The sequence below is a fragment of the Malikia sp. genome (assembly GCF_028687635.1).
Lineage (GTDB): Bacteria > Pseudomonadota > Gammaproteobacteria > Burkholderiales > Burkholderiaceae_C > Malikia.
Genome location: NZ_JAQTZS010000009.1, coordinates 1 through 104,726, shown reverse-complemented (window position 1 = coordinate 104,726; position 104,726 = coordinate 1). Strand labels below are relative to the sequence as shown.

The window sequence follows — 104,726 nt, the reverse complement described above, 5'->3', positions numbered from 1 at the left end:
CGCGCACCCGATGCATCACTTGCGCGAAATCCAGCGTCTTGCCCTTGACCACTCCAGCCATGACAGCCTCTGTCAGAAGTCTCTACGCCTCCAGTTTGCTCTCGTTCGGCCAAATTGAGAATTGCTGCAAGACGAAGACAGCGCCCACTGAGCGGCACTGCGCCAGCAGGAAGCGGCGGCTGTCGCTTCCCTGGCACCCATCACCAAGGCCAGAGCATGGCAATCAAACACTTACCCAGCGACACGCGATCCGACCAGGCTGCCCGCGTGGCGGACTACCTGGAACGCTACCACGACCAGACCGCCAAGGAAATCGACGCCTGCGCCGACGTGGGCAGCATCACCAAGGTTCTGTCCGAAATGCCCAACCTGGGCTATGGCCTGCAAAGAGGCTGGCGTGAGGTGGCCTGTGTCGGGGGTACCCATACCCGCATGGTCCGCACCTTCACACCTTCACCCTGATCTATCGGCCCAAGAGCGGCCCCCAGCTCGATCTATTCGGCACCCAATGACCCAACACCATCACATCACGCCCGAACTGATCCGGGCGGCCCTGGCGCACCTGTCGGCGGCCATTTCCCGCGAGGAATGGGCCAGGGTGGCCATGGCGATCAAATCCGAATACCCGGACAGCACGGGCTTCGAGCTGTTCGACGCCTGGAGCCAGACGGCCGGCGAGCTGTACGACGCCAAGGCCACCAAGGACACATGGCGCAGCATCAAGGCCGGCGGCGGCGTGAGCATTGGGACGCTGTGGTTCCTGGCTAAGTCGCACGGTTTCACCTTCCCACAAGGCGACACCGCGCCAGCCCCACCCGACCCAGAGGCAGCGGCCCGCCACGCCCGCGAACGTGCCGAGCGCAACCGGGCCGAAAGCGAGCAGAAGGCCGCCAAGCATGAGCAAATGGCGATCAAGGCCGCAACCCAATGGGCGGCCGCCAGCGAAGCCGGCGAGAGCGCCTATCTGACCCGCAAGGGGGTTCAAGCCCACGGCCTGCGCTTTGCGCGTGATGGCTGGTTGCTGGTGCCGCTGCGGGATGCTGCCGGCAAGCTGTGGAATGTGCAACGCATCGCGCCCGTGAAGCCCGCCGATGGTGAGGAAAAGCGATTTCCGTTTGGCGGCCGGGTTTCCGGCCTGCGGCACCTGTTTGGCACGACCCCTGCCGATCCTGGCGCTGTGCTGCTGCTGGCTGAAGGCTATGCGACGGGCGCAACCTTGCATGAGGCCACGGGCTACCCCGTGGCGGTCGCCTTCAATTCCGGTAATCTGGGCAAGGCTGCCCGTGCCCTGCGGGAGCAGTACCCGGCCGCGCTGCTGATTGCCTGCGGCGACGACGATCAAGAGACCGAAGCCCGCACCGGCAAGAACATCGGCCGCATTGCTGCGACGGCAGCGGCAAAGGCGGTCAACGGGCTGGCCTTGTTTCCCCCCGAAGGGCTTGCGCCCGGCCAGAATTTCGACTTCAACGACTTGCACGCCCACCACGGCGGCCCGGCTGGGCTGGCAGCGGTGCGCGAGATCGTGCAAACCGGCATAGATGCCCACCGGGTACGACTGGCGACAGCCCAGGCCGCGACCAGCCCGGCCGGCAAGCCTTCGCGCCCGACCAAGGCGAAAAGCGCCCGGCCTGCTGCCGATGATGACGCACCCGACTGGGACCGCTTCGACGTGACCGATGCCGGCGTGCTGCATCACGGCGTGGACCGTGACGGCAACCCGACCAAGCCGGAATTTGTATGCAGCCGCCTGGATGTCGAGGCGCTGACCCGCGATCAGGACGGCAACGGCTGGGGCTACCTGCTGACCTTTGCCGATCCTCAAGGCCGGCCTAAGCAATGGGCTATGCCGGCCCGGATGTTGAGCGGCGACGGCGGCGAGTACCGGGCCGCGCTGCTGAACATGGGCTTGAGGATCGCGGCGAGTCCCCGCGCCCGCAACCTGCTGACGCAATACATACAGACCCGGCAGCCCGACGAGAACGCGCTGTGTACCGACAAGACCGGCTGGCATGGCCGCGCCTTCGTGCTGCCCCATGAAACCATTGGCGACGATGACGAACGGATCGTGTTCCAGACCGACAGCGCCATGGAAAACACGATCCGCACGCGGGGCACGGCAGGCCAGTGGCGGGACCGCGTGGCGGCGCTGTGTGCCGGCAATACCCGGCTGGCCTTTGCAGTGTCCTGCGCCTTTGCCGGGCCGCTGCTGCGCCCGGCCGGGGTCGAGTCGGGCGGTTTCCACTTCCGGGGCGACAGCAGCAGCGGCAAGACTACCGCGCTCAAGCTGGCCGCGAGCGTCTGGGGCGGATCAAGCTACCTGCAACGCTGGCGCACGACCGACAACGCCTTGGAAGCCATCGCGGCGCAGCATTCCGACTTGCTGCTGATCCTGGACGAGCTGGCCCAGGTGGACCCCAAGACGGCCGGCGAATGCGCCTACATGCTGGCCAACGAGCAGAGCAAGGCCCGAGCAACCCGCAACGGGGCGGCAAGGCCGCGCCTGTCCTGGCGGCTGCTGTTCCTGTCCGCTGGCGAGCTGGGGCTAGCCGATCACATGGCCGAAGGCATGAAGCGCACGCGGGCCGGGCAGGAAATCCGCATGGCGGACATTCCAGCCGATGCGGGCTTGGGGCTGGGGGCTTTTGAGTGGCTGCACGACCAGGAAGGCGGGGCGGCGTTTTCCAGCCATGCGACGGCCCAGGCGGCGGCGGTGTATGGGGCCGTTGGCCGCGAGTGGTTGCAGTGGTTGACCGCGAACACTGGCACGCTCAAGGCCCGCATCCGCGAGCTGTCCAATGACCTGATGCTGTCCATGGTGCCCGAGCTGGCCGGCGGGCAGGTGCAACGGGTGGGGGCACGCTTCGCCTTGGTCGGGGCGGCGGGCGAGCTGGCGACCGTTGCCGGCCTGACGGGCTGGCCCAAGGGCGAGAGCGAGAAGGCGGCCCGGGCCTGCTTCAATGCCTGGCTGGCCGCCCGTGGTGGCACGGGCAATAGCGAGGTTTCCGCCATGCTGCGGCAGGTGCAAGGCTTCCTGTCATCGCACGGCGAAGGCCGGTTCACCTGGTGGCACCGGGCAGCCGATGACCATAGCGCAAAGACCTTGATGCGGGCTGGCTTTCGGCGCATGGTCAATGAGCGCGGCGAGCCGATCAAGACCGATGCCGAGCACGAGCGCAACTATGGCGAGCGCATCACCCCCCTGAGCGGTGAGAGCGTATCAGCCGAATTCTTCATCCTGCCCGAGGTGTTCCGGGGCGAGGTATGCAAGGGCTTCGACTTCGAGGCCGTCTGTAAGGTGCTGGCCGATCATGGCTGCCTGATGATGAACGAGCCGGGCCGGCACGCCAAAAAGGTCAAGCTGCCCGGCGTCGGGCAATCCCGCTGCTATCACATCCCGGCCAAAATCTTCGAGCTTGAGCTGTGAAGGCGTCCCGGCAACGGCTACCGCTGGTGCCGGATCACCAGATCAGCCAAGTCCAAACCCGGCCCGTGCCGGGTTTTTCGTTCCTGGCCGGGCCTGCCGGTCGAGCGGCTGGCGCTGCTCCTGGTCAAGCTGGCCGGGTGGCTTCCCTTGCTGGTGCTGGTGTTCCTGGTCGAGCGCCTGCCGGGAACCCGTCCGCCTGAGCAGCGACCACCGCCGGCAGCCTTGCCAGATCGAGCCATGGGCGGCGATCCGCTGCGGGTCAAGGCAGCCCCAGCCGGCCGGCCTGTCGAGGGCCTGAGCGGCTGTGGTGCGGCCGTGGTGGCTGCTGCCGGCCGCGTGCCTGCCCTTGCTGGTGCCGGTGCTCCTGGTCGAGCGCCTGCCGGGAACCCGGCCGCGTGAGCAGCGACTACCGCCGGCAGCCCTGCCAGATCGAGCCATGGGCGGCGATCCGCTGCGGGTCAAGGCAACCCCAGCCGGCCGGCCTGCCGAGGGCTTGAGCGCCTGCGGTGCGGCCGGGTTGCGGTGCTGTCCCCGGTCGAATCAGGTGAGCTGGTCGGGCGGTTTCGCTGCCCGCGCCTTAGCATTTCATTCTGATTTAAATGAAATTTTTACGGGCCGCGATAGGGCGGCGTGGGCGGATTCCCTTCCGCGCTGGAATTCGATGCAATCATCGTCACCAGATCGAATAAGGGAAAAAACTTATTATGGATGCTGTTAATAAGTCCTTATTCTGCTGAAATATTGAGCAATCAGCCAACCGAGGTTCCCGTCTAAAGTGGCAGGTTCCCGTCAAAATCGCCCAGGTTCCCACCAGTGACGGGAACCTATTTTCTTCAATTATGACAATGGTTTAAGTTGGTTACTAACAGGGAGGTTCCCGTGGTTCCCGTCAAAACGGAACGACACCCCGAAGAAAACAAGCGTCTGATGTCAGTTCAAGGGGGGACAGGCGGGGTCTAGTTCATCCCGTTATGAAAGTGATACGGGATGCGGGTCGCGGGTCCTCTAAGGCTTTGCCCAGCGCGGGTGATGCGAGCTGCGCCACGCCGCCAGTCCGCCAATCTGCCGCATAGGCAACACCGCAACGCAACACCCGCAACAAGTCCCTACACGCCGGCATGGGTCCTCCCCATCGGGGACAAGCGCGGGTAATTCGGACCACGTGGTTGCCCTAGTGCGTGGTGAACGAAAAGGGTGAACGGTGAATGGTGAATGGTGAACGGTTAACGCTTGTGGGTTGATCAGATCCAGCCGATGGGGGCACATGGCGGGAGACCTGGGGCATCAGGGCAGCCAGTGGGGCACCCCCTGTCATGGGTCCTCCCTGGTGAGGTTGAGCGCGGGTTGTTCGGGCCGCGTGGCCCGGCTGTTGCGAGAGGTGCCCTAAGGGGGTTAAGTGAAGGCGGCACGGGGGCGGGCTGCGTCCCGCTGCTGTACCTGGTCGAGCTGTTGCACCTGGTGCGGATCGTGGTCGAGGCGGCGGGCTGCGCCAGCAGGTGGCCAGCCAGTACGCCAGCTTGGCCAGGGTGAGCCGGTGCCCCCATCGGCGGGGGCACTTCTGAGCATGTGCCCCCAGTTTCCGATTTCATGCCCCCAAATGTGCCCCCATAATGCCCCGGATGCACGCGCACCGAGGCGCACCACGCCGGAAGCGAAACCCGGCCCCGTAGAGGGAGAAAAGAGAAAGGCCGCACGGTTGCGGAACCATGCGGCCTTAGATTTGGTGCCCGGGGTCGGACTCGAACCGACACACCTTGCGGCGGGGGATTTTGAATCCCCTGCGTCTACCGATTTCGCCACCCGGGCAGGAATGAGACCCAAATTATGGCACAGTGATGGGACTGTCCCTCTCATTCCAAAGAAAAAAGTCCATGACACGCGCGACCCCCCGCAGCCGGAAGAAACCCGTCGTCTACCCGACCCTGGAAGACACCATCGGCCACACGCCGCTGATCGCGCTGCAGCGCATCGGTGCCGAGTCCAACCGCGAGCGCGGCAACGTGGTGCTGGCCAAGCTCGAAGGCAACAACCCGGCCGGATCGGTCAAGGACCGCCCCGCGCTGTCGATGATCCGGCGTGCCGAGGAGCGCGGCGAGATCGCGCCCGGCGACACGCTGATCGAGGCGACCTCGGGCAACACCGGCATCGCGCTGGCGATGGCCGCCGCCGTGCGCGGCTACCGCATGGTGCTGATCATGCCCGAGGACCTCAGCATCGAGCGCGCGCAGACCATGAAGGCCTTCGGCGCCGAGCTGATCCTGACGCCCAAGAGCGGCGGCATGGAGTGCGCGCGCGACCTGGCCGACCAGATGGTCGCGCAGGGCAAGGGCAAGGTGCTCGACCAGTTCGCCAACCCCGACAACCCGCGCATCCATTACGAGACCACCGGACCCGAGCTCTGGAAGCAGACGCGCGGGCGCATCACGCATTTCGTCAGCGCGATGGGCACCACCGGCACCATCACCGGCGTGTCGCGCTTCCTGAAGGAGCAGAACCCGGAGGTCCGCATCATCGGCGCGCAGCCGAGCGAGGGCTCGCGCATCCCCGGCATCCGCAAGTGGCCCGAGGAATACCTGCCCAGGATCTACGACCCGAAGGCCGTGGACGAGCTGGTCTACGTGAGCCAGGCCGATGCCGAGGAGATGTGCCGCCGGCTGGCGCGCGAGGAGGGCATCTTCGCGGGGATCTCGGCGGCTGGCGCCTGCTGGGTCGCGCAGCAGATCGCGGCCCGGGAGCAGGACGCCACGATCGCCTTCATCGTCTGCGACCGCGGCGACCGCTACCTGTCGACCGGCGTGTTCCCGGCCTGACGCCTGGCCAGGAATTTCATCATGTCAGCACAAGCAATGATTGCCGATCTGGAACTCGACGCGCGCGGATTGAACTGTCCGCTGCCCATCCTCAAATCCAAGAAGGCGCTGGCCGGCATGGCAAGCGGCCAGGTGCTCAAGGTGATCTGCACCGATGCCGGCTCGGTGCGTGATTTCCAGGCCTTTGCCAGGCAGACCGGCAACGAGCTGCTGCAGCAGGACCAGACCGGGCCTGAGTTCGTTACCTGGCTCAAGCGGCGCTGAGCGGCTGCAGTGAACGGGAGCGGGCGATGATCCAGGGTCTTGGCTGGCTGCTGCTGTTCCAGCTCGCCGGCGAGGCGCTGGTGCTGTGGCTGGACTGGCCGCTGCCCGGGCCGGTCGCCGGCATGGTGCTGCTGTTGCTGGGCCTGCTGTGGCGCGGCGGGCCGGGTCGGCGCCTGGCCCAGACCTCGGGCCAGCTGCTGCAGCATCTGTCGCTGCTGTTCGTGCCGGCCGGTGCCGGCGTCGTGTTGCACGGCGCGTTGCTGGCGCGCGAATGGCTGCCCCTGTCGCTGGCGCTGCTGGCGAGCACGCTGCTGGCGCTGGCCGTGACCGCGCTGCTGTTGCGCGCCCTGTTGCGTCGTTCTCCCGACACGCCGGGTCGGAGCTGAGCGATGCCGGAGCGCGCGGCGATGGTCTGGGAGCGGCTGGCGGGCTTGCCGCTGCTGTGGCTGGCGCTGACCTTGTTGGCCTACCAGTTCGGCCTCTGGCTGCAGCGGCGCCTGCGCGGCCACCCGCTGGCCAACCCGGTGCTGATCGCGGTCGCGCTGCTCTCGACCCTGTTGCTGCTCAGCGGCACGCCCTACGCCCGCTACATGAACGGCGCCGGGCTGATCCATTTCCTGCTCGGGCCGGCGACGGTCGCGCTGGCGATCCCGCTCTACGCGAACTGGCACCGGCTGCGGGTCATGACCCTGCCGCTGCTGGGCGCGCTGCTCCTGGGCTCCCTGGTGGTGGCGGTCTCGGGCTGGGGTCTGGGAGCGCTGTTCGGCGCGGGTCACGAGTCGCGGGTCTCGCTCGCGATCAAGAGCGTCACGACGCCGATCGCGATGGCGGTCACAGAGCGCCTGGGCGGCCTGCCTTCGCTGACGGCGGTGCTGGTGATCGTGACCGGCATGGTCGGCGGGCTGTGCGCCGAGGCGCTCTACCGCCGGCTGCGGATCGAGGACGATGCGGTGCGCGGCTTCGCGCTCGGCCTGGCCGCGCACGGCCTGGGCACGGCGCGCGCGTTCCAGTTCAGCGAGCAGGCGGGCGCCTTCGCCGCGCTGGGCATGGGGCTCAACGGGCTGCTGACCTCGTTTGCCTTGCCCTGGCTGCTGCCCTGGCTCGAACGGCTGCTGGTGCGTTGAAGGGTGGGGGTGTCGCTCAGGCGCAGGCCAGCACGGGCACCCGTTGCGGGTCCAATTGACGGCTCAGCCAGGCCTCGATCATGCGCGGGTCGTTGACGGTCCGCAGCTGCTGGTAGGCCTGCTCGGCTTCCGGGTGGCGCTGTCGCAGGTAGTTGAGCCACTGCTTGATGCGGCCAGGCCGCGCGCGTGGCTCGATGCGCTCGAGCACCAGCTGCCAGAAATGGCCCAGCAGGGGCAGCAGCTCGGCCCAGCCGGTCTCATGGCTGCCGTGCCGGCCCTGGTCGGCCAGGATGGCCAGCGCCAGCCCGGGGTCGGCGACCATGCCCCGGCCCAGCATCAGGTCGGTGCAGCCCGATTGCCGCAGGCAGTCGCGGGCATCCTGGACCGACCAGATTTCGCCATTGGCCACCACCGGCAGCCTGACCGCCTGGCAGATGTCGGCGATCCGGTGCCAGTAGGCCGGCGGCTTGTAGCCTTGCGCTCGGGTGCGGGCATGCACCACCAGCTGGTCGGCACCGCCAGCCTCGATCGCCAGCGCGCAGACCTCGGCCTGGCGGTCGTCGTCGAAGCCCAGCCGCATCTTGGCCGAGACCGGCATGGCGGCCGGCACGGCGCGCCGCACCGCCGACACGATGCGGTGCAGCAGCTCGGGGTCCTGCAGCAGCGCGGCGCCGCCGCCATGGCGGTTGACGACCTTGGCCGGGCAGCCGAAGTTCAGGTCGATGCCGGCCGGCCCCAGGCTGGCGAGTCGCGCCGCGTTGTCGGCCAGGCAGACCGGGTCGGAGCCCATCAGCTGGGCGCGCACGGGTACGCCGGCCGGAGTGCGGCCGCCCTGGTCGAGCTCGGGCACGACGCGGCGAAAGGCGCGTTCGGGCAGCAGCGTGCCGGTGACGCGGATGAATTCCGAGACGCAGAGCGAGATCCCGCCGATGCGCGTGAGCGTGTCGCGCAGGGCAAAGTCGAGCAGCCCCTCCATGGGCGCGAGCAAGATGGCCATGATGATCCGATTGAACGTGAGCGGCGATTGTCCGCGATCGGGCGCGGCCGGAGTCCTCAGGGACTTTCGGGCGTTGTGGCCCTTGCCACCACCCGGTTGCGGCCGCTGTGCTTGGCCTCGTAGAGCGCTTGGTCGGCATCGTGCAGCAGCCGCTGCAGATCGATCGCTTCGAGCTGGTCGCTGCTGGCCAGTCCTATGCTGACCGTGACGTTCAGCAACTGCTGGCTTGTTTCGCTGGGCCATGGCACCGGACTGGCGGTACAGGCCTGGCGCAGCTTTTCGGCGATCTGCTGCGCCTGGCCGAGCCGGGTGTTGGGCAGCAGCAGGCAGAACTCCTCGCCGCCCAGGCGTGCCAGCAGGTCCGAGCCGCGTATCAGGCTATTCCAGCGCCTGGCCATTTCCTGCAGCACGGCATCGCCAGCGGCATGGCCGTAACCGTCATTGACCTGCTTGAAGTGGTCGAGGTCCAGCATCAGTGCGGACATCGGTAGCGCGAATTGGCGCGATGCGGCCAGCGCCTCCTGCGCGAAATGCTCGAAGCCGCGCCGGTTGGACAGTCCGGTCAGCGGGTCGGTGTTGGCGTGGGTCAGCAGCTTTTCGTTGAGGCTGGCCAGTTCATTGCGCAGGCGCCGTTCGTCCTCCAGCTGTTCGGTCAGCCTGATGGCCTCGGTGATGTCGCTGTAGAGACAGACGTAGCGCGTCACCTTGCCCCAGGCGTCGGTGAAGGGCACGATGGTGGTGTTGACCCAGTAATGGGCGCCGGCCTTGTCGCGGTTGCGGAATATGCCTTTCCAGATCTGGCCCGAACTGACGGTGTGCCACAGGCGCTCGTAGTAGTCCGACGCGTGGTAGCCGGAATTGAGGATGCGGTGGTTCTGCCCGAGCAGCTCGGCCTCCTGGTAGCCGGTCTGTTGCAGCATGGCCCGGTTGAGATGCGTGATCCGGCCTTCGGGGTCGGCTTCCGAGAGCATCAGGTGGGCGCCAATGGCCCGGGTCTGGTTGGCCAGCTCGGTGATGGAGGCTTCGTAGCGCCGGTACCAGCGAAACAGCCAGGCGCTGACGGCGGTGATCAGTACCGATCCCAGCAAGGCCAGCATCAGGCGCAGTCGCTCGTCGACAGCCTGCGCCAGCAGCAGGTCGCGGTCCGCGATGACGACCATCACCACGGGGTGCAGGGGGCTGCTGCGGTAGGCGACCTGCCAGCCGGCGTTGCGCTCCAGCTCGAACAGGCCCAGTTCGCGCTGGAGCAGCTTGTCGCCCAGGACTTGCGACAGCGCGAAGGTGTTGGGGCCTTGGCCCCCGCTCGTGATCAAGCGCTGTCCGTGGTGGTCGTACAAGCCGATCGTGTCACGCAGTTCGGGGTCGAAGCGGGACCAGAAGTTCTGGAAGTAGCCAGGGTTGATCGCGGCCACCCAGCGATGCGGCTGCCCGTTCAGCGTCACGGTGGTCGCGACCAGCCAGATGGTCAAGTCGGTAGCGGGTTCCTGGTTGTCTGTCGCGATGCCCGCCAGGTCGCGTGCCGGGAAGACGTCCCCGTAGGAGATGGTCCTGTCGGCGTCGAGCGCTGGCAGCAGGTCTGGCTGCAGCCTGAGACCCAGGTGCTGAGCCTCCGAGCTCGCCACGACGCGGCCACCGACATCCACCAAGGACAGGCTGCGCAGCACCGGGTTGTCGGCGATCAGGTCGTGCAGCCGCTCGGGCGAGAGCCCGTGGTCGCGCAGCGCCTGCGGCGTGGTGAAAGCTGCCACCGAGGTCAGGCGTGCCGCCACGCTGTCGAGCGTGCGCGAGCTGTGGTCTTCCAGCAGCATCGCATCGCGCTGCAGGCGGATCGCCAGCCCTTGCTCCAGGTTGCGGCGGATGAAGTGGCTGCTGACGCCGTAGGCTACCCACAGCAGCAGCAGGGTGCCGAGGAAGAACACCGCGAACAAGCGCCGGAACCGTTTCGGCTCCAGCCCGTTGTCGAGTCCATGACTCAAACCATGCCCCTCATTCCCGGACCATGATCGGCAGCAGGTCGTGCGCACGAGCCGCCTGGACCAGCCTGCCGTCGCGCTTGATCTGCCACACGAACTGGTTGATGCGCTGCAGCCAGCGCGGGTCTCCCTTGGGCACCGCATAGGCGTAGTCGGTGAGCTGGACTTCGCGCTCGGGGGCGATCAGGCGCGCCCAGTCGCTGTTCATCAGCAGGCGCTTGCCGTAGGGGTAGTCGGCGATGAAGACGTCGGCCCGGCCTGATTCGACTTCGCGCTCGCGCTCCTGCGGGCGCGTCACGATCCGCAGCGTCGCGTGCTGCAGCGTGCGCTGCATCAGCGGCTCCATCAGCGTGCCTTTGAGCACCACGACCACCCGGCCAGGCTTGTCGATGTCATTCCAGCCCTGGATCGAGCGGTTGGCATGGGTGGTGATGGCGTAGACATCGCTGCGCAGGTAGGGCTGTGAGAAATTGACCCGGCCCGTGCGCTCGGGCGTGATGCCCATCGCCATCATCGCGAGCTGGCACCTGTGGCCTTCGAGGTCGTCGAGCACGTGGCTGAAATCGGTGTCGACATATTCCAGGCGCACGCCCAGATCCCTGGCCAGCGCTTGCGACAGGTCGATGTCCAGGCCCTGGATGATGCCGGTGTGCGGGTTGCGCCAGCTGATGCCGAAATAGTCGGGCCAGATGCAGACCTTCAGGGTCCCGCGGCTCTGGATCTCGTCGAGCGTCTGCGCACCCGCCCCCATGCCCAGGGCGAGCAGCATCAGGGACAGGGCGCGCGGCAAGGGCATCTTTTCTCCGGTATGAGGGGCCGGCACAGGCGCGGTGGCCCGGCAGGTTGGCGTAATGATAATGGAGGCCCGGATCAGCCCGGTCGGCCAGCCTGGCTGAACAGGCCTGCCACCCAGTCGATGAAGGCGCGCAGCCTGGCCGCCGGCTGGCGGTTGGGCGCGTAGAGCAGGTGCAAGGGCATGGCGGGCGGGCGGTGGGCGGGCAGGACCTCCTCGAACTCGCCCGATTCCAGCTGCGGCTCGACATGATAAAGCGGCACCTGGATCAGCCCCAGCCCGGCGGCACAGGCCGCCACGAAGCCGCCGCCGTCGTTGACCGCGACACCCGCCGGCAGGCTGAGCCGCTCGATGCGGCCATCGACGATGAACTCGAAGGGGAAGGGTTTGCCGCTGGTGGCCGACAGGTTGTCGACCGCCTGGTGTCCCGGCAGATCCGCCAGCGTGGCGGGGCGGCCGTGGCGGTCCAGGTAGGCGCGGCTGGCGCAGGTCACCAGCGGCAGGGTGGCCAGCCGCCTGGCGACCAGCGGCAGGTCGGCGTCGAGTTCGCCGATGCGCAGCACGCAGTCCACGCCTTCGCGCAGCGGGTCGATCTGGCGGTCACTGACGCTGAGCTCGACCCGGATCTCGGGGTAATGCGCGCAGAAGGTGGGCAGCGCCGGCATCAGCACCAGCCGGCACAGCGAGCCCGGCAGGTCGATGCGGATGCGGCCATGCGGCGCCCGGGTCGCGAGCGAGAACGAGGCCTCGGCGTCCTCGACGTCGGCCAGGATCGCCACGCAGCGCGGGTAGTAGTCGTGGCCGTCGGGGGTCGGCGTGACCTGGCGCGTCGTGCGCGCGAGCAGGCGCACGCCCAGGCGCGCCTCCAGCTGCTGGATGCCCTGGGTCGCGCCCGCGCGCGTCAGGCCGAGCTGGGCGGCGGCGGCGCTGAAGCTGCCGAGTTCGACGATGCGGGTGAACAGGCGCATGGCCTGGAAGCGGTCCATTGTTTATTTTCTGTGAACGGTGTTTTGTTGTGAAGCTAATTATTAAATATAAATAAACAGTGATACTTGTCAGCAGCACCAGCCACTCGCTCGACCTGACCCGTCGGCGCGCGGCGATACCTACTATCGAGACTGCCCCCATGCTTGCCCACCTTGAAACCGCTGTCGCGCGCCGCCCCGGCCTGCGCCAGATCCTGGCCGACTTCGGTCCGGCCTATTTCGCCAACGGCCTGATCGGCTTCATCTTCTCGGCCACCGGGCCGGTGGCGATCATCCTGTCGGTCGGCACGCGCGGTGGCCTGAGCCAGACCGAGCTGGCCTCCTGGATCTTCGGTGTCTTCTTCGTCAACGGCCTGCTCACCATCGCGATGAGCTGGCGCTACCACATGCCGCTGGGCTTTGCCTGGACCATTCCCGGCACCGTGCTGGTCGGCCCGGCGCTGCAGCACCTGAGCTTTGCCGAGGTGATCGGCGCCTTCTACGCCACCAGCCTGCTGGTGCTGTTGCTGGGTTTGAGTGGCTGGGTCAAGCGCCTGATGTCGGCGCTGCCGATGCCGATCGTGATGGGCATGGTGGCCGGCGTCTTCCTGCGCTTCGGCCTTGACCTGGTGCGCGCGCTGCACAGCGACGCCGCGATCGCCGCGCCGATGGTGATCGCCTTCGTCACGCTGTCGGCGCTGCCGGTCTGGGGCAAGCGCTTGCCGCCGCTGATCGGCGCGCTGCTGGTGGGGGCGCTGGCGATCGCGCTGCTCGGGCGCCTGGACAGCTCGGGCCTGGGCAGCTTCGCCTTGGCCCAGCCCCTGATCCAGGCGCCGGTCTGGTCGCTCGGCGCGCTGGTCGAGCTGGTCGTGCCGCTGGCCATCACGGTGCTGGTGGTGCAGAACGGGCAGGGCGTCGCGGTGCTCAAGGCGACCCAGCATGAGCCGCCGGTCAACGCGATCGCGGTCGCCTGCGGCATCGGGGCCTTCTTCAGCGCCAGCGTCGGCGCGGTCAGCAGCAGCCTGACCGGACCGACCAATGCGCTGCTGACCTCCTCGGGCGAGCGTGGTCGCCACTACACGGCTGCCTTGACCTTCGGCAGCTTTGGCGTGCTGTTCGGCCTGATGGCGCCGACCTTCACCGGCCTGATGCTGGCCACCCCCAAGTCCTACATCATGGTGCTCGGTGGCCTGGCCATGCTGCGCGTGCTGCAGGGGGCTTTTGTCGCCTCCTTTGGTGGCGGCCGCTTCACGCTCGGCGCGCTGATCAGCCTGCTGGTGACGGTGTCCGACATCAGCCTGCTCAACATCGGCGCGGCCTTCTGGGGCCTGCTGGCGGGCTTCGGCTTTTCGTGGCTGATGGAGAAGGCCGATTTCGTCGCGCTGGCGAATGCGGATCGCTGACAAGAGCTGTGTCGCTGTGACAGCTTGAGTCGAAACGACACCAGCTGTCGTCGGCCGGGGCTACGATGGGGCTGTTTCCCTGTCTTGAAAGCCCCCCTTCGATGAAAGAAAAAATCCAGACCCTGCTCGGTCAGCTCAACCACGGCCTGGTCGAGCGCGAGCACACGCTGAAATCCGCCCTGCTGACCGTGCTGTCCGGGGAAAACCTGGTGCTGATCGGTCCGCCTGGCACCGGCAAGAGCCTGATTGCACGCCGCATCGCCGATGCGCTGGCTGGCGCCGCCGACGACTATTTCGAATACCTGCTGACCAAGTTCTCGACGCCGGAGGAAATCTTCGGGCCGCTGTCGATCAGCGAACTCAAGGCCGACCGCTTCAAGCGCAACACAGCGGGCTACCTGCCCACGGTGCGGATGGCCTTCCTGGATGAAATCTTCAAGGCCAGCTCGTCCATCCTCAATGCGCTGCTGACGATATTGAACGAGCGTCTTTACCACAACGGCGCCGAGCGGCAACAGGTGCCGCTGCTGGCGCTGATTGCCGCATCGAACGAACTGCCGACCGATCAGGAAGAACTCAACGCGCTGTACGACCGCTTCCTGGTGCGTGTCTTCGTCGATTACGTCAGCGACGACAACTTGCCTCTGCTGTTCGAGCACACGGCGGAACCCGAATTGAGCCCTGCCAGCCAGCTCGACGCCGGTGACTTTGAACGCCTCCGGCGTGCGACCGAGGGGGTGACGATCCCGGCCGAGATCGTGCAGGTGGTGCAGCGCATCTGGATGGCGCACAAGGACGCCTTCAAGGAAGACCGCCGTGAAAGCCTGTCGGATCGCCGCCTGAAGAAGGTCGTCAAGCTGCTGCGGGTCTCGGCGGTGACCAACGGCCGCCGCGAGGTCGATCTGTCCGACGTCTTCCTGCTCAAGGACTGCCTGTGGAACCACCAGGACAACGCGATCAAGGTGCGCGATCTGGTGCTGGGCACGCTGCAGGGCTTTAGCCGCCAGGTGTTGTGCGAAGAAGCGCCGCGACTCGGCGGCGCTGCCAACGAATCACCGACGTATGAGCTGGCCGACGACGGCAAGACGCTGGTTCCGGCATCGGGTCGCAACACCGCCGTCGCGCTCAAGCCTTCATCCGCGTTGGCGTCGGTCGGTGCCCGACAGGGCGTCGTGCTCAAGGGCTTCAAGGGCAGCGGCACCGCGCAGGACCCGCTGCTGATCGAGACGATTGAACACCTGATGGACCTGGACCGTCCCGAAGTTGGACAGCAGGGTTATCACTTCAAGCAGACTGTTGATATCGAATATTCCAAGATGACTACTTGGCCAAACATAGTTTTCAAAGGAAATTATGATGGATGCGGAAACTTGATAATGCTGAAATCGAGCTCTAGTTCAGACTCATATATTCTTTTCGATAAAATTTTAGATGGATCAAAGATTGAGAATATCGTATTAAAAAGTTTGGCGTTTGCTGTATCTGTAGCATCAAGTGAAATAAAGAAATGCGAATCAGATTGTAAGTTTATTGCTGGAGATTTAGTCGGAAGTAAAATGATAGACTGTTTTTCTCATGATTGGTTGATTCACGGAAACGCTGTAGATTCTGTGATAACCTCCTGTGCATCAAATGCATCATTAATTGGAGGGGAGGCTAAAAGCTGCATCATAAATTCCTGTATATCCAAGTCGTCGTTAATTTTTGGTGGCGTATGGGGTTGTAATATATCTTGTTGTGTTTCTGAGAGTTTTTTAATTTTTGGTAGGGTTGAAGATTGCATTATTGATGATTGCCTTGTGGAAATAAAGCGCATGCCATCTATTCGTGTTTTATCTATTTTTGGTATGCTTGCTTCATCTGTTGGTCGTGCATTTATTAATGACGGAGCTGGGATTGCTAGGAATTTCTTAAGCAGTGTAGTTCAGCGTTGCTTTGTTATGAGTGCATTGGAGGTAGATATGAATTTTTCTGGTATTACCATGGTGTCCAAAGGCAGCAAGATCATGAATTGCGCCGTGGGCCGATTGAGTTTCGAGGCTGTTCCTGATAAAAAGGATTTTTTACCGGCCCGTATTGTTTCCGATCATGATAAAGAATCTATTTTGAAAGGCAATGTCTCAACCGATAGCAACAGGGGTGTTGATGACGGAAATGGCAAAGATGGCAAATCCGTTGCCGCAGACCTGTTCAAGCAGCGCTATTTCGAGAACACGCTGGGCTGGGACTTCGACAACATCTGGTGCTGGGACGCCCAGAACGACCGGCCGGCGCTGCGCTCGGTCGGCGTTGGCGCCAAGCCGGTCAGTGCGGTGCCCGCGCCTGCGTCTGAGCAGACCACGACCGACCTGCTGACGCAGCAGGTCCGCGCCAACATCTGGCTCTGAAGGGGTCGAACCCATGATGTCGTGGCTGACCCAACTGCTGCCCGCCGCCGTCCGGCTGGGCTTCAAGCCGTTGAAGTATTTCGTCGACAGCGTTTTCCGCGCCAAGGTGGTGCCGGTGCCCGGCAGCGTCGTCTATTGCGATCTGTGGCTGATGGTCGAGCATTCGGGTATCCATGTCGGCGACGGCCAGATCTCCAACATCGTCGTCGATGGCCTGGCCGAAAGCACGGTCTCCCTCAGCGGCCCCGCGAGCTTCACGACCAAGAGCCAACTCGGACGCAAGATCTATGTCTCGTGCGACAGCGACGGCGCGGTCGGGCATTCCGCCGTCGCGCGTCGCGCCGCCAGCCATCTAGGCGAACGCGCGTTCTACGGTCTGGTGATCAAGAACTGCCACCAGTTCTCGACCCGATGCGTCGATGTCGCGGGCCGGGCCGAATCGGCGTCGCTGCTCGACCGCGCGCTGTCCATGCTGCCGGACGAGACCTGGGAGCCGACGATGGCCGTGCTCAAGCGCGCGGCCCGCGACCAGCTCGGCGCGACCAAGTGGCGGCTGTGGGACTGGAGCGACGACGAACAAGACGATCCGCCCGAGCCGGACTGGCAGGCGCATGAGGACCATTTCCGCCAGCTGCCGCTCAACGCGGCCAGCATCGAACAGATCCGCGCCGAACTGGCAGCCGCGCGCGACTACGAGGCCGAGATCGCCGACGAGGTCATCCCCTACCCGATCCGTCAGCGTCTGCGCGGCTTCAGCCGGACGCTGGGCGACATCTCCGAGCGCTACGAGCAAGTCAAGGGCTTTTTGGCGGCCTGTCCCGGTGCGGATTTCTCCCATGCCGACCTGCAGGCCGGCAGCGACGAATTCGCCGCGCTGGCCGAGCATCTGAGGAACAACGCGCGTATCCGCGAGCTCGCGCGCCAGATGGGGCGTGGCTACATCTCGGAGCAAAGGAAGCAGCAGGCCAGGGTCCCGCAGGCCAGTCGCAGCGAGGTGCACGGCACGCACCGCAGCGACGACCTGATGCGCATGCTGCCGAGCGAACTGCTCCATCTCGAAGACGAGACGCTCGAAACCCTGTTTTACGCCCGCCTGCTGGAGAAAAACCTGCTGACCTACGAGCTGAGCGGAACCTGGCTGGTCAATGGCGAAACCACCGAAACCCGCCGCAAGCGCACCGGCCCCGTCGTCGCCTGCCTCGACACCTCGGGCAGCATGCATGGGGCTCCGATTCTGAAAGCCAAGGCGCTGCTGCTGGCGATCGCCAGCATCCTGAAGCAGGAGGACCGCTCGCTACACCTGCTGCTGTTCGGCTCGGCCGGAGAGATCCGCGAGTTCTCGATGGACGGCCGCAACGATGCCGCCGGCCTGCTGAAATTCCTGCAGCAGGGATTCGGCGGCGGCACCGATTTCGAATCGCCGCTCAGGCGGGCGCTGGAGATCATCCGCCGGCAGGCCGACTACCTGAAAGCCGATGTGCTGATGATCTCGGACGGCGACTGCGCGCTGTCGCCCGAGTTCGCGAGCCAGCTGAAAATCCAGAAGGAAGTCCTGGACTGCTCGGTCTATTCCGTGCTCTGCGCCGGCTCGCGGGTCGAGGACGGTTTCAGCAACGAGGTGGTGGTGCTGTGAGCTGCTCGCTCGGCGCGGCCTTCTGGGGCAGGCTGGCGCAGTATCGTGATACTACGGATGCGCAAGCCCGGTGGTCATCGATACAATGGATTGAATCCCGTCACTTCGCCTTTATTTTTCAAAAGGAAACTCCCCATGTATCAGCACCTGTTCGTCCCCGTCGATGGTTCCGAGTTGTCACACCGCGCCATGGAAGGCAGCATCGCGCTGGCCAAGCAGCTTGGCGCCCGCATCACCGGCTTCGTCGTCGAGCCCGAGATGGCGCTGTCCGAGACCTCGCACAACGCCCAGCTCTTCGCCCAGCACATGCAGCAGCATGAAGCCAGCAACGAGGCCCATGCCGCCAAGCTGCTGGCCCGGTTCGAGCAGCAGGCCAGCCAGGCGGGCGTGCCCTTCCAGGGGGTGCACCGCACTGCTGGCGGGATCGACAACGCCATCATCGACGAGGCCGACAAGGCGGGCTGCGACATGATCGTGATGGTCACCCATGGCCGTGGCCCGGTCGGCGAGTTCCTGTTCGGCTCGCACACCAAGAAGGTCATCGCGCGCAGCAAGCTGCCGGTGTTCGTGCTGCACTGAAATCGCGGTCTGGCCCGATACGGGCTGGAACGAAAAAAAGGGACTGGGGTCTTGCCCCATGTCCCTTTTTTCATGTCCGTTACCCCCTGTTTGGGAGTGTCCCGGCTCAGCCCAGGCGCTGGAGCTGCTGCTCGATCTTGGCCAGGGTGGCGCCGAAATCGGTCAGGCGCTTCTGTTCCTGCTCGATCACGGCCGGCGGCGCCTTGGCGACGAAGGCCTCGTTGGACAGCTTGCCCCTGGCCTTGGCGATCTCGCCGCTCAGGCGCGTGGCTTCCTTGGACAGACGGGCCTTCTCGGCGGCGACGTCGATCTCCATGAACAGGCACAGGCGCGACTCGCCGACCACGGCCACCGGCGCGGCCTGGGCGGCCTCGGTCCAGCTGGCCTCGTCGGCGAACACCTTGACCTCGCTGAGCTTGGCCAGCGACTGCAGCACCGGCGCGATGCTCGACAGGAAGGCGGCGTCGCCCACCGCGTACAGCGGCAGGCGCTGTGCCGGCGAGACGTTCATCTCGCCGCGCAGGTTGCGGCAGGCGTCGACCATGGCCTTGAGCTGCACCACATGGGCTTGCGCCGCGGCGTCGATGCGCTCGGGCTGGCTGACGGGGTAGGCCGCGATGCTGACCGACTCGCCGGCGCGGCCGGCGACCGGCGCCACCTTCTGCCACAGCTCCTCGGTGATGAAGGGGATGATCGGGTGCGCCAGCCGCAGGATGGTCTCCAGCGTGCGGATCAGCGTGCGGCGCGTGGCGCGTTGCTGTTCGGGGCTGCCGGTGTTGATCTGGACCTTGGCGATTTCGAGGTACCAGTCGCAGAACTCGTTCCAGACGAAGTCGTAGATCGCGTTGGCGACGTTGTCGAGGCGGTAGTCGGCAAAACCCTTGGCCACTTCGGCCTCGACGCGCTGCAGGCTGGAGACGATCCAACGGTCGCAGGGGCTGAAATCGAGGTAGCCGGCGGCGGCGCACTGGTCGGCGCTGTGCTCGCTCAGGCCGCAGTCCTGGCCCTCGCAGTTCATCAGCACGAAGCGGGTCGCGTTCCAGAGCTTGTTGCAGAAGTTGCGGTAGCCCTCGCAGCGCTTGCTGTCGAAGTTGATCGAGCGGCCCAGCGAGGCCAGCGCCGCGAAGGTGAAGCGCAGCGCGTCGGCGCCGTAGGCCGGGATGCCCTCGGGGAATTCCTTCTCGGTCTGCTTGCGCACCTTGGGTGCCGTCTCGGGCTTGCGCAGGCCGGTGGTGCGCTTAGTCAAAAGGGGGCTGAGTTCGATGCCGTCGATCAGATCGACCGGGTCCAGCACGTTGCCTTCCGACTTGGACATCTTCTTGCCCTGCGCGTCGCGCACCAGGCCGTGGATGTAGACATGCTTGAACGGCACCTGGCCGGTGAAATGGGTCGTCATCATGATCATCCGGGCGACCCAGAAGAAGATGATGTCGTAGCCCGTGACCAGCACGCTGCTGGGCAGGTAGAGGTCGTAGTCCTGGGTCTTTTCCGGCCAGCCCATGGTGCTGAACGGCACCAGCGCGCTGGAGTACCAGGTGTCGAGCACGTCCTCGTCGCGCTTGAGGCCGGCGGCCAGCAGCGCTGCGCGCTGCGACTCACCCAGGCCGGCGATGCGGGCCTCGAACTGGGCCTGCGCATCGGCCTCGTGGCGCGCGACATAGACCTGGCCCTCGGCGTCATACCAGGCCGGGATCTGATGGCCCCACCAGAGCTGGCGGCTGATGCACCAGTCCTGGATGTTGTTCATCCACTGGTCGTAGGTGTTGACCCAGTTCTCGGGCACGAATGACACCTGGCCGCTCTGCACCGCGTCGATCGCCTTTTGCGCGATGGATTTGCCGGTCGGGTCCTGCTCCGAGACCTTGGTCATGGCGACGAACCACTGGTCGGTCAGCATCGGCTCGACCACCTGGCCGGTGCGGGCGCAGCGTGGCACCATCAGCTTGTGCTTCTTGACCTCGATCAGCAGGCCGGCGGCTTCCAGATCAGCCACGATCTGCTTGCGGGCATCGAAGCGGTCCAGGCCCTCATATTTTTTAGGAATTAACGTGCCATTTGCCTGCCGCTCGTTAATGTCACGGAACAGCTTACTGTTCCAGTCCCCCTCCAGTAATGGAGCCCGCGTACTAGCTGTTTTGTCAAGAGCCTCTTGGTTATCTAGAGGTATTGATCCGATAGTGGCGTTTAGGTTGATGACTCGCACAAAAGGAAGATGATGCCGCTGGCCGACCGCGTAGTCGTTGGCGTCATGCGCGGGCGTGACCTTGACCACGCCGGTGCCGAATGCCTTGTCGACATAGCTGTCGGCGATGACCGGGATCTCGCGCCCGCACAGAGGAAGCCGGACATACTGGCCGATCAGGTGCGCGTAGCGCTCGTCCTCCGGGTGCACCATGACGGCGACGTCGCCCAGCAGGGTCTCGGGTCGCGTGGTCGCGACCACCAGCTGGCCCGCGCCGTTGCTCAGCGGGTAGGCGATGTGCCACAGGCTGCCGTCCTCCTCCTCGCTCTCGACTTCGAGGTCGGACACGGCGCTCATCAGCACCGGGTCCCAGTTGACCAGGCGCTTGCCACGGTAGATCAGGCCCTGCTGGTACAGCTGGACGAAGGTCTCGCTCACGACCTTGGACAGCTTGTCATCCATCGTGAAGTACTCGCGGCTCCAGTCCACGCTGTCGCCCATGCGGCGCATCTGGGTGGTGATGGTGTTGCCGGACTGCTCCTTCCACTCCCAGACCTTGGCGACGAAGTTCTTGCGCGCCTCGGCCGGGGTCGGACCCATGTCGTGGCGGCTGAGCCCCAAGCCTTGCAGCTGGCGCTCGACCACGATCTGGGTCGCGATGCCGGCGTGGTCGGTGCCCGGAATCCAGGCCGTGTTGAAGCCAGACATGCGGTGGTAGCGCGTCAGGCTGTCCATGATGGTCTGGTTGAAGGCGTGGCCCATGTGCAGCGTGCCGGTCACGTTGGGCGGCGGCAGCTGGATCGCGAACGAGGGCGCGCTGGCGTCGGGCCGGCCCGTGCCGCGCAGGCCCGCCGCGCCATAGCCGCGTTGCTCCCATTCAGGCCCCCAATGGGCTTCCAGGGCCGCGGGCTCGAAGGACTTGGAGAGGGATTGCAGGCCGGGTTGGGCGATGGCTTCGGTCATGGCGGGGTAGGCAGAGAGTCTGAGGCGACCCACGCGGCATACGGGGCGGGGTCGGGGGTGAGGGGGATGAAGCGGACGATTTTACGGCGTGGTGCCGGAGGGCGGGCTACGCGCACCCCGCCGCTCGGGCCAGTGAGCGCGATCTCATGATTTGATGCCCGTTAACTTGAAGATGCTGACCGTGTGAACCATGGAGCTGGCCTGTTGCTCCAGCGACTGTGCAGCCACTGAGGCTTCCTGCACCAGATCGGCATTCTGCTGGGTGGCCTGATCGATCTGGATGATGGATTGCTTGACCTGATCGATGCCCTGCGCCTGTTCCTGGCTGGCCGTGGTGATCTCCCGCATGATGCTGGCCACCCGTTGGACACTGTTGACGATCTCCTGCATCGTGCTGCCAGCCTTCTCGACCAGCTGATACCCCGCGCTGACATCGTTCACCGAGACGTTGATCAGGCTCTTGATTTCCTTGGCGGCGGCGGCCGAGCGCCCCGCCAGGTCGCGAACCTCGCTGGCCACGACGGCAAAACCCCGCCCTTGCTCGCCTGCGCGGGCGGCTTCCACGGCGGCATTCAAGGCCAGGATGTTGGTCTGGAAGGCGATCCCGTCGATCACGCTGATGATGTCCGAGATCTTCCTGGAGGAGACATTGATCGCTTCCATCGTATGCACGACTTCGGCCACGACCGAGCCCCCCTTGAGCGCGATCCCGGCGGCGGTCTCGACCAGCTGGTTGGCTTGTTGGCCGTTCTCGTAGTTTCTCTGCACCGTGTTGAACAGCTCGCCCATCGATGCGGTGGTCTGCTCCAGCGCGGTGGCTTGCTGCTCGGTGCGTGAGGCCAGGAGCAGGTTCTCGCTGGCGATCTGGCTGGTCGCCGTTGCCATGGCTTCGGCACCCAGGCGGATGCTCGCCACCACATGGGTCAGATTGTCCTGCATGAATTTCAGGTTGGCAATCAAGCTGCTGCCGTCGCCGGGCTGCAAGACGATGGACTGGCTCAAGTCACCGCTGCCGACATGTTGCACGATGGCGGCCGCTTCCGCGGGTTCCGCGCCCAGGTCCTTCCAGACCGAGGCGATGATGGCGCGCGAGCCCAGACCCAGGCCCAGCACGATCAGCAGGCCGCAGAGCGTGTTGATCATCAGGCCTTGTTGCTGGGAGGCCACCAGACGGGTGAAATGCTCATCGAGCGTGACACGCGCTTGCTGCCGCGACAGCTGCGTTTGGTGCGCCAACTCCTTTTGCGCCATCCCCATGCGTTGCGGCAGCCCAGGATCCATGTTCTTGTTCAGCATGCCTTGCGTGGTGCTCATCGCAGCCGCTTGATAGGATTCAAATGCCTGGCTCAGATTGCCGACCAGCTCGGATTTTCCTTCGAGCGCACGCGCCTGGTTGAGCGATTTCCGGATGCTTTCGATGGTGGTTCGTGCATCCTTGAGTCTGTCGATGTCATCCTCCGTGGCGGCGGCCTGGAAATCCGCCTGCAATTGGTGAACGCCGCGTTCTGCTTCAAACAGGTATTCCAGAAACGGTGTTTCAACCGTTCTGATCAATTCCAGGCTGCGATTGTTGTTCATCCCCATCACCAAGCCAACGACCAGACCGGCTGCCAGTGCCGCACCCACGCAGAGGGGGAGTAGCCATATCTTCGAACGAAATTTCATCTGCGAGCTTTCTGGGAATTCTGAGGTCGGGCACCTGATGCGCATCGATTGCCGGACGGTAGGATCGGTGTCGGGGATGGCTCATTCCACGCTGAGCAGAACCTTGACGGATGAGTCAACCGCGCTTTTTTCTATATAGCCCACGGCGTTTACATTTCCGGCAACCATCTTCTTGACCGCAGCGGAATTTGGCACTTCTTTTGGCAGCGTGGCCTTGCCGGAAAATACCAGGCGTGACCAGGTGGCCTTCACTTGGGCGGCGGATTTTCCCGTGACCTTGGTGTAGAAAAGCTCCCGCACGGTCGCGGATTCGGGCTGATCCAGCAGCACGGCCGTGCCTTGGCCTGGCAGTTGTTCCGACTTGCCGAGGAACAGGCTGGCCGCTTGTTCGGTCGTCAGCTTCGAGGCGCTGCTTTGCGCGCCCGCCACCAAGGCGACCTGTGCGTGGCTGGCCTGGGCCATCAAGGCGCCGATGGCGAGGATCAGTGTGTGGGTGAAATGGTTCATGGTTTGAGCCTTATCAAAACACACGGTCATAGCTGACGCGGAGCACCCTGACATGCCCGCCAAAGTTGTCGGTGCTGTCGATTTGCCGATCCACCTGGACCTTGACGGCCGTGCTGGCCGCCATGTCGTAGCGCAAGGTGGCCGAGACACGGTGGTAGGAGCCCGGGGTGTACAGGCTGCTGTCCGTGGTGCGTTCGGTGTAGCGGCTGTAGTTGAGGAAGGGGGTCCATTTGCCCAGGCGCATGCCGGCACCCACGGTCTGCGCGGGTGCAGTCACCTTGTAGTGACTTTCGGCGTGGTCTCGGCTGAGATTTGTGAATTCGGACAGGATGAACCATCGATCCATGTCCAGGTTGGCTGCCAGTCCATAAGCTCTCAAGACGGCCATGTCATTGATGGGATTGGCATCGTTGGTGTTGAGGGTCTTGACATCCGCGCCCATGGCGACGGCGCGCAAGGTCAGCGGACCCTGGTTGATTTCCAGGTCGGCGCCGAGGATGTTGTTCCATTGAACCTCGGTATCGCCGGCGGGATAGTACAGTTTCTGGTACAGGGATTTCTTGTTTTTTTCCTGACCCGTGAAGACGCTGGCCGTCAACTGGCTGTTTCCCAGGTCACGGCTGTAGCGCAGGCTGGCACCGTTGTAGTTGGTGGCTTCCCAGCCGTAGATTTCCGGCGGTGGCGTGACCCAGGGGTAGGAGACGCCGATATCCTGGAAGTCGGAATAATAGTAGAGCGGAATGCGCTTGCGTCCCAGTTGGACTTCCCAGTTTTGATTGACCTTGTAACTGCCGAACGCCCAGGCCAGGTCTGGATTGCCGTTCGTCCCGCGACTGACCACATGTCCGGTGAGACTGGCTTGGGGCGTGAGCGTGTAAGTGCCCTGGACTCCGATCCTGGATTCCTGGGCGAGCGATAGATGCTCGCCATAGACGCCGGCATTGCTCCAGTCGGCCACATAGCACGGACATTGAATGCCGTTGATGCTGGCGGGGCCGGTGTAATCGCTGTCCAGCTTGCCGTTGAGGACCTTGCCTCCAACCACCGAAACATAGCCCGAAAGCTTGAAATTGGATTCGGCGATGTCGTCCTGGGCCCAGGACGGAGTTGCAAGCAAGAAGTTGGAGCCGAGTGCAAACCACCCAAGGAAAGTCATGATATTTATCTTTTTGGCATTCATTTGAATATCTGATTTTGTTGTGATGGTCAAAATTATAAACTGGCCTCTTGCCCAGCCATGGAGCACCAGCGCTGCCACTCGGCTCCTGGAAGCGCTTCGATCACGACATCCTGGCCGCTGATGGGATGGCGCAGCTCCAGCCGACCCGCATGCAGCCACAGCCGCTGCAGCCCGAGCAGGTCCGCCAGCGCCCGGTTCAGCGGTCCCTTGCCATGGGTCGCGTCGCCGATGATCGGGTGCGCGATATGCTTCATGTGGCGCCGCAACTGGTGCCGGCGGCCCGTGACGGGCTGCAGCTCGACCAGCGCGCAGCGGGTGCTGGCAAACTGGCCTTGCGCCAGCGGCAGCTCGTAGCGCGCCAAGGCGCGGTAATGCGTCAGCGCGTCCTGGATCTCCTCGCGCCCGCTGCGCATGTCGTCGGGCATGCGCTTGAGCGGGTGGTCGATCACTCCCGCATCGGCCGGCCAGCCGCGCACGACCGCGCGGTAGGTCTTGCGCATGGCCTCGCCGCGCTCGAACGCCAGTCCCATCGTGCGCGCCGTGTCGGCGTCGAGCGCGAACAGCAGCACGCCGCTGGTGCCCTTGTCGAGCCGGTGCACCGGCCAGACCGGCCGGCCGATCTGGTCGCGCAGCAGCTGCAGCGCAAAGCGGGTCTCGCCGGCGTCCAGCCCGGTGCGGTGCACCAGCAGCCCGGACGGCTTGTCCACCGATACCAGATAATCGTCGCGATAGAGGATGTTCAACATGCTGTTCCTATTGTCACCGGCCAAGGCGCTGGACTACGACACCCCGCCCGTCACCCCCACCCACACCCAGCCGCTGTTCGTGCCGCAGGCGGCCGAGCTGATCGAGCGGCTGCGCGAGCAGTCGCCCCAGCAGATCGCCGAGCTGATGGACCTGAGCGATGCGCTCGCCGGCCTCAACGTCGCGCGCTACCAGGCCTGGAGTCCAGAGTTCACGACCACCAACGCCAAGCAGGCGGTGCTGGCCTTCAACGGCGATGTCTACGAGGGCCTGGCGGCCAAGACGCTGGACGAGGCCGAGCTCGGCTGGCTGCAGGACCATGTCTGCATCCTGAGCGGCTTGTACGGGGTGCTGCGCCCGCTCGACCTGATGCAGCCCTACCGGCTCGAAATGGGCACCCGCCTGGTCACGCCCAAGGGCCGGAACTTGTACCAGTTCTGGGGCTCCCGGATCGCGGATTACCTGAACCAGCGCGCCGCCGCCGACGCCAGCCCGCTGATCGTCAACCTCGCGAGCGAGGAATACTTCAAGTCGGTCGACAAGAAAGCGCTGAAGCCGCGCGTCGTGACTTGCGTGTTCGAGGAGTTCAAGGGCGGCAAGTACAAGATCATCAGCTTCGCGGCCAAGCGCGCGCGCGGCCTGATGGCCCGCTACGCGGTGCGCCAGCGGGCGACCTCGGTCGAGCAGCTCAAGGGCTTCGACCTCGAAGGCTACCAGTACGTGCCGGCGGCCTCCGAGCCCGACCGCCTGGTGTTCCGCCGCGATCCGCAGCGCTGATCGGCCCCGCACCCGCGCATAAAACCGCCCACCAAACCAAGCCATGACCGCATCCCAGCACCCCAGCCAGCACCAGCCCGAGCAGTCCCAGCTCGGCAGGACTTCCAGCTACGCCGACCAGTACGACCCCAGCCTGCTGTTTCCGCTGCCGCGTAGGCCCAAGCGTGACGAGATCGGCGTCAGCGCCACGCCGCCCTTCCTGGGCGCCGACCTCTGGACCGCCTACGAGCTGAGCTGGCTCAATCCGCGCGGCAAGCCCCAGGTCGCGATCGCGCAGGTGACCGTGCCCTGCGAGTCGCCCAACATCATCGAGAGCAAGTCCTTCAAGCTCTACCTCAACAGCTTCAACAACAGCCGCCTGGACGATGCGCAACAGCTGCTCGAACGACTCAAGGCCGACCTGTCGGAAGCGGCCTGGCGCGGCGGCGAGCGCCAGGGCTCGGTCGGCGTCAGGCTGCTGACGCCGGCGCAGTTCGCCCAGGAAAAGATACGCGAGCTCGACGGCCTGAGCCTGGACCGGCTCGACGTCGAATGCACCCATTACCAGCCGGCGCCCGAGCTGCTGCGCGCCGACCATGGGCAGCCGCCCGTGACAGAGACCCTGGTCAGCGACCTGCTCAAGAGCAACTGCCTCGTGACCGGCCAGCCCGACTGGGCCAGCGTGCGCATCGCCTACACCGGCGCGCCGATCGACCAGGAGCGGCTGCTGCGGTACCTGGTGAGCTTTCGCAACCACACCGAGTTCCACGAGCAATGCGTCGAGCGCATCTTCATGGATCTCTGGACCCGCTGCAAGCCGGTCAAGCTGAGCGTCTACGCGCGCTACACGCGCCGTGGCGGGCTCGACATCAACCCCTGGCGCAGCAGCCAGCCGCAGCAGCCGCCGGCCAACATTCGCACGGCGCGGCAGTAACAACGAGGCAGCAACAGCGCGGTGGTCCGGGGGCGTTCATCGCAAGTTCACCTTTGATGACTATCATCGTGACATGAAGAAGCTCAAGATCACGCTGCTCGGCCTGCTGCTGGGCCTGTCCGCCCTGTGGCTGCTGGCCGAGTCCGCCGCGCTGCCGGTGACCACCGGCCTGTTCCCCTGGCGCACCCTGCTGGTCCAGTATTCGGGCGTGCTGGGCATGGGCGTCATGAGCGCGGCGATGCTGCTGGCGGTGCGCCCGGCCTGGCTGGAACACCGGCTGCACGGTCTCGACAAGATGTACCGTCTGCACAAGTGGCTGGGTATCTCGGGGCTGGTGATTGCCATCCTGCACTGGCTGTTCTCGCAGGGGCCGAAGTGGCTGGTCGGGGCCGGCTGGCTGGAGCGACCGGCGCGCGGGCCGCGCCCGGTCCAGACCGATCCGGTGCTGGCCTTCCTGCAGAGCCAGCGCGGCCTGGCCGAGGATCTCGGCGAGAAGGCTTTCTACCTCGCGGTGGCGCTGATCGTGCTGGCGCTGGTCAAGCGTTTTCCCTACCGCCATTTCTTCCGGACCCACCGCTGGATCGCGCTGGCCTACCTGGTGCTGGTCTGGCATTCGATCGTGCTGACGAGCTTCAGCTACTGGACCCAGCCGGTCGGCATCGCGCAGGGCCTGCTGCTGGCGGGCGGCACGGTCGCGGCGATCATCAGCCTGACCCGGCGCATCGGCGTGCGGCGCAAGGCCGTCGGCGAGGTCGAGCAGATCGAGTACCTCGAAGGCGTCCGGGTCAACGCGGTCTCGATCCGGCTGCGCAGCCAGTGGGCCGGACACGAGCCCGGCCAGTTCGCCTTCGTGACCTTCGACGAGCGCGAGGGGCCGCATCCGTTCACGATCTCGTCGGCCTGGCAGGGTGACGGCCAGCTGATGTTCCTGATCAAGGCGCTGGGCGACTACACCCGTACCCTGGCCACCAGCCTCAAGGTCGGTGACACCGTCACGGTCGAGGGGCCCTACGGCCGCTTCCAGTTCGAGGGCGAGGCCAGGCGGCAGATCTGGATCGGTGGCGGCATCGGCATCTCGCCCTTCGTCGCGCGCCTCAAGCAGCTGGCGCAGCAGTCCGATGGTCGCGAGATCGACCTGTTCCACGCCACCTCCGAGGTCGACGAGACCGCGCTGCAGCGGCTGCGGGAATACGCCCAGGCCGCCGGCGTGCGGCTGCACCTGCTGGTCAGCGGCCGCGACGGCCGGCTGACGGGCGAGCGGCTGCGCGCACAGGTGCCGCAATGGCGGGACGCCGAGGTCTGGTTCTGCGGCCCGGCGGGCTTTGGCGACGCGATCCGCACCGACCTCCGCGGCCACGGCCTACCGCCCGCGCGTTTCCACCAGGAACTGTTCGAGATGCGCTGACCGGCTCGTCCGGCGGCACGCCTACGCCTGCCTGTCCTCGATGGCGCTGGCCGTCGCCACCTCGCCCAACACCGCGCCGAGCTCCTGCTCGAACTCGGCCTGCAATCCGGTGTCCCGCCGCAGCAGGTCCTGCTCGAACCGCACCGCGAGGCGATGCAGCGTCTCGGCTCCCAGCGTGGGCGCGAGTCCCTTGAGGGTATGCACCAGCCGGATCGCCACGTCGAACTGTTGCTCGCGCAAGGCCTCGCGCAGTTGCTCGGGCGCCTGCGCGAAGTCCTGGTGGAAGCGCTCCAGCACCTGCTGCAGCAGTTCATGGTCGCCGCCCAGCGCCTCGGCCGCCTGTGCCAGGTTCAGCCGGGCCGTTGCGGCAGCGTGCGCGGCGGGAGTGGCAGCAGCCGTGGCGGCGGCGGGCGCGGCGACGGCCTGCCGCGCCGGAATCCATTGGCGCAGCACGGCGGCGAGTTGTCTGGGGTCGATCGGCTTGGAGACATGGTCGTCCATGCCGGCGGCTTCGGCGGCTTGCCGGTCCTTGTCCATGGCGGCGGCGGTCAGCGCGATGATGGGGGTGCGGTTGCCGTAGGCGCGGATGGCCTGGGTCGCGGCAAAACCGTCCATGCCAGGCATCTGCAGATCCATCAGGATGGCGGCGAAAGGCGACCGTATCGCCTGCTCGACGGCGGCTTGCCCATTGTCGGTGGTCTCGACCTCCAACCCCATGCGGCGCAGGTACGCGCCCGCCACCAGCAGGTTGGTCGGATTGTCATCGACCAGCAACACGCGCGCACCCGCGAAATCCGGCTGGACCGGCCCGATCGCCTGCGCGGGCGGCGGTAGGGTGGCGGCGCCGGCCTGCCGCAGGCCCAGGCGTGCGGTGAAGCAGAAGACGCTGCCCTGGCCGGCCACGCTGGTGGCCCATAGTTCGCCACCCATCAGCTCCACCAGCCGCTTCGATATGCTCAACCCCAGGCCGGTGCCGCCGTAGCGGCGCGTCGTCGAGAGATCGGCCTGGGTGAAGGCCTCGAACAGATGATCGAGCTGTCCGGGCGCGAGTCCGATGCCGCTGTCGCGCACCGAAACCTGGATTCGGACGCTCTGCTCGGTCTGCTCTATGATGCCCGCCCTGACCTCGATGCGGCCTTCCTGGGTGAATTTCAGCGCGTTGCCGACCAGGTTGTTGATGACTTGCAGCAGTCGCAACGGGTCGCCCAGCAACCCGTCCGGCATCTCGGGGGAGACCTCGAAGCTCAGCGTCAGCTGCTTTTCCCTGGCCTGGACATCGAACAGGGCCCGGGTCTTGTCGAGGACCTCGCCCAGGCGCAACGGCACCGATTCCAGCCGCATCTGACCCGCCTCGATCTTGGAGTAATCGAGGATGTCGTTGAGCACTCCCAGCAAGGCGGTGCCGGACAGATGGATCTTCTTCAGGTAATCGCGCTGATGGGGGCTCAGGTCGGTGTCCAGCAGCAGATTGGTCAGGCCGATCACCGCGTTCATGGGCGTGCGGATCTCGTGGCTCATGTTGGCCAGGAACTGGCTCTTGGCCTCGTTGGCGTTGACGGCCTGCTCCTTGATGCCTTGGAGTTCGTGCGTGACCCGGGTCGCCTTGCCCAGTCTCTTCTGCGAGTTCCTCAGCAGCAGGAAGAAGAAGATGATGGCCGCGCTCGTCAGGCAGGCTACGCCGATCACGACATTGCGGTAAGGCCGATAGGGCGCGAGCACGTCTTGCACCGGCTCCACGCTGACCAGGGTCATGCCATGGTCGGGCAGCTTGTAGTAGCCACCGATCTCTTCGGCCCCGGTATCCGGGTCATGGGAGCGAAAGTTGCCCGCCTGTGGCGCTGCCGCCTCCAGATAGGGAGCCTGCACCCGCTGGTTGTACATCGATTCCGACACGGGGCTGATCGCCATGATCTCGCCGCTGTTGCGGATGACTTTCAGCTGGCTCTGGTTCTGGCTGAACAGCTGCTCGGAGAATTGCGAGAAGAACTCCGGGGCGATCGAGAGCACCAGCACGCCATCGAAGGTTCCTTGCTTGAGGATCGGGCGTGTCAGCTGGATCGTCCATTTCCTGGATACCTTGCCCATCAGGGGCTTGCTGATGAACAGGCGGTCTTTTGCCGGGGCGTCGGCATGGACCCGGAAATGCTCGCGCTGACTCAGGTCGACCACGGCTTGGGGTTTGCTGAGGCTGGAGAACCGCATCATCCCTTGGCTGTCTATGACGGCCACCTGGAATACCAGATCGTCAATCATGTTCTGGTGGTACTGCACGTATTCCGCGAATTTCGCCCAGTCGCCATGCCATTCCTCCCGGGCGTCGAGAATGAAGGAGTTCAGTCGCTTGATGGTGGACAGGCTGTATTCGGAAAAGATATGGGCGTTCTTTTCTGTCCGCAACTCCGCTTCCTGGATGAAGGTTTGCTTGCTGCGCTGTATTTCGTAGATCGCCGCCGCCCAGGTCATGAACAGGATGGCGATGACTATGAAAGTCGTCTGCCGGCGCAGCTTCAGGCTTGAGGAGTTGATGGACTTCATGGTTTTCTGGCTGGAGCGCGGCGCTAGAACAGCGGCAAGGAACGGCCTGCTTTCAGGCCCGACGCCGCTGCGGCGCTGGCGAGTTTACCCGCCCGCGCCAGCGTCCCGACCCGCACGCCGAGCAGGCGCAGCCGGCGCGTCAGGTCGACGCGCTTGAGGCATTGGCCCGCATGACGGCGGATCTCGCGGGCATCGGCGGTGTGCTGCTCGACGGTCAGGTCGCGCGTGACCGACTGGAAGTCGTCGTAGCGCAGCTTGATGCCTATGGTGCGGCCGACATAGCCCTTGGCCTTCAGGTCGGCGGCGACCTGTTCGCACAGCCGCGTGAAGAGGGCGCCGAGCTCGGCCTTGTCATGCACGGCGTGCAAGTCGCGCTCGAAGGTGGTCTCGCGGCTGATGCTGACCGGTTCGCTGTGCGTGACCACGGGGCTGTCGTCGCGACCCCGGGCGGCGTCGAACATCCAGCCACCCTGGCTGCGACCGAAGTGCCAGACCAGCTCATCGAGCGGGCGCGAGGCCAGCTGACCGATGGTGAGGAGGCCCAGCTGCTGGAGCTTCGCATCGGTCCTGGGTCCGATGCCGTTGATCTTGCGGCAGGGCAGCGGCCAGATCAGGCGCTCCAGGTCATCGGGCCAGATGATGGCGATGCCATTGGGCTTGTCGAACTCGCTGGCCATCTTGGCCAGCAGCTTGTTGGGCGCGATGCCGATCGAGCAGGTCAGGCCGGTGGCATCGAGGATGCCGCGCTGGATCAGCCGCGCCAGCACGCGCCCGCCCTCGCGCTGGCCACCGGGGACATCGGTGAAGTCGAGGTAGACCTCGTCGATGCCGCGATCCTCCATCACTGGCGCGATGTCGCGGATCACGGCCTTGAAGGCGCGCGAGCAGCGCCGGATCTCGTCGAAGTCCACCGGCAGCAGGATGGCGTCGGGGCAGAGCCTGGCCGCCTTCATCAGTCCCATGGCCGAGCCGATGCCGAACTGGCGCGCGGCGTAGGTCGCGGTCGTGATGACGCCGCGCCCGGCATAGTCCCGCAGGCGCGGGAAGTCAGCCAGCGGGATTTCCGCCAGCGCCAACCCGGCATGCGCGGCCAGCAGCTGATCGTCCGCGCGTCGCCGCCCGCCGCCGATGACCAGTGGCAGGCCCTTGAGCTGCGGGTAGCGCAGCAGCTCGACCGACGCGAAAAAGGCGTCCATGTCCAGGTGGGCGATGCGGCGGGGCAGGGTGGCGGCGGTCACGCCGACATTGTCGCGCGACCGCAAGCTGGCGCCGGCGGCCTGCCCGGTCAGTGACCGGACCCGCCGCGCTCAGGCGATCGCGACCGGGATGCGCCGGCGCCCGAACCGTCCGGCTTGCGCGCCGAAGCGCCCCGCCAATGCGCTGTCGCAGCTCAGGCAGGCCCCCTCGGGCGTGAGCGCGTAGCGGCCAATCGCGTACCAGTCGCGCTCGATCAGGCGCGTGCCGCACGCCGCGCAGTCGGTCGCGTCGCCCTCGGTATGGCGCACGTTGCCGGTGTAGACATGCCGCAGTCCCTGTTCGCGCGCGATCTGTCTGGCCCGCACCAGGGTCGCCAGCGGCGTGGCCGGCACCTCGGGCATCTTGTGGTCGGGGTGAAAGGCGCTGAAATGCAGCGGCACCTCGGGGCCGAGCTCGGTCGCGACCCAGCGGCTCAAGGCCTCGATCTCGGCGCTGGAGTCGTTCTGGCCCGGGATCAGCAGGGTGGTGATTTCCAGCCAGCAGTCGGATTCGTGCCGGACATGGAGCAGGGTGTCGAGCACGGGCTGCAGCCTGGAGCCGGTCAGCCGGAAGTAGAAGTCGTCGCTGAAGGCCTTGAGGTCGACGTTGGCCGCGTCCATCTTCGCGAAGAATTCGCGCCTTGGCGCGGCATGGATATAGCCGGCCGTGACCGCGACCGTCTGGATGCCGCGCGCGTGGCAGGCATCGGCGACATCCAGCGCGTATTCGGCGAAGATGACCGGGTCGTTGTAGGTGAAGGCCACGCTCTGGCAGCCATGGCGCGAGGCCGCTTCGGCGATCTGCTCAGGGCTGGCCTGGTCCATCAGCCGGTCCATGTCGCGCGACTTGCTGATGTCCCAGTTCTGGCAGAACTTGCACGCCAGGTTGCAGCCGGCGGTGCCAAAGGACAGCACGCTGCTGCCGGGGTGGAAATGCGCGAGCGGTTTCTTCTCGATCGGGTCGATGCAGAAGCCCGAGCTGCGGCCGTGGGTGGTCAGCACCATGGTGTCGCCGGTTCGTTGGCGCACGAAGCAGGCGCCGCGCTGGCCCTCGTGCAGCTTGCAGTCGCGCGGGCAGAGGTCGCATTGCAGCCGGCCATCGGCCAGCGCATGCCACCAGCGGGCCGGATGTGGCTGATCAGTGCCCGGGCTGGCCTCGGGCAAGGGGCTAGTGACGGGCTTGGTCATGGGGCGCAAGTTCATCAGATGGCGGCCTCCTGGAACTTGTCCACGCCGTAGCGCCGCAGCCGCAGGCGCTCGTGCCAGAAATCGCCTGGCAGGCCGGCCTTGCGCTTGAGCTGGGACAGGAAGTCCTCGGGTCTGGGCAGCTGCTCCCAGACCTGGGGCAGGAAGGTCGAGCGCAGCGAGCCGTATTCGAGCAGGATGCCATCCACGCCGGGGCGAAGTTGCGACAGCGCGTCGGCTTCGCTGTCGAAGGCCAGCGGCTCGGGGGCCGACAGCAGCGAGACCTTGACCCGCGTGAGGCGCAGCTCGGCCGCCGCCAGCGGCGGGAAGCGCGGGTCGCGCAGCGCCGCCGCGACGGCATTGGCCCGCACATCGCTGTAGAGCGCGCGGCGCGCTTCGAGCGAGCCGATGCAGCCGCGCAAGCATCCGCGCTGCGTCAGCGTGACAAAGCTGGCGCCGGGCGAGCGCAGCCATTGGGCGCCAGTCGCCGGGTCGGTTTCACTGTCCATCCAGGCGGATTCCCGTTCTGCGGCATGGCTGAGTCTCCCGCCAGCGCCCAGCGCATCTTCGATGGCGGTGCGGGCCAGGGTCAGCAGGATGGTGCGCCGTTCATCGGACATGGAGGGACTCCTGGACAGTTGCCGGTGCATCGACCGGGACGGATTCGTTGAAGCTGACCGAGGCGTAGCCGACCACGCGCTGGCGCTCGCCTGTTGTGTCGCCCGAGTTGCACTGCGCGATCAGGCGGGGACTCAGGCCCTTGCCGCGCGCGGCCAGCAGCAGACCGTTGACCGGGGTGGCGCCGCAGGCCTGGCGATGGCTGATGCCGCCCTGGAGCGTCAGGATCTGCCGCAGCGTGGCGCCATCGGTCGCCCGCGCGCTGTCGTGGTCGAGGAAATGCGACAGGTCCGAGCTGACCACGATCAGCGTTTCGGGGCCGCCCCAGAGGCGTTCGAGCACCTCGGCGACCTCGGCCGGGCTGGCGTCGCCGACGGCGAGCGGCAGCAGCTTGAAGTCGGCCAGCACGGTCTGCAGAAAGGGCAGTTGCACCTCCAGCGAGTGCTCCTGCGCGTGCGCCGCCCGGCTGCGCGTGACCTGGGGCAGGCCCTGCAGCTCGGCGACGGCCTGGGCGTCGATCTCGACCCGACCCAAAGGGGTCTCGAAGGCGTCGGCGTCCGGCAGCGCCAGACCGCGCACCGGCACCCGGTGCACTGGCCCCAGCAGCACGACGCGGCGTATCTGGTCGCGCTGCGGCGCCAGCAGCGCGTAGGCCTGGGCGGCGGTCGCGCCCGAGTAGACATAGCCGGCGTGCGGCACGATCAGGGCTTTCGGCGCTGCATCTGGGGCAGACGGGCCGGCCGCTCCGGCTGTCTGGGTGGCGCGCGCCAGTGATTGCGCGACGGTGCGCGCGAGCGTGACCGCGTCGCCGGGGTAGAACAGGCCGGCGACGGCGGCGGGTCTGGTATTGGGCATCGACATCCTCCTGTCTCTCTGATCCGTCCAATCCCGATAAGTTCAGTCGGGTATGGGCCTCATTCGGCTCATTCCGCTGGCGGCGGATCTTCCAGCAGCTTGACCAGGCCATGCAGCGCTCGGTTGACCGGCGTCGGCACCCCGAGCGCCTCGCCACGGCGCACCACATAGCCGTTGAGCTGGTCGATCTCGCTGCGCCGCCCGCGCGCGAGGTCCTGCGCGGTCGATGACCGCTGGGTCGGCATCGCGTCGGCCAGCGCGCGCACCCGCTCCCAGCTGTCGGCCGGCAGATGGATGCCATCGGCGCGCGCGACCGCCAGGCATTCGGCCACCGCCTCGCGCATGCTGGCCTCGATGCCCGGCCCCCGGATCATGCGGCCGTAGGGCAGGCGCGAGATCGCCGACAAGGCGTTGTAGGCGCAGTTGACCATCAGCTTGGACCAGAGCGCCGCGCGCACATCGGGCAGGACCTGCACCGGCACGCCGGCGCCAGCGAAGGCCGTGACGAGGGCCTCGCTGTCCGGCCCGGCGCCGATCACCAGCTCGCCTCGGCCGTGGTGCCGCACATGGCCGGGGCCGGCCAGCTCGACCGCGGCATAGACCAGTACCGGCCGCACCCGCTGGCGCGGCAGCAGGGCTTGCAGCCGGTCGGCGTTGTCCAGGCCGTTCTGCAGGCTCAGCACCAGCGCTCCGTCGCGCAGATGAGGCGAGATGGCGGCGGCGGCGGCTTCGGTGTCGCCGGCCTTGACGCAGACCAGCACCCAGTCGGCATCGGCCAGCGCGGCGGGATCGACGCTGGCGCTGGCCGCTACCGGCTCGTCGAAGGACTGCGTCTGCAGGCGCAGCCCGGCGTGCTCGATGGCGGCGACATGCGCGGCGCGGCCGATCAGCGTGACCTCGTGACCGGCAAGCGCGAGCAGGCCGCCGTAATAGCTGCCCACGGCGCCCGCGCCCATGATGGCGATCTTCATTTGACGGTGCTCTCCATCAGGCAGCGCGTGACGCGCGGCGGCTCGGGGCCGAGGTGGAAGGCCAGCTTGCGCGCGTGCAGTTCGGCGTCGGCGGCGGTGCCGCGCTCGGAGCGGCGCAGGTGGTCGTTCCACGATTCGTCGATGACCAGTTCCAGGAAGCGCCCCGGGTCCTCCAGGTCGTGCAGCAGCTCCCAGGACAGCGCGCCCTGGCGCAGCCGGCCGGGACGGCTCTCGTCGAGCATCAAGGCGCGGAATTCGGCCGCCTTGGCCGGGTCGATCCGGTATTCGATCATCACGCTGACCCGGCCCGAGCTGGTCGGTCCGGGGTGCTGCGGGGCCTGGAAGACGCGCTGAGGCGTCAGGTCGGTGGCCTGGCCGCTGTCGGGCCGCAGGCGGTTGGTCAGCCACATCGTCAAGGCACCGGTGGTGGCGGCGATGGCCAGGCTGGTCGGCACGCTGGTCCAGGTCGCGATCTGGCCCCAGAGCGCGGCCCCGCTGGCGCTGGCGCCCATGATGGCCATCTGGTACATCGACATGCCGCGCGCGCGCACCCAGTCGGGCAGGCCGAGCTGGATCGACACGCTCAGGCTGTTGGCGGTGGTGATCCAGGCCGCGCCGCCCAGGAACATGGCCGGCAGCGCGATCCAGAGCTGGTCGGTCCAGGCCATCACGGCCATGGTGCCGGCTTGCAGCCAGGCGCCGCGCAGCACCAGCGCGTCGCGGGCATAGCGGCGGCGCAGCTGGGGCAGGATCCAGGTTGAGGTGATCGCGCCAGCCCCCATCGCCGCCAGCAGCAGCGTGAAGCTGGCGGCGTCGCCGCCTTCCAAGCCGCGCGCCAGCAGCGGCAGCAGCGCCATCAGCCCGGTCGAGTGGAAGAAGAAGATCCAGATCCGCAGCAGCACGCCCTTGATCGGTCGCGACTGGGCCACGTACTGCAGCCCGACCCGTATCGCGGTGCCCAGGCGCTCGCGCCCGAGCGGGTGCGGCTTGTGCTGTCGCTGCCAGCGGCCGATCACCACCGCCGCCAGCAGCGACAGCAGCGCATTGAGCGCGAACACCCAGGCGCTGCCGGCGGCGGCGATGATGGCTCCGGCGATCAGCGGCCCCAGGATGCGCGAGGCATTCATCGAGACCCCGTTGAGCGCCAGCGCCGCCGGCAGTTGCGGGCGCGGCACCAGCTCGGGCACGATGGCGGCGAACACCGGCCAGCGCATCGCCAGCCCGATGCCGTTGGCGAACACCAGCGCCAGCAGCAGCGGCGGCGTCATGATGCCGAGGAAGACGACGGCGCTCAGCAGCGTGGCGACGGCGGCGATCCAGAGCTGGGTCGTCAGGAAGTATTTCTTGCGGTCGAGGCTGTCGGCCAGCGCGCCGCTGGGCAGGCCGAGCAGGAACACCGGCAGCGTGGCGGCGGTCTGCACCAGCGCGACCCAGATCGGCTTGTCGGTCAGCGAGGTCATCATCCAGGCCGCCGCGACATCGTTCATCCACATGCAGAGGTTCGCCACCAGCCAGGTGGACCAGAGCATGCGGAATACCGGCTGGCGAAACGGCGCCAGCGGCGACAGGTCGTCGGGCTTCAAAGCGCGCCGAACACCTTCCTGGCCAGGCTGCCCGCGGCCTCCATCGGGTTGCGCCGGATGGTCTTTTCCTGCTCGGCGATCATCTGGTAGAGGCCGTCGAGCGCCTGTTGCGTGACATGGTGCTCGATCTGCGCGTCCTCGGGCTTGAGCAGGCCGCTGGCGGCGGCCTGTCCGGCCAGCTTGTTGTACTGGCTGGCGACCGCGAGCCGGTCGGTGTGCTGTCGCACCAGCGGCAGCAGGCGCTGCGTGAGCTCCTGCTCGGTCTTGCCACGGAAGAACCGCGTCACCGAGTCATCGCCACCGCTCAGGATGTTCCTGGCGTCCGTCACCGTCATCTGCTTGACGGCGCCCTGCAGCAAGGTCCTGGCCTCGGGTACCGCGGCTTCGGCGGCCCGGTTCATCGTCAGCACGAGCTGGTCGAGCGCCTTGCCGCGACCGGCCATGCGCAGCAGCGGCTCGGCCTTCTCCAGCCAGCCGGGCAGCGCGATCCTGACCTTCGGGTTGTCCATGAAACCACCCTCGCGCCCCAGCGTCTCGACCGCATGGGCGGCACCCTGGTTCAGCGCTTCCTTGAGTCCGCCGCTGGCATCGGTCTGGCTCAGCATCCCGAGGTCGAGTGCCCAGGCCGGCGGGCCCAGGGGCAGGCCGAGCATCGCCATCATCACCGTTCTACGCATTGCAGGCATCGAAGACTCCCTCCTTGATCGGCGGCGAACCGGTTGCGCGTGCGGCCCTCCCGCCGCGCCCGTGCGCGCCATGTCCATGCCATTGTCACGCAGGAACGCCGCTGTCACAGCGGTGTATCCGTTCCGGCGATATGGTAGCGGTTCTTGCCGCTGCGCTTGGCCTGGTACATGGCGGCATCGGCTTGCTGCATCAGCTCGTCGGGTCCTGCATCCTGCGCTTGCGGATAGAAGGCGAGGCCTATGCTGGCCGAAACCTGCATCGACAGCGCTCCATGCCTGATCGGTAGCACGAGTGTTTCGAGCAGGTGCCGCACCAGCGGCAGCACGGCGGCGCGTTCGGGCAGGTCGACCACCAGCGCGGCGAACTCGTCGCCGCCGATGCGCGCGACCGTGTCGATCTCGCGCAGGCAGGACTTCATGCGTTGTGCGAGTTCGGTCAGCAGGCGGTCGCCTGCGGCGTGACCATGTGCATCGTTGACCGGCTTGAAACCGTCCAGGTCGAGAAACAGCAGGGCCAACTGGCTGTCGTGGCGCCGGGCTTGCGACATCGCCTGCCGGATATGCGCGTTGAGCAGCGGGCGGCGCGCCAGTCCGGTCAGGCTGTCGTAATGCGCCAGCCGCTCGAGCTTGGCCTCGGCTGCCTTGCGCTGGCTGATGTCGAGGTGGATGCCCATCACCCATTCGGGCTCGCCTTGCTCGGTCCAGGTGCAGATGCGACCACGGTCGAGCACCCACACCCAGTGACCGTCCCGATGTCGCAGGCGCAGCTCGCATTCATAGCGGTCGGTTTCGCCACCAAGATGGCCTTGCAGTTGCGCCATGGCACGAAGGTGGTCCTCAGGGTGTGAGAAGTTCACCCAAGTCTCGAACGAGACCGGCTCGATCTCGGCCAGTGAATAGCCCAGCATGCCGGCCCAGGCTTCGTTCAAGCGCGTCTCGCCACTTTGGGCATTCCATTCCCAGGTGCCGGCGCCCGTGCCCCAGACGATGTTGTCGAGCCGCTGATGACGCTCTTGCAACTCCTGCTCAAGCAGCTTGCGTTCGCTGATGTCGGTCAGCGTTCCGGCCATGCGGCTGGGCAGGCAGCATTCATCACGTTCCATCACCTGGCCCAGGGCCTGGATCCAGACCCAGCCGCCATCGGCCTTGCGGTAACGCCCGACCGTGACAAAACGTCCGCTGCGCTCGATCTGCTCGACATAGGTGCGCTCGATTTCGGCCAGGTCGTCGGGGTGCACCATGGTCTGCCAGCTGGCGTAGTCGAGCCCCCTTTCCTGGCCACTCATGCCGAGCAGCCGCCAACACATGGCATCCCATTCGATGCGATCCTCCGTCAGCTGCCAGTCCCACATGCCGGTTTCGGTCGCTTCCTGCGCCAGGCGAAAGCGCGCCTCGGAGTGCTGCAGGGCGGCGTCGCTGTTCTGATCGAGCAGCTGCAGCACGATCTGGCGCTGGCCGTTCCCGCTGCCTGGCAGCGTGAATGCCTGGCCCGTGCAGGCCCGGGCTGGCGAGGTGGTGCTGTGCATTGGCGCGGTCTGCACCTGTCCCGCTGGCAGGCTGGCAGCCGCAGTCAGCAAGTCGGCCAGCGACTCGGCGCCATCACCGGTCAGCAGTTGATGAACTGTGCGTGGGCGTCCGGCTGGCGCATCCAGTCCGAACAGGGACTGTGCCGCGCGGTTGAATTCACGAATGGTGCCGACCGGGTCGACGAACAGGACCGGCTGCGGCAACTGCAGAAACAGCAGCCGAAAACGCTCGTCATCCAATTTGCCCCGGTCCCTCTCCTGGGCTGGCTTCATGGTCTTGCTTTTTTTATGGTGTCGATCGCGCGGACAGTTTCCGCACAGCGGCAACGGAGCAGCCTGACCGGGCGTGCTGCACGCAGTGCCAAGACAGGAAATCCGGACATCATGCTAGCGCATATGAGATGGCTCCATGATGATTCGGGTAATTGTTTTCACATATGAAGCATTGTTCCGCGCAGGCTGCTCCCTGACTGGCGGCGTTGCCCATGCTAATCGGGGTCGGAGACCAATTCCTGGTCTCGGCCAGATGGCTGGCTCCGGATGAAATCGGTGTTTGACCCCGACCCCGACCCCGACGATGGCTCAGGCCGCTTCGGCCGGGATCAGCCGCGCCAGCAGCGCGCCGGCGTACTGCTCGGGCAGCGGAATGCGCACATGCAGCGGGCTGCCCGGCGCGACGCCGACCGGCTCGCCGTCGAGCTTGCGCATTTCCTTGAGCTCGATCACATGGTTGCCGCTCGGGTGGATGACCTGGATCCGGTCGCCGACCGAGAACTTGTTCTTGACCTCGACCTCGGCCCAGCCGCCAGCCGCGTTCAGCACGTCGCCGACATAGTGGCTGTGGCCGACCAGCGAGTGGCCGGTCTCGTAGTTCTGGTAGTCCTGGCTCGGGCGGCGCTCCAGGAAGCCGCTGGTGTAGCCCCGGTTGGCCAGGCCTTCGAGCTCGGTGATCAAGAGCGGGTTGAAGGGACGGCCGGCCACCGCGTCGTCGATCGCCTGGCGGTAGATCTGCGCCGTGCGCGCGACGTAGTACAGGCTCTTGGTGCGGCCCTCGATCTTGAGCGAATCGACGCCGATCTCGGCCAGGCGCTGCACATGCTCGATCGCGCGCAGGTCCTTGCTGTTCATGATGTAGGTGCCGTGCTCGTCCTCCATGATCGGCATCAGCTGGCCCGGACGCCCGGCTTCCTCGATCAGGTAGACCTGGTCGGCCTTGGGGTGGCGCTCGCCGCCGCCGCAGGCCGCGAACGAGGACTCGGCCTCCTCCTGCGCCTGGTTGAAGTTGAAGCCCTGTTCCATCTTGACGGGAATCGCCTCGCCGGTGTTGGGGTCGGTCGCGGTCTCCTGGGCGGCGTAGTTCCAGCGGCAGGCGTTGGTGCAGGTGCCCTGGTTCGGGTCGCGCCGGTTGAAGTAGCCCGACAGCAGGCAGCGGCCCGAGTAGGCGATGCACAGCGCGCCATGCACGAACACCTCAAGCTCCATGTCCGGGCATTCCTGGCGGATCTTCTCGATCTCGTCCAGGCTCAGCTCGCGGCTCAGGATGATGCGCGCGACGCCCATCTTCTGCCAGAACTTGACCGCCGCGTAGTTGACCGTGTTGGCCTGCACCGACAGGTGGATCGGCATCTCGGGGTACTGCTCGCGCATCATCATGATCAGGCCCGGGTCGGCCATGATCAGCGCGTCGGGCTTCATCGCGATCACCGGCGCGATGTCGCGCATATAGGTCCGCACCTTGTCGTTGTGCGGCAACAGGTTGCTGGTGACGAAGAACTTCTTGCCGCGCGCATGCGCCTCGCGGATGCCGATCTCGATCTGCTCCAGGCGGAATTCGTTGTTGCGCGCGCGCAAGGAATAGCGCGGCTGGCCGGCGTAGATCGCGTCGGCGCCGAAGTCGTAGGCGGCGCGCATCTTGTCGAGCGAGCCGGCGGGCAGCAGCAGTTCGGGGGCTTTGAGGGCAGTCATGGGGCGAGATTGTCCCGCAAACTCGTCAGCGGTTCGCCTTGCCGCGGGCTTGCCCCCACGCCGGTGTCGGGCAGCATCGCTAGAATCGCGATCGCGCCGCATCTGTTGTGGCGCCGGCTGATCTGGCTGTTTTCTTCTTTCGACTTTTCCTCCATGCACCGTCTGCCAACCTCCATTCGCCCACTGCTCGCCCTGATGCTGGCTGGCCTGCTTACTTCACTGCAGGGCTGCGCGGTCGTCGCGGTGGCGGATGCCGCCGTCACGGTGGTCGCGACCGGCGTCTCGGTCGCGGCCAAGACAGTGGGCTTCGTCGCCGACGTGGTGATCCCCGACGGCGACTGAAGATCATTGAAGGTTCTGGCGCAGCGTCATGGCGCCGCGGATCTGGCCCAGCAGGTAGCCGGTGCCCTTGTCCTGGGGATAGAGCTCGCTCAGACGCGCGGCCACGCCGGGACCGAGCTGGTCGGCGGTGCCATGGCATTGCAGGCAGGCCGCCTGCACCGGCAACGCGCGCATGTAGCGCTTCACCTGCTGGCCGTTTTCCGTCACGACTTCGGCCCGCTCCAGCCTGGAGCCATCGGCGCCGGCGGCTTGCTGGCGGTCGAAGGTTTCGAGCGTCTGGCGCTCCCAGGCGTCGGGCACGGCCTTGGGGTTGCGGTTGCCCAGGCTGACGCGCCTGATCTGCCAGCCCGTGGCTTCGGAGGCCGCGCGCGCCATCTTCGGCGCCTCGCTCTGGCAGACCCCGATCGCGTGCGCCGGGCCGCCTTGCTGGATGGCCGCGCTCAGCACCGCCATCAGCTTGGGCGGCACCGATCCGGCCACCTGGCGGGCTTCGCCGATCCAGGCCGCTTCCGGCGCAGTGGCAGTGCTGGTCTGGGTGGTGTTCGGTGCCAGTGCGTTGCACGCGCTCAAGAGGGGCAGCAGGCTGGCTGCGAGCAGGACGGTGGACTTGTTCATCGGGTCGGGCTGGTAGGGTTGAGCGGTTTTTCTGCTGTTTACGTCTTGTCACGCCATCTTGTCTGTTCTTGGCGTTTATCGCAAGACGGATGTGATTCATGAATGGCTCAAGGCCATCTGGCTGGCTTGACCCGCGCTGGCGCCGGGTTTAGGCTGGCTGGGTCATACCCCATCTATACTGCTTGGGGTATATTTTAGCCAAGGAGCAATCATGAAAAGCAATGTCGGTGGCATTGATCGCGTGCTGCGCATCGTCGTGGGCGTGGCGCTGATAGCCCTGGCCGCGACCGGAACCGTGGGCGTCTGGGGCTATATCGGGGTGGTGCCCCTGCTGACTGGCCTGATTGGCTGGTGCGGCCTCTATGCCCTGCTCGGCATCAGCACCTGTCCGATGAAGAAATGAGTCCGGCCGATGCCGCGCCGGGTGGAGCACCCGGCTGGTCCGATCAGGCGCAGCATCTGGAGCAGCGGTTCGCCAGCCTCAACGCGCGCATCGCGCGGCTGACCATGCTGCTGGGTGCGCAGCTCGGGAGCGAAGCCGACATCCAGCATCTGCTGGGCCGGCGCGGACGGCTTCGAGCTGTTGCGCCACCTCGCAGGCGCTGGACCGCGCGCGCCGAGCTGATGCCGTGCGCCCGTGCGCCGCTACCGGGTCACGAATCCCATCTTGCGGATGCCGACGCGCTGCGCCGTCGCCATCGCCTGCGCGACCCGCTCGTAGCGCACCGCCCGGTCGCCGTGGACATGCAGCTCGGGCTGGGGTTGCTGGCTCGCGGCGGCGGCCAGTCTGGCCTGCAGCGCCTCGTCAGTCAGTGCTTCCTGGTTCCAGTGGTACTGGCCCTGGGCATCGACACTGAGCTGCACCGTCTCGGGCTTGTCGCGGCTGGGTTGCGCGCTGGCCTGTGGCAGGTCGACGCTGACCGCGTGTCGCACCACCGGCAGCGTGACGATGAAGACGATCAGCAGCACCAGCATCACGTCGATCAGCGGCACCATGTTGATCTCGCTCAGGACTGCGCCGTCATCGGATTCGAAGTTGGCAAAGGCCATGGTCTTGCTCCCGGGTTTCAGGTTTTGGTCGCCTGGCTGGCCGCTTGGCCCGCCGCGCCGGTTCGCACCCGCGCGCCGGTCACGAAATAGGCATGCAGGTCATGCGCGAAGCGGTCGAGCTGGTGCAGCACGCCCTTGTTGCCGCGCAGCAGCGCGTTGTAGCCCAGCACGGCGGGAATCGCGACCACCAGGCCAAGCGCCGTCATGATCAGCGCCTCGCCGATCGGGCCGGCGACCTGGTCGATATTGGCCTGGCCGGAGGCACCGATGCCGAGCAGCGCGTGGTAGATGCCCCAGACGGTGCCGAACAGGCCGACGAAGGGTGCGGTCGAGCCGATCGAGGCCAGCACGCTCAGGCCCGCCTGCAGGCGGCTCTGGCTGTCGGCGATCGAATGGCGCAGCGAGCGCGTGATCCAGTCGCTCACATCGAGGCTGTCGTGCAGCTGGCGGCCCGGGGCGCCATCCCGGTGCAGCAGATGGCGGGTCGCCTCGTTGCCCTCGTGCGCCAGCAGATGGAACGGGTTGTCAGCCTGCTCGCCGAGCTGGCGCAGGCCTTCGCCGAGGTCGCGGCTGTGCCAGAAGTCATGGCTGGCGCGCGCCTGGGCGCGGTGCCGGCGCAGCCGGAGCGCCTTGAGCGCGATCGTGACCCAGGACAGGACCGACATGCCGAGCAGGATCACCGCCACGCCGCGGGTGATCCAGTCGCCCTGTTGCCAGACATGGGCGAGGCCGAATTGCGTTTCCATTTTTGCTTACTCCAGTACGAAATTGATGGGGATGTTGAACCACATGGCTTCGGGCGTGCCGTTGCGCCTGGCCGGCAGGTAGCGCCACTTGAGCACGGTCTGCAGCGCGGCCTGGTCGAGGCGTTCGTAGCCGCTCGAGTGGCGGACTTCGGCTTTCGTTGCCGTGCCGTCGGTCTCGATCAGCACGCGCAGCACGACCTTGCCTTCCTCGCGCAGGCGCCGGCTCAAGGGGGGGTAGGCTGGCTTCGGGTTGTTGAGGTAGTCGGCGCTCGCGCTCGGCAGCTCGACCTTGGCCGGCGCCGGTGCGGCGCTGGCCGGGCCAGTGGCTACAGGCGTTGCAGATGCTGTGCTGCTGGCCGCGTTGCTTGTGGAGGCGGGTGACATGCTGGGTGCCGTGGCCGGCAGCGGACTGGGATCGGCCTGCGTCACGGGTTGCGTTACAGGCGGCGTCACGGCCGGCTGCGCCTGGCGCGGTGCCGGCTTGGCTGCCGGTTTTTGAGTCTGTTTTTGCGCCGGCCTGGGCCGTGGACGGGGCTCGGGCTGCGCTGCCGGCCGGCTGGTCTGGACCGGAGCCGGGTTGCTGGCCAACAGCTCCATCGTCACGACCGCCAGTTGCGGTGGCCGCACCGGAGCGGGGCTGGCCTGCAGCCAGGCCAGCAGACCGGCATGCGCCAGCAGCACGGCCAGCGGCACGCCGGCGTTCGATGCCAGCCGTTTCATGTCCGGATGTCCCGTGGCGATTGCAGGCAGGACGGATCTATTTCACTCAAGTTGCGCAGCCCGCACAGCGCCATCGCGGCGGCCAGTTCGTCCTGCAGCAGGCGCAGCACATGTGCCACACCGGCGGCCCCCGCGCTGGCCAGGCCGTGCAGCACCGGCCGCCCGATCAGCACCGCGTCGGCACCGAGCGCGAGTGCCTTCAGCACATCGGTGCCGCGCCGGATGCCGCCATCGACCAGCAGCGCGCAGCGGCCCGCCACCACCGCCGCGACCTCGGGCAGCAGGGTGGCGCTGGCTGGCATGGTGTCGAGCACGCGTCCGCCGTGATTGGAGACGATCAGCCCCGCGACGCCCAGCGCACAGGCCTGCGCCGCATCCAGCGGATGCGTCACGCCCTTGAGCAGCAGCGGCAGCCGGCTGTTGGCCTGCAGCCAGGCGACGTCATCCCAGCTGGGGGCTTGCGCCAGCAACCCGTCCAGGCTGCTGGCGCTGGCGGGCGGCAGGTGGGGCGTGGCCAGTCCGGCCGGCAGGGCGAAGCCGGCGCGGCGCTCGCGGTCGCGCACGCCGTTGAGCGGTGCGTCCACCGTCAGCACCAGCGCCTCGACGCCAGCGGCCTCGGCGCGCGCGATCAGCTCGCGCAGCCAGCCGCGCTCGCCCAGCGCGTGGAGCTGGAACCAGAACGGGCCCCGCTCCGGGTCGGCCAGGCAATGCGCCGCGACGGCTTCGAGCGGATGGCTGCTCTGCTGGCTCAGCACCAGGCCGGCGCCGACGGCGGCGGCCGCGACGGCCGTCGCCAGTTCGCCGTCCGGATGCGCCAGGCGCTGGTGCGCCATTGGCGCGACCAGCAGGGGGCAGGGCAGGGCCTGTCCCAGCAGCTGGCTGGCCAGCGACAGGCCGGCGAGCGGACGCAGCACGCGCGGGCGCAGCGCCAGCGCATCCCAGGCCGCCCGGTTGGCGCGCAGCGTGATCTCGTCGGCGGCGCCGCCGCTGTAATAGGCCCAGGCCGAGGCATCGAGCCGGTCGCGCGCCCGTGCCTCGTGATCGGCCAGATTGAACAGCCTGGTCGGCAGGCTGGCCGGCTGGTCGTGGTGAGTGGTCGTTGACATCGGTTTCAGGTGCTGGCCCATTGCCGCAGCAGGTTGTGATAGACGCCGCTCAAGGCGAGGGTCTCGGCGCTCTCGCCGTGGCGCTCGCGCAGGCGCAGCAGGTTCAGGTCGAGCTCGAACAGGGTACGGCGCTGCTCGTCGCCGCGCACCATGCTCTCGATCCAGAAGAAACTCGCGATGCGGGCACCGCGCGTGACCGGCGTGACCTCGTGCACGCTGGTGCCCGGGTAGAGCACCGCATCGCCGGCGGCCAGCTTGACGCCGCGATTGCCGTAGCTGTCATGCACCAGCAGTTCGCCGCCGTCGTACTCGTCGGGGTCGGCCAGGAACAGGGTGCAGGAGACATCGGTCCTCACCCATTCCTGGGTCGCCTTCGAATGCAGCACCGCGCCGTCCACATGCGCGCCGTAGCGGTCGGCACCGACCCGGTAGCGGTTGAACAGCGGGTTGAAGATCCGGCGCGGCAGCGCGGCCGAGAAGAACAGCGGATCGCGCCGCAGCGCGCCCAGCACCAGCTGCTGCAGTTCGGTCGCCTGCGCGCTGTCCTGCGCCAGTTGCTCGTTGCGCTTGTGCGCGACCGCCTGGCCGCCGGCCGTGCTGCGGCCGTCGGTCCAGGGGGCGTCGTCGCCCAGCAGCAAGCGGGCACGGGCCAGTTCTTGCGGGTTCAGGAGGTTTTTCAGGTGCAGCAGCATGGTGGGCAGTTCAGCAGGGGATCAGAACAGGACCTTGTAGCTCAGCTGGACCTGGCGCGCGGCGCCCGGGGCGTAGAAGCCGCGATACAGCGAGTCGGCATAGAGCTCGTCGGTCAGGTTGGTCAGGTTGAGCTTGAGCGACTGGTTGGCATCGATCTGGTACTCGGCCATCGCGTCGACCGTGGTGAAGGCCTTGGCCATGACATGGCGCGCGCCCTCGGGGTTCTGCTCGCCACGGTAGTTCAGGCCAGCGCCCAGGCGCCATTGCGGTGCAATGCGGTAGGTCGTCCACAGGCTGGCGCTGTGCTTGGGTGTCAGGGCCGGGCGGTCGCCTTGTTGTTGCGCATTGCCACCCGAAGTCACACCCTCGTCGATCTTGGCTTCCGGAATCCAGCTGTGGTTGTAGAACAGCTCCCATTTCGGCGTGATGCGGCCAGCCAGGTTGAACTCCATGCCGGTGGCGTGGCGCTTGCCCGACAGCAGGAAGGAGTCCGCGGTCGGCTCGTCGGTGTTGCGCTCGTTGTACTTCTCGGAGTGGAACAGCGCCACGCCCAGCGAGGCCTTGTTGTCGAACAGCTCGAACTTGCCGCCGAACTCGAAGTTGCGGCTCTTCTCGGGCGGGGTGTTGGCGATCCTGGCGTTGTTGCTGCCAGGCGTCATGGCGCCGAGCGCGAACTGGTAGCTGTCGCCCGAGGTGTTGTACGAGGTGCCGAAGGAGGCGTACCAGGACTCGGTCGCGCTGGGCTGGTAGAGCGCGCCCAGGCGCGGGCTGATCAGGTCGTCGCTGACCTGGAAGCTGGCCGTCGGCGTGCCGCCGTTGGCCGGTGCGTGGTAGGACGCATCGAAATGGTCCAGACGCAGACCCGCGATCAGCTTGATGGTATCGGTGATGCTGACGGTGTCCTGTGCATAGAGGCCGACATTGCTGGCCCGGAACGTATTGAGCACCGGCGGCAGTCGGGTGTCGATAACCGAGGCGCCATCGTTGGGCGTGCCGACCCGGGTGGTCGGCGCGGCGTTCAGTCCGCTGGTGTAGCTGTTGTTGCGCTCGGCATCCTCGTGCGACAGGTCGACGCCGGCGAGCAGGCTGTGCTGCTGGCCAAAGGCCTGGAACTTGCCGCTGTAGTCGCTCTGGATCTGGGTCAGGTCGCTGTAGCCGACGCGGGCCTTGGGGTTGCGCAGCAGCACGCTGTTGCTGCTGAGGTTGTCGGCCGTCATGGCCAGTCCGCCCGGTTGCTGTGCGGCCGGGGCAAAGCGGATCGCGCTCGCCAGCAGCTCACGCTCGTAGCGGCCATGCCGCACCTGGGTCTTGAGCTCGGTGTCGTGGTCGAAGCGGTGCGTATGGCTGAAGGTGCCGTAAGTGCTCTCGGTCTTCAGGTAGTCGCTGGCCAGGCCGTAGTAGTTCCTGGCCGGCAGGCTGGGCTCGATCTTGCCGTCAGCGCCGACGAACCAGGGATGGTTGTAGAGCGGTTGGCCGTCGGTTTCCAGGTGATAGAGGCCGACCGAGAACTCGTCGCGCGTGCCGATGCCCCAGCGGTAGCTCGGCGCGATGCCCTTCTTGTTCACGCTGGCGCCGTGGTTGTCGGCGTCATGCGTCATCGCGTTGATGCGCAGCGCCGAATCCTCGCCGGTCTTGAGGTTGAAGTCTCCGGTCACGCGCAGCTCCTGGCCGCTGCCGATGGTGACATCGACCTCGTGCTGGTCCATCAGGAACGGTGCCTTGCTGACCTGGTTCACCACGCCGCCGGTCGAGCCCTTGCCGAACAGCATCGAGGCCGAGCCCTTCAGCACCTCGACCCTGTCATGGTTGAAGGTGTCGCGCTCGATCAGCGGCGCGTCGCGCAGGCCATCGACGTAGATGTCGCCCGCCTGGCCGAGCGAGAAGCCGCGCAGGCGCACGTCTTCCTCGCCGGTCTCGCCGGCCATGAAGGTCACGCCGGCGGTGGTCTTGAGTACCTCGCGCAAGTCGTCGAGGTTGCGGTCGTCGATCAGCAGCTCGGTCATCACCGTGACGGTCTGCGGGATGTCGCGCAGTTCCTGCCGGCCCTTGGCCGCCTGGGTCGAGCTGGCGCGCAGGCTGTTCTTGCTCTTGAGCTCGACCGGTTCGGCCGAGTCACTGACGGTCACGGTCGACAGCGTCTGGCTGGCGCTGGTCGGCGCGGTCTGGGCGCTGGCGGCGAACGAGCCAGCCAGCAGCAGGACGCCCAGCGGCAGCAGGGTCGGGGTGTTGGATGCCAGGTGAGCAGTGGCCTGCTCGGGCGGGTTGGCGATGCGGTTCATGGTCAGCGGTAAGGGTGGGACAGAGGGGCTGGTTGGCTGTGCCGTGAATCATATATTAAACAAGAATCATTCGTATTTAATGAGTTAAAAAAAAGCGATCCGAAGATCGCTTTCATCAGGGTTGCGCGGGGTGACCCGGCCCGAGTCAGGCCAGATCGAAGCGGTCCGCGTTCATGACCTTGCTCCAGGCGGCCACGAAGTCCTGCACGAACTTCTCGCGGTTGTCGTCCTGGGCGTAGACCTCGGCGTAGGCGCGCAGCACCGAGTTCGAGCCGAACACCAGGTCGACCCGGGTGGCGGTCCACCTGGTGGCGCCGGATTTCCGCTCGACGATGGCGTAGCTGTTGCGGCCGGTCGGCTTCCAGGTGTAGCTCATGTCCGTCAGGTTGACGAAGAAGTCGGTCGTCAGCGCGCCGACCCGGTCGGTGAGCACGCCATGCTGGCTGCCGCCATGGTTGGTGCCGAGCACCCGCAGGCCGCCCACCAGCGCGGTCATCTCGTGCGCCGTCAGGCCCAGCAGCTGGGCGCGGTCGAGCAGCAGCTCCTCGGCGCTGACCGCAAAGTCCTTCTGCAGCCAGTTGCGGAAACCGTCCGCCAGTGGCTCCAGCACCTCGAACGATGCGACATCGGTCTGCTGCTGGCCGGCGTCACCTCGGCCCGGCGCGAACGGCACGCTGATCTCGACGCCCGCGGCCTGGGCCGCCTGCTCGACGCCGAGGTTGCCGGCCAGCACGATCACGTCGGCCACGCTGGCGCCGGTGTCAAGAGCGATCTGCTCGTAGACCGCCAGCACCTTGGCCAGCCGCGCCGGCTCGTTGCCGGCCCAGTCCTTTTGCGGCGCCAGCCGGATGCGCGCGCCGTTGGCACCGCCGCGCTTGTCCGATTGGCGGAAGGTGCGGGCGCTGTCCCAGGCGGTCGACACCATCTCGCCGAGGCTCAGGCCGCTGGCGGCGATCCTGGCCTTCACGGCGGCGACGTCGTAGTCCTGGCGGCCGGCGGGCACCGTGTCCTGCCAGATCAGGTCTTCGGCCGGCACGTCCGGGCCGATGTAGCGGGCCTTGGGTCCCATGTCGCGGTGGGTCAGCTTGAACCAGGCGCGCGCGAACGTTTCGGTGAAGTAGGCCGGGTCCTGGTGGAAGCGCTCCGAGATCTTGCGGTACTCGGGGTCCATCTTCATGGCCATGTCGGCATCGGTCATGATCGGGTTGCGGCGGATCGAGGGATCCTCCACATCGACCGGCCTGTCCTCTTCCTTGATGTTGATCGGCTCGTACTGCCAGGCGCCGGCCGGGCTCTTCCTGAGCTCCCAGTCGTGGTTCAGCAGCATGTCGAAGTAGCCGTTGTCCCACTGGGTCGGGTGCGTGGTCCAGGCGCCTTCGATGCCGCTGGTCACGGTGTCGCGGCCCACGCCACGGCTGCTGTGGTTGATCCAGCCCAGGCCCTGTTCCTCCAGCTCGGCACCTTCCGGTGCTGGTCCCAGGTTGGCGGCGCTGCCGTTGCCGTGCGTCTTGCCGACGGTGTGACCGCCGGCGGTCAGCGCCACGGTTTCCTCGTCGTTCATCGCCATGCGCTCGAAGGTGACGCGGATGTCATGCGCGGTCTTGAGCGGGTCGGGCTTGCCGTCCACGCCTTCCGGGTTGACGTAGATCAGGCCCATCATCACGGCGGCCAGCGGGTTTTCCAGGTCGCGCACGCCGGAGTAACGGCTGCCCTCGCTGCCGGTGGGGGCCAGCCATTCCTTTTCCGAGCCCCAGTAGATGTCCTTCTCGGGGTGCCAGATGTCTTCGCGGCCAAAGCCGAAGCCGAAGGTCTTCAGACCCATGGACTCGTAGGCCATGTTGCCCGCCAGGATGATCAGGTCGGCCCAGCTGAGCTTGTTGCCGTACTTCTTCTTGATCGGCCACAGCAGGCGACGCGCCTTGTCGAGGTTGGCGTTGTCGGGCCAGGAGTTCAGCGGCGCGAAGCGCTGGTTGCCGGTGCCGGCGCCGCCACGGCCGTCGGCGATGCGGTAGGTGCCCGCCGAGTGCCAGGCCATGCGGATCATCAGGCCGCCGTAGTGACCCCAGTCGGCCGGCCACCAGTCCTGGCTGTCGGTCATCAGGGCCTTGAGGTCTTGCTTCAGGGCATCGACGTCAAGCTGCTTGAGTTCTTCCCGGTAGTTGAAGTCCGCGCCCAGGGGATTGGTCTTGCTGTCCTGCTGGTGCAGGATGTCCAGGCTCAGCGCCTTGGGCCACCAGGCCGTGTTCGACACGCTGACTGCAGTGGCGCCACCGTGCATGACCGGGCATTGGCCGGCAGAACTCAGGTCTTTCTTGTCCATTTCGCGTTCCTTGGGTTGCGTTGTCAACTGAAGCGACCGTCCGACCCGATCCACTCTGGCTTGCAAAGTGCTTGCAAAGTGCTGGCGAAGGGAGGGTCATCGGCCGGGGTTTAATATAGCCCTTGCGGCGGGATTTCGGGCTGATCCAGGCCGTGCTTCAGGCCAAACGATTCAATCAAGACGATAGGAAATCTTGTGACAAGGTCCTGGATATCTGTGAGCAAGTCGGCCTTGTGTTGCACCTGCCGGCCCGCAGCCTGGGACGCGACCAGCCGGCCACCGCAGCCCATTTTCCTGTCATGTCAAAATGGCAGACCGATGCCTTCAAGCCTGGCCCCTGGGCGGTCCCATGGCCGGCTGGAGTCGGCGGCTGCCGACAGGCCTGGGGCAAGGGCAGGGCATTTTCATACTGGTACTTTCGATGACGACGAATCCCGATAAACCGCGTGCCGCCGAGGCACCGAAAGAGGTCGAAATATCGCTCTATGAGTCGAGCGCAAAGATCTACGCGCGCTCGGTCAAGGGCTTGTTCAATACCTGGCGCTGGGCCTTGGTCTGGATCACGCAGATCGTCTTCTATGGCCTGCCCTGGCTGGTCTGGAACAACCGCCAGGCCGTGCTGTTCGACCTCGAGGCGCGCCGCTTCTACCTGTTCGGCCTGGTGCTGTATCCGCAGGACTTCATCTACCTGACCGGGCTGCTGGTGATCGCGGCGCTCGCCCTGTTCCTCTTCACCGCGGTGGCCGGACGTCTCTGGTGCGGCTTTGCCTGCCCGCAGACGGTCTACACCGAGATCTTCATGTGGATCGAGAAGAAGATCGAGGGCGACCGCAGCGCGCGCATGCGGCTGGATGACGGCGCCATGTCGGGCAACAAGTTCGGCCGCAAGGCGCTCAAGCATCTGGCCTGGATCCTGTTCGCGTTGTGGACCGGCGTGACCTTCGTCGGCTACTTCACGCCGATCAAGGTGCTGGTCGCCGAGTTCGCGACGCTGGGCCTGGGTCCCTGGGAGACCTTCTGGGTGCTGTTCTACGGCTTCGCCACCTACGGCAACGCCGGCTGGATGCGCGAGCAGGTCTGCAAGTACATGTGCCCCTACGCCCGCTTCCAGAGCGCGATGTTCGACCGCGACACGATGATCGTGACCTACGACGAAGCGCGCGGCGAGCCGCGCGGCGCGCGCAGGAAATCGGCCGACCCCAAGGCGCTGGGCCTGGGCTCCTGCATCGACTGCACGCTTTGCGTCCAGGTCTGCCCGACCGGCATCGACATCCGCAAGGGCCTGCAGTACGAGTGCATCGGTTGTGGTGCCTGCGTGGACGCCTGCGACGATGTGATGGACAAGATGAACTACCCGCGTGGCCTGATCAGGTTCGCGACCGAGAACGGCATGGCCAACCAATGGTCCAACCAGCAGATGGTTCAGCGCGCCATGCGTCCGCGCGTGCTGATCTACACCGGCGTTCTGCTGGCGATCTGCGTCGCGGTGGCCGTCAGCCTGTACCTGCGCACGCCGCTCAAGGTCGACGTGATGCGTGACCGTGGCGCGATCGCGCGCATGGTCGAGCAGGGTCGGATCGAGAACGTGTTCCGCCTGCAGGCCATGAACGCGACCGAGGTCGTGCAGCAGCTCGAGGTCTCGGTCGAGGGCCTGCCCGGCATCATGATCGCGTCCGAGCGCACCATGGTCGTGCAGCCGACCGAGGTCCACTCGCTGGCGCTGCGCGTGCAGGTTCCGCCCGGATCGTCGCCCGGCGGCTCGCACAAGATCCAGTTCAAGATCCGATCGCTCAACGACTCGGGCATCGCGATCCAGGAGGAGTCCGTCTTCCTGGTGCCGCGCTGATTCCGTTCATCCACCACGAAAGTTCACCATGGCCGTTCTGTTGCAAGTCGACTTCCCCTACCAAGGCCCCTGGGGCGCCGAGATGAGCGAGGCCATGGCTGGCCTGGCGCAGTCGATCGCGCAGGAGCCCGGCCTGCTCTGGAAGATCTGGACCGAAAACGCCGCCGCCGGCGAGGCGGGTGGCGCCTACCTGTTCAGCGACCGACCCAGCGCCGAGGCCTACCTGGCCATGCACAGCGCGCGGCTCAAGTCCTTCGGCGTTGCGCGGGTCAACGCCAAGCTGTTCGACGTCAACGACAGCCTGTCGCTGATCGACCGCGCGCCGCTGGGCGCCTGAGCGCCCGCAGCTCGTCATCTCATTCGGGCTGCTCACGCAGCCCGCAGTCCTTTCAGCGGCCCGATTCCTTCAGCAGCTTGTCCTTGAGCTTGACCATGTTCTCGGCCAGCGGCGGGAAGGGGCCAAGCTTGTGCTGGTCGGCCGGCGCGCCGTCGACATAGGGCGGGAACGCCGCATCGACCGGCTTGTTCCAGCGCGCCGGGAAGTCGCGTTCGAGATTGGCCTTGGTGCCGCGCGGCTGGCTCAGCATGTATCCTGCGATGTCGTAGGCCTCGTCGAGGCTGAGTTGCGGCTGGCCATGCTGCGAGCCCAGTGGCATGTTGGTGTAGACGAAGGTGGTCGCGAACACCAGCCGGTTCATGCCAGCGCCATTGTTGAACGAGTCCTTGCCCCACAGCGGCGGGAAGGTGTAGCCGGTCGCGCTGCCCGGCGCGCCGGCGCGCACGCCGGCGCCATTCTCCCCGTGACAGGCGGCGCATTTCTCGACATAGAGCTTGGCGCCGGCGACGGTGTCGGCGCGGCGGTTCGGCATCTTGACCTTGGGCAAGCCCTGGCCAACCACGGTCGCTCCGGTCGGCACATCCTTCGAGAGGAAGTGGATATAGGTCTCGAAGGCCTTCATCTCGCGGCTGTCGAGCGGCAGCGGCTTGCCGGCCATGCTGCGCTCCATGCAGCCGTTGACGCGCTCGGCCACGGTGCTGAGTTCGTCCTCGCGCGCGCGGTATTGCGGAAAGGCGGCATGGACGCCGACCCAGGGCATCGCATGGGGCTTGGCCGCGCCGTTCTGGTGGCAGGAGGTGCACGCCAGGTTGTTGCCCGCGAAGCGCATCCTCGGGTTCTTGACCTCGGGACCGATGTGCGCGAAGGTGCGCTCGCTCAGTTCCTTGCCGTAGCGCACCATGCGGCCGTAATGGTCGTCGGGCAGCTTGCTGACGTCATAGGCCTCGGCAGGCTTGATCACGAAGGGGGTGGGGATATCGCCGGAAGCGGGGGCGGGCGTCGGGGCGGCCTGCTGTGCCCAGGCGGGCGCTGCGAGCGCGAGGCCAAGCAGGGTCAGTGCGGCGGGTATCGGGATCATCTTCATCCTCCGGTGTAAATTGATGATGCTTAACTTAATGACTATCAATAATACCCTATATGGTATAGAGCTGGTCAAGATGCGGCAGACCGAGAAATGAAAAAACCGGCGCGGGGTGGATGCCCCGGGCCGGCTGGTCGCGTTGAGCGCGGGCGGATCAGTCGCGGAAGTTGTCGAACGACAGCGGCAGATCGGTGATGTCCTTGCGGATCAGCGCCATCGCCTGCTGCAGGTCGTCGCGCTTGGCGCCGGTCACGCGCACCTTTTCTTCCTGGATCGCGGCCTGCACCTTCAGCTTGCTGCCCTTGATGAGCTGCTGGATCTTCTTGGCGTCCTCGCTGGAGATGCCGTTGCGCACCTTCAGCACCTGCTTGACCTTGTCGCCGCCGATCTTCTCGACCTTGCCGGCGTCGAGGAAGCGCACGTCGACCTGACGCTTGGTCAGCTTGTTGCGCAGGATGTCGTCGACCTGCTGGATCTGGAAGTCGCTGTCGCCGAACAGCGTGATTTCCTTGTCCTTGAGCTCGACCGCGGCCGAGCTGCCCTTGAAGTCGAAGCGGGTGCCGATTTCCTTGGCGGTCTGGTCGACGGCGTTCTTCACTTCGACCAGGTTGGGTTCGAGGACGGTGTCAAAAGAGGGCATGCTGGATTCCTAATCGGGTTGCGTGCCGGGCTGCCGGATGCGGCCCGGATGAGACAATCCCGGGATGTTAGTCGAGAAAAACCTGGCCTTGCAGCCCTTCAACAGTTTTGGCATCGCCGCGCGCGCGTTGCGGTTGGCCCGCATCGGTTCGGAGGCCGAGCTGCAGGCGCTGATCCGGCATCCGGACTGGTCGGCCGACGACAGCTTCGTGCTCGGCGGCGGCAGCAACATCGTGCTGACCGGCGATGTCCGTAAGTTGGTGCTCAAGGTCGAGATTTCGGGGCGGCGCCTGCTGCGCGAGACCGACCAGGGCTGGCTGGTCGAGGCTGGCGCCGGCGAGCGCTGGCATGACTTCGTCGCCTGGACCATCGAGCAAGGCTGGCCGGGGCTGGAGAACCTGGCGCTGATCCCCGGCACGGTCGGCGCCTCGCCGGTGCAGAACATCGGCGCCTATGGCGTCGAGTGCCAGGACCGCTTCGACTCGCTCGACGCGATCGACCTCGAAACCGGCGCGGCCTTCAGCCTGGATGCCGCCCAATGCGGCTTCGGTTACCGCGACTCGGTCTTCAAGCATGAGCGCGCCGCCGACGGGCGCGGCTTCGGTCTCAAGGGCCGGGCGCTGATCACGCGCGTGCGTTTCTGGCTGCCCAAACCCTGGCAGCCGGTGCTGGGCTACCTCGATCTGGAGCGCAAGATGATGGAAACCGGCCTGATCAATCCGAACGCGCGGCAGATCTTCGAGATGGTCTGCGCGGTCCGGCGCGCCAAGCTGCCCGACCCGGCCGTGATCGGCAACGCCGGCAGCTTCTTCAAGAACCCCAGCGTCACGCCCGAGCAATGCGCCGACATCATCGCGCGCGAGCCCAAGGTGGTGCATTACCCGATGCCCGATGGCAGCGTCAAGCTCGCGGCCGGCTGGCTGATCGACGCCTGCGGCTGGAAGGGCAAGACCGTGGGCCACGCCGGCGTCTACGACAAGCAGGCGCTGGTGCTGGTGAACCGGGGCGACGCCGAGCACCCCTGCACTGGCGGCGAGGTGATGACGCTGGCGCGCGCGATCCAGACCAGCGTCTACGAGCGCTTCGGCATCCGGCTGGAACCCGAACCCGTCGTTCTATGAAAAAAGGCCGGCAATTGCCGGCCCCTTTACTGGTTGCCGCCCAGCTTGAGGAAGTCCTCGCCCTGGCCCAGCGAGAGCAGGCCGGCGTCGGAGTAGATGCCCAGCTTGGCGCGCGTGTCGACGATGTCGAGGTTGCGCATGGTCAGCTGACCGATGCGGTCCAGCGGCGTGAACGGCGCGTCCTCGACCTTTTCCATCGACAGGCGCTCGGGCGCGTAGGTCAGGTTCGGGCTGTCGGTGTTGAGGATCGAGTAGTCGTTGCCACGACGCAGCTCCAGCGTGACCTCGCCGGTGATGGCGCGCGCGACCCAGCGCTGGGCGGTCTCGCGCAGCATGATGGCCTGCGGGTCGAACCAGCGGCCCTGGTACAGCAGGCGGCCGAGCTTGAGACCGTTGATGCGGTACTGCTCGATCGTGTCCTCGTTGTGGATGCCGGTGACCAGGCGCTCGTAGGCGATGTGCAGCAGCGCCAGGCCGGGGGCCTCGTAGATGCCACGGCTCTTGGCCTCGATGATGCGGTTCTCGATCTGGTCGCTCATGCCCAGGCCGTGACGACCGCCGATGCGGTTGGCTTCCAGGATCAGCTCGACCGGCGACTCGAAGGTCTTGCCATTGAGCGCGACCGGCATGCCCTCCTCGAAGCGCACGGTGATTTCCTCGGCCTTGACCGCGACCTCATCCTTCCAGAACGCCACGCCCATGATCGGGTTGACGATCCGGATGCCCGAGCTCAGGTGCTCCAGGTCCTTGGCCTCGTGGGTGGCGCCCAGCATGTTCGAGTCGGTGCTGTAGGCCTTCTCGACCGACATCTTGTAATCGAAGCCGTTGGCGATCAGGAACTCGCTCATCTCCTTGCGGCCGCCGAGCTCGTCGATGAAAGCCTGGTCCAGCCAGGGCTTGTAGATCTTCAGGCTCGGGTTGGTCAGCAGGCCGTAGCGGTAGAAGCGCTCGATGTCGTTGCCCTTGTAGGTCGAACCGTCGCCCCAGATGTTGACGTCGTCTTCCTTCATCGCGGCCACCAGCATGGTGCCGGTCACGGCGCGGCCCAGCGGGGTGGTGTTGAAGTAGGTCACGCCAGCGGTGCTGATGTGGAAGGCACCGGCTTGCAGCGCGGCGATGCCTTCGGCGGCCAGTTGCGGGCGGCAGTCGATCAGGCGTGCCTGCACCGCGCCGTAGCCCATGGCCTTGCGCGGGATCTCGTCGTAGTCGGACTCGTCGGGCTGGCCCAGGTTGGCGGTGTAGGCGTAGGGCAGGGCGCCCTTGAGCTTCATCCACAGCAGCGCGGCGCTGGTGTCGAGGCCGCCCGAGAAGGCGATGCCGACCTTCTGGCCGATGGGCAGGTTTTGCAGGATGGTGGCGGACATGTTCGGGTCTTTCTTCGGATCAGCCGAAGTGGCAGATGTAGTGGTAAGCCTCGGTCACGCGGATCTCGAAGCTGGAATTGCCGGGGATGCTGAACTGCTCGCCCGGCTTGGAGGTCAGCCACTGGTCGCTGCCGGCGAGCTTGTACTCGCAGCTGCCAGCCACGCATTCCATGATCTCGGGCGCGCCGGTGTTGAAGGTCAGGGTCGCGGGCAGCACCACGCCGACCGACTTCTTGGTGCCGTCGGGGAAGGTGATGCCGTGGCTGACGCACTTGCCGTCGAAGTAGACGCTGGCCTGGGTGTTGACGGACACGCCGTCGATCTGGGTGGTGCTCATGGAGTTCGCTCGCGAGGAATCGCGGTTAAAAAATGTGGAGAAAGCCTGGCGCCGCCCACGGCGACGCACCAACCCGCCATTTTAGAGGCGCGGGCGGCAGGGTTTGCGGGAAATGTCGCGGCCTCAGGCCCGACTGGCCCAGTCGTCGGCGTCGAAGCCGACCGTGATGGCGTTGTCCCACTCGACCACCGGGCGCTTGATCACGCTGGCATGTGCCATCAGCACCGGGCGGGCCGTGGCGGCGTCAACCACCGCAGCCTGCAGTTCAGGCGGCAACTTGCGCCAGGTCGTGCCCTTGCGATTGAGCAGCTTGTCCCAGCCGACTGCAGTCTGCCAGGCGTCCAGCCTGTCCTCGGGCACGCCCTGTTTCTTGAAGTCGTGGAATTCGTGGGCGACGCCCTGTTCGGTCAGCCAGGCGCGCGCCTTCTTGACCGTGTCGCAGTTGGGGATGCCATAGATCTTGACCATGGCGGGGATTGTGCCGCAAGGAGGGCGACGGTCGGGGCGGTCATGTCGATCCGCAACCGTGGCCATTCCGGTTGCTGCCAGATGTAGCGGGCGGGAGATTTGGGGCCTGATGCGGTGCTCATGAGCCGTGTTTTGCTGCTTGCAGCTCAGTCAAGCCCCGAACCATTCCTTCATCTTCTCTGCGGCGATACGCTTGACCTCGTCGGTTACATACATCGATACCGTCCCGAGCGCCGCCGCCAGCGCGCCCAGGTCATCGGTGAAGCCCGCGACCGGAATCGCATCGGGTACCGCGTCCACCGGCAGCACGAAATAGACGAGGGCACCATAGATCACGGTCTTGGCCCAGACGGGGGTGTTGGGTTGCTGCGCGGCGTAGTACAGCCACAGTGCCTTCTCGATCACTTCCTTGCCGGCCTTGAGCGCGAAGTGTTTGACCTTGTCCCAGAAACTGCCGTCGTCGAATTCGTTTGCCATGGGTTTTCTTTTTGTTGCCGCTCACCGCAAGCAGTCGCCAGTGTGCCTAAGGTCTGCACAGGCAAACGACAGCTGTTTCACTATTTGCGGCTTTCCTGCAGCACGAAATGCACTTCGACCCGCCGATTTTTTGAGTCGCTCGGCTGCACATTGTCCAGCGGATGCGAGTCACCGTAGCCCGCGACGATCACTCGCCCCGCTTGGTCGTCAGCCACGTCCCCTACCAGCAGCCGGCGTGCTTCGCGCGCGCGCGCCGCTGACAGCGTGTAGTTGTCGTCGTAGACGGTGCAAAAGCGTGCAAAGTCGGTTACGGGTCGGCTTACCGGCAGGTTGTCGGTATGCCCTTCGACGACTACCTGGCCGTGCGTGTTCTGTCGCAGGAATTCCATGATCCTCGGTTCTATGCCTCGGATCGCATCCTGAGCTCGCTTGGTGATGCAGGCGCTGCCTCGGTCAAACACGTTATCGCGCAAGGTGATTTTGCCCGAGTTGATGTCGACCGCAACCAGTTCCTCGCTGCCCTGGCTCTGCAGCGATACCTTGAGGTCGTTCAGTGCTGCCGATAGCTGTTTCTTCTGCGCTGCGACGCCTTGCTCCATTTCCTGCTTGTGTTTGATCTCGGCGAAAGTGCGCTGCAGTACCGAGATGACCAGCAACAGCATCACCACCGCCATCACGCCAGCCATTAGGTCAGAGATCGACACCCATTCGGTTGGCTTTTCCTTCATTGGTTTTCCAGCATTAGGACAGCAGATTTTTCAGACTTGTTCAGGCTTCTGTTGATGTCCCGCAGCAGTCCAACGGCCTGATCAAGCTGAGCAGTGGGTAGCTTGGCCTGCACGGCCGTCGCGATCTGGTCACCCAGCTTGCCTTCTTGGCTTTCGAGATTCTTTCTGATGTATTCAATCGATTTCAAAAGCGGACTGAGATCGACGTTGACCGACGGGCTTTGTAGCCGTCTGATCGCATCCGAGACTTGGTCAAGCAATTCATCAATTTTTCTGGTACTGCTCTCGGCGCTCTGCGTGACCTCCTGGTAACGCGAGTCCAGTGATGTCATACGGCGGCCGCTTTCAGAAACCGCCTTTAGCCCCGATTTGATATCGTCGCACAACTGGTTGATCAGCTGGGTCAGACTTTCTACACTCGTGTTCAATGTTAGGCTGGTTTCGCCAAAGACGGCCTGTGTTTTCTGCTGGATGTCGAGTGACTGGTTGATTGAATTTTTTACTTCGGCCATCGTCTGTTCGACGCTGGTTGACAAGGTGCCAACGGCCTGCGAGATGTTGTTTGTCGCGTTGACCAGGTTGGTACTGATTTCGCCCATGTTTAACTTGAAGCTCGCGTTCATGTCGTCGATCGTCGACTTCAAATCCCACTTCAGCAAGTTCATCACTTCAGAGACATTAGTCTCAAAACTGGTAATTGCTGTTCCCAGGTCGGTCGCGGATGCGCCGACCTTGTCTGCCGATATCGCCATCTTCTCGGAAGACTGCCGCATCGACTCAATGTTGCTGGAGTTTGCTGTGACGAATGACTCTAGGGCCTGGCGCGTCGAAGTGCCTTGCTGCAGAATATCGCGAGCGAGGGTCTTTTGCTCGATGAAGATTTCCTGGTTGTGCTGCTGCAACTCACGATTCAGGATCAATTCATTCTGGAACATCTGACGGGTATCTGCCGCTTCCTTGCTCAGTACATCGCGTTGCTGCGTGAATTCCTTCAGCAGCGTAGCGCAGATCTTGTCGCCGAGTTCCCCGATGCTGGTGACGAATGCGTGCTGTGCTTGGTGATCGCGGCTGAGCTGTTGGCTGCGCGAGTCGTCAAGCTCGCACTTCATCTTCTGCGCTGTCCAGCGCAGTCGGCGTTCGTCGAAGCCGTTGTTCGATGCCCAGATCTTCAGCCACAGAAAGGCGATGATGCCCCAAGTCGAAGTCTTGAACTTTGTTCCCAGCCCCTGCATCATCGACATCAGATTAGACATCGCGTCGTCCATGCCGCTGGCCGAAGCGTCTGTCAGGATCGCAGACGCCTTGTCCAGCGCAATTCCAAGACCGAGAAAGGTGCCCAGCAGGCCGATCACGAGCAGGATCCCCGGCATCACGTCGGCCAGTTGCTCGGGTTTGGTAGCCACCGCCTGGCAGATGTCATGCATTGAGCCATGTTCGGCATCGAGGTCGTCCGACTTGTCGCCCTGGGCGCCATGGTGCCAATTTCTTTCCCAGTTCAGCGGATTGGCCTGGCGTCTGACGGTCAGCATGGTGGCAATGGTAGCGCCAAATATTCCCAGGAAAAATATGATCTGGATTGGCTCAAATTTTGGAATCAGAAATTCAATGATTTCGATTTTCATGCTCCGACCTCCACTTCGATCAGTTGTTGTGCGCGGATTTCGCTTTCTTCCTTGAAGATGTTGGCGTAGTCGATGATCAGCATCTGATCCTCCTCACTCAACGTTTCCCACTTGCGGCCGTGCTGTGCGCAGTCGATGATGATCATGCCGACTTGGCCACCTTCCTCGGCCAGATAGTCCCGACCTTCGGCTATGAGTTCCTCCTGGGACTTTTCCAGCGTTTGCAGGAAGCCTTCGGCCGCGTAGACGTAGTTCCTTTTTTCACGCGTGTGCGCGCTCAGTGCGTCGACTTGCGACTTGAGCGCTGCGGTTTCGGTCTTCATTTGATTCAGTACGATTTCCTCCTCAGCTGAGATGTCAGAAATCTTCTTGGCCATCTCGAGCCGGCGTAGCAGCACGGTGTTCTTAGAAAGCGTGGTCGTATCGGTCTTGAGCTGCTTTTCGAGTTCGCCGAGGTTCTGGCCCCAGGCCATCACCATTTCCTCGAAGACGAAGGGGATCAGTTTCTTGCGGTAGCGCTTTTGGATGATGTCGTCGAGCCTCACCGCGTCCGCGTTTGACAACTCTGGCTTTGATGCCAGCAGTCCAGCGCTGGCCTTGAGCAGGAAGATGTCGTCCTCGCTGATTTGCTCGATGTCGGTCGCACCGTTGAGCGTCTGTTCGGCATATTTCAGCAGCTTCTGCGTTGCGCGCAGCCGCAGGTAATGCTCGAAGTCGCTAATTTCGTTCTTGTCGAAAGTGTTCTTGATCGCGGTTTGCACCAGAACGAAGTCGTTGATCATCGCCGCGAGCTGAATTGATTTGGCCTCCTCGGCCGGCATCTGGGCGATCGCTTCCTCGAACACCTGTTTACGCTCGTTGGCTTGCTCGACTTCCTCTGGCTTCTTCAGCAGCGTTTCCTTCATGTTCTTCGCGGCATTGATGACCCAGCGGATCGCGTAGTCGAGTTTCTTAGCCAGCGGCGAGCGGTCGAAGGCCGAAACGTAGGCCAGTCCCTTGTCGAGCGCGGTCAGCGCGCCCTTTAGCCATGGCCAGGGGGCAACTTTGGCTGCTGCCTGGACCAAAGGCCTGACATGGGTGTCTATGAACGGTCTGACTGACTGCCAGACTTTTTTGACGCTGCCGACGAAGGTTTCGGCCTTTTCGGCCATCCAGTTGACTGCCTTCGCTACGACTTCTTTGGTTTTTTCCCAAGCCTTGCTGGCGACGTTTTTAACCGTCGATGCCACCGATGACACGACGCTGCCAACTGCGCGGGCTGCGCCCGATATCGCACTTCCAATTGATGACCAAAATCCCATTTTCTATCCTTTTATTGTTTGTCAGAGTCAATGCCAAGCATGCGCTTGGTGATAGCTGCATCCCTGGCCGATGACCTGGCTTCCGATGCAGTCGATCCGATCTCGACGTGCGCCTGCTTGACTTGATGGATGCTGTCCTTCAGGTGGTCGAGCGTGAGCCTGGCCTCGCCGTTGCCGGCATGCATCAGCGGCTTGGGCAGTGCAAGCCGCATGCAGGTGCGGATTTCCCGGCCCGACAGGCCTTCCGAGAGCTCGGCAGACCAGTCGATGAATTCCTCGCGTTCGCCCGCAATCGGGATTTCCCTGACCAGCATCCGGCCCCAGAGCGAGCGTCTCGCTTGCAGGTCGGGCAGATCGAACTTCACGTGATAGCTGATCCGGCTGCGGAACGCCTCGTCGTAGTTCTTGGCGAAGTTGGTCGCGAACACCGCGATGCCTTCGAAGCGTTCGAGCTCGATCAGCATCGTCGATCGCATCGAGTTGACTTCATTGTCCACGCCCTGCGTCACCGACGACAGCCTTTTCCCCAGCAGCGTGTCCGCTTCATCGAAGAAAAGCACGGCGCCAGTTTCGGTCGTCTCGGCGAAGGCTCTCTGGATGTTCTTTGCCGTTTCACCCATGAACTTACTTTCGATCTCAGCGATTCCGATTGAGATGAAAGGCAGTCCCAGCGTGCCGGCCAGTGCCTCCGCAGCCAGCGTCTTTCCCGTTCCGGGAGGGCCGTAGAAATTCAGCACTGTCCCCATCCCGAGCGGATCGACCGAGCTGAAGTTCCAGTCCATGTAGATGGTCTTGTGGTGCCTGAGCTTGGCCAGGCACTCGTTGATCTGAACCCGGGTTTCAGCCGGAAGTATCAGGTCCTCATCGAGCTTGAAGCGAGGATCTCGACGCAGGTAATGCGCCTCTGAGTTGATTTTTTTCATCAAATATTTTTCTTTAGGTTTTTTCTGAGATTTTAGTCGTTTTCGTTTGCTTCTTTTTTCTTGTTGTAAAAGTAGACGATGATCAATAGTGGGATCATCACATAGGGGAACATGAAGGTCAGTGCGATGAGTGCGAACAATAAAGCCAGTCCGATCAGCGCTGACAGGACGTTGCCGACCAGGCCTATCAGGAACTTGAGCAGAAACCAGCCGATGAACAGCGCAACGATGATAGCAATGGCAATCAGCATGTCGGATTTTTCTTAGGGTTTGGTTATTGTTATCGATAACGCTTGTTGATGAGAGTCAGATTTTTGCTTTTCGCTTCATCCAACTGCTTGTTTCAAACCATGAATCAGCAGTCCGATCAGCCCGCCAACGATCGTGCCATTGATGCGGATGAACTGCAGGTCGCGCCCGATCGCGAGCTCGATGCGCTGTGTCATTTCCTCGCGGGTCCATTTGGCCAGCTGCTGCTCGATGAAGCGTCCGACCTCGCCCCGGTAGCGACGGACCAGCGTGACGCTGCCGTCCTCGATCGCCTGGTTCAGCCATTGCCGCAGCTCGGGCTTCTCGACCAGGATCTGGCCGAGCCTATGTATCCAGGTCTGGATCTGGTGTCGCAGCGCCGGCTGGTCCTGGCTCAGGTCATGCAGCAGCCGGTCCTTGAGTCCGTCCCACAGCCCCGACAGCAGCAGCTGCACCTGCTGGTCCTGCACCAGCTCGGCCTGATGGCGTCGGATCTTCTCTGCCCATTGCGGGTCGGCCTTGAGCCGCAGCGCGAAGTCGCCGATCCAGCCGTCGAACACGCGCCGGAAGCGGTGCGCCGGATCGCGCCTGACCTCGTCGAGCGTCCGGTGCAGCGAGTTGATTGACTTGGGTGCGTAGGCGTTGATCGCCATCTTCATCATCGAGTTCTCGACGCCCAGGCTGTCAATCAAGAACTGGCTGATGGTCGGCAACTTCTCGGCATCGCCCAGATAGGCGCTGGCGCCATCGAGCAGCGCGTCGAGCAGCTCCTGATGCCGGCCGCTCTGCATCAGCCGGTCCACCAGCTGGCCCGCCGTCCCCGACAGGTCAACCTCGGTCAGTTGCTGGCTGGCGACCGCGCGGATCTGATCCCGGATCTGTTCGTGGTCCAGCGCCTCGATCAGCTGTCTGGCGACGTTCGCCGCCGATTGGCCCAGCCCGGTCAGGTGCAGCGGGTTGAGCAGCCATTCGCCCACCCACCGGGCGGGGTCGGCCTGCCGGATCTTGCTGCCGATCGCTTCCTCGGTGATGAAATGGTTCTCGACGAAGGCGCCCAGGTTGCGGCCGATGTCGTCCTTGCTGTTCGGGATGATCGCCGTGTGCCAGATCGGCAGGCCCAGCGGATGCCGGAACAGCGCGACGACCGCGAACCAGTCGGCCATGGCGCCGATCAGCGCGGCTTCGGCGAAGGCCGTGACATAGCCCCAGGCGGGGTGCCCGTCGTTCAGAACATGGGCCAGAACGAGCAGACCCAGCGAGGCGAGCAGCAAGCCGGTCGCCGCATAACGCATCTTGCGCAGGCGCAACCTGCGCAACGTGTCTTGCGTGAGGTCGAGGTCGTGCTGGATTTCGGTGGAACTGCGCATTTGGCTGGGTTCGGCTTGCTTGAATCAGAACTGGATCTCGTCAGCCAGATCGGCGTACTTGAGCTTCTGGCGCAGGAATGCAATCTGAATGACGGCGGGAATCGTCACCCGGTACGCCGCGCCAGCCAGATCGACTGCGGTCCAGAGTCCGGTGATGACCCATCCGATCGGGCCGGTCATGACGGCTGCGACTCGTGTAAGAGCTGCGTTTCCTGCCAGAGTGAGACCACGGCCCATCAAGGCTTTCATGACCGCGTTGACGACGATCAAGGTGAGCTGGTAGGACTTGAATCCTCCCATCCTGAAGATGGTCTGGAATCCACCTACCAAGGCCTCGGGCGTGATCGTGTTCAAGTTTTTCACGCCCATCGACTCGGCTAGTTGCCGGACTTCGGCGGCCGACATCTTTTCGATCGAGTCCTTGAGTATCTTCATCAGCAGGTTCTGCTCAATGACTTCTACGTTGGAGTCCTTGTTGAAGTTGACCTTCATCTTTTCGCAGACATCCGTCAGGACTTCCTTGTACTGAACGCCCTTGCCGCCTCTGAAGAGGGTCGCGAAGCTGTTGGCACCAAAGCATTGGACTTCCGCCGCGATCAGTTCCCAGTACTGGTGATGGTCTGGGTTGTGCCGCTTGTACACGGCGGTGGCGGTCAACTCCTCGGTGATCCTGGCGCTGCCATCCTTGTCGTGCGTGATGCAGTAGACCAGGTCGTCCATATCCTTGGACGCGCATTGTTCGAGGAATTCGAGGTCGGGGTCGTAGCGGTATGCCATGTTGTTTTCCTTGGAGTTGGGATTTACTCAGCGCACCAGCCGAGTGATCTTGTTTGCCAGTTCAGCCAGCGCCGCCCGGGCCGTGCTGGTCACTTGTGTTTCCAGCAGGCGATGCCCGCAAGCCGGGCAGGCCGTGAAGTGACCGATGCCGAGCATTAGCACGTCGCTGCGCGGCGCCACGGTCTTGGAGCAGTCGCAGGCGGGGCAGGTTGTGGGTATTTCATTACACACATCTTCGTAAGCCGTTGATTTTATGGTCTAACTCAAAGCAATATCTCAATAAAATCAACAGCTTACAGACTTGAGTGTAACGGCATGAGGTATGGGCGGGAAATGAATGGGAGCTTGAATTAGATCGCAATATTTCGAAATTACTGCTTGTAGCAAGCGCAAAGAAATTTTATTTAAAGTTAATATTTCTTTTAAAAAACTTTGTAAATTTTTTTATCATTTTATGGAGCATGAATATTTTTTGATATATTCTTGAGTGTATTGCATACTTGAAGATTGATATCTACAAAGTTATTCCAGGTATATAGATTGGAGTAGTTTATTTTGTATTGCTTATCTACTCTGCAAATGTCAGGTCTTTTGTTGTAAATAAAGCATAATTTGTTTTCTGTATCGTAGTTTTTGCATGTTCCATCGCCTCGGTTGAGATATTCTGTTTTTTGGCTCAAGTGCACATTCTGACAACAAATGCCGCATTGTGTGCATGGAAAAGATTTCATTGAGGATTCTTGAAATGAAACCGCAGCGTTAGTGGCTGCGGTTTTTATAATTGATTATGCAGTGATTACTGCTTGAAGTTCTTCGATGCGCTTTTGCGTTGCCAAAATCATGTTTCCATTTTTATCAAGAATGGGGGTGTCTATCATGGCTTTAGCTAGCTGCGCAAATTTCACGGCGCGATGTACTGTTTCTTGTGAAGCTTGATTGAATGTTCGGTAGTCATTCCCGTAGGTTTCAATTACTTCAGTCAAGGCGTCGGTGGAGTGGCGTAATTGAATCGTAATTTGTTGGAAGGTTTGACTTGCCAATGAAGTGATTTTCTCAATCGCCTGCAACTTGCTGACGGTAAGAGTTGCTGCTGCACGAATGCTGAGCGCTTGTTCCATATTGCTACGTGCATTGTTCAGAGCCTCTTCTCCCTTGTTGCCCAAAATATGCCCGAAAATCGCAAGTGCAGGGCCTGCGACGATACCACCCAGTACCATGGTTCCTAAGGCCATTCCGCCTCCTCCTGCAGCCAAGGTGCCGCCACCGAGCCATGCAAGTGTTGCATTGGTTGCAGCTACGCCGCTGAGCGAAGAAATTGCTGTCCCTGTTCCGGCAGTAGCTAGTAGCATCGTGCCATTGTAGGCGCCGAAAGCGAGTGCCGCTCCACCACCCAGTCCAGCACCTAACCCCAAACCTGCGTCTTGAAGAGCTTGGTAATCATTGCTCAGCCCAGTGAGCGATTGGCTGGAAAAATCACCTATGCCCAATTTATCTAGCTCGTGAGTCTGGTTTATTTCGACGTTATTTAGTTTTTTATAAGATTTTAGGAAGTCAGCGATTACGCTTTCGAATGCACTAAGTTTACGCTTTCCATATTTTTCAAGTGCGTTGAAGGTGGTTTTCCGTTGTTCTTCTACCTTGTGGTTGGCTTCGTCAACTGTTGATTGTGCTTCAGTGTTGATGTTTTTTGCGTTGCTGTGGTCAATGGCTCCACTTACGCCTTTGATTGCACCATAAATTGCGGCTCCGCCTGCGATGACGCCAAAAATAATGGGGACTGGCATGATTATTCCTGTGGTTGGATGGTGAATTGATTAGAGTCTAAGGGGTTCGCCTGAGTTCATGAATTCATTAAATTCATTTAAATTATTAAATCGAAGATTTTTACCTAAAATAGTTGCATATTTGTTGATTGAGCTAGTTAGTTCGTCAATGTTGCATGTGGCGCTGTTGATTATGGAAAATAGCTGTTGTGTCTCGCTTTGAAGTTGTGGAAATTCCCGTTGTAAAAAATTATTGAAAGCGGTTTGCTCTTGCGAAATTTTTTCGCGGGCAGCAGCTTGAATTGCCTGTGTACGCTCCATAATTTCACGAGAAATTTCAACGCTGCGTGCCGAGTCTAATGCGGCTTGATAAAATATTGATGATAGAGTGTGGCCGATTATTCCGCCAATCGCGGCGCCCAAGAAAGGTATGGGGATTGCTATCTGCCCTAATGTAGCAATCATTCCGCTGGCGAGCATGCTTGTGCTTTTTTCCCCCACTTCCGCCAAAAGTTGAGATTCTGTAATTTCGCCCTGCACATAACGCTTAATCGAGCCGCTCAGGGATACGCAAACATTGACAGCCAACGCTGGAGCGCTGCTTCCTGCAAGGCTGCGCATGGTCTGATTGCTCGATTGCTGCATGCCGCTTTTTACTATTGAGCCGGCGAATGCGGTGCTGTAGCCAAGGGCTGCTGCTTTGGTGGTATCGATTGCGAAATCGGTGCTGGCATCACCTAAAGATTTTTCATTTTGAGCTAAAGCAAATATATTTTGAAGCAACGATATGCTGCCGCCAATTACCGAGCCATATTTTGCTCCTTCCAAGCCTGCTTTATGACTTGTACGAGCCATGTCTATTGCGGTGGCGATCTTGGGGTATTTGCGGTAAAAAATAGCTTGCTCGGTGGTTATACCACTGTCGCTTATATTATTCGCTAGCTCTTCGTAGTTGTTGGCCTCGCGCCGTAGCTTGGCAGAAATATCGGTCTTGCCGCTTTGTTCGGCACGATCGGCATTGAAGCGCAGCTGCTGAGCCTCTTCACGGCAATGCTGTGCCGCACCTTCGTATTGTTCTGAAGGTAGCTCGAGCTTGGTACCGCGATAGCGCTCAAATTTTTTACCTTCAAGTGCAATGTCCTTAAAAAGTTGATCGCGGTTTCCAACAAATTTCATCTGTGCTTGGCTGCCCTCGATGATTTGTCCGTCTAAAATTTGCACGCGGTCTACAATATTATGATTTCGGCCGTATTCCGTTATATCATCGCTGCGTATCGTCCGTACCTTGGATTTGGCGATAATTGCTTCTGAATTGTCTCGGCTTGTTGCTGCAACCTCAGCACTAAAACCAGCTTGTTGCTTGATATTTTTAGCTGCTTCCATAGGGTCTGAATTGACCTTGTGCTTGGCGATATCCGCCAGTCCCTTGGCGTACCGCTGTCCAGTTTCGTTGTCGGTGCCTGTGTAGCCTTTGATGAATTCTGCATTGGCGCTGCCGAAGCGACTGACGGTTTCACTTGCGGAAAGTGCTATGCCGGAGCGAAAAATCTCCCGATTGTCGTCATTTTTTTTTGAGGTATTTTTGGGGTTCATGGTATTAAATTTCTATTTTGAATTTTGTAATTGCTTGATTATTGATTCCGTTGCATCCACTTGTATCCCGCCCTCAGCGCCACAGTCGTAATAACACCGGCCGCGAAGGTAATCGCGAACGAGGCCAGGTATTCCAGCGGGGACGGGTTGTTGTTCATGATGGCTTCCTCTTTTGACGGCGGTTGGGTGATGGGGCGAATTTCAGACCGTGCCCAGATACGCCCGCAGCTGTTGCTCCAGCTCCGCCTGCATGCCCTCCGGGCTGATGATGCGCACGTTGGGCAGCCAATAGCGCACGATGGGCAGGATCTGGTTCGGGTGTGCGATCAGGCAGGACACCAGCAGGCCGCCGTCGGCCAGTTCCTTCTCGATCTTCTGGCCGTTGACGAGTTGCCGGCGCTGGAAGTAGCCCGCCACCTCGCGCCCGACCTTGAACACGACCTCGGTTTTCTTGACGTTGAACCAGATGCTGTCCTCGCGGGCGAGCTGGGCGACCACCGCCGGGTCGGGCTCGAACCGCTGCTGGTCGTCGATCAGCAGGCCGCTGATCTTGGTGAAGGTGTAGGACTTGAGCGTGCCGGCATCGGTCGCGGCCAGGTACCAGATGCCGCTGTGGTTGACCAGCTTGTAGGGCTGCGCGGCGGCCACGGTTTTTTCGCCCTCGGGCTTCTGGTAGCGAAAGCCGATGGCGCAGCGCTGCTCGATCGCCTGCTTGAGCTGGCGAAAGTTGTCCTCCCGGCCGCTCAGGTCTTCGTAGTGATGGCCGCGTATCTGCAGGCTTTGCAGGCGGCTGTCGAGCAGGTCCTTGAGCAGTTCGGTGCCCAGTTGGGGATGCATGCCCTGCAGGCCGGCCACCGAGGCGAAGCGCTCGATGTCTTGTTGCGTCAGCAAGCCCAGGCGCGGCCCGCTGACTCTGTAATGGCCGTGGTGCTTGTCCAGGTCCAGGAAGGCCAGCCTCTCGTTGAGGTCGCGCTGAATGGTTCGCAGGTTGACACTGAATTCCTGGGCCAGCGCATGGGGGTCGAGCTTCTGGCCCTCGTTCAGGCGGCGCAGCAGCTCGCTGAGCCGGTAGGCAATCGTTTCCTGCGGGTCGGTCTGGGCTGCCATGGGGTGGTTGTCGGAGTTGAATTGCTGGATTGCAAACATCGTTCAACTGCTGAAGATGTTCACCGAGGTAAATCCTAACCCGTGGCATTGACAAACCATGTCGTTTTTGCTTTCACTTTTGCTGTTGCAGCATTTTTTTTGCCCATGACGACGGCCTGAACGTGGTTTCGTTCCCGCTGCGACAATATCGGTCTTGCCTTTTCCCGCTTCTGCCATGACCCAAGACCTGCCCCAGACCCTGCCCGACTGGCTTGCCTACTGCGAGCGCATTCACCCCAAGACCATCGACATGGGGCTGGACCGGGTGCGCGAGGTGGCGCGGCGCCTTGATGACGGTCGCGGTCTGCAGCCGGCTTGCCCGGTCGTCATCGTTGGTGGCACCAATGGCAAGGGCTCGACCTGCGCGCTGCTGGAGACCATCTACGGCCAGGCCGGCTACCGCACCGGCCTCTACACCTCGCCGCACCTGGTGCATTTCGAGGAGCGCTGCCGCATCGACGGCCAGATCGTCGCGGCCGACGCGCTGCTGCCGGCCTTCGCCGACGTCGAGCTGGCGCGCCGTGGCGCTGCCGACCAGCCCGAGATCAGCCTGAGCTATTTCGAGTTCACCACGCTGGCGATCGTGCTGACGCTGGCGCGCGCGCGGCTCGACATCGTGATCCTGGAGGTCGGACTCGGTGGCCGGCTCGACGCGGTCAACATCGTCGAGCCGGCCTGCTCGATCATCACCAGCATCGACATCGACCATATCGAGTTCCTTGGCACCGACCGCGAGGCCATCGGCTACGAGAAGGCCGGCATCATGCGCACCGGCCGCCCGGTCATCGTGAGCGATCCGGTGCCGCCGCAGAGCGTGCTGGACCGCGCGCTCGAGATCGGCGCCGACCTGTACCGGGCCGGACGCGACTTCCATTGCGGTGGCGACCAGCAGCAGTGGAACTGGGCCGGTCGCAGCCGCCGCTACGCCGGGCTGGCCTACCCGGCGCTGCGCGGCGCCAACCAGCTCGTCAACGCCGCCGGCGTGCTGGCGGCGGTCGAGGCGCTGCACCCCGTGCTGCCGGTCACGGCGCAGGCGGTGCGCAACGGCCTGGCGCTGGTCGAGCTGCCGGGCCGCTTCCAGATCGTGCCGGGCCAGCCGGCGCTGGTGCTCGACGTCGCGCACAACCCGCATTCGGTCGCGGCGCTGACCGAGAACCTCGACGCGATGGGTTACTACCCGACCACGCACGCCGTGTTTGGCGCCATGGCCGACAAGGACCTGCCGCCGATGTTCCAGCGCATCAATCCGCTGATCGACCGCTGGTATTTCTGCGACCTGCCGCTGCCGCGTGCCGCCAGCGCGGCCGACCTGGCCGCGATCTGGCGCGGCACCCATCCGCGCCCCGGCGTCGAGTCCAGCCTGCACGCCGGCCCCCAGGCGGCGCTGGACGCGGCGATTGCCGCCGCCGACCCAGCTGATAGAATTGTCGTCTTTGGTTCATTCTTTACCGTGGGCGGCGTGCTGCAGAACGGGACCCCGAGGCTGGACGCCAAGCACCTCCCGGCCTGATTCCCTGTCACCGGCGGCCTCCGACGCGACGCGGCCCCTCAAATCACAGCACTGGCGAATGTTCAAATTCCGATTCGGCGGCCAGGGCAGCAGCAGCCCGATGCAGCCCTCCACCATCGAAACCGTGCGACGTCGCGCCCGGCACCGGCTGCTGGGCGCCAGCGTGCTGGTGCTGGCTGGAGTGATCGGGTTTCCGTTGCTGTTCGAGTCGCAACCGCGTCCGGTGCCGGTTGACTTCGAGATCGACATCCCGGCGCGCAACGCCGCCAAGTCCAAGACGGCGGCCCAGGACGCGGCGTCGCAGCCCGGCGCGCGCCTCGACGGGCTGGACGAGTCGGAAGAGCTCGTGCGCAGCGCCCAGGCGCCAGCCCAGGCCGCGCCCGCGCCAGTCACCGTCACGTCGCCGCCCCCCCCTGTGCCTGTGGTCGCGCCTGCCGCGCCGGTGGCGCAGGCCGTCGCGCCAGCCCAGCCACAGACCGTCCCCAAGCCTTGGGAAAAGATACCCGTGGTCGTCGACAAGCCGGCCGAAACCAAGCCGGCGGTCGACAGGAAGCCCGCCGAACCCAAGCCCGAGCCCAAGCCAGCCGACAAGCCCGCGGAGCGCAAGCCGGTCGAACCCAAGGTCGCCCCCAAGGCGCCCGACGACGCGGCCCGCGCCATGGCCCTGCTTGAGGGCAAGTCCGCGCCGCAGGACAAGCCCGCCGGCGAGGACAAGTCGGCCGCCAAGCGTCATGTCGTGCAGGTCGGCGCCTTCGTCGATCCCACGCTGGCGCAGGAGGCGCGCATGAAGCTGGAGCGCGGCGGCCTCACCACCTACACCCAGATCGGCAACACGCCCGACGGCCCGCGCACCCGCGTGCGCCTGGGGCCCTTCGCGACTCGCGACGAGGCCGCCAAGGCCGCCGCCAAGGCCCGGGCCTTGGGCCTGTCGGCCTCCATCCTCACGCTCTGATGGTGGCGGTCGACCTCTTCCTGCTGCTGCTGTTGCTGGCCTCCGTCCTGCTTGGCATGTGGCGAGGTCTGAGTTATGAACTGCTCTCGATCGCGGGCTGGATCGCCGCCTTCATGGTCGCGCAATGGCTGGCCGGCTGGGCGGCCGCGCAACTGCCCCTGAACGAATTTTCCGAGCCGCTGCGCTATGCGGCCGGTTTTGTCGTGGTTTTCGTCGTGGCCGCCTTTGGCGCCGGACTGCTGTCCTGGTTCATCAGCAAGCTGTTCGAGTCCGTCGGGTTGCGCCCGGTCGACCGCGTGCTGGGCGCGGCCTTCGGGCTGCTGCGCGGCGTGGCCACGCTGCTCGCGCTCGCGCTGGTGGTCAACATGACCCCGCTCAAACAACAAGAGGGCTGGCAGGCGTCGGCCGGAGCACGCGGTCTCGAACAGGGCCTGCGCCTGCTCAAGGCCGCCGTCCCGGACCGCCTCGCCCGCTACTTTCCCTGAAAATTACTAGAGGATCACGTCATGTGTGGAATCGTCGGCGTTGTCAGCAACGCACCCGTCAACCAATTGATCTATGACGCGCTGTTGCTGCTGCAGCATCGCGGCCAGGATGCCGCCGGCATCGCGACCCAGCTCGAACGCAAGGTCTTCATGCACAAGGCCAAGGGCATGGTCAAGGATGTGTTTCGCACCCGCAACATGCGCGCGCTGCCGGGCAACTGTGGCCTGGGCCAGGTGCGCTACCCGACCGCGGGCAATGCCTTCAGCGAGGAAGAAGCCCAGCCCTTCTACGTCAACGCGCCGTTCGGCATCGTGATGGCGCACAACGGCAACCTGACCAACGCCGCCGTGCTCAAGCAGGAGATGGTCCAGCTCGACCACCGCCACATCAACACCGAGAGCGACTCCGAGGTCCTGCTCAACGTGCTGGCGCACGAGCTGGCCAAGTCCACCGATCACGGCGCGCTGACGCAGGACGCGGTGTTCGCCGCCGTGCGCGAGGTGCACCGCCGCATCAAGGGCAGCTACGCGGTGGTGGCGATGATCGCCGGCCACGGCCTGCTGGCCTTCCGCGACCCCTACGGCATCCGCCCGCTCTGCGTCGGCCAGGGCAAGGACGGCACCGTGATGGTGGCCAGCGAATCGGTCGCGCTCGAAGGCACCGGCCATGATTTCCTGCGCGACGTCACGCCGGGCGAGGCGGTCTTCATCGGCCTCGACGGTTCGATGCGCTTCGAGCAGTGCGCGGCCAATCCGCAGCTCTATCCCTGCGTGTTCGAGTTCGTCTATCTGGCGCGCCCGGACTCGACCATCGACGGCATCTCGGTCTACCAGGCTCGCCTGAACATGGGCGAGACCCTGGCCCTGCGGGTCGCCGAGATGGTGCCGATCGACCAGATCGACGTCGTGATCCCGATCCCCGAGTCGAGCCGCCCGTCCGCGACCGAGCTGGCCGACCGCCTCGGCAAGCCCTACCGCGAAGGCTTCGTCAAGAACCGCTACGTCGGCCGCACCTTCATCATGCCGGGCCAGGCGGTGCGCAAGAAGAGCGTGCGCCAGAAGCTCAACGTGATCGCCAGCGAGTTCAAGGGCCGCAACGTGCTGCTGGTCGATGACTCGATCGTGCGCGGCACCACCTCGAAGGAAATCGTGCAGATGGCGCGCGACGCCGGCGCCAACAAGGTCTACATGGCCAGCGCCGCGCCGCCGGTGATCTACCCCAACGTCTACGGCATCGACATGCCGACCAAGGGCGAGCTGGTCGCGCACGGCCGCACGCTGGAGGAAATCCGCCAGATCATCGGCTGCGACGCGCTGATCTACCAGGATGTCGACGGCATGAAGCAGGCGGTGGGCAAGCTGCGCGCCGATCTCGACGGCTTCGAGGCGTCCTGCTTCGATGGCGTTTACTGCACTGGCGACGTCAGCCCCGAGGATGCCGTGCGTCTGAACGAGGAGCGCGTCGGCGGCGACGAGGAAGACGGCGGCAGCTCGCGCCTGGCCCTGCCCAACTCCTCGCAGGAGGGCTGAGCCATGGCTGACACGAAATGGGACGGACTGCAGCGCGAGACGCTCGCGGTGCGCCTGGCGGTCGAGCGCAGCCAGTACGGCGAGAACTCCGAGGCGCTCTACCTGACCAGCGGCTATGTCCAGCCCGGCGCCGAGATCTCGGCGCGCCGCTTCGCCGGCGAGGAGGAGGGCTACACCTACGGCCGCTCCAGCAACCCCACGGTCACCAGCTTCGAGCAGCGCCTGGCCGCGCTGGAGGGCGCGCAGGCCTGCCTGGCCACCGCCTCGGGCATGTCGGCCATCATGCTGATGTGCTTCAGCCTGCTCAAGGCGGGCGACCATGTGATCATCTCGCAGTCGATGTTCGGCTCGTCGCTCAAGCTGATCAGTTCGGAGTTCGGTCGCTTTGGCGTCGAGACCTCCATCGTGCCGCAGACCGACCTGGCGGCCTGGAAGGCGGCGATCCGGCCCGGCGTCACCCGGCTGCTGTTCGCCGAGACGCCGACCAATCCGCTCTCCGAGGTCTGCGATATCGCCGCGCTGGCCGAGCTGGCGCACAACGCCGGCGCGCTGCTGGCAGTCGACAACTGCTTCGCCTCGCCGGCGCTGCAGCGCCCGATCGAGTTCGGCGCCGACATCGTGATGCACTCGGGCACCAAGTACCTCGACGGTCAGGGCCGCGTGCTCGCCGGTGCCCTGTGCGCCAGCGAGCGGATGGTGGCGACCCAGTTCCTGCCGGTGCAGAAGAACTCGGGCATGGTGCTGTCGCCCTTCAACGCCTGGATCGTGCTCAAGGGCCTGGAGACGCTGGACCTGCGCATGAAGGCGCAAAGCGCCCTCACGCTGGAGCTGGCGCAATGGCTGGAGGCGCACCCGGCCGTGGCCCGCGTCTACTACCCCGGCCTGGCCAGCCATCCGCAGCACGCCCTGGCGATGAAGCAGATGAACGGCTGCGGCGGCGCGGTGCTGTCCTTCGATGTCAAGGCCGGCAACCCCGAGCAGGCGCGCGCGCGCGCCTTCCACGTGCTCGACTCGATGCGGGTGCTGTCGCTGTGCACCAACCTGGGCGACACCAAGACCCTGTGCGCGCACCCGGCCAGCACCTCGCACGGCAAGTTGTCCGAGGCGCAGCGCCAGGCTGCCGGTATCGGCCAGGGCCTGATTCGCGTCGCCGTCGGCCTCGAACACCCCAAGGACGTGCGGGATGACCTCGCACGCGGCCTCAACACCCTCGACTCGATATGACCCAACGCGTCCGCACCCGCTTCGCCCCGTCGCCGACTGGCTTCATCCACCTCGGCAACATCCGCTCCGCCCTCTATCCGTGGGCGTTCGCGCGCGCCAAGGGTGGCGACTTCATCCTGCGCATTGAGGACACCGACCAGGAGCGCTCGACCCAGGCCGCCGTCGACGTCATCATCGAAGGCATGAAGTGGCTCGGCCTCGACCATGACGAGGGTCCGTTCTACCAGATGCAGCGCATGGACCGCTACAAGGAGGTGCTGCGCCAGCTGATCGATGCCGGCCATGTCTACCCCTGCTACATGAGCATGGCCGAGCTCGACGCGCTGCGCGAGCGCCAGATGGCCAACAAGGAAAAGCCGCGCTACGACGGCACCTGGCGCCCGGAGCCCGGCAAGGTGCTGCCGGCTGTTCCCGAGGGCGTGCCGCCGGTGCTGCGCTTCAGAAACCCCAAGGAAGGCGTCGTGGCCTGGGACGACAAGGTCAAGGGCCGCATCGAGATCGCCAACGCCGAGCTCGACGACCTGGTGATCGCGCGTCCGGCCGCGCCCGGCGAGGCGGTTGGCGTGCCGACCTACAACTTCTGCGTGGTGGTCGATGACCTCGACATGGGCATCACCCATGTGATCCGGGGCGACGACCACATCAACAACACGCCGCGCCAGATCAACATCTTCCGCGCCCTGGGCCGCGAGGTGCCGGTCTACGCCCACCTGCCGACCGTGCTCAACGAGCAGGGCGAGAAGATGAGCAAGCGCAACGGCGCCAAGCCGGTGACGCAGTACCGTGACGAGGGCTACCTGCCCGAGGCCATGATCAACTACCTGGCGCGCCTGGGCTGGAGCCATGGCGACGACGAGATCTTCAGCCGCGCCCAGTTCCTCGAATGGTTCGACCTCGACCACCTGGGCCGCAGCGCCGCGCAGTTCGACGAGGCCAAGCTGCGCTGGGTCAACGGCCAGCACATGAAGACCACGCCCGACGCGCAGCTGGTGCCGCTGGTGGCCGAGCAGCTGGCCAGGCGCGGCATCACGGCCGACGCCCGCCTGGAGCCGATCTGCGCCCTGTTCAAGGACCGCTGCGACACCACGGTGGTGCTGGCCGACTGGGCCGCCGCCTTCTACGCCGAGGTCGCGCCGCAGCCCGAGGACCTGGCCAAGCACCTGACCGATGCCGTCAAGCCCGCCATCGCGGCCTTCGCCGCCAGGCTGACCGAGGGCGAGTGGAGCAAGGAAGCCATTGCCGCCGCCATGAAGGCGACGCTGGCCGAGTTCGGCCTCAAGATGCCCGCGCTGGCCATGCCGGTGCGCGTGCTGGTGATGGGCACGCCGCAGACGCCTTCGGTCGATGCGGTGCTGTTCTTGCAGGGCCGCGAAAAAGTTTCGAGCTGCTTGCGAAAGGCCTGAAAAGCACTATACAATGCGAGTCTTGCTGATGCAGATGACCAACGCGAAACGCGATAAAGATAAAAGTTCTAAAGACTGAAATCGATAAAGCAAAAAGTGATGTACAATCTGCAACGTTGCAAACCAGAGGGGGTATAGCTCAGCTGGGAGAGCGCTTGCATGGCATGCAAGAGGTCATCGGTTCGATCCCGTTTACCTCCACCATCAAGGTTTGCGACAAGTCAGTAGTCCAGGTTTTGACCCTATCGTCTAGAGGCCTAGGACATCACCCTTTCACGGTGAGTACCGGGGTTCGAATCCCCGTAGGGTCGCCAAGTTCGCAGCGCTTGGCTGCTTGATCGAAAGATCAGGTGGCGAAGCTGCACTACCAGGAGTGGTAGTTCAGTTGGTTAGAATACCGGCCTGTCACGCCGGGGGTCGCGGGTTCGAGTCCCGTCCACTCCGCCAAATTTGTTTGCTGTCGTGGCAACCATGGGGGTATAGCTCAGCTGGGAGAGCGCTTGCATGGCATGCAAGAGGTCATCGGTTCGATCCCGTTTACCTCCACCATCTGGTTACACGACTCAAGTCCTCGTACGACCCTATCGTCTAGAGGCCTAGGACATCACCCTTTCACGGTGAGTACCGGGGTTCGAATCCCCGTAGGGTCGCCAAGTTGTAGCGCTTGGCAAGTCAGCTGAAAAGCTGGTTCGCGAAAGCTGCCTGCCAGGAGTGGTAGTTCAGTTGGTTAGAATACCGGCCTGTCACGCCGGGGGTCGCGGGTTCGAGTCCCGTCCACTCCGCCAGATTTCAAGTCCTCACACGACCCTATCGTCTAGAGGCCTAGGACATCACCCTTTCACGGTGAGTACCGGGGTTCGAATCCCCGTAGGGTCGCCAAGTTGTAGCGCTTGGCAAGTCAGCTGAAAAGCTGGTTCGCAAAAGCTGCCTGCCAGGAGTGGTAGTTCAGTTGGTTAGAATACCGGCCTGTCACGCCGGGGGTCGCGGGTTCGAGTCCCGTCCACTCCGCCAGATCGCAAACCCTTGCAAGTCATGCTTGCAGGGGTTTTTTGCTTTGGGGCTGCTGATTGGGCTGCCGATCCTGCCGCGCGGGCAAGGTCTAGAATGAGCCCAACCCTTGTGGAGGCTTTTTCCCTTGAACGACATCCCATCCTACTCTCCCCAGGCACCCGAGCGCGCCGAGGTCGACGCGCTGCCCGGTTTGACCCTGCTGCAGTTTGGTGCCAACTGGTGCGGCCATTGCCAGGCAGCCGCGCCGGCGGTGGCGGAGGCGCTGCAGGCTGCTCCCGCTGCCCCCGCCATACGCCGCCTGCTGGTCGAGGACGGCCCCGGGCGACCGCTGGGCCGCAGCTTCCGGGTCAAGCTCTGGCCCACGCTGATCCTGTTGCGCGACGGGCAGGAAGTCGCCCGTCTGGTGCGTCCGACCGAGGCTGCCGCTGTCGTGCAGTGGCTCGCTGAGGCTGCGTCGGCAGCCTGAGCCTTGTTCAGGCTCTGCTCATAGGCTGTTCGCGCGGGAAAGGTCTGTGTTCCAGCTCTTGTCCCGGATCGCGGCGCGACTGCTGCAGCTCAGCCAGTGGCCAGTCGTTGGCGCAGCGCAGCGTTTTCCCGCGCGAGTTCGGCGCTGTGCCGCAGGGCCGCGTCGAGTTGTCGGCGCAGTTCATCGCGCTCCTGCCGCAGCGCGGCGCGGCTGGCTTCGTCCAGCGATGCAACGGGGCCGGTTTCGAGCCGTGCCATGTCGCGCGCCTGGATCAGCCGCGCATTGATCGCATCGCACCAGCTCATCACCTCGACCCGGGTCGCGTCCTTGTGCACCGGGTTCTGCAGCGTGGCCTTCTTGACGTCGGCGCGCCGGCACAGCTCGGACTGCGTCATGCGGCCGTGGTTGTAGGGGTAGCTGCCGCCATGGGCCTCGATCTCGGCCTCGACGGTGGCCATGGCCTGGCGCAGGCGCTGCAGCGCGGCTTCGGTGCGGGGGTGGCTGTGGCTCGCTTCGACTTTGCGCGCGAGGCATGAGGCTGGGGACTGGCTGTTCATCGCTGCGCCCGGCGCTGCTCGCGCAGCATGAAGAGATAGAGGCTCTCGACCTTCTCGCGCGCCCAGGGCGTCTTGCGCAGGAACCTGAGGCTGGAATTGACGCTGGGATCGACGTTGAAGCAGCGGATCGGGATCTGCTCGCCGAGCCCGTCCCAGCCGTAATGCGCCTGTAGCGCGGTCACGATGGCTTCGAGCGTCAGGCCGTGCAGCGGGTTGTGCCGCTGTTGCGGGGCGGGCGGCGGGGCGTCCGTTTCGGGTGTGGAGGTCATGCTCGGGATTGTGCCGCCAAAGCGGGGGCGCCAGCCGTTGCCAGTGCTTCAGTGTCGCAGCCGGCGATGCGCTGGGCCTGCCGGTTCCGATCGCGCGCAGCGAAACGCCCTGTATCGCCGTGATGCAGGCCACCGCCACCCAGTGGTGGCCGCTCCAGCTGCAAGGCCAGCGCCAGCAGCAGCGAGCCTCCCAGGACCAGCCCGGTCACCATGCTGTCGGACTGGGTCGGGACGGGGTGTACGCCGCACGCCAGCAGCCGTTCAAGAATATTTGGCGGAAACGGTGAGATTCGAACTCACGGAGGGGTATAAGCCCTCGGCAGTTTTCAAGACTGCTGCCTTAAACCACTCGGCCACGTTTCCATTCACGACGGTCGCATCGGTTGCCGTGTCGCTCATTGTAAGGCCAGTCCGGGCGGTTTTCATGCCACACTTGCGCCCCATATGTCCAAGGTAGAAATGGCGCGAGCGGCGCTGCAGGTGTTCGACGAGGTGGTGGCTGGCATCGGGCTGCGCGCGCGCGCCGGCCAGCGGCTGATGGCCGAGCAGGTGGCGCAGACCTTCAGCGAGGCGGACCTCGGCAAGCCGCCCGAGGACGAGGACGGCCCGATCGAGGCGCTCGAGCCGCAGCGCTCGATCGCGGTGATCCAGGCCGGCACCGGGGTCGGCAAGTCGCTGGCCTACAGCGTGCCCGCGATCGCGCTGGCGCTGGCGCGCAACACGCGCGTGATGATCTCCACCGCCACCGTCGCCTTGCAGGAGCAGCTGGTGGCCAAGGACCTGCCGGCGCTGGCCAACAGCCTGCCGCAACCTTTTCGCTTTGCGCTGGCCAAGGGGCGCGGGCGCTATGTCTGCAAGCTCAAGCTCGACCGCTGGGCGCAGGGGGCCGACGCGGGCGATGGCGACGCGGCCTGGGATGCCGAGGACGATCTGTTCGCCGAGGAGGCGCGTCCGACCAGCGCGGGCCGCAGCCTGAGCCTAGCGCAGGAACAGGTCGAGCGTCAGACCTTCTATCAGGACTTGCAGCGCCAGCTCGATCGCGGGCGCTGGGACGGCGACCGCGACCAGCTGGAGCAGCCGCCCGAAGGCGCCTGGTGGGCCGCGGTGGCCGCCGAGGGCAGCTCCTGCACCGCGCGCCATTGCCCGGCCTATGACCAGTGCAGCTACTACGCGGCGCGCAAGAGCCTGATCGGCGCGCAGGTGATCGTGGTCAATCACGACCTGCTGCTGTCCTCGCTCGGGTCGCGCATGCTGCCCGAGCTCGACAACTGCCTGCTGGTGCTCGACGAGGCACACCACCTGCCGGGGATCGCGCTCGACCAGTTCGCCAGCAGCATGGACCTGAGCCGGCTCAAGTGGATCGACAAGCTCGCGAGCCAGGCCGTGCGCACCGGCGGCCAGCTCGCGGTGTCCGAGGTGGCCGGTATTCCGCAGATCGCGGCCCGGTTGCGCCAGCTGATGCAGGAGCTGGCGCGCCTGGTGATGCACCACCATGGTTCCGCCCTGAGAGGCGAGGATACGCCGGCCTGGGGTGGTCGGCGCGCCGCGCCGGCTGGCACGGGGCAGGCCAGCCAGAGCGGGCGCTACCGCGTACCGCGCGGCCAGTTGCACCCCGAGCTGATCGAGCCGCTGGCCCAGCTTTCGCTCCAGGCGCAGGAATTTCTCGATGCGTTGCGCGCGGTCAGCCAGGCGTTGAAGGCCGAGATCAAGGCCCAGCCCGACGAGGCCCGGCGCCTGTCGCAGCAATACGCCCAGCTCGGCACGCTGGCCCCAAGGCTGGAGGCGGTCGCCAGCACGACCCAGCTGCTGCTGCAGGAGCCCGACGAAGGGACTGCGCCGTCGGCCAAGTGGTTCACGCTGGTGACCCAGGGCGACTACCTCGTGCTGCAGGCGCATGCGAGCCCGACGCTGCCGGGCGCGACGCTACGGCATCAGTTGTGGAACGCGGTGCGTGGCGCGGTGCTGACCTCGGCCACGCTGACGAGCCTGGGCCGCTTCGACTTCTTCCTCAAGGAGGTCGGCCTGTTCGGTGACCCTTGCACGCTGGCGCTGGAAGTCCAGAGTCCGTTCGACTTCGCGCGCCAGGGCCGGCTGGTGCTGGTCGACGATCTGCCCGACCCCAAGGAGGTGACCGCCTACAACGCGGCCATGGTGCAGGCGCTGCTGCGCGACCTCAAGCGGGTCGAGCATGGCGCGCTGGTGCTGTTCACCTCGCGCGCGCAGCTCAGGCTGGCCGAGGAATCCTTGCCCGACGAGCTGCGCGAGATCGTGCTGGCGCAGACCGCGCTGCCGCGCTGGCAGCTGCTGAGCCGCCACCGCGAGCGGGTCGCCGCCGGCCAGCCCTCGGTGATCTTCGGCATGCAGTCCTTTGGCGAGGGGCTGGACCTGCCGGGCCAGCTGTGCGAGGACCTGTTCATCACCAAGCTGCCGTTCGCGCCGCCCGACGATCCGGTCGGCGAGTCGCGCGCCGAGTGGCTGCGCCAGGTCGGGCGCGACCCGTTCACCGAACTGGTGGTGCCGGCGACCGCGATCCGGCTCGCGCAGTGGGTGGGCCGCGCGATCCGCACCGAGGAGGACGAGGCCCATGTGACCTGCTACGACCGCCGGCTGACGCGCACCAGCTACGGCCAGCGTCTGCTGCAGGGCTTGCCGCCGTTCACTCGGGTGACGCCGGCCGAGCTGGCGCGCGGGGGCTGATTCCGTCCAGTCCGCCCAGTGCCCGCAGCAGCCGCTCGGGCGTGGCGGGCGCGTCGAGCCGGACCGGCAGCCCGTCGCCACGCGCCTGCGCTACCGCATCGCGCAGCGCCTCCCAGACGCTGGCCGCCAGCAGCAGGGGGGGCTCGCCGACCGCCTTGCTGCCGAAGACATTGTCCTCGCGGTTGGGCTCGGGCCAGAGCTCGACCCTGAAATGCGCCGGCAGGTCACCGGCGGTCGGTATCTTGTAGCTGCCGGGGCCGTGCGTCAGCAACCGGCCCGCATCGTCCCAGACCAGCTGCTCGCTGGTCAGCCAGCCCAGGCCCTGGATGAAGCCGCCCTCGATCTGGCCGATATCGAGCGCCGGATTCAGGCTGCGTCCGACGTCGTGCAGGATGTCGACCGCCAGCAGGCGCTGCTCGCCGGTCAGGGTGTCGAGCGCGATCTCGGTGCAGGCCGCGCCATAGGCGAAGTAGTGGAAGGGCCGGCCGGTCAGCGTGTCCTTGTCGTAGTGAATTTTTGGTGTGCGGTAGAAGCCGTCGCTCCAGAGCGGGATGCGGTTGGCGTAGGCCTGGGCCACCACCTCGGCCCAGGCGCGTGTCGCCTTCGGGCTTTCGACTCGGCCGCCAGCAAAGCGCACCGCGCCGGCGCCGCAGCTGTCGAGTCCGGCGATGAAGGTCGCGAGGTTGACGCGGATCTGGCGCGCGGCGTACTGGGCGGCGCGGCCGTTGAGATCGGTGCCGGTCGACGCGGCGGTGGCCGAGGCGTTGGGTACCCTGGCCGTGTCGCTGGCGCTGACGCGTACCCACTCGAAGGGCACGCCGAGCTCGTCGGCGACGATCTGCGCGACCTTGGTGTGCAGGCCCTGGCCCATCTCGGTACCGCCATGATTCAGCAGCACGCTGCCGTCGGTGTAGACATGGACCAGCGCGCCAGCCTGGTTCAGCAGGGTGGCGGTGAAGCTGATGCCGAACTTGACCGGCGTCAGCGCCAGCCCGCGCTTGATCACGGGGCTGGCAGCGTTCCAGGCCGTGATCGCGGCACGCCGTTCGCGGTAGCGCGCGCTGGCGGTCAGCCGCCCGATCAGCGGCGCCAGGATGTTGTCCTCCACCGTCATGCCATAGGGCGTGACATTGCGCTCCTGCAAGCTGTAGAGGTTGGCCAGCCGCACATCGAGCGGGTCGAGCCTGAGATGGCGCGCGACCTCGCCCAGGATGGTCTCGATCGCGAGTACGCCCTGCGGCCCGCCGAAGCCACGGAAGGCCGTGCTGCTCTGGCGGTGGGTGCGGCAGCGCCAGCTGTGGATCGCGACATTTTCCAGGAAGTAGGCGTTGTCGCTGTGGAAGACCGCGCGGTCGCAGATCGGTCCCGACAGGTCGGCCGAGAAGCCGCAGTCGGCCAGCTGGGTCAGATCGAGCGCGAGCAGCCGGCCGCTGTCGTCGAAGCCTGCCTCCCAGTCGAAGGTGAAGGCATGGCGCTTGCCGGTGATCAGGAAGTCGTCATCGCGGTCCAGCCGCAGCTTGACCGGGCGGGCGAACTTGTGTGCCGCCAGCGCGGCCCAGACCGCGATCTGGCCGGCCTGGGTCTCCTTGCCGCCGAAGCCGCCGCCCATGCGCCGGCAGACCACCTGCACAGCGTGGCTGGCCAGGCCCAGCGCGCTCGCGATCCAGTGCTGCACCTCGCCGGGATGCTGGGTGCTGGCCTGCACCAGCCACTGGCCCTGTTCCTGCGGCAGGGCGTAGGCGACCTGGCCTTCCAGGTAGAGATGTTCCTGTGCGCCGGTCTCGAAGCTGCCGCGCAGGCGGTGCGGCGCGCGCGCCAGTGCGGCCTGGGCGTCGCCGCGCGCCAGCCGCACGGGTGGCGTCACGTACTGGCCGGCGGCATGAGCGGCGCGCGCCGACAGCAGCGCCGGCAGCGGCTCGGCCAGCACCTGCACCCGTCGCGCCGCGCGGCGGGCTGTTTCGCGGTCTGTCGCCACGGCCAGTCCGATCACCTGGCCGGCGTAATGCAGCTCGTCCAGCGCCAACACCGGCTCGTCGCGCACCTGCGCCGCCAGCATGGCGTCGCCCGGGATGTCGGCCACCAGCACCAGTCCGACCATGCCGGGCAGCGCCAGCGCCGCCGCCGCGTCGAGACCCAGCAGGCGCCCATGCGCCAGCGGCGACAGGATGGGAGCGGCGTGCAGGGTGCCGGCCAGCTCGGGCAGATCGTCGACATAGGCGGCTTCGCCCGTGACATGGGCGCGTGCGCTCTCGTGCGGCAGCGGCTGGCCGCGGGCACTGGCAGAGGGCCTGTCTTGCGGTGCGCCGGTGTTCGACCCTGGCGGCGGTGGACGGTCTGGGCGGGCGGCAGGGGTTGCGTTCATGGCGGGCTCATGGCTGGCGGTTTGCGGCGGAGTCGGTCCCGGCGGCCATCGGCTGCAGCCCGGCCAGTCCGACCGGATAGGGCAGGGTATGGCCCTGGCTTTCCAGCCAGCTGCGCCAGAGCAGATTGGCCAGCACCCGGCGCCGGTAGCCGGCGCTCGCGCGCAGGTCGGACAGCGGCTCGAACTCCTGCTCCAGCACGGCCATCGCAGCGCGCACGGTTGCGGCGTTCCAGACCTGGCCAGCCAGGGCGGCCTCGGTGCGGCGGGCCCGCAGGGGTGTTGCGGCCATGCCCCCAGCGGCCATGGATGCCGTCAGTACCCGCCCGTCTTCGATCCGCAGCGCGAGCGCGAGGCTGAGCGTGGCGATGTCGTCCTCGAAGCGCCGGGAGACCTTGTAGGCGCGGGTCCAGTGGCCGCCGATGCGACCCGAGAGTCCGGTCACCGTGGAGTCATCCAACGCCGGCTGCAGCGGCAAGGGGATCTCGATCGCCGCGAGCAGTTCGTCCGGCTCCAGCAGGTTGCGGCGGTAGCCGGTATGAAAATCCTCCAGCGCGATGCGGCGACCGGCGACTGCCTGCGCCACGGGATCCCAGCGCGCCAGCAGCAGTTGGGCGCGCAGCGCGATCAGCAGCGGCATCGAGTCGCCCACCGGCGAGCCGTTGGCGATGTTGCCGCCCAGCGTGCCGGTCTGGCGCACCTGCGCGCCAGCGAAGCGGGACAGGTACTCGCCCAGGCCTGGCCAGTGCTGCCGCAAGGCGGCGAAGGCGTCTTCCAGGGGGACCGCCGCGCCCACCGAGAGCCTCCCGTCCGCGCGCTCGATGCGCAGCAGCTCGGCGGCGCGCGTCAGGTCGATCAGCTGTGGCTGGCGCTGCAAGCCTTTGTTGAGATCCAGCATCAGGTCGGTGCCGCCGGCCACCAGGCGGGCGTCGGGCCAGCGCGCGCGGGCCTGCAGCACCAGCGCCAATGTGGTCGGTGCGAGGTAGAAAGGCGGCGTGTCCTGTGCAGGCGGGCCCGCCTCTTCATAGGGTGGGTTTTCGATTGCGTCGCCGGGCGGCCGGGCGATTGCGCGCAGCAGCGTCAGCAGACCGGCCTCATCCAGCCTGGCCGGTGGCAGTGCAGCCATGGCCTGCGCCGCGTCTAGCACTGGCCGGTAGCCGGTACAGCGGCAGAGGTTGCCCGACAGGGCCGCCTGCGCTTGCTGCCGCGTGAGCGTGATGCCGGTTTGGCCACCTTGCCGCTCCAGCGCGAACAGGCTGGCGACGATGCCCGGCGTGCAGAAGCCGCATTGCGAGCCATGACAATCGACCAGGGCCTGCTGCACCGGATGCAGTGCGGCGCCATCCAATGCGATCAGGGGGTCGCGCGTGAGGTCGCCCGCCGTCCACAGCGCCATGCCGTCGATCGAATGCGCCAGCCGCAGGCAGCTGTTGCTGGCCTGCCAGCGCAGCGCGTCGCCCTTGGCCTCGGTCAGCACCACGGTGCAGGCGCCACAGTCGCCCGAGTTGCAGCCCTCCTTGACCGAGACCAGTCCGAGCTCCTCGCGCAGCAGCGCGAGCAGGGTGCGGTCGGGTGGCACGTCGGGCAGGCGGACGACGGCCCCGCGCTGGATGAAGCGGATGCCCTGGCGGCTGGGGGGTGGCGTTTGCATGTGGTTTCCGGTTCGGGCCTCCAGGCCCGGTGTGGCCTATGAGCGCCATCCTATCCCGGGCGGCTCCAAGGGGTTTGTCCTATAGAAAATACTCAAACCTCATTATTCTTACTCATACTTGAATGAGCAAGTCTGACAGGCAAGTCTGACAGAACGGTGGCGTGGACAAGCAATGCCAGACCACCGCTGGACACGGCACCCTGGTCATCGTCGCCAAGGCCGAACATGCGCAAGGCGCGCTCAACCAGGCGCTGCAGCGCGCCACCCATACCCTGGCCCGCCTGTGGCAGCGCAAGCGTCGGCCGCTGCGCCAGCCTGAGATGTGGTTGGCCGCAGGCGAGGAGGCCGACCTGTAGGACAACCCCGCGCTCAAGCTGTTGCACCGTGTCCTGCCGGTGAGCCGCCACTACGACGGCGAGGGCTTCTGGACGCTGGAGAACGGCAAGCGCATCGCCACCCCGCTGTTCATCGTGCTGGGCATCCTGGTCATCACCATGGTCTGGAGCGTGAAGACCACGCCGCGCTTGAACCGCTCGGACGAGTGACCAGAGTTTTCAATCGGCTGGCGGGTGCAAATCGCCCCCTTTCTGCTACGCTGAATCCTGAATAGGTACTGGCCGGCACAAGGAGGAGTTCACATGTTCAAGATCCCGCATATCACCCCAAGGCGCCTGCCCAGCGTGCTGCGCCGCATGCCCAAGGCGGAGCTGCATATCCACATCGAGGGCTCGCTCGAACCCGAGCTGATCTTCAGATTGGCCGAGCGCAACCAGGTCAAGCTGCCCCATGCCAGCGTCGAGGCGCTGCGCGCGGCCTACGATTTCCAGGATCTGCAGAGCTTTCTCGACCTCTACTACGCGGGCGCCAGCGTGCTGCTGCACGAGCAGGACTTCTTCGACCTGGCCTGGGCCTATCTGCAGAAGGCGGCGGCCGACAACGTGGTGCACGCCGAGATCTTCTTCGACCCGCAGACGCACACCGCGCGCGGCGTGCCGTTCGAGACCGTGATCAAGGGCCTGCACCATGCCTGCCAGCGCGCGCACCAGGAGTTCGGCCTGAGCGCCAAGCTGATCCCGTGCTTCCTGCGCCACCTGAGCGAGGAGGATGCCTTCGCGATGCTGGAGGCGGCCATGCCGTTTCGCCACCATTTCATCGGCGTCGGGCTCGATTCGAGCGAGCTCGGCCATCCGCCGGCCAAGTTCGAGCGCGTGTTCGCCCATTGCCGCGAGCTCGGCCTGCATGTGGTCGCGCACGCGGGCGAGGAGGGGCCGCCCGAGTACATCCGCGAGGCGCTCGACCTGCTCAAGGCCGAGCGCATCGACCATGGCGTGCAGGCGGTGCATGACCCCGCGCTGATGCGGCGGCTGGCAGAGCAGCGCGTGCCGCTGACGGTCTGCCCGCTGTCGAATATCAAGCTGCGCGTGTTCCCGACGCTGGCGCGGCACAACCTGAAAAGCCTGCTCGACGCCGGCCTGTGCGTGACGGTGAATTCGGACGACCCGGCCTATTTCGGCGGCTACGTCAACGACAACTATGTCGAGCTGTTCGCGGCGCTCGGGCTCGATGCCCGCCAGGCCTACCAGCTCGCGTTCAACAGCTTCGAGGCCAGCTTCGCCGATGCCGCGACCAAGCGGGCCTGGCAGCATGGGCTCAAGGCCTTCTTCGAGGGGCTGCGCGAGCACGACTGAGGCGGGTCCGCAGGGGCGGCGATACAATGACGGGCTCAGTCGGCCCGGCCGGCCCCTTGCAATCCCTGGAGATGTCCCCCATGACCCTGACCCCGTTCAAGACCTCCTTGCTGGCCGTCGCGGCGGCCTTTGCCTGCACGGCGCAAGCCGCCGACCTCAAGATCGGTGTCGCCGAGGCCCTGTCGGGCGGCGCGGCCCAGTACGGCGCGGCGATCCGCAACGGCTTCCAGCTGGCGGCCGAGCAGATCAACGCCGCCGGCGGCATCAACGGCAACAAGATCCAGCTGGTGATCGAGGACGAGCAGGGCAAGAAGGAAGAGGCGATCAACGTCTTCAAGAAGCTGGTGTTCCAGGACAAGGTGCTGATGATCTTCGGCCCGACGCTGTCGAACTCGGCCCAGGCCGCCAACCCGATCGCGCAGGCGTCCAAGACCGTGGTGTTCGGCACCTCGAACACGGCCGACGGCATCACCTCGATCGGCGACTATGTGTTCCGCAACTCGGTGACCGAGGCCGACGTGCTGCCCGAGACGCTCAAGATGGCGATCAAGAAGGGCAACATCAAGAAGGTCGCCGTGCTCTACGGCAACGACGATGTCTTCACCAAGAGCGGCTACGACAACTTCAAGAAGGCGCTGGCCGACCTGAACCTGCCGGTCACGACCACCGAGACCTTCGCCAAGGGCGATGTCGACTTCAAGGCCCAGCTGACCAAGATCAAGGCCGGCAACCCCGACGCGATCGTGCTGTCGGCGCTGATCGCCGAGGGCGGCCCGATCATGGTGCAGGCGCGCCAGCTCGGCCTCAACCAGCCCTTCATCGGCGGCAACGGCATGAACTCGGTCAAGGTGTTCGACCTGGCCAAGGACAAGTCCGACGGCCTCTATGTCGGCAGCCCCTGGTCGATCGAGAACCAGACCGAGACCAACCGCAAGTTCGTCGTCGCCTACACGGCCAAGTACAAGATGGCGCCCGACCAGTTCGCGGCCCAGGCCTATGACGGGCTCCATATCGCGAGCCAGGCCTTGAAGACCGTCAAGCTCAGCGGCAACGTCGCCGCCGACCGCACCGCCTTGCGCGACGCGCTGCCGGCGGTCAAGTGGAACGGCGTCACCGGCGCCTTCCAGTTCCGCCGCGCCAGCGACAAGGCCGGTAAGCCCGCTGGCTACGATGCCCAGCAGGCCGCCATCGTCAGCGCGACCCAGGGTGGCCGCTTCGTGATCCAGAAGTAATCCGCCGGATTCCCCGGACGGCGTGGCCCCTGGGCCCCGCCGTCCTTTTGCTTTTTCAAGGAGGCTTTTCCCGTGCTGGAACAGCAACTCGTCAATGCCTTGTCGCTGGGCAGCGTCTACGCGCTGTTCGCGCTTGGCTTCACTTTGATCTTCGGCGTGCTCGGCGTCGTCAACCTGTCGCATGGCGCCGTCTTCATGGTCGGCGCCTACGCGGCGCTGCAGGTCATCAACCATTTCGGTTTTCCGCTCTGGGCCGGCCTGCTGTTTGCCTTCCTGCTTTGCGGCCTGCTCGGGCTGGCGATCGACTTCCTGGTGCTCAAGCCGCTGCGCGCGCGCGGCGCGCCGCACCTGATCCCGATGATCGCCACCATCGGGGTCGGCATCGCGATCAACAGCGCGATGCAGGGCCTCTTCGGCGCCGAGAACCTGCGCTTTCCGGCCGGCACGGTGTCGGAGGAGTCGCTCACGCTTGGCGGCCTGCACCTGACCGCGCTCGAGCTCGGCATCGTGCTGCTGTCCTTCGTGCTGATGGGTGCGCTGATGCTGTCGCTCAAGCGCACCCAGCTTGGCCGCGCCATGCGCGCGATCGCCGAGTCGCCCAAGGCGGCCTACCTGCTGGGCATCAACGTCGAGGGGCTGTTCTACCTGACCTCGTTCGCCGCCGCCGGCCTCGGTGGCCTGGCCGGCGTGCTGATCGGGCTCTACTCGAACGCGCTGTTTCCGCTGATGGGCCAGCCGATGCTGCACAAGGGGATCGCGGCCATCATCCTGGGCGGCCTGGGTGACGTGCGCGGCGCCATGCTGGGCGGCCTGTTCCTGGGCTTTGCCGAGGTGCTGTCGATTGCCTATATCGGCTCCGACATGCGCGACGCGGTCGCCTTCGGTTTCCTGTTCCTGGTGCTGCTGCTGCGGCCCAAGGGTTTGTTCGGTTCACTGCAGGAGCGCAAGGTCTGATGGAAGCGTTCGACAATTTCTGGGCGGTCTACAGCAACCTGGTGCTCACGCTGGGCACCAACGCGCTGCTGGCGCTCTCGATCTACCTCACCCTGTCTTGCGGCATGCTCGCGATGGCCAACGCCGCCTTCATGGGCATCGGGGCCTATGCGGCGGCGCTGCTGACGATGAACTTTGATGCGCCGTTCGCGCTCGCGCTGGCGGGCGGCATGGCCGCGCCGGCGCTGGCCGCGTTCGCGATCGGCCAGCCGACGCTGCGGCTGTCGGGGGTCTACCTCGCGATGGCCACGCTGGCCTTCGGCGAGGTGGTGCGCATCGCGATCCTCAACACCGAGAGCGTCACGGGCGGCGCGCTCGGCCTCAACGGCATCCCGCCCTCGACCCAGTGGTGGCATGTGGCGCTGGGGCTGGCGCTGGTGCTGCTGGGCCTGTGGCGCCTGAACCGCTCGCGCATCGGGCGCGCCTTCGAGGCGATCAAGGAGGACGACACCGCCGCCGGCCTGATGGGCATCGACGTCGCCGGCCACAAGCTGCTGGCCTTCGTGCTCGGCGCGATGATCGCCGGCCTGGCCGGGGCGCTCAACGCGCACCTGACCTTCTTCATCGGCCCCAACGAGTACGGCTTCGACCGCGGGGTCGAGATCCTGACCATGGCGATCCTGGGCGGCATCAATGGCCTGCTCGGTCCGGTGCTGGGCGCCGTGACGCTGACGCTGTTGCCCGAGCTGCTGCGTTCGCTCAACGATTTCCGGCTGGTGATCAACGGCCTGATCCTGGTGCTGATCGTGCTGTTCCTGCCCCAGGGCGTCTGGGACCCGGTGCGGCTGCGTCAATGGTTCAAGCGCCAGGGAGGCCGGGCATGACTACCTTGCTCGAACTCAGCGGCGTGGAGCGCCATTTCGGCGGCCTCAAGGTGCTGCGGGGCGTCAACCTCGCGATCCCGCAGGGGGGCGTGTTCGGCCTGATCGGCCCCAACGGCGCCGGCAAGACCACGGTGTTCAACCTGATCACGGGTCTGCAGCAGCCCGACGGCGGCGCGATCCGCTTCGACGGCCGCGACCTGTCCGGCCTCAAGCCGCACCAGGTGACCCGGCTCGGCCTGGCGCGCACTTTCCAGAACATCCGCATCTTCAAGGGCATGTCGCTGCTGGAGAACGTGATGGTCGGCCAGCATTCCCATCTGCGCTACGGCGCCCTGGGCCTGCTGCTGGCGAGCGCGGGTTTCCGCGCCCAGGAGCGGCGGGCGCGCGAACGGGCGCGCGAGCTGCTGTCCTGGGTCGGTCTGGAGTCGCAGGCCGACGAGGTGGCCGACAAGCTGTCCTATGGCGAGCAGCGCAAGCTGGAGCTCGCGCGCGCGCTGGCGACCGAGCCGCGCCTGCTGCTGCTCGACGAGCCGGTGGCCGGCATGAACAGCGCCGAGAAGGTCGAGATCATGGCGGTGATCCGCGCCATTGCGGCGCGCGGCTTCACCGTGTTCATGATCGAGCACGACATGAAGTTCGTCATGGGCCTGTGCGAGCAGATCGCGGTGCTGAACTTCGGCCAGATCATCGCGCTCGGCCAGCCCGACGAGATCCGCAACAACCCGCAGGTGATCGAGGCCTATCTGGGCCGCGAGGACGATGAAGTCGGCGCCACCGTCAGCCAAGGAGAGCGCGCATGAGCACGCCGCGACAAGATCAGATGCAGTTCAGCGACGACCTGGCCGTGGCCGCCGGCGCCAGCCCGCACCACGAGGCGCCCGCGCACGCGAGCCAGCTGGGCCAGCCGCTGCTGCGGGTGCGCGATCTGCAGGTCGCCTACGGCCAGATCGAGGCGGTCAAGGGCATCAGCTTCGACCTGCCGCTGGGCCGGATCACGACCCTGGTCGGCGCCAACGGCGCCGGCAAGTCGACCACGCTGCTGGCGCTCTCGGGGCTGGTCAGGAAGGCCGGCGGCAGCGTCGATTTCGACGGCCAGGACCTGAGCGCCATGGCGCCGCACCGCATCGTGCAAAGTGGCGTGGTACAGGTGGCCGAAGGCCGCGCCACGCTGACCACGCTGACGGTGCACGAGAACCTCGAACTCGGCGCCTACACCCGGCGCATCGGCAAGGCCGAGCGCGAGGCCGAGATCGAGCGCATCTACCAGCTGTTCCCGCGCCTGAAGGAGCGCGCGCGCGGCCTGGCCGGCAACCTGTCGGGCGGCGAGCAGCAGATGCTGGCGATCGGTCGCGCGCTGATGGCCAAGCCGCGCCTGCTGCTGCTCGACGAGCCCTCGATGGGGCTGGCGCCGATCATCGTGCAGGACATCTTTCGCACCCTGCGCGAGATCAACCGTGGCGGCCTGACCATCTTCCTGGTCGAGCAGAACGTGCGCCAGGCGCTCAAGATCGCCGACCGGGCCTATGTGCTGGAGACCGGCCGCATCGTGCTCGAAGGCAGCGGCCGCGACCTGCTCGGCGACCCCAAGGTGCAGGAAGCCTACCTGGGCCATTGACCGCATCGAGCGGGTCGCTGCGCTAAAATAATGTCCTCAAGCCCGCTGCCCCGGCGGGCTTGTTCTTTTTCAAGCCGGGGCCATGTCGAGGAACACCATGTTCAAAACCTCGCTGCCGCGTTCGCGGCCGCCAGCCCTTGTCCTCCTGATTCATTCCTGCGCTTGGCATTTCGCCGTTGCCGGATCTGGCCGCCAGCTGTGTGAGCCGGCAGGGGAGCGGGCATGACTTATTCGGTCAAGGAAATCTTCTACACCCTGCAGGGCGAAGGCCTGCGCGCCGGCCGCCCGGCGGTGTTCTGCCGCTTCGCCGGCTGCAACCTCTGGAGCGGCCGCGAGCAGGACCGCGCCAGCGCCATCTGCCGCTTCTGCGACACCGATTTCGTCGGTACCGACGGCACGCTGGGCGGCAAGTTCGCCGATGCGGCCGAACTCGCCGCGCGCATCGCCGGGCAGTGGCCGCAGGGGCAGGGCCATCGCTATGTCGTGCTGACCGGCGGCGAGCCGCTGCTGCAGGTCGACTCCGCCCTGCTCGATGCGCTGCACGCGCTGGGCTTCGAGGTCGCGGTCGAGACCAATGGCTCGATCGCCGCGCCGGCCGGCATCGACTGGATCTGTGTCAGCCCCAAGGCCGGCGCGCCGCTGTTGCAGACCTCGGGCCAGGAGCTCAAGCTGGTCTGGCCCCAGCCGGGACTCGATCCGGCCGAATTGGGTCGGCTCGACTTCGCGCATTTCCTGCTGCAGCCGATGGACAACCCGGCCCAGGCCGCCAACACCCAGGCTTGCGTCGCCCACTGCCAGGCGCATCCGCAATGGCGGCTGTCGCTGCAGACCCACAAGATCCTGGAGATCCGCTGATGAGCGATAGCCATACCCCGCGCCCGGCGCGCTGCGAGCTGTCGCAGCGCTTCTATTTCGAGGCCGCCCACACGCTGGAGCGCAGCATCGACGCCGAGGGCAGCCGCCGCATCCACGGCCATACCTACCACGCCGAGGTCACGCTGCTCGGCAACCCCGACCCGGCCAGCGGCATGCTGGTCGATCTGGCCTACCTGCGGCGCGAGGTCGAGCGGCTGCGCGACCGGCTCGACCACCGCTTCCTCGACGAGGTGGCGGGGCTGGGCCCGGCGACGCTGGAGAACCTGTGCGCCTTCATCCGCGCCGACCTCGAGCCGGCTTTCCCGCAGCTGTGCGCGGTCAGCGTCGAGCGCCAGGCCAGCGGCGACCGCTGCCGGCTGAGCTGGTGAGCCAGTCCTTCCAGGCCGCTGGAGCCGCGGTTATGATCATCGGCTGACCATGGCTGAACCTCATTCGCACGCCCATCCCGATTCGCCGGATCACGGCCATGCTGGCAGCCCCATGCCCGCCAGTGCCGCCATCGAGCCGCGGCCGTCCTGGTTGCTGCATTCGGTCGCGCAGCGCCTGCTGGGCGCCGCGCTGGTCTGCGTCGCGCTGGTCGCGGCCATGCTGTGGGCCACTTCCGCGCAAGGCTGACTTGACATCCTCCCCTGCCTAAAGGCAGGGGATTCCCTCTGCAGGCGCTCGATGCCCCGAGCGGGCGCTTGACTTGTTCAGGATATTTTTCGCGGCATTCACATCACGATCATGCTCACAACCACATGCCGAACAGGTCCAGCACCTTATTCCAAGGTCTGCGATACCTTTCGGCCTCGAATCGGGCAGAGCGCCACAGTTCGAGCAGACTTGGGAAGAAAACGCTTCATTCACTTCTTCGTACCACGCGCCATTCGCAACCGACTTGTACGCGAGCATCTGCTTGAAGGAATGCCAGGAGGCGTCATGGACGCTTTTGGCCATCCTGGTCCTGGCCAGTTTGCTGCTGCTGACGTTGCCCACAGCGATGTAGTCGAAGCGGCGCACGATGTCCGTGCTGGCCTTGTGCAGGAAGTCCATCCGGCAGTTGGCTATTTTGGCGTGAATGTTCGTCGCTTGCCGCTTCTTGCGCGCCCGCTGGGCCTGGGCGAGCTGGGTCTCCAGCTCTCGGAAGCAGCGCGGGTGCTCGATCTTCTCCCCAGTCGACAGCGTGGCCAGATCCTTCAGGCCGAGGTCGATGCCGACGCCGCGCTCGGGCGTGCGAACCGGCACATCGGCCGCTTCCACCACGATGTTGAGGAACCAGTTGCCGCACCGATCCTGCGAGAAGCAGGTGCCGTCCTTGATCTTGCCTTCGGGCAGCGGGCGACTGTTGAACACGCGGAAGGTGTTGCCTGCAAACCGGAAGGCATCGCCCTCGCGCTTCAAGTCACGTCCCTTGAGCGGCACCCAGCCCAGCGTGCGCCGGCCGCGATAGCGCAGGTACGGACGGTTGAACTGCTGGCGCGACTTGGCGTACTGCTCACAGACCGCATTCACAGCGCCCGAGTGCAGCCCGAGTTCCTTGCTGCTGCCGCTGGTCAGCTTGTTCAGGTCAAAGCCCGTGGGCCAAGGCTTGCGCCACTTGAGCGCGTGCTTCTGCGTGTCATTGCAGAAGTTCCAGACGTAGTTCACCGCGCGCGCCTGCTGGTTGAGCAGCCCGTTGAGGGACTTCACGCGGTAGCGGTAAACCTGGGTGGTCATTGGCGCTTGAGGTACTCGTCGATGGCGCGGCGGATCAGTTCGGCCACGGACAGCCCGGTCTTGTCGGACAGGGCGCGAAGAGCCAGCAGATCTGGCTCTGGCAAGAAAAGATGTGTGCGTTTCATGCACACACTATATCAACAATCTCAACCCCATGTGCAGCCTGTCGGCTGCGCTCCTTTCCTCCTCCCCCTGTAGGGGGAGGTTTCACGGAGCTACTGATGAAATCCAGACCAGCCGCGATCGAGCTGCGCAACCTGACCCTGGGCTACGACAAGCACCCGGCGGTGCACCATGTCTCGCTGCGGCTGGAGCCGGGCGCGCTGGTCGCGATCGTCGGCCCCAACGGCGCTGGCAAGTCGACGCTGATCAAGGCGCTGGCTGGCCAGCTGCGCCCGCTGCAGGGGACGCTCGATGGCCTGCGCGGCCAGCGCATCGCCTACCTGCCGCAGCAGGCCGGCATGGACCGCAGCTTCCCGGTCAGCGTGCGGGACATGGTCGCGATGGGACTGTGGCACGAGGTCGGCGCGCTCGGGCGCTTCAGCGCGGCCCAGGTGCGGCGCTGCCGCGAGGCGCTGGCACAGGTCGGCCTGGCCGGCTTCGAGAAACGCGCGCTCGACACGCTCTCGGGCGGCCAGTTCCAGCGCGCGCTGTTCGCGCGACTGATGCTGCAGGACGCGCCGGTGGTGCTGCTCGACGAGCCCTTCTCGGCGGTCGACGCGCGCACCACGGCCGATCTGGTCGCGCTGCTGCACCGCTGGCACCAGGCCGGCAAGACCGTGATCGCGGTGCTGCACGACCTGCCGCAGGTGCGCGAGCATTTTCCGCTGACCATGATGATCGCGCGCGAACTGGTGGCCTGGGGATCGACCGCCAAGGTGCTGACCGACAGGAACTGGCAGCGCGCGCAGGCCATGCACGAGGCCTTCGACGAGCAGGCGCCGGTCTGCCGGGCCGACGAGCCCGCTGGAGTGTTCCCCCGATGAGTGCTTCCCTGTCGGAGATCCTGCTCCAGCTCGACCTGTGGGCGCTGCTGGTCGAGCCCTTCGCCGAGTTCGGCTTCATGCGCCGCGCGCTGGCCGGTTGCCTGGCGCTGTCGGTCAGCGCCGCGCCGATGGGCGTGTTCCTGATGCTGCGCCGCATGAGCATGACCGGCGACGCGATGGCGCATGCCATCCTGCCCGGCGCCGCGATCGGCTATCTGTTCGCCGGCCTGTCGCTGGGTGCCATGACGGTGGGCGGCATCGTCGCGGGGCTGGTGGTCGCGGTGGCGTCGGGCCTGGTCGCGCGCGGCACCGTGCTGCGCGAGGACGCGAGCATGGCGGCCTTCTACCTGATCTCGCTCGCCTTGGGCGTGCTGATCGTCTCGACCCGTGGCAACAACGTCGATCTGCTGCATGTGCTGTTCGGCACCGTGCTCTCGCTCGATGACCCGGCGCTGTGGCTGCTGGTCGGCATCGCGGGCTTCACGCTGCTGGGGCTGGCGGTGCTGTACCGGCCGCTGGTGCTCGAATGTCTGGATCCGGCCTTCCTGCGCTCGGTCAGCCGCTGGAGCCCGGTCAGCCACTATGGCTTCCTGGCGCTGCTGGTGATCAACCTGGTGGCCGGCTTCCATGCGCTGGGCACCCTGATGTCGGTCGGCCTGATGGTGCTGCCAGCGGCCGGTGCGCGCTTCTGGACCCGCGCCATCGGCCCGATGCTGGTCCTCGCGAGCGGCTTCGCGCTGCTGGCCTGCGCCGTCGGGCTGCTGGTGTCCTACCATGCCGACTGGCCCACCAGCCCGGTGATCGTGATGGTGCTGGGCCTGCTTTATCTGCTGTCGATGTTGTTTGGACGCCAGGGCCTGCTGGGCAGCTACTGGCGCTCGCCCGTCCATTTGAAAGCCTGATCGCCATGAAGCCTGTCGTCCGATCCCCGCGCCTTGCCGCCGTCTCGCTGGCCCTTGCGCTCGCGACAGGCGGGTCGGCTCTTGCCGCCGAACCCGCCTTGCAGGCCGTGGCCAGCTTCAGCATCCTGGGTGACCTGGTGCGCCAGGTCGGCGGCGAGCGGGTCGCGGTCGAGGTGCTGGTCGGTCCGGGCAGCGACGCCCATGTCTACAGCCCCAAGCCGGCGCAGGCCAGGCAGGTCGGGCAGGCGCAGCTGGTGTTTTCCAACGGCATGGGCTTCGATGGCTGGATGGGCCGCCTGCTCAAGTCGGCCGGCTTCAAGGGCCGCCATGTGGTCGCGAGCGAGGGCGTCAAGCCGCTCCAGTCCGCGCCCGGTCACGACGGGCATGGCCATGGCCACGCGGCGGCCGATCCGCATGCCTGGCAGGATGCCGCGCGCGTCCAGACCTATGTGGCCAACATCGCCCGGGGGCTCTGTGCGGCCGATGCGGCGGGCTGCGACGGTTACCGCCGCAACGCCGAGTCCTACACCGCACAGGTCAAGGCGCTGGATCAGGAGATCCGCTCGGCCTGGGGCGTGATTGCCGCGCCGCAGCGGCTGGTGATCAGCTCGCATGACGCCTTCGGTTATTACGCCAGCGCCTACGGCGTGCGCTTCCTGGCGCCGCAGGGCGTGAGCACCGACTCCGAGGCCTCGGCGCAGGGCGTCGCGCGCCTGGTGCGCCAGATCCGCCAGGAGGGCGCCCGGGCGCTGTTCGTCGAGAGCATCGCCGACCCGCGCCTGATCGAGCAGATCGCGCGCGAGACCGGGCTCAAGGCATCGACCGCCGGGCTCTATTCGGACTCGCTGGCGCCCGTGGGCGAGGCCGCCAGCTACCTCGGCATGATGCGCTACAACACGCGCGTGCTGACGGCCGCGGTCCAGCGACGCTGAACCCTCGTTCTTCTGTCTGACAGCTCCGCCGCCTGGTACCAGGCGAGGAGCGGTTCGCCATCTGGCTGGCGCATCGGCATGCCTTGGTCTAAAACTTATCAAATTAAATTATAGGTTGGCATGCGGTTGACAAGCACGAGTTCCTGGAAAAAGTCAATGCGCCAGGTCAAGTCGACTGCCAATTTTTATTTAGGTACTTATGATTTTAATGATGAATATAGTATATATTTGCTTGTTTTTTTCAGATTGTTGATCATAAAAATATGTATAGATTGGTTTCGCGTCTCAAGCTTTGGCAAAAATTCACACTGGTCTGTTCCATCGCGCTGTTGCTGGCGGGGGGCGTCTCGTTGTTGCTGATGCAGGACTATTACCAGCGCATGCGCACGGTGCAGTCCGAGTTGTCGGGTCTTCAGCCCATGCGCGATGTGGTGGCGCTGGTCAAGTTGACGCAACAGCATCGCGGCCTGCCGGCGGGCTTGCTGTCCGGTAACGCGCAATCGCAGGCCGACCAACAGGCCAAGCAGGCCGAGGTCAGCCAGGCGCTCAAGCAGGCCAGCGCTTCGGTGCAGGCATTGGCGCGGGACAGCGGTGAGCAGAATATGACCGAGTTGGCACGCCGCATCGAGCAGGACTGGCAAGCGCTCGCCACCGCGGTGCAGACACGAAGCATTGCCGGCCCGGCCAGTTTCCAGGCCCACACCGCCTTGATCAACCAGCAGCTGGCGCTTTCTTCCAAGGTGCTCGAGGTGTCCGGCCTGATCCTGGAGCCAGAGGCCGTCAGTTTTTATCTGATCTCCAGCCTGTTTGATCAGTTGCCGAACCAGATCGAATCGATGGGCCAGCTCCGCGCACTGGGCTCGGCGATCCTGGCACGCCAGACGATCACGACCGACGAGCGGCTCCAATTGCAGATCCTGCTGGCGCAGGCCAATGAGCAGAGCCAGAAGATGAAGGCCCATGCCAGCAAGGCGCTGCAAGCCGATCGGACCCTGCAAGCCAGCCTGGGGCCGGCGTTGAATCAATCGATGGCGGGATACGATCAGGCGCGGCAGCTGGTGCAAGACAAGATCCTGCAGGCCAGCGCGCTCGAGCTGTCACCCAAGGACTATTTCGCGGGCATGACGCAGGCGATCGATGCGCCCTATGCCTTGATCGAGACCGGCCACGCCACGCTGACCACGCGACTCGGGGCTCATCTGGCGCAAGCCCAGCGGCAGTTGTCGTTGCTCGTCGGCAGTCTGTTGGCCGTCGTCGCGTTGAGCGCCTGGGTGGTTCATGCCACCGTGCGGCAGGCGGGGCAGGCGGTGCGCGAAACGCTGGCCGCGACCCAGGCGCTGGCACAGGGCGATCTGGGGCACCGGATCCAGGTCGATTCGCATGATGAGTTTGGCGCCATCGCCCAGACGCTGGATCAATCGATGCATACCCTGGCCACCACCATGCAGGAGATCAAGCAGGTCGTCCTGTCGGTGAACACCGCTTCGAGCGAGATCGCGTCCAGTTCGCAGGATCTGAGCGATCGCACCGAGGAACAGGCCAGCGCCCTGGAGCAAACCTCGGCCTCGATGAAAACGCTCAGCGATCATGTGCAGCAGAACTCCAAGGACGCGCAGCAGGCTTGCGACATGGCACAGCAGGCTTGCGACGTGGCGCGTCAAGGGGGCGACACGGTGCATGACGTGGTGGAGTTGATGCAAAAGATCAACGAGAGCTCGAACCGGATCAACGACATCATTGGCGTGATCGACAGCATCGCCTTCCAGACCAATATCCTGGCGCTCAATGCCGCGGTCGAAGCCGCGCGCGCGGGCGAGCAGGGACGCGGTTTCGCGGTGGTGGCCAATGAGGTGCGGGTCCTGGCCCAGCGCGCGTCGGAGGCCGCGCGCGAGATCAAGTCGCTGATCACCGCGTCGGTCGAGCAGGTCGCGGTCGGCACGCAGAAGGCGAATCAGGCCGGTGATGCCGTGCATGGCATCGTGGATGCCATCATGCGCGTCACCGACATCACGACCAGCATCAGCCACGCCAGCGCCGATCAGACGCAAGGCATCTTGCAGGTGCTCGCGGCGGTGACCCAGATGGACGACATGACCCAGCAGAATGCGGCCATGGTCGAGGAAACGGCGGCCGCGTCGAGAAACCTGCAGGCGCAAGCCGATCAGGTCGCGCAGGCGATGGAGCGTTTCCAGTTCTGAAATGAAAGCCTACCGCGCCGCCCTCCTGTCCTTCGACCCCGAGTCCGGCGCGCCTTGCTACTGGTCCGACGGCCTGCTGGTCACCGGGCCGGGGGAGGGCGGCCCGGCTGCGCCACGCGTCGTGCGGGCGCTGGGGCCTTTCCATGAGCTGGTTCGCTGCTATCCCGGCCTGAGCGTCGAGCAGTGGCCGGACCATCTGATCGCGCCCGGCTTCATCGACCTGCATGTCCACTATCCGCAGCTCGATGTGATCGGCTCTCCCGCTGACGGCCTGCTGCCCTGGCTGGAGCGCCACACCTTCCCGCAGGAGGCGCGCTTTGCCGACCCGGTCCACGCGGCCGAGGTAGCCGGGTTCTTCCTCGACGAGCTCGACCGCCATGGCGTCACGACCGCGCTGACCTTCTGCACCTCGCACCCGCAATCGGTCGATGCGCTGCTGGGGACCGCGCAGCCGCGTGGCCTGCGCCTGATCGCGGGCAAATGCCTGCAGGACCGCCATTGCCCGGCTGGCGTGCGCGATGCCACCGAGCAGAGCCTGCTCGACACCGAGGCGCTGATCGGGCGTTGGCATGGCGTCGGGCGGCTGGGTTACGCGATCACGCCGCGCTTCGCGCCGAGCTGCTCGGATGCGCAGCTGCGCGGCGCGGGCGAAATTGCCGCCCGTCATCCCGGGGTCTGGATCCAGTCGCATGTGGCCGAGAACCTCGACGAGCTGGCCTGGGTGCGCGCGCTCTATCCCGCTGACCGCAGTTACCTGTCGGTCTATGCGCGCTTTGGCCTGCTGCGCGAGCGCGCCGTCTACGCGCATTGTCTGCATGTCGACGAGGCCGACCGCGCGCTGCTGCGCGAGAGCGGTAGCGCGGCGGCGGTCTGTCCGACCAGCAACTTCTTTCTGGGCAGCGGCTGCTTTGATTTCGAGCGCGCCGACCGGGCGGGCTTGCGCTACGGGCTGGCCAGCGACGTCGGCGGCGGCACCAGCTTCAGCCCCTTTCGCACCATGCTGGCGGCCTACGAGGCCGGGCGTGCATCGTTCACGGGCGGCGGTTCGGCCAAGGTCGGCGTGAGCCTGGCGCCGAGCCGGCTCTGGTGGCGGCACACGGCGGGCGCCGCGCGCGCGCTCGGGCTCGACGGCGTGGTCGGCAATCTCGTGCCGGGCGCAGAGGCCGACTTCGTCTTGCTCGATCCCCGCGCCACGCCGCTGCTGGCGCGCCGCACGGCGCAGGCGAGCGATCTGGAGGAATTGCTGTTCGCGCTGATCGTGCTGGGCGACGAGCGGGCCGTCGCGCGCACCGTCAAGGCCGGATCACTCGTCGATTGACGCGCTCCAGCGTTCGTTCCAGTCCGGCGGCGCGCCGCGCAGGTCCTGCAGCTGGCGCCGGTCGCGCTTGGTCGGGCGCCCCTGGGTCAGGCTCTGCGAGGGTTCGGGCGCGATGCGGCGCTGTTCGGCGGCGTGGCTGCGCGCCAGCAGCGAGGCGGCGGTCTCCTCGTAGAGCAGGGCGGCTTGTGGCGCCGGACCGCGCACCGAACTCAGGCCCTTGACGCACACGGTCCGGTGGTCGAAGCCGGCGCGCAGCTCGATCGCGTCGCCGATCCGGGGCTCGCGCGAGGCCTTGGCCACCTGGCCGTTGACCTTGACCCGGCCCTTGTCGATCTCGTCGGCCGCCAGGCTGCGGGTCTTGTAGAAGCGCGCCGCCCAGAGCCATTTGTCGAGGCGCACCTTGTCGCCTGTCGTCTTGTCGGTATGGGCCATGGTTCAGACCTTCGCACCCAGCTCGATCGCGCGCCGGCGCGTGGCCTCGGCCGCTGCCGCGTCATGCGGTTCGCGCGTCGGCCAGCCGCCCAGGTGCTGCTCGCACAGGTCGGCCAGCCCGTGGATCCAGGGCGCGCTGTCGTTGAGGCAGTGGATGTAGTGGAACGCCTGGCCACCGGCATGCAGGAAGGTCTCGCGCGCCTCCTGCGCGATCTCCTCCAGCGTCTCCAGGCAGTCGCTGGTGAAGCCGGGACAGATCACGTCGACCCGTTTCACGCCCTTGCCGGCCAGCGCCTTGAGCGTGGGCTCGGTGTAGGGCTCCAGCCACTTGGCCTTGCCAAAGCGCGACTGGAAGGTCACGACATATTCGTCCTTCTTCAGCCCCAGCGCCTCGGCCAGCAGGCGGCCGGTCTTGTGGCATTCGCAGTGGTAGGGGTCGCCCATCTCCAGCGTGCGCTGCGGCACGCCGTGGAAGCTCATCAGCAGCTGGTCGGGCCGGCCATGGGCCAGCCAATGCTGCTGCACCTTCTGCCTGAGCGCCTCGATGTAGCCGGCCTGGTCGTGGTAGCGGTTGATGAAGCGCAGTTCGGGGATCAGACGTATCTTCGACGCCCAGCCGTAGACCGCATCGAACACGCTGGCCGTCGTGGTGCCGCTGTACTGCGGATAGGCCGGCACGATCAGCACGCGGGTGCAGCCATCGGCCTTCATCGCGTCGAGCTGGGCCGCGACCGAGGGCTGGCCGTAGCGCATCGCATGGCGCACCTCGACGCGGTGGCCGCGCTCGCCCAAGGCGCCGAGCAACAGCTTGGCCTGCTTCTCGGTCCAGGCCTTGAGCGGCGAGCCCTCGGGGGTCCAGATGCTGGCGTACTTGGCGGCCGACTTCTTGGGCCGCACGCGCAGGATGATGCCGTGCAGGATCAGCCACCAGATCGGGCGCGGGATCTCGACCACGCGCGCGTCGCCGAGGAATTCGGCCAGGTAGCGGCGCAGCGCGGGCGCGGTCGGCGCCTCGGGCGTGCCGAGGTTGCACAGCAGAATGCCCGTCTTGGCCGGCTGGCCATGGGTGTAGGAGGGTTCTTTGCGGAAAGACATGCGTTATTCTCGCCCAGTCATGTTGAACCTTGCACGAATAAGAGCTATCACGCTGGATCTGGACGACACGCTCTGGCCGATCGCGCCCACCCTGGAGCGCGCCGAGGCGCGGCTGCAGTCCTGGCTCGACGCCGAGGCGCCCGCCACCGCCGGCCAGTGGCGCCTGCCCGAGCAGCGGCGCGCGCTGCGCGCCGAGGTCGCGCGCGAGCACGCCGCCCAGGCCCACGATCTGAGCCACCTGCGGCGCGAGATGATCGCGCTGGCGCTGCGGCGCGCTGGCGATGACCCGCTGCTGGCCGAGCCGGCCTTCGAGCTTTTCTTCGCCGAGCGCCAGCGCGTCGAGTGCTACGCCGATGCCCTGCCAGCGCTTGAGTGCCTGGCCGCGCGCTACCCGCTGGTCTCGCTCTCCAACGGCAACGCCGACCTGCACCGGGTCGGTCTGGGTATGCATTTCAAGGCCCAGGTCAGCGCGCGCGAGGCGGGTGTCGCCAAGCCCGATCCGCGCATCTTCGGGTTCGCCGCCGAGGCCGCCGGCGTGGCGCCGCACCAGGTGCTGCATATCGGCGACGACGCCTTGCTCGACGTGCTGGGCGCGCTCGACGCCGGCATGCAGACGGTCTGGATCAACCGCGAGCGGCGGGACTGGGCGCACGCGCCGCGCCGTCCGCACCTGGATGCCGCCGATCTGCAGACGGTCTGCGCCGTGCTGGGTCTGGCGGGCTGAACCGGCCCTTCGGTTCTCTTTCCGGGAGGGCCAGGGCAGGGGCCTGCCTTGCCTGATAATTGGGAAAAAGTTTCCAACGATCAGAGGATGACCTGAATGAAAACCCCCACCCCCCTGCTGGAGCAGTTTGGCCCGCGCGAGGCGATGGAATACGACGTGGTGGTCGTGGGCGCGGGCCCGGCCGGCCTGGCGACCGCGATCCGCCTGAAGCAGCTCGCCGCCGAAAAGGGCAGCGAAGTCGG

The 104,726-nt window shown here is 65.5% G+C and carries 97 protein-coding genes and 10 tRNA genes; 52 read left to right on the top strand and 55 right to left on the bottom strand.

Going from position 1 to position 104,726, the window contains the following annotated elements; translation table 11 throughout:
* Positions 1 to 216: 216 nt before the first annotated feature.
* Positions 217 to 462: a hypothetical protein gene (locus tag PHR85_RS08040; protein ID WP_300052740.1), complete on the top strand. Its 246-nt coding sequence runs from the start codon at positions 217 to 219 to the stop codon at positions 460 to 462.
* A 46-nt stretch (positions 463 to 508) separates the two neighbouring features.
* Positions 509 to 3,424: a DUF927 domain-containing protein gene (locus tag PHR85_RS08035; protein WP_300052737.1), complete on the top strand. Its 2,916-nt coding sequence runs from the start codon at positions 509 to 511 to the stop codon at positions 3,422 to 3,424.
* 1,721 nt (positions 3,425 to 5,145) lie between these two features.
* Here the strand turns inward: PHR85_RS08035 and PHR85_RS08030 are convergent.
* Positions 5,146 to 5,230: transfer RNA gene (locus PHR85_RS08030), tRNA-Leu, on the bottom strand.
* Between the two features lie 65 nt (positions 5,231 to 5,295).
* Here PHR85_RS08030 and cysM point away from each other — a divergent pair.
* From cysM to PHR85_RS08010, 4 genes are read left to right on the top strand one after another with little or no spacing between them, the layout of a single operon-like run.
* Positions 5,296 to 6,234 carry a cysteine synthase CysM gene (cysM, locus tag PHR85_RS08025; RefSeq protein ID WP_300052735.1) on the top strand — a complete coding sequence of 313 codons (939 nt, stop codon included), beginning with the start codon at positions 5,296 to 5,298 and terminating at the stop codon, positions 6,232 to 6,234.
* Positions 6,235 to 6,270: 36 nt separating this feature from the next.
* Positions 6,271 to 6,498 (top strand): sulfurtransferase TusA family protein, encoded by a 228-nt coding sequence (locus PHR85_RS08020; protein WP_300052750.1) that lies wholly within the window; start codon positions 6,271 to 6,273, stop codon positions 6,496 to 6,498.
* 26 nt (positions 6,499 to 6,524) lie between these two features.
* Complete coding sequence (locus PHR85_RS08015) at positions 6,525 to 6,884, top strand: CidA/LrgA family protein (RefSeq protein ID WP_300052732.1); 360 nt, start codon at positions 6,525 to 6,527, stop codon at positions 6,882 to 6,884.
* A 3-nt stretch (positions 6,885 to 6,887) separates the two neighbouring features.
* A complete protein-coding gene (locus tag PHR85_RS08010) occupies positions 6,888 to 7,622 on the top strand; it encodes an LrgB family protein (RefSeq protein ID WP_300052729.1) in 735 nt (244 codons plus the stop codon).
* A gap of 16 nt (positions 7,623 to 7,638) precedes the next feature.
* Here the strand turns inward: PHR85_RS08010 and PHR85_RS08005 are convergent, their stop codons facing one another.
* The 4 genes from PHR85_RS08005 to PHR85_RS07990 form a co-directional block, all read right to left on the bottom strand.
* Entirely contained in the window at positions 7,639 to 8,619 is a 981-nt protein-coding gene (locus PHR85_RS08005; RefSeq protein ID WP_300052726.1) for a tRNA-dihydrouridine synthase, read from the bottom strand.
* A gap of 56 nt (positions 8,620 to 8,675) precedes the next feature.
* Positions 8,676 to 10,595 (bottom strand): diguanylate cyclase, encoded by a 1,920-nt coding sequence (locus tag PHR85_RS08000; protein ID WP_300052724.1) that lies wholly within the window; start codon positions 10,593 to 10,595, stop codon positions 8,676 to 8,678.
* Positions 10,596 to 10,605: 10 nt separating this feature from the next.
* Positions 10,606 to 11,388: an ABC transporter substrate-binding protein gene (locus tag PHR85_RS07995; protein WP_300052721.1), complete on the bottom strand. Its 783-nt coding sequence runs from the start codon at positions 11,386 to 11,388 to the stop codon at positions 10,606 to 10,608.
* 74 nt (positions 11,389 to 11,462) lie between these two features.
* Positions 11,463 to 12,371: a LysR family transcriptional regulator gene (locus PHR85_RS07990; RefSeq protein WP_300052718.1), complete on the bottom strand. Its 909-nt coding sequence runs from the start codon at positions 12,369 to 12,371 to the stop codon at positions 11,463 to 11,465.
* Between the two features lie 140 nt (positions 12,372 to 12,511).
* Here PHR85_RS07990 and PHR85_RS07985 point away from each other — a divergent pair, with 140 nt between their 5' ends.
* The 4 genes from PHR85_RS07985 to PHR85_RS07970 all read left to right on the top strand — a co-directional run bounded on the left by PHR85_RS07985 (position 12,512) and on the right by PHR85_RS07970 (position 18,352).
* The gene (locus PHR85_RS07985; RefSeq protein WP_300052716.1) at positions 12,512 to 13,753 is read left to right on the top strand and encodes a benzoate/H(+) symporter BenE family transporter; all 1,242 of its coding nucleotides are present in this window, start codon (positions 12,512 to 12,514) and stop codon (positions 13,751 to 13,753) included.
* A 101-nt stretch (positions 13,754 to 13,854) separates the two neighbouring features.
* Positions 13,855 to 16,140: an AAA family ATPase gene (locus tag PHR85_RS07980; RefSeq protein ID WP_300052713.1), complete on the top strand. Its 2,286-nt coding sequence runs from the start codon at positions 13,855 to 13,857 to the stop codon at positions 16,138 to 16,140.
* 16 nt (positions 16,141 to 16,156) lie between these two features.
* Positions 16,157 to 17,773 (top strand): VWA domain-containing protein, encoded by a 1,617-nt coding sequence (locus PHR85_RS07975; RefSeq protein ID WP_300052711.1) that lies wholly within the window; start codon positions 16,157 to 16,159, stop codon positions 17,771 to 17,773.
* A 135-nt stretch (positions 17,774 to 17,908) separates the two neighbouring features.
* A complete protein-coding gene (locus PHR85_RS07970; RefSeq protein ID WP_300052709.1) occupies positions 17,909 to 18,352 on the top strand; it encodes a universal stress protein in 444 nt (147 codons plus the stop codon).
* Between the two features lie 106 nt (positions 18,353 to 18,458).
* On the opposite strand, the gene PHR85_RS07965 is transcribed toward PHR85_RS07970, so the two are convergent.
* The 5 genes from PHR85_RS07965 to PHR85_RS07945 all read right to left on the bottom strand — a co-directional run bounded on the left by PHR85_RS07965 (position 18,459) and on the right by PHR85_RS07945 (position 25,595).
* Positions 18,459 to 21,497 carry a valine--tRNA ligase gene (locus tag PHR85_RS07965; RefSeq protein ID WP_300052707.1) on the bottom strand — a complete coding sequence of 1,013 codons (3,039 nt, stop codon included), beginning with the start codon at positions 21,495 to 21,497 and terminating at the stop codon, positions 18,459 to 18,461.
* Positions 21,498 to 21,641: 144 nt separating this feature from the next.
* Positions 21,642 to 23,207, bottom strand: a complete 1,566-nt coding sequence (locus tag PHR85_RS07960) for a methyl-accepting chemotaxis protein (protein ID WP_300052705.1) — start codon at positions 23,205 to 23,207, stop codon at positions 21,642 to 21,644.
* 36 nt (positions 23,208 to 23,243) lie between these two features.
* Positions 23,244 to 23,669 carry a hypothetical protein gene (locus PHR85_RS07955; RefSeq protein ID WP_300052702.1) on the bottom strand — a complete coding sequence of 142 codons (426 nt, stop codon included), beginning with the start codon at positions 23,667 to 23,669 and terminating at the stop codon, positions 23,244 to 23,246.
* A gap of 13 nt (positions 23,670 to 23,682) precedes the next feature.
* Positions 23,683 to 24,849: a hypothetical protein gene (locus tag PHR85_RS07950; RefSeq protein WP_300052700.1), complete on the bottom strand. Its 1,167-nt coding sequence runs from the start codon at positions 24,847 to 24,849 to the stop codon at positions 23,683 to 23,685.
* A gap of 32 nt (positions 24,850 to 24,881) precedes the next feature.
* Positions 24,882 to 25,595, bottom strand: coding sequence for a pseudouridine synthase (locus PHR85_RS07945; protein ID WP_300052697.1), 714 nt, complete (start codon positions 25,593 to 25,595; stop codon positions 24,882 to 24,884).
* On the opposite strand from PHR85_RS07945, the gene yaaA reads away from it, so the two are divergent.
* From yaaA to PHR85_RS07930, 3 genes are all read left to right on the top strand, one after another.
* Positions 25,594 to 26,370, top strand: coding sequence for a peroxide stress protein YaaA (yaaA, locus tag PHR85_RS07940; protein ID WP_300052694.1), 777 nt, complete (start codon positions 25,594 to 25,596; stop codon positions 26,368 to 26,370). The genes PHR85_RS07945 and yaaA overlap by 2 nt on opposite strands.
* A gap of 43 nt (positions 26,371 to 26,413) precedes the next feature.
* Complete coding sequence (gene queF, locus PHR85_RS07935; RefSeq protein ID WP_300052691.1) at positions 26,414 to 27,283, top strand: NADPH-dependent 7-cyano-7-deazaguanine reductase QueF; 870 nt, start codon at positions 26,414 to 26,416, stop codon at positions 27,281 to 27,283.
* Positions 27,284 to 27,356: 73 nt separating this feature from the next.
* Entirely contained in the window at positions 27,357 to 28,688 is a 1,332-nt protein-coding gene (locus tag PHR85_RS07930) for a ferric reductase-like transmembrane domain-containing protein (protein WP_300052688.1), read from the top strand.
* A 21-nt stretch (positions 28,689 to 28,709) separates the two neighbouring features.
* On the opposite strand, the gene PHR85_RS07925 is transcribed toward PHR85_RS07930, so the two are convergent.
* The 10 genes from PHR85_RS07925 to yegQ form a co-directional block, all read right to left on the bottom strand.
* Positions 28,710 to 31,223 carry an ATP-binding protein gene (locus tag PHR85_RS07925; RefSeq protein WP_300052686.1) on the bottom strand — a complete coding sequence of 838 codons (2,514 nt, stop codon included), beginning with the start codon at positions 31,221 to 31,223 and terminating at the stop codon, positions 28,710 to 28,712.
* 23 nt (positions 31,224 to 31,246) lie between these two features.
* Positions 31,247 to 32,419, bottom strand: a complete 1,173-nt coding sequence (locus PHR85_RS07920; RefSeq protein WP_300052748.1) for a DNA polymerase IV — start codon at positions 32,417 to 32,419, stop codon at positions 31,247 to 31,249.
* A 111-nt stretch (positions 32,420 to 32,530) separates the two neighbouring features.
* Positions 32,531 to 33,661, bottom strand: a complete 1,131-nt coding sequence (gene amrS / locus PHR85_RS07915) for an AmmeMemoRadiSam system radical SAM enzyme (RefSeq protein ID WP_300052684.1) — start codon at positions 33,659 to 33,661, stop codon at positions 32,531 to 32,533.
* Complete coding sequence (gene amrA / locus PHR85_RS07910; RefSeq protein WP_300052682.1) at positions 33,661 to 34,263, bottom strand: AmmeMemoRadiSam system protein A; 603 nt, start codon at positions 34,261 to 34,263, stop codon at positions 33,661 to 33,663. The genes amrS and amrA overlap by 1 nt, the downstream gene beginning before the upstream one ends.
* Positions 34,253 to 35,116, bottom strand: coding sequence for an AmmeMemoRadiSam system protein B (gene amrB, locus PHR85_RS07905; protein ID WP_300052680.1), 864 nt, complete (start codon positions 35,114 to 35,116; stop codon positions 34,253 to 34,255). The genes amrA and amrB overlap by 11 nt, the downstream gene beginning before the upstream one ends.
* Before the next feature lie 68 nt (positions 35,117 to 35,184).
* Positions 35,185 to 36,087 carry a 2-dehydropantoate 2-reductase gene (locus tag PHR85_RS07900; protein ID WP_300052678.1) on the bottom strand — a complete coding sequence of 301 codons (903 nt, stop codon included), beginning with the start codon at positions 36,085 to 36,087 and terminating at the stop codon, positions 35,185 to 35,187.
* The gene (locus PHR85_RS07895; RefSeq protein WP_300052676.1) at positions 36,084 to 37,670 is read right to left on the bottom strand and encodes an MFS transporter; all 1,587 of its coding nucleotides are present in this window, start codon (positions 37,668 to 37,670) and stop codon (positions 36,084 to 36,086) included. The genes PHR85_RS07900 and PHR85_RS07895 overlap by 4 nt, the downstream gene beginning before the upstream one ends.
* On the bottom strand, positions 37,667 to 38,356 hold the full coding sequence (locus PHR85_RS07890) for a DUF4197 domain-containing protein (protein ID WP_300052674.1): 690 nt from the start codon (positions 38,354 to 38,356) through the stop codon (positions 37,667 to 37,669). The genes PHR85_RS07895 and PHR85_RS07890 overlap by 4 nt, the downstream gene beginning before the upstream one ends.
* Before the next feature lie 104 nt (positions 38,357 to 38,460).
* Positions 38,461 to 40,155 (bottom strand): sensor domain-containing diguanylate cyclase, encoded by a 1,695-nt coding sequence (locus PHR85_RS07885; protein ID WP_300052672.1) that lies wholly within the window; start codon positions 40,153 to 40,155, stop codon positions 38,461 to 38,463.
* Positions 40,156 to 40,464: 309 nt separating this feature from the next.
* Positions 40,465 to 41,847: a tRNA 5-hydroxyuridine modification protein YegQ gene (gene yegQ, locus PHR85_RS07880; protein WP_300052670.1), complete on the bottom strand. Its 1,383-nt coding sequence runs from the start codon at positions 41,845 to 41,847 to the stop codon at positions 40,465 to 40,467.
* 9 nt (positions 41,848 to 41,856) lie between these two features.
* Here yegQ and PHR85_RS07875 point away from each other — a divergent pair, with 9 nt between their 5' ends.
* A complete protein-coding gene (locus PHR85_RS07875) occupies positions 41,857 to 42,189 on the top strand; it encodes a hypothetical protein (RefSeq protein ID WP_300052669.1) in 333 nt (110 codons plus the stop codon).
* Between the two features lie 3 nt (positions 42,190 to 42,192).
* On the opposite strand, the gene PHR85_RS07870 is transcribed toward PHR85_RS07875, so the two are convergent.
* Complete coding sequence (locus tag PHR85_RS07870; protein WP_300052667.1) at positions 42,193 to 42,804, bottom strand: DUF3365 domain-containing protein; 612 nt, start codon at positions 42,802 to 42,804, stop codon at positions 42,193 to 42,195.
* Positions 42,805 to 43,015: 211 nt separating this feature from the next.
* On the opposite strand from PHR85_RS07870, the gene PHR85_RS07865 reads away from it, so the two are divergent.
* On the top strand, positions 43,016 to 43,207 hold the full coding sequence (locus tag PHR85_RS07865) for a DUF2892 domain-containing protein (RefSeq protein ID WP_300052665.1): 192 nt from the start codon (positions 43,016 to 43,018) through the stop codon (positions 43,205 to 43,207).
* A 242-nt stretch (positions 43,208 to 43,449) separates the two neighbouring features.
* Here PHR85_RS07865 and PHR85_RS07860 read toward each other — a convergent pair whose 3' ends face one another.
* The 7 genes from PHR85_RS07860 to katG form a co-directional block, all read right to left on the bottom strand.
* A complete protein-coding gene (locus tag PHR85_RS07860) occupies positions 43,450 to 43,854 on the bottom strand; it encodes a biopolymer transporter ExbD (RefSeq protein ID WP_300052663.1) in 405 nt (134 codons plus the stop codon).
* 17 nt (positions 43,855 to 43,871) lie between these two features.
* Complete coding sequence (locus PHR85_RS07855; protein WP_300052661.1) at positions 43,872 to 44,600, bottom strand: MotA/TolQ/ExbB proton channel family protein; 729 nt, start codon at positions 44,598 to 44,600, stop codon at positions 43,872 to 43,874.
* Between the two features lie 6 nt (positions 44,601 to 44,606).
* Positions 44,607 to 45,320 carry an energy transducer TonB gene (locus PHR85_RS07850; RefSeq protein WP_300052659.1) on the bottom strand — a complete coding sequence of 238 codons (714 nt, stop codon included), beginning with the start codon at positions 45,318 to 45,320 and terminating at the stop codon, positions 44,607 to 44,609.
* A complete protein-coding gene (locus PHR85_RS07845) occupies positions 45,317 to 46,426 on the bottom strand; it encodes an alpha-hydroxy acid oxidase (RefSeq protein ID WP_300052657.1) in 1,110 nt (369 codons plus the stop codon). The genes PHR85_RS07850 and PHR85_RS07845 overlap by 4 nt, the downstream gene beginning before the upstream one ends.
* A 5-nt stretch (positions 46,427 to 46,431) precedes the next feature.
* Complete coding sequence (locus PHR85_RS07840) at positions 46,432 to 47,118, bottom strand: Fe2+-dependent dioxygenase (RefSeq protein ID WP_300052655.1); 687 nt, start codon at positions 47,116 to 47,118, stop codon at positions 46,432 to 46,434.
* 21 nt (positions 47,119 to 47,139) lie between these two features.
* The gene (locus tag PHR85_RS07835; RefSeq protein WP_300052653.1) at positions 47,140 to 49,398 is read right to left on the bottom strand and encodes a TonB-dependent siderophore receptor; all 2,259 of its coding nucleotides are present in this window, start codon (positions 49,396 to 49,398) and stop codon (positions 47,140 to 47,142) included.
* Positions 49,399 to 49,543: 145 nt separating this feature from the next.
* On the bottom strand, positions 49,544 to 51,718 hold the full coding sequence (gene katG / locus PHR85_RS07830; RefSeq protein WP_300052651.1) for a catalase/peroxidase HPI: 2,175 nt from the start codon (positions 51,716 to 51,718) through the stop codon (positions 49,544 to 49,546).
* A 421-nt stretch (positions 51,719 to 52,139) separates the two neighbouring features.
* Here katG and ccoG point away from each other — a divergent pair, with 421 nt between their 5' ends.
* Positions 52,140 to 53,564, top strand: a complete 1,425-nt coding sequence (ccoG, locus tag PHR85_RS07825) for a cytochrome c oxidase accessory protein CcoG (RefSeq protein ID WP_300052649.1) — start codon at positions 52,140 to 52,142, stop codon at positions 53,562 to 53,564.
* Between the two features lie 28 nt (positions 53,565 to 53,592).
* On the top strand, positions 53,593 to 53,901 hold the full coding sequence (locus PHR85_RS07820) for a monooxygenase (protein WP_300052647.1): 309 nt from the start codon (positions 53,593 to 53,595) through the stop codon (positions 53,899 to 53,901).
* Between the two features lie 52 nt (positions 53,902 to 53,953).
* Here the strand turns inward: PHR85_RS07820 and PHR85_RS07815 are convergent, their stop codons facing one another.
* Both PHR85_RS07815 and PHR85_RS07810 read right to left on the bottom strand, forming a co-directional pair.
* Positions 53,954 to 54,979 carry a c-type cytochrome gene (locus tag PHR85_RS07815; RefSeq protein WP_300052645.1) on the bottom strand — a complete coding sequence of 342 codons (1,026 nt, stop codon included), beginning with the start codon at positions 54,977 to 54,979 and terminating at the stop codon, positions 53,954 to 53,956.
* Between the two features lie 157 nt (positions 54,980 to 55,136).
* Positions 55,137 to 55,622, bottom strand: coding sequence for a YajQ family cyclic di-GMP-binding protein (locus tag PHR85_RS07810; protein WP_300052643.1), 486 nt, complete (start codon positions 55,620 to 55,622; stop codon positions 55,137 to 55,139).
* Between the two features lie 64 nt (positions 55,623 to 55,686).
* Between PHR85_RS07810 and murB the strand changes: the two genes are divergently transcribed.
* On the top strand, positions 55,687 to 56,742 hold the full coding sequence (murB, locus tag PHR85_RS07805; protein ID WP_300052641.1) for a UDP-N-acetylmuramate dehydrogenase: 1,056 nt from the start codon (positions 55,687 to 55,689) through the stop codon (positions 56,740 to 56,742).
* Between the two features lie 26 nt (positions 56,743 to 56,768).
* On the opposite strand, the gene argG is transcribed toward murB, so the two are convergent.
* From argG to PHR85_RS07725, 16 genes are all read right to left on the bottom strand, one after another.
* Complete coding sequence (gene argG, locus PHR85_RS07800) at positions 56,769 to 58,106, bottom strand: argininosuccinate synthase (RefSeq protein ID WP_300052638.1); 1,338 nt, start codon at positions 58,104 to 58,106, stop codon at positions 56,769 to 56,771.
* A gap of 19 nt (positions 58,107 to 58,125) precedes the next feature.
* Entirely contained in the window at positions 58,126 to 58,443 is a 318-nt protein-coding gene (locus PHR85_RS07795) for a pyrimidine/purine nucleoside phosphorylase (RefSeq protein WP_300052635.1), read from the bottom strand.
* Positions 58,444 to 58,566: 123 nt separating this feature from the next.
* Positions 58,567 to 58,911, bottom strand: coding sequence for an arsenate reductase (locus tag PHR85_RS07790; protein WP_300052632.1), 345 nt, complete (start codon positions 58,909 to 58,911; stop codon positions 58,567 to 58,569).
* Positions 58,912 to 59,061: 150 nt separating this feature from the next.
* Positions 59,062 to 59,388, bottom strand: coding sequence for a YkvA family protein (locus tag PHR85_RS07785; RefSeq protein ID WP_300052629.1), 327 nt, complete (start codon positions 59,386 to 59,388; stop codon positions 59,062 to 59,064).
* A gap of 80 nt (positions 59,389 to 59,468) precedes the next feature.
* Positions 59,469 to 60,116, bottom strand: a complete 648-nt coding sequence (locus PHR85_RS07780; protein ID WP_300052626.1) for an OmpA family protein — start codon at positions 60,114 to 60,116, stop codon at positions 59,469 to 59,471.
* Positions 60,113 to 61,738 (bottom strand): hypothetical protein, encoded by a 1,626-nt coding sequence (locus tag PHR85_RS07775; RefSeq protein WP_300052623.1) that lies wholly within the window; start codon positions 61,736 to 61,738, stop codon positions 60,113 to 60,115. Before PHR85_RS07775 ends, PHR85_RS07780 begins: the two co-directional genes overlap by 4 nt.
* On the bottom strand, positions 61,735 to 63,039 hold the full coding sequence (locus PHR85_RS07770) for a hypothetical protein (protein WP_300052620.1): 1,305 nt from the start codon (positions 63,037 to 63,039) through the stop codon (positions 61,735 to 61,737). Before PHR85_RS07770 ends, PHR85_RS07775 begins: the two co-directional genes overlap by 4 nt.
* Before the next feature lie 11 nt (positions 63,040 to 63,050).
* Entirely contained in the window at positions 63,051 to 63,962 is a 912-nt protein-coding gene (locus tag PHR85_RS07765) for an ATP-binding protein (protein ID WP_300052617.1), read from the bottom strand.
* Between the two features lie 32 nt (positions 63,963 to 63,994).
* Positions 63,995 to 64,213, bottom strand: a complete 219-nt coding sequence (locus PHR85_RS07760) for a hypothetical protein (RefSeq protein WP_300052614.1) — start codon at positions 64,211 to 64,213, stop codon at positions 63,995 to 63,997.
* A gap of 75 nt (positions 64,214 to 64,288) precedes the next feature.
* A complete protein-coding gene (locus PHR85_RS07755) occupies positions 64,289 to 65,578 on the bottom strand; it encodes a DUF445 domain-containing protein (RefSeq protein ID WP_300052611.1) in 1,290 nt (429 codons plus the stop codon).
* A 24-nt stretch (positions 65,579 to 65,602) separates the two neighbouring features.
* Positions 65,603 to 66,355, bottom strand: coding sequence for a DUF3944 domain-containing protein (locus PHR85_RS07750; RefSeq protein ID WP_300052609.1), 753 nt, complete (start codon positions 66,353 to 66,355; stop codon positions 65,603 to 65,605).
* Between the two features lie 27 nt (positions 66,356 to 66,382).
* Complete coding sequence (locus PHR85_RS07745; RefSeq protein WP_300052607.1) at positions 66,383 to 66,535, bottom strand: hypothetical protein; 153 nt, start codon at positions 66,533 to 66,535, stop codon at positions 66,383 to 66,385.
* 272 nt (positions 66,536 to 66,807) lie between these two features.
* A complete protein-coding gene (locus PHR85_RS07740) occupies positions 66,808 to 67,086 on the bottom strand; it encodes a YkgJ family cysteine cluster protein (RefSeq protein WP_300052604.1) in 279 nt (92 codons plus the stop codon).
* A 54-nt stretch (positions 67,087 to 67,140) separates the two neighbouring features.
* Complete coding sequence (locus PHR85_RS07735) at positions 67,141 to 68,139, bottom strand: hypothetical protein (RefSeq protein ID WP_300052601.1); 999 nt, start codon at positions 68,137 to 68,139, stop codon at positions 67,141 to 67,143.
* Between the two features lie 30 nt (positions 68,140 to 68,169).
* On the bottom strand, positions 68,170 to 69,711 hold the full coding sequence (locus PHR85_RS07730) for a hypothetical protein (RefSeq protein ID WP_300052598.1): 1,542 nt from the start codon (positions 69,709 to 69,711) through the stop codon (positions 68,170 to 68,172).
* 201 nt (positions 69,712 to 69,912) lie between these two features.
* Positions 69,913 to 70,818: a WYL domain-containing protein gene (locus PHR85_RS07725; protein WP_300052596.1), complete on the bottom strand. Its 906-nt coding sequence runs from the start codon at positions 70,816 to 70,818 to the stop codon at positions 69,913 to 69,915.
* Positions 70,819 to 71,032: 214 nt separating this feature from the next.
* On the opposite strand from PHR85_RS07725, the gene folC reads away from it, so the two are divergent.
* The 15 genes from folC (at position 71,033) to PHR85_RS07650 (ending at position 79,438) form a co-directional block, all read left to right on the top strand.
* Complete coding sequence (folC, locus tag PHR85_RS07720; RefSeq protein WP_300052593.1) at positions 71,033 to 72,367, top strand: bifunctional tetrahydrofolate synthase/dihydrofolate synthase; 1,335 nt, start codon at positions 71,033 to 71,035, stop codon at positions 72,365 to 72,367.
* A 58-nt stretch (positions 72,368 to 72,425) separates the two neighbouring features.
* Complete coding sequence (locus tag PHR85_RS07715; RefSeq protein WP_300052590.1) at positions 72,426 to 73,319, top strand: SPOR domain-containing protein; 894 nt, start codon at positions 72,426 to 72,428, stop codon at positions 73,317 to 73,319.
* Positions 73,319 to 73,804, top strand: a complete 486-nt coding sequence (locus PHR85_RS07710; RefSeq protein ID WP_300052587.1) for a CvpA family protein — start codon at positions 73,319 to 73,321, stop codon at positions 73,802 to 73,804. Before PHR85_RS07715 ends, PHR85_RS07710 begins: the two co-directional genes overlap by 1 nt.
* Positions 73,805 to 73,825: 21 nt before the next feature.
* Complete coding sequence (gene purF, locus PHR85_RS07705; protein ID WP_300052584.1) at positions 73,826 to 75,334, top strand: amidophosphoribosyltransferase; 1,509 nt, start codon at positions 73,826 to 73,828, stop codon at positions 75,332 to 75,334.
* Between the two features lie 3 nt (positions 75,335 to 75,337).
* Positions 75,338 to 76,558: an O-succinylhomoserine sulfhydrylase gene (locus PHR85_RS07700; protein WP_300052582.1), complete on the top strand. Its 1,221-nt coding sequence runs from the start codon at positions 75,338 to 75,340 to the stop codon at positions 76,556 to 76,558.
* The gene (gene gltX / locus PHR85_RS07695; RefSeq protein WP_300052581.1) at positions 76,555 to 77,961 is read left to right on the top strand and encodes a glutamate--tRNA ligase; all 1,407 of its coding nucleotides are present in this window, start codon (positions 76,555 to 76,557) and stop codon (positions 77,959 to 77,961) included. Before PHR85_RS07700 ends, gltX begins: the two co-directional genes overlap by 4 nt.
* A 128-nt stretch (positions 77,962 to 78,089) precedes the next feature.
* A tRNA-Ala gene (locus PHR85_RS07690) sits at positions 78,090 to 78,165 on the top strand.
* A gap of 34 nt (positions 78,166 to 78,199) precedes the next feature.
* Positions 78,200 to 78,275, top strand: a tRNA-Glu gene (locus PHR85_RS07685).
* Positions 78,276 to 78,331: 56 nt separating this feature from the next.
* A tRNA-Asp gene (locus PHR85_RS07680) sits at positions 78,332 to 78,408 on the top strand.
* 26 nt (positions 78,409 to 78,434) lie between these two features.
* Positions 78,435 to 78,510: transfer RNA gene (locus tag PHR85_RS07675), tRNA-Ala, on the top strand.
* Between the two features lie 28 nt (positions 78,511 to 78,538).
* Positions 78,539 to 78,614: transfer RNA gene (locus PHR85_RS07670), tRNA-Glu, on the top strand.
* Between the two features lie 55 nt (positions 78,615 to 78,669).
* A tRNA-Asp gene (locus PHR85_RS07665) sits at positions 78,670 to 78,746 on the top strand.
* 18 nt (positions 78,747 to 78,764) lie between these two features.
* Positions 78,765 to 78,840: transfer RNA gene (locus PHR85_RS07660), tRNA-Glu, on the top strand.
* Between the two features lie 55 nt (positions 78,841 to 78,895).
* Positions 78,896 to 78,972 (top strand) — tRNA-Asp (locus PHR85_RS07655).
* A 124-nt stretch (positions 78,973 to 79,096) separates the two neighbouring features.
* Positions 79,097 to 79,438: a thioredoxin family protein gene (locus PHR85_RS07650; protein WP_300052578.1), complete on the top strand. Its 342-nt coding sequence runs from the start codon at positions 79,097 to 79,099 to the stop codon at positions 79,436 to 79,438.
* 89 nt (positions 79,439 to 79,527) lie between these two features.
* Here the strand turns inward: PHR85_RS07650 and PHR85_RS07645 are convergent, their stop codons facing one another.
* The 3 genes from PHR85_RS07645 to PHR85_RS07635 all read right to left on the bottom strand — a co-directional run bounded on the left by PHR85_RS07645 (position 79,528) and on the right by PHR85_RS07635 (position 80,627).
* Positions 79,528 to 79,995: a hypothetical protein gene (locus PHR85_RS07645; protein WP_300052575.1), complete on the bottom strand. Its 468-nt coding sequence runs from the start codon at positions 79,993 to 79,995 to the stop codon at positions 79,528 to 79,530.
* On the bottom strand, positions 79,992 to 80,264 hold the full coding sequence (locus tag PHR85_RS07640) for a VF530 family protein (RefSeq protein WP_300052573.1): 273 nt from the start codon (positions 80,262 to 80,264) through the stop codon (positions 79,992 to 79,994). The genes PHR85_RS07645 and PHR85_RS07640 overlap by 4 nt, the downstream gene beginning before the upstream one ends.
* A 272-nt stretch (positions 80,265 to 80,536) precedes the next feature.
* Positions 80,537 to 80,627: transfer RNA gene (locus PHR85_RS07635), tRNA-Ser, on the bottom strand.
* Between the two features lie 81 nt (positions 80,628 to 80,708).
* On the opposite strand from PHR85_RS07635, the gene dinG reads away from it, so the two are divergent.
* Positions 80,709 to 82,961, top strand: a complete 2,253-nt coding sequence (dinG, locus tag PHR85_RS07630) for an ATP-dependent DNA helicase DinG (protein WP_300052570.1) — start codon at positions 80,709 to 80,711, stop codon at positions 82,959 to 82,961.
* On the opposite strand, the gene xdhB is transcribed toward dinG, so the two are convergent.
* A complete protein-coding gene (gene xdhB / locus PHR85_RS07625) occupies positions 82,921 to 85,323 on the bottom strand; it encodes a xanthine dehydrogenase molybdopterin binding subunit (RefSeq protein WP_300052567.1) in 2,403 nt (800 codons plus the stop codon). The two genes, dinG and xdhB, sit on opposite strands and share 41 nt — an antisense overlap.
* A 7-nt stretch (positions 85,324 to 85,330) precedes the next feature.
* Positions 85,331 to 86,971, bottom strand: a complete 1,641-nt coding sequence (xdhA, locus tag PHR85_RS07620; RefSeq protein ID WP_300052564.1) for a xanthine dehydrogenase small subunit — start codon at positions 86,969 to 86,971, stop codon at positions 85,331 to 85,333.
* Between the two features lie 161 nt (positions 86,972 to 87,132).
* Between xdhA and PHR85_RS07615 the strand changes: the two genes are divergently transcribed.
* The 11 genes from PHR85_RS07615 (at position 87,133) to PHR85_RS07565 (ending at position 94,814) form a co-directional block, all read left to right on the top strand.
* Entirely contained in the window at positions 87,133 to 87,327 is a 195-nt protein-coding gene (locus PHR85_RS07615) for a hypothetical protein (RefSeq protein WP_300052562.1), read from the top strand.
* Positions 87,328 to 87,348: 21 nt separating this feature from the next.
* Entirely contained in the window at positions 87,349 to 87,516 is a 168-nt protein-coding gene (locus PHR85_RS07610) for a hypothetical protein (protein WP_300052560.1), read from the top strand.
* Positions 87,517 to 87,609: 93 nt separating this feature from the next.
* Positions 87,610 to 88,659, top strand: a complete 1,050-nt coding sequence (locus PHR85_RS07605; RefSeq protein ID WP_300052556.1) for an adenosine deaminase — start codon at positions 87,610 to 87,612, stop codon at positions 88,657 to 88,659.
* A gap of 80 nt (positions 88,660 to 88,739) precedes the next feature.
* Complete coding sequence (locus PHR85_RS07600) at positions 88,740 to 89,891, top strand: ABC transporter substrate-binding protein (protein WP_300052554.1); 1,152 nt, start codon at positions 88,740 to 88,742, stop codon at positions 89,889 to 89,891.
* Between the two features lie 72 nt (positions 89,892 to 89,963).
* Positions 89,964 to 90,845, top strand: a complete 882-nt coding sequence (locus PHR85_RS07595; protein WP_300052552.1) for a branched-chain amino acid ABC transporter permease — start codon at positions 89,964 to 89,966, stop codon at positions 90,843 to 90,845.
* Positions 90,845 to 91,708, top strand: coding sequence for a branched-chain amino acid ABC transporter permease (locus PHR85_RS07590; protein ID WP_300052549.1), 864 nt, complete (start codon positions 90,845 to 90,847; stop codon positions 91,706 to 91,708). Before PHR85_RS07595 ends, PHR85_RS07590 begins: the two co-directional genes overlap by 1 nt.
* A gap of 5 nt (positions 91,709 to 91,713) precedes the next feature.
* Positions 91,714 to 92,508, top strand: coding sequence for an ABC transporter ATP-binding protein (locus PHR85_RS07585; protein ID WP_300052745.1), 795 nt, complete (start codon positions 91,714 to 91,716; stop codon positions 92,506 to 92,508).
* A complete protein-coding gene (locus PHR85_RS07580) occupies positions 92,505 to 93,323 on the top strand; it encodes an ABC transporter ATP-binding protein (protein WP_300052546.1) in 819 nt (272 codons plus the stop codon). Before PHR85_RS07585 ends, PHR85_RS07580 begins: the two co-directional genes overlap by 4 nt.
* Positions 93,324 to 93,545: 222 nt before the next feature.
* Positions 93,546 to 94,178 carry a 7-carboxy-7-deazaguanine synthase gene (gene queE / locus PHR85_RS07575; protein ID WP_300052544.1) on the top strand — a complete coding sequence of 211 codons (633 nt, stop codon included), beginning with the start codon at positions 93,546 to 93,548 and terminating at the stop codon, positions 94,176 to 94,178.
* Positions 94,178 to 94,567, top strand: coding sequence for a 6-carboxytetrahydropterin synthase (locus PHR85_RS07570; protein ID WP_300052542.1), 390 nt, complete (start codon positions 94,178 to 94,180; stop codon positions 94,565 to 94,567). Before queE ends, PHR85_RS07570 begins: the two co-directional genes overlap by 1 nt.
* A gap of 49 nt (positions 94,568 to 94,616) precedes the next feature.
* Entirely contained in the window at positions 94,617 to 94,814 is a 198-nt protein-coding gene (locus tag PHR85_RS07565) for a hypothetical protein (protein WP_300052539.1), read from the top strand.
* An 18-nt stretch (positions 94,815 to 94,832) separates the two neighbouring features.
* Here the strand turns inward: PHR85_RS07565 and PHR85_RS07560 are convergent, their stop codons facing one another.
* Positions 94,833 to 95,897 (bottom strand): RNA-guided endonuclease TnpB family protein, encoded by a 1,065-nt coding sequence (locus PHR85_RS07560; protein WP_300052537.1) that lies wholly within the window; start codon positions 95,895 to 95,897, stop codon positions 94,833 to 94,835.
* Positions 95,894 to 96,022 carry a CopG family transcriptional regulator gene (locus PHR85_RS07555; protein ID WP_300052534.1) on the bottom strand — a complete coding sequence of 43 codons (129 nt, stop codon included), beginning with the start codon at positions 96,020 to 96,022 and terminating at the stop codon, positions 95,894 to 95,896. Before PHR85_RS07555 ends, PHR85_RS07560 begins: the two co-directional genes overlap by 4 nt.
* A gap of 96 nt (positions 96,023 to 96,118) precedes the next feature.
* On the opposite strand from PHR85_RS07555, the gene aztA reads away from it, so the two are divergent.
* The 5 genes from aztA (at position 96,119) to guaD (ending at position 102,233) form a co-directional block, all read left to right on the top strand.
* Positions 96,119 to 96,883, top strand: a complete 765-nt coding sequence (gene aztA / locus PHR85_RS07550) for a zinc ABC transporter ATP-binding protein AztA (RefSeq protein ID WP_300052531.1) — start codon at positions 96,119 to 96,121, stop codon at positions 96,881 to 96,883.
* Positions 96,880 to 97,785 (top strand): metal ABC transporter permease, encoded by a 906-nt coding sequence (locus PHR85_RS07545; RefSeq protein ID WP_300052528.1) that lies wholly within the window; start codon positions 96,880 to 96,882, stop codon positions 97,783 to 97,785. Before aztA ends, PHR85_RS07545 begins: the two co-directional genes overlap by 4 nt.
* 5 nt (positions 97,786 to 97,790) lie before the next feature.
* Positions 97,791 to 98,717, top strand: a complete 927-nt coding sequence (locus PHR85_RS07540) for a zinc ABC transporter substrate-binding protein (RefSeq protein WP_300052525.1) — start codon at positions 97,791 to 97,793, stop codon at positions 98,715 to 98,717.
* A 263-nt stretch (positions 98,718 to 98,980) separates the two neighbouring features.
* A complete protein-coding gene (locus PHR85_RS07535; protein ID WP_300052522.1) occupies positions 98,981 to 100,915 on the top strand; it encodes a methyl-accepting chemotaxis protein in 1,935 nt (644 codons plus the stop codon).
* A gap of 1 nt (position 100,916) precedes the next feature.
* Positions 100,917 to 102,233: a guanine deaminase gene (gene guaD, locus PHR85_RS07530; protein WP_300052519.1), complete on the top strand. Its 1,317-nt coding sequence runs from the start codon at positions 100,917 to 100,919 to the stop codon at positions 102,231 to 102,233.
* Here the strand turns inward: guaD and PHR85_RS07525 are convergent.
* Both PHR85_RS07525 and hemH read right to left on the bottom strand, forming a co-directional pair.
* On the bottom strand, positions 102,219 to 102,665 hold the full coding sequence (locus PHR85_RS07525; RefSeq protein WP_300052517.1) for an RNA-binding S4 domain-containing protein: 447 nt from the start codon (positions 102,663 to 102,665) through the stop codon (positions 102,219 to 102,221). The two genes, guaD and PHR85_RS07525, sit on opposite strands and share 15 nt — an antisense overlap.
* Positions 102,666 to 102,668: 3 nt before the next feature.
* Positions 102,669 to 103,760, bottom strand: a complete 1,092-nt coding sequence (gene hemH, locus PHR85_RS07520; RefSeq protein WP_300052515.1) for a ferrochelatase — start codon at positions 103,758 to 103,760, stop codon at positions 102,669 to 102,671.
* A gap of 19 nt (positions 103,761 to 103,779) precedes the next feature.
* Here hemH and PHR85_RS07515 point away from each other — a divergent pair, with 19 nt between their 5' ends.
* Positions 103,780 to 104,484 carry an HAD family hydrolase gene (locus PHR85_RS07515; RefSeq protein ID WP_300052513.1) on the top strand — a complete coding sequence of 235 codons (705 nt, stop codon included), beginning with the start codon at positions 103,780 to 103,782 and terminating at the stop codon, positions 104,482 to 104,484.
* 96 nt (positions 104,485 to 104,580) lie between these two features.
* Positions 104,581 to 104,726: FAD-binding protein (locus PHR85_RS07510; RefSeq protein WP_300052743.1), on the top strand; the 146-nt coding region annotated here is incomplete at its 3' end.

What these genes read in the sequence shown, in the direction of transcription:
- PHR85_RS08040 (WP_300052740.1), top strand. Translation starts at nt 217, where the DNA reads ATGGCAATCAAACACTTACCCAGCGACACGCGATCCGACCAGGCTGCC.
- PHR85_RS08035 (WP_300052737.1), top strand. Translation starts at nt 509, where the DNA reads ATGACCCAACACCATCACATCACGCCCGAACTGATCCGGGCGGCCCTG.
- cysM (WP_300052735.1), top strand. Translation starts at nt 5,296, where the DNA reads ATGACACGCGCGACCCCCCGCAGCCGGAAGAAACCCGTCGTCTACCCG.
- PHR85_RS08020 (WP_300052750.1), top strand. Translation starts at nt 6,271, where the DNA reads ATGATTGCCGATCTGGAACTCGACGCGCGCGGATTGAACTGTCCGCTG.
- PHR85_RS08015 (WP_300052732.1), top strand. Translation starts at nt 6,525, where the DNA reads ATGATCCAGGGTCTTGGCTGGCTGCTGCTGTTCCAGCTCGCCGGCGAG.
- PHR85_RS08010 (WP_300052729.1), top strand. Translation starts at nt 6,888, where the DNA reads ATGCCGGAGCGCGCGGCGATGGTCTGGGAGCGGCTGGCGGGCTTGCCG.
- PHR85_RS08005 (WP_300052726.1), bottom strand. Translation starts at nt 8,619, where the DNA reads ATGGCCATCTTGCTCGCGCCCATGGAGGGGCTGCTCGACTTTGCCCTG.
- PHR85_RS07995 (WP_300052721.1), bottom strand. Translation starts at nt 11,388, where the DNA reads ATGCCCTTGCCGCGCGCCCTGTCCCTGATGCTGCTCGCCCTGGGCATG.
- PHR85_RS07990 (WP_300052718.1), bottom strand. Translation starts at nt 12,371, where the DNA reads ATGGACCGCTTCCAGGCCATGCGCCTGTTCACCCGCATCGTCGAACTC.
- PHR85_RS07985 (WP_300052716.1), top strand. Translation starts at nt 12,512, where the DNA reads ATGCTTGCCCACCTTGAAACCGCTGTCGCGCGCCGCCCCGGCCTGCGC.
- PHR85_RS07980 (WP_300052713.1), top strand. Translation starts at nt 13,855, where the DNA reads ATGAAAGAAAAAATCCAGACCCTGCTCGGTCAGCTCAACCACGGCCTG.
- PHR85_RS07975 (WP_300052711.1), top strand. Translation starts at nt 16,157, where the DNA reads ATGTCGTGGCTGACCCAACTGCTGCCCGCCGCCGTCCGGCTGGGCTTC.
- PHR85_RS07970 (WP_300052709.1), top strand. Translation starts at nt 17,909, where the DNA reads ATGTATCAGCACCTGTTCGTCCCCGTCGATGGTTCCGAGTTGTCACAC.
- PHR85_RS07965 (WP_300052707.1), bottom strand. Translation starts at nt 21,497, where the DNA reads ATGACCGAAGCCATCGCCCAACCCGGCCTGCAATCCCTCTCCAAGTCC.
- PHR85_RS07960 (WP_300052705.1), bottom strand. Translation starts at nt 23,207, where the DNA reads ATGCGCATCAGGTGCCCGACCTCAGAATTCCCAGAAAGCTCGCAGATG.
- PHR85_RS07955 (WP_300052702.1), bottom strand. Translation starts at nt 23,669, where the DNA reads ATGAACCATTTCACCCACACACTGATCCTCGCCATCGGCGCCTTGATG.
- PHR85_RS07950 (WP_300052700.1), bottom strand. Translation starts at nt 24,849, where the DNA reads ATGAATGCCAAAAAGATAAATATCATGACTTTCCTTGGGTGGTTTGCA.
- yaaA (WP_300052694.1), top strand. Translation starts at nt 25,594, where the DNA reads ATGCTGTTCCTATTGTCACCGGCCAAGGCGCTGGACTACGACACCCCG.
- PHR85_RS07945 (WP_300052697.1), bottom strand. Translation starts at nt 25,595, where the DNA reads ATGTTGAACATCCTCTATCGCGACGATTATCTGGTATCGGTGGACAAG.
- queF (WP_300052691.1), top strand. Translation starts at nt 26,414, where the DNA reads ATGACCGCATCCCAGCACCCCAGCCAGCACCAGCCCGAGCAGTCCCAG.
- PHR85_RS07930 (WP_300052688.1), top strand. Translation starts at nt 27,357, where the DNA reads ATGAAGAAGCTCAAGATCACGCTGCTCGGCCTGCTGCTGGGCCTGTCC.
- PHR85_RS07925 (WP_300052686.1), bottom strand. Translation starts at nt 31,223, where the DNA reads ATGAAGTCCATCAACTCCTCAAGCCTGAAGCTGCGCCGGCAGACGACT.
- PHR85_RS07920 (WP_300052748.1), bottom strand. Translation starts at nt 32,419, where the DNA reads ATGGACGCCTTTTTCGCGTCGGTCGAGCTGCTGCGCTACCCGCAGCTC.
- amrS (WP_300052684.1), bottom strand. Translation starts at nt 33,661, where the DNA reads ATGAACTTGCGCCCCATGACCAAGCCCGTCACTAGCCCCTTGCCCGAG.
- amrA (WP_300052682.1), bottom strand. Translation starts at nt 34,263, where the DNA reads ATGTCCGATGAACGGCGCACCATCCTGCTGACCCTGGCCCGCACCGCC.
- amrB (WP_300052680.1), bottom strand. Translation starts at nt 35,116, where the DNA reads ATGCCCAATACCAGACCCGCCGCCGTCGCCGGCCTGTTCTACCCCGGC.
- PHR85_RS07900 (WP_300052678.1), bottom strand. Translation starts at nt 36,087, where the DNA reads ATGAAGATCGCCATCATGGGCGCGGGCGCCGTGGGCAGCTATTACGGC.
- PHR85_RS07890 (WP_300052674.1), bottom strand. Translation starts at nt 38,356, where the DNA reads ATGCCTGCAATGCGTAGAACGGTGATGATGGCGATGCTCGGCCTGCCC.
- PHR85_RS07885 (WP_300052672.1), bottom strand. Translation starts at nt 40,155, where the DNA reads ATGAAGCCAGCCCAGGAGAGGGACCGGGGCAAATTGGATGACGAGCGT.
- yegQ (WP_300052670.1), bottom strand. Translation starts at nt 41,847, where the DNA reads ATGACTGCCCTCAAAGCCCCCGAACTGCTGCTGCCCGCCGGCTCGCTC.
- PHR85_RS07870 (WP_300052667.1), bottom strand. Translation starts at nt 42,804, where the DNA reads ATGAACAAGTCCACCGTCCTGCTCGCAGCCAGCCTGCTGCCCCTCTTG.
- PHR85_RS07865 (WP_300052665.1), top strand. Translation starts at nt 43,016, where the DNA reads ATGAAAAGCAATGTCGGTGGCATTGATCGCGTGCTGCGCATCGTCGTG.
- PHR85_RS07860 (WP_300052663.1), bottom strand. Translation starts at nt 43,854, where the DNA reads ATGGCCTTTGCCAACTTCGAATCCGATGACGGCGCAGTCCTGAGCGAG.
- PHR85_RS07855 (WP_300052661.1), bottom strand. Translation starts at nt 44,600, where the DNA reads ATGGAAACGCAATTCGGCCTCGCCCATGTCTGGCAACAGGGCGACTGG.
- PHR85_RS07850 (WP_300052659.1), bottom strand. Translation starts at nt 45,320, where the DNA reads ATGAAACGGCTGGCATCGAACGCCGGCGTGCCGCTGGCCGTGCTGCTG.
- PHR85_RS07845 (WP_300052657.1), bottom strand. Translation starts at nt 46,426, where the DNA reads ATGTCAACGACCACTCACCACGACCAGCCGGCCAGCCTGCCGACCAGG.
- PHR85_RS07840 (WP_300052655.1), bottom strand. Translation starts at nt 47,118, where the DNA reads ATGCTGCTGCACCTGAAAAACCTCCTGAACCCGCAAGAACTGGCCCGT.
- PHR85_RS07835 (WP_300052653.1), bottom strand. Translation starts at nt 49,398, where the DNA reads ATGAACCGCATCGCCAACCCGCCCGAGCAGGCCACTGCTCACCTGGCA.
- katG (WP_300052651.1), bottom strand. Translation starts at nt 51,718, where the DNA reads ATGGACAAGAAAGACCTGAGTTCTGCCGGCCAATGCCCGGTCATGCAC.
- ccoG (WP_300052649.1), top strand. Translation starts at nt 52,140, where the DNA reads ATGACGACGAATCCCGATAAACCGCGTGCCGCCGAGGCACCGAAAGAG.
- PHR85_RS07820 (WP_300052647.1), top strand. Translation starts at nt 53,593, where the DNA reads ATGGCCGTTCTGTTGCAAGTCGACTTCCCCTACCAAGGCCCCTGGGGC.
- PHR85_RS07815 (WP_300052645.1), bottom strand. Translation starts at nt 54,979, where the DNA reads ATGATCCCGATACCCGCCGCACTGACCCTGCTTGGCCTCGCGCTCGCA.
- PHR85_RS07810 (WP_300052643.1), bottom strand. Translation starts at nt 55,622, where the DNA reads ATGCCCTCTTTTGACACCGTCCTCGAACCCAACCTGGTCGAAGTGAAG.
- murB (WP_300052641.1), top strand. Translation starts at nt 55,687, where the DNA reads ATGTTAGTCGAGAAAAACCTGGCCTTGCAGCCCTTCAACAGTTTTGGC.
- argG (WP_300052638.1), bottom strand. Translation starts at nt 58,106, where the DNA reads ATGTCCGCCACCATCCTGCAAAACCTGCCCATCGGCCAGAAGGTCGGC.
- PHR85_RS07795 (WP_300052635.1), bottom strand. Translation starts at nt 58,443, where the DNA reads ATGAGCACCACCCAGATCGACGGCGTGTCCGTCAACACCCAGGCCAGC.
- PHR85_RS07790 (WP_300052632.1), bottom strand. Translation starts at nt 58,911, where the DNA reads ATGGTCAAGATCTATGGCATCCCCAACTGCGACACGGTCAAGAAGGCG.
- PHR85_RS07785 (WP_300052629.1), bottom strand. Translation starts at nt 59,388, where the DNA reads ATGGCAAACGAATTCGACGACGGCAGTTTCTGGGACAAGGTCAAACAC.
- PHR85_RS07780 (WP_300052626.1), bottom strand. Translation starts at nt 60,116, where the DNA reads ATGAAGGAAAAGCCAACCGAATGGGTGTCGATCTCTGACCTAATGGCT.
- PHR85_RS07775 (WP_300052623.1), bottom strand. Translation starts at nt 61,738, where the DNA reads ATGAAAATCGAAATCATTGAATTTCTGATTCCAAAATTTGAGCCAATC.
- PHR85_RS07770 (WP_300052620.1), bottom strand. Translation starts at nt 63,039, where the DNA reads ATGGGATTTTGGTCATCAATTGGAAGTGCGATATCGGGCGCAGCCCGC.
- PHR85_RS07765 (WP_300052617.1), bottom strand. Translation starts at nt 63,962, where the DNA reads ATGAAAAAAATCAACTCAGAGGCGCATTACCTGCGTCGAGATCCTCGC.
- PHR85_RS07760 (WP_300052614.1), bottom strand. Translation starts at nt 64,213, where the DNA reads ATGCTGATTGCCATTGCTATCATCGTTGCGCTGTTCATCGGCTGGTTT.
- PHR85_RS07755 (WP_300052611.1), bottom strand. Translation starts at nt 65,578, where the DNA reads ATGCGCAGTTCCACCGAAATCCAGCACGACCTCGACCTCACGCAAGAC.
- PHR85_RS07750 (WP_300052609.1), bottom strand. Translation starts at nt 66,355, where the DNA reads ATGGCATACCGCTACGACCCCGACCTCGAATTCCTCGAACAATGCGCG.
- PHR85_RS07740 (WP_300052604.1), bottom strand. Translation starts at nt 67,086, where the DNA reads ATGAAATCTTTTCCATGCACACAATGCGGCATTTGTTGTCAGAATGTG.
- PHR85_RS07735 (WP_300052601.1), bottom strand. Translation starts at nt 68,139, where the DNA reads ATGCCAGTCCCCATTATTTTTGGCGTCATCGCAGGCGGAGCCGCAATT.
- PHR85_RS07730 (WP_300052598.1), bottom strand. Translation starts at nt 69,711, where the DNA reads ATGAACCCCAAAAATACCTCAAAAAAAAATGACGACAATCGGGAGATT.
- PHR85_RS07725 (WP_300052596.1), bottom strand. Translation starts at nt 70,818, where the DNA reads ATGGCAGCCCAGACCGACCCGCAGGAAACGATTGCCTACCGGCTCAGC.
- folC (WP_300052593.1), top strand. Translation starts at nt 71,033, where the DNA reads ATGACCCAAGACCTGCCCCAGACCCTGCCCGACTGGCTTGCCTACTGC.
- PHR85_RS07715 (WP_300052590.1), top strand. Translation starts at nt 72,426, where the DNA reads ATGTTCAAATTCCGATTCGGCGGCCAGGGCAGCAGCAGCCCGATGCAG.
- PHR85_RS07710 (WP_300052587.1), top strand. Translation starts at nt 73,319, where the DNA reads ATGGTGGCGGTCGACCTCTTCCTGCTGCTGCTGTTGCTGGCCTCCGTC.
- purF (WP_300052584.1), top strand. Translation starts at nt 73,826, where the DNA reads ATGTGTGGAATCGTCGGCGTTGTCAGCAACGCACCCGTCAACCAATTG.
- PHR85_RS07700 (WP_300052582.1), top strand. Translation starts at nt 75,338, where the DNA reads ATGGCTGACACGAAATGGGACGGACTGCAGCGCGAGACGCTCGCGGTG.
- gltX (WP_300052581.1), top strand. Translation starts at nt 76,555, where the DNA reads ATGACCCAACGCGTCCGCACCCGCTTCGCCCCGTCGCCGACTGGCTTC.
- PHR85_RS07645 (WP_300052575.1), bottom strand. Translation starts at nt 79,995, where the DNA reads ATGAACAGCCAGTCCCCAGCCTCATGCCTCGCGCGCAAAGTCGAAGCG.
- PHR85_RS07640 (WP_300052573.1), bottom strand. Translation starts at nt 80,264, where the DNA reads ATGACCTCCACACCCGAAACGGACGCCCCGCCGCCCGCCCCGCAACAG.
- dinG (WP_300052570.1), top strand. Translation starts at nt 80,709, where the DNA reads ATGTCCAAGGTAGAAATGGCGCGAGCGGCGCTGCAGGTGTTCGACGAG.
- xdhB (WP_300052567.1), bottom strand. Translation starts at nt 85,323, where the DNA reads ATGAACGCAACCCCTGCCGCCCGCCCAGACCGTCCACCGCCGCCAGGG.
- xdhA (WP_300052564.1), bottom strand. Translation starts at nt 86,971, where the DNA reads ATGCAAACGCCACCCCCCAGCCGCCAGGGCATCCGCTTCATCCAGCGC.
- PHR85_RS07605 (WP_300052556.1), top strand. Translation starts at nt 87,610, where the DNA reads ATGTTCAAGATCCCGCATATCACCCCAAGGCGCCTGCCCAGCGTGCTG.
- PHR85_RS07600 (WP_300052554.1), top strand. Translation starts at nt 88,740, where the DNA reads ATGACCCTGACCCCGTTCAAGACCTCCTTGCTGGCCGTCGCGGCGGCC.
- PHR85_RS07590 (WP_300052549.1), top strand. Translation starts at nt 90,845, where the DNA reads ATGGAAGCGTTCGACAATTTCTGGGCGGTCTACAGCAACCTGGTGCTC.
- PHR85_RS07580 (WP_300052546.1), top strand. Translation starts at nt 92,505, where the DNA reads ATGAGCACGCCGCGACAAGATCAGATGCAGTTCAGCGACGACCTGGCC.
- queE (WP_300052544.1), top strand. Translation starts at nt 93,546, where the DNA reads ATGACTTATTCGGTCAAGGAAATCTTCTACACCCTGCAGGGCGAAGGC.
- PHR85_RS07570 (WP_300052542.1), top strand. Translation starts at nt 94,178, where the DNA reads ATGAGCGATAGCCATACCCCGCGCCCGGCGCGCTGCGAGCTGTCGCAG.
- PHR85_RS07565 (WP_300052539.1), top strand. Translation starts at nt 94,617, where the DNA reads ATGGCTGAACCTCATTCGCACGCCCATCCCGATTCGCCGGATCACGGC.
- PHR85_RS07560 (WP_300052537.1), bottom strand. Translation starts at nt 95,897, where the DNA reads ATGACCACCCAGGTTTACCGCTACCGCGTGAAGTCCCTCAACGGGCTG.
- PHR85_RS07555 (WP_300052534.1), bottom strand. Translation starts at nt 96,022, where the DNA reads ATGAAACGCACACATCTTTTCTTGCCAGAGCCAGATCTGCTGGCTCTT.
- aztA (WP_300052531.1), top strand. Translation starts at nt 96,119, where the DNA reads ATGAAATCCAGACCAGCCGCGATCGAGCTGCGCAACCTGACCCTGGGC.
- PHR85_RS07545 (WP_300052528.1), top strand. Translation starts at nt 96,880, where the DNA reads ATGAGTGCTTCCCTGTCGGAGATCCTGCTCCAGCTCGACCTGTGGGCG.
- PHR85_RS07540 (WP_300052525.1), top strand. Translation starts at nt 97,791, where the DNA reads ATGAAGCCTGTCGTCCGATCCCCGCGCCTTGCCGCCGTCTCGCTGGCC.
- PHR85_RS07535 (WP_300052522.1), top strand. Translation starts at nt 98,981, where the DNA reads ATGTATAGATTGGTTTCGCGTCTCAAGCTTTGGCAAAAATTCACACTG.
- guaD (WP_300052519.1), top strand. Translation starts at nt 100,917, where the DNA reads ATGAAAGCCTACCGCGCCGCCCTCCTGTCCTTCGACCCCGAGTCCGGC.
- PHR85_RS07525 (WP_300052517.1), bottom strand. Translation starts at nt 102,665, where the DNA reads ATGGCCCATACCGACAAGACGACAGGCGACAAGGTGCGCCTCGACAAA.
- hemH (WP_300052515.1), bottom strand. Translation starts at nt 103,760, where the DNA reads ATGTCTTTCCGCAAAGAACCCTCCTACACCCATGGCCAGCCGGCCAAG.
- PHR85_RS07515 (WP_300052513.1), top strand. Translation starts at nt 103,780, where the DNA reads ATGTTGAACCTTGCACGAATAAGAGCTATCACGCTGGATCTGGACGAC.